Here is a 96,362-nt window from a genome sequence, read left to right as displayed (position 1 = left end):
GCATCTCGACATGCTGATGGTGTGCCACCACCTCGACCCGTCGATCCCCGAGGACGTGGCCTTCGCCGAGAGCCGCATCCGCAAGGAGACCATCGCCGCCGAGGACATCCTGCACGACCTGGGCGCGCTCTCGATCATCTCGTCCGACAGCCAGGCCATGGGCCGCGTCGGCGAGGTGCTGATCCGCACCTGGCAGACCGCCGACAAGATGAAGACGCAGCGCGGCCCCCTGGCCGGCGACGGCCCCGCCGACAACGCCCGGGTGAAGCGCTACATCGCCAAGGTCACCATCAACCCCGCCATCGCCCACGGCCTGTCCACCCACATCGGCAGCGTCGAGGTGGGGAAACGCGCCGATCTCGTGCTCTGGAACCCGGCCTTCTTCGGCGTGAAGCCCGACCTCGTGCTGCTGGGCGGGACTATCGCCGCCGCGCCGATGGGCGACCCCAACGCCTCGATCCCGACGCCCCAGCCGGTCCACTACCGGCCGATGTTCGGCGCCTTCGGGCGCAGCCTGACGCGCTCGTCGGTGACCTTCACCTCCAAGCTGGCCCTGGAGCGCGGCCTGCCCCAGCGCCTGGGCCTGGAGAAGGAGCTGGTGGCCGTCGACAACACCCGTGGCGGCGTCGGCAAGGCCGCCATGGTCCACAATTCGGCCACGCCGGTCATCGAGGTCGATCCCGAGACCTACGAGGTCCGCGCCGACGGCGAACTGCTCACCTGCGAGCCCGCCGAGGTCCTGCCCATGGCCCAGAGGTACTTTCTGTTCTGATGGACGCGATCATCCCTTCTCCGTCATGGCCGGGCCTGTCCCGGCCACCCAGAAGCGCCGACGCCGCAGGCCTGCCGACGGCGCCCCCACGGGCTGACCGGCGCGGTCCATGCGTCTGGATGGCCGGGACGCGCCCGGCCATGACGTGGTGAGCGGAGGATCGGGGTCGCCATGAACACCATCACCGACATCCTGCCCGCCGGGGCCTGGAGCGGACCCGCCGCCGACACGGTGAGCCTCGACTACGACGGCCGCCACCGCCGGCGCATCGTGCTGACCGGCGCGTCGGGCGCGGAATATCTGCTCGACCTCGCCGAGGCCACGCACCTGCGCGACGGCGACGGCCTCGTCCTGCCGCACGGCGGGGTGCTGCAGGTGCTGGCCCGACCCGAACCGCTGCTGGAGGTGCGGGCGCACGCGCCGGCCGACCTCGTCCGCCTGGCCTGGCACATCGGCAACCGCCACCTCGCCGCCCAGGTGTTCGCCGACCGCATCCTGATCCGCCGCGACCACGTCATCGCCCATATGCTGGAGCACCAGGGCGCCTTCGTCGCCGAGGTGGAGGCCCCCTTCGATCCCGAGGGCGGCGCCTATCACGGCCACGACCACGGCCACGACCAGGGCGAGCACGCCCATGCCCACTGAGGCCCGCCTGCTCAAGCTTTTCACCTGGCTGTCGCCGGCCTTCCCGGTCGGGTCCTTCGGCTATTCGCACGGCCTTGAGACGGCGGTGCGCGAAGGCGCCGTCGCCGACGCCGGGGACCTCTCCCGCTGGATCGCGGCCTTGCTCCAGCACGGCTCGGCCTGGACCGACGCCGTGCTCGCCCGCGCGGCTTGGACCGCCGTCACCGCCGAGGACTACGCCGCCCTCGACGAGGTGGCCGAGCTGGCCGAGGCCCTGGCGCCCTCGGCCGAACGCCGTCGCGAAACCCTGGCCCAGGGCGAGGCCTTCCTGACCGCCATAGCGGCCTGGGCGCCGCCGCCGATCCTCAAGTGCGCCTATCCGGTGGCCGTGGGCGCGGCGGCTGGGGCGGCGGGCATCCCGCTGCAACCGGCGCTCGTCGCCTGGCTGCACGCCTTCGCCTCGAACCTGGTCGGCGCGGGGGTCCGCCTCGTTCCGCTCGGTCAGACCGACGCGGTCGCCATCATCGCCGGGCTGGAAGGGGTGATCCTCAAGGTCGCCGAACGCGCCACGGCCTCCACCCTCGACGACCTTGGAAGCTGCACCATCCTCTCCGACGTGGCGGCCATGCGCCATGAGACCCTCAACGGCAGGCTGTTCATCTCATGAGCCCCCACGGACCCCTGCGCGTCGGCATCGGCGGCCCGGTCGGATCGGGCAAGACCACCCTGGTGGAGAAGCTCTGCAAGGCCATGCGCGACCGCTGGTCGATCGCCGTCGTCACCAACGACATCTACACCCAGGAAGACGCCCTGATCCTCAACAGGCTCCAGGCCCTGCCCGAAGACCGCATCCTGGGCGTCGAGACCGGCGGCTGCCCGCACACCGCCATCCGCGAGGACGCCTCGCTCAACCTCGCCGCCATCGCCGAGATGAACCGCCGCTTTCCCGATCTGGACGTGATCTTCATCGAGAGCGGCGGCGACAACCTGGCGGCCACCTTCAGCCCCGACCTCGCCGACCTCACCCTCTATGTCGTCAGCGTCTGCCAGGGCGAGAAGATCCCCAGGAAGGGCGGCCCGGCCATCACCCGCTCGGACCTGCTGATCATCAACAAGACCGACCTCGCCCCCCACGTCGGCGCCGACCTCGCCGTCATGGACCGCGACGCGGCGACGGCTCGCGGCGAGCGCCCCTACGTCTTCACCGACCTGACCCGGCTCCAGGGCGTCGACGAGGTGGCGGCCTTCGTCGCCAAGGCGGGCGGCCTCATCGCGCCGCCGTCCCGAACAGCCGCAGCCGGCTGACCCCGCCGTCGGGATAGATGTTGAGCCGCACGTAGCGCACCGGCCCCAGCGCGTTCAGCTCCTCGCGGAACGTGTGGATGTGGTCGGCCGCCAGCTTCACCTCGGGCAGCAGCACCGGCCAGCCTTCCGACTGCTCGCCGATCTGGTCCGGCGTCCCGTGCGCCCGCGCCGTCGCCTGGAGCGAGCAGCGGTCGGGGTAGTTGCCCTTGAAGTGCGCGGTGTCGACGACGACCTCCTCGATCCGCCCGAAGGTCCCCAGCTCCAGCACCGCCCAGTCGTGGCCCGGCTCGCGCCGCCGCCGCGTCTCCCAGCCGTCGCCCATGTCGACGCCCCGGCCGGGCGCGGTCAGGTTCTCCACCCGGCCGAAGTGCTCGTCGTTGGCGATGATCCCACGGCCGCCCCAGCCCATGGCCAGCAGGTCGACCACCTCCTCGGCGCCCACCTTCGCCCAGTCGGGATCGACCCGGCCCCAGACGCGCAGCCGCGCCACGCCGCCGTCGGGGAAGATGTGCAGCTTCACGTGGGTCACCGGCCCGGCGAGGTCGGTGGCGACATAGATCCGGTCGTTCCCCTTCAGCTCCAGCCGGTCGGTGGCCGCGACCCAGCCGGCGTCGTCGCCGGGAACCTCGTCGTCCGAGCGGCACACCTCGATGAGCGCGCCGGGCGGATAGTTGCCCGTGAAGTGCCGCGTATCGATCTCGAAGCCCGCGATCACCCCCGGGACGCCCAGCTTCACGATCGCCCAGTCGTGCCCGGCCACGCGCTTGCGGCGGCTCTCCCAGCCGTCCATCCACTTGCCGTTGTCGTCGTACTTGCCGGGGATGAACACCGGCTCGGCCGGCGCGATCAGGCGCGCCTTGTCGGCGAAGAAGTCGTCGGTGGCGAACACCACCTCCGAACCCAGCCGCGGCTGGGCGAGGTCCACATACTGGCGGCGCAGATCGTCGAGCATGACGGCGTTTTACGCGCGGCCCGCGGCCGCCTCCAGTGTTCCCGTCATCCCGGCCAAGGCCCGAAGGGCCGCCGAGCCGGGATCCAGCCGCACGGCGGTGAAGCCGCGGTCCGGCGGTCGTCGAGGTCTGAGCGGCTGGGTCCCGGCTCTCCGCTGCGCTACGGCCGGGATGACATCAGGAGAAAAGCTCCGCGATCCGGAAGCCCGCGATCCGGTGGATCTGGGCGATGGCCGTCTCGAACTCGGTCTCCGGGTCGTTCCCCAGCCGGGCTTCGAAGGCGGCCAGGATGTCGGCGCGGGTCATCCCCTTTACGGCCACGATGAAGGGAAAGCCGAAGCGGGCGTTGTAGGCGCCGTTCAGCCGCTGGAAGGCCGCGAACTCCTCGGGGCTGCACGCGTCCAGCCCGGCGCCCGCCTGCTCCTTCACCGAGGCGTCGGCCATCCTCGCGCGGCTCGCCAGTTCGGGATGCGCCCGGATCAGCGCCAGCTTGGCCTCGCGCGGCGCGGCGTCGACCACCGCCGCCATGGCCGCCGCCAGCCCGGCCGCGTCGCCTGGCGGGTCCGGCCAAACGCCCTCCGCCGCCCAGGGCGAATGTTCATAGACCCCGCCGAACCGGGCGAGGAACTCGTCGCGGGTCATGCCCTTTCCCTTCCCTTCATGGGGAGGGCGACTCGCGAAGCGAGCGGGGTGGGGCGGGCCGCACCGCCAGCCCTCTCCCGACCCTCTCCCTCTCGCTTCGCGGCGGAGAGGAGATCGCCGCGCAGAGCCCCGCTCACGCCGGAACCTTCGCGAACGCCTCGCCGAAGAACCGCACCACGTTGTCCCGCGCCGCCCCCGCCGCCTTGGGGTCGAACTCGAAGCGCACCGGCCCGCCCTTGCCGTTGTGGGCGTAGGGGTCCTCGATGGTCTTGGCCGGCAGGTCGCGGTCGAAGGCGTGGGTCGCGCCCTCATGGACCACCAGCGTCACGCGGCCGCGCGTGGCCGGGTCCAGCCCGCCCAGGAAGGCGTCACAGACCTCGGGCGTGTCGTAGGCGTCGGCCCCGCCCGCCTGGATCAGCACCGGCGCGCCGGTCAGGTCGGCGAACTCATGGCCCGGTGCGCGGTTGTAGCTCCACAGCACCGGATAGAAGGCCGCGTGCGCCACGAACCCCAGGCCCGGTTCGGCCAGGACTTCGGCGTAGCGCCTCGTCGCCGACAGCACGCTGACCACCCCGCCCCAGGAGAAGCCCATGATGGCGATGCGCCGGGGGTCCACCTCGGGCTGCTTCGCCAGGAACGACAGCGCCGCGAAGGCGTCGGGCAGGGTCTCGGGCACCGTCTTCGGCCGCCCCACCGCCCCGCGCACCGTCCCGCGCGCCGCCCACATGTCGAGCTCCAGCGTCGACCAGCCCGCGGCCCGTAGCGCCTGAGCATGGAACTGGCCGCGGCCGTCGACCCCGTCAGAGCCATGGCAGATCAGCACCGCCGGCGTCCGCGCCGGGTCCTGGCCGGGTTCAGTCAGCGGCACATCCAGGCGGCCGGCGACGGTCAGGGGCGTCTCGGCCCGCGTCTCGAAGGCGACATAGCAGGTGCGGAAATCCATCGCTCAACCCTTGTACGGATGCCACTCGCGCCAGTGGCGGGCGATGTCGACCCGACGGCAGAACCAGACGTCCTGGTGGTCCAGCGCATAGCGGATGAACCGCTCCAGCCCCGCCATCTTCCCGGGGCGCCCCACGATGCGGCAGTGCAGGCCCACGCTCATCATCTTCGGCCGCTCGGCGCCCTCGGCGTAGAGCACGTCGAAGGCGTCCTTCAGGTAAGAGAAGAACTGCTCGCCGGTGTTCAGCCCCGTGCCGGAAAAGCGCATGTCGTTGGCTTCCAGGGTGTAGGGCACGATCAGGTGCGGTCGCCCCGAGACCCGCGTCCAGAACGGCAGGTCGTCGGAATAGTCGTCGGCGTCGTAGAGGAAGCCGCCGTCGTCGGCCGCCAGCCGCCGGGTGTTGGGGCTGGTGCGACCCGTGTACCAGCCCAGGGGCCGCTCGCCGGTGAGCCGCTTGTGGATGTCGATGGCGCGGATCATGTGCTCGCGCTCCACCCGCTCGGGCACGTCCTGGTAGTTGATCCACCGCCAGCCGTGGCTGGCGATCTCGTGGCCGCCCGCCAGCATGGCCTCCACCGCCGCGGGGTTCCGCTCCATCGCCATGGCGACGCCGAACACGGTCACCGGCGTCCCGTAGCGCTCGAACAGCCGCAGCAGCCGCCACACCCCTGCCCGGCTGCCGTACTCGTAGATCTGCTCCATGCTCATGTGCCGCGCGCCGATCACCGGCGCGGGATTGATCATGTCGGAGAGGAAGGTTTCGGCGCCGGCGTCGCCGTGCAGCACCGAGTTCTCGCCGCCCTCCTCGTAGTTCAGCACCATCTGGATCGCGATCCGCGCCCCGCCGGGCCAGTCGGCGTGCGGCGGGTCCTTGCCGTAGCCGATCAGGTCGCGCGGATAGGTGGGCTCGGGCATGGATGACCGCTTGCGGGGCGTTGTGCAGGACGCACCGTCGCAATCTCGGGCGACAGTTGCAATTCCGACCCTCAAGGCCGATTCTGGTCGGCCGACCACGGATCACTTGATGAGCGGCCTCACCACCCACGTCCTCGACACCATGCACGGCCAGCCGGCCGCGGGCGTGGCGCTCAGGCTCTCCCGCGACGGCCAGGTCCTGGCCTCGGCGGTGACCAATCTCGACGGGCGCTGCGACCGGCCGCTGCTGGACGGCGCGGCCCTGACCCCGGGCGTCTACCGGCTGGAATTCGAGGTGGGCGAGTACTTCCGCGATCTTGGCGTGGCCCTGCCCCGGCCCGCCTTCCTCGAGACGGTGGCGATCGACTTCGGCGTGGCGGACGCGAACGCCCACTACCACGTCCCCCTGCTGGTCAGCCCCTACGCCTACTCCACCTACCGGGGGAGCTGAGATGGGCCGGCCCATCCGATTCCTGCTGGACGGCGAGGTCCGCGAGCTGCCCGCCGACATCGACCCCACGCTGACCGTGCTCAACCTGCTGCGCTACCACCTGCGCCGGACGGGCACGAAGGAGGGCTGCGCCGAGGGCGACTGCGGCGCCTGCACCGTGGTGCTGGGCGAACCGGCGGATGGCGGCGTGCGGTTCCGGGCGGTGAACGCCTGCATCCTCTTCGCGCCCATGCTGGACGGCAAAGCCCTGTTCACCGTCGAGAGCCTGGGCCGCGAGGGCGCGCTGCATCCGGTGCAGCGGGCGATGGTCGACGCCCACGGCTCCCAATGCGGCTTCTGCACGCCGGGGTTCGTGATGAGCCTCTACGCCGCCCAGCGCTCGGGCGCGCCCACCGACCCGGACAGCCTGAAGGACGCGCTGGCGGGCAACCTCTGCCGCTGCACGGGCTACGGGCCGATCCTCGCCGCCGGCGCGGCCATGGGCGCCGATCCGCAGGGCGCCGACCTCCCGGCGCTGGCCGAGGCCCTGGCCGCCATCCGGCCGCGCGAAAGCCTGGCGGTCGAGCACAAGGGCCGCCGCTTCCTCGCCCCGCGCAGTGCCGACGAATTGGCCGCCGCTCTGGAGGCCCATCCCGACGCCGTGGTGCTGGCCGGCGGCACCGACGTCGGCCTGTGGGTCACCAAGCAGCATCGCGAGTTGGCGACCCTCGTCTCGCTGAACGAGGCCGCCGACCTGAACGCCATCGACGATCTGGGCGGCGCCATCCGCATCGGCGCCGGTGTCCGCTATGCCGACGCCCACCCGGCGCTGGCCGCCCTCCATCCGGCCTTCGACGGATTGCTGCGCCGCCTGGGCGGGCTGCAGGTGCGCAACCTGGGCACGGTCTGCGGCAACATCGCCAACGGCTCGCCGATCGGCGACATGCCCCCGGCCCTGATCGCCGCCGGCGCCACGCTCGTCCTGCGCAAGGGCGCCACACGCCGCGAGCTGCCCCTGGAGGCCTACTTCCTCGCCTACGGAAAGCAGGACCGCCAGCCGGGCGAGTTCGTCGAGGCGGTGATCGTCCCCAAGCCGGCGGCGGATCGCGTGTTCCACCTCGCCAAGCTCTCCAAGCGCTTCGACCAGGACATCTCCGCCGTCTGCCTCGGCCTCTCGGTCGGTCTCGACGGCGGCCGCGTGACCGACGCCCGCATCGCCTTCGGCGGCATGGCCGCCACACCCAAGCGAGCGGCGGCCGTCGAGGCCGCGCTGGTCGGCAAGCCCTGGACCCGCAAGGCGGTGGCCGCCGCCGTGGCCGCCCTCGTCCACGACTTCACCCCCATCGACGACATGCGCGCCTCGGCCGCCTACCGCCTGGAGGCCGCCCGCAACCTCATCGTCCGCGCCTGCCTCGAAACCACCGGCGAACCCACCCTCCGAGCCGCCGAGGCGGTGGCGATATGACCTCCTTCACCTCCCCCACGGCGTCATCCCGGTTTCGCGGAACGCGAAGGCCGGGACCCATGAGCTCCGACCGCTTCAAGCAATCCCGCGGCGGCGACGCCCTGAGCGTTCTCCTGATTCATCACGCATGGGTCCCCGTCTTCGGCGGAGCCTGTCTTCGGGCCGGGCATCGGCCGGTCCCGGGGGCCGAAACCGGGATGACACACGATGCCTGACGCCGGCGACCTCGCCCGCCTGAAGTCGGCGCTGCACGCGCCGGTGGGCCACGACAGCGCCCCGCGCCACGTGAGCGGCGAGGCGCTCTACATCGACGATATTCCCGAACCGCCGGGCCTCACCCACATCGCCGTCGGCCAGAGCCAGCGCGCGCACGCCCGCGTCGTCCGCCTCGACCTCGCCGCCGTCCGCGCCGCACCTGGGGTAGTGGCGGTGCTCACGCCATCGGACGTGCCCGGCAAGAACGACATCAGCCCCTTCGCCGGGGACGACCCGATGTTCGCCGAGGGCGTCGTCAGCTTCGTGGGCCAGCCGCTGTTCGCGGTGGTCGGCGAGACGCTGCCCAAGGCCCGCGCCGCCGCCGCCCTGGCCGTGGTCGAGTACGAAGACCTCACGGCGCTGACCACCATCGCCGCCGCCCGCGGCGCCGACGCCAGCATCGAGCCTCTCCAGACCATGACGCTGGGCGACGCCCGCGCCGCCATCGCCGCCGCGCCGCACAGCGTCGAGGGCCGGCTCGGCGTCGGCGGCCAAGAGCACTTCTACCTCGAAGGCCAGGTGGCCCTGGTGGTCCCGGGCGAGGGCGGCGACCTGCATGTCTGGACCTCCACCCAGCATCCCAGCGAGACCCAGCACGTCATCGCCCGCACGCTCGGCTGCCCTGACGCGGCGATCACGGTGGAGGTGCGCCGCATGGGCGGCGGCTTCGGCGGCAAGGAGACCCAGTCGGTCCAGTGGGCGGCCATGGCGGCGCTGGCGGCGGTGAAGACGCGGCGTCCCGCCAAGATCCGCCTCGACCGCGACGACGACATGGTCATGACCGGCAAGCGGCACGACTTCGAGATCGGCTGGCAGGTCGGCTTCGACGGCGAGGGCCGGCTGGCCGGCGCGGCTTTCGACTTCGCCTCGCGCTGCGGCTTCTCCGCCGATCTCAGCCACGCGATCAACGACCGGGCGATGTTCCACGCCGACAACGCCTACTGCCTCCAGGCCGCCGAGATCGTCTCGCGCCGCCTGCGCACCCACACCGTTTCCAACACCGCCTTCCGCGGCTTCGGCGGGCCGCAGGGGATGATGGCGATCGAGCGCGCCTTGGACGCCGCCGCCTGGAGCCTGGGCAAGGACCCGCTGGATGTGCGGCTGGCCAACCTCTACGGCGTCTCGGGCGACCAGACGCCTTATGGCCAGGTCGTCACCGACAGCGTCGCCTTCGAGCTGATGACCGAACTGGCGGGGTCCTGCGGCTACCGCGCCCGCCGCGCCGCCATCGCCGCCGAGAATGCGAAGCCCGGCCACCTGAAACGCGGCCTCGCGCTGACGCCGGTGAAGTTCGGCATCTCCTTCACCACCAAGCACCTCAACCAGGCCGGCGCCCTGGTCCACCTCTACACCGACGGCTCGATCCTGCTGAACCACGGCGGGACCGAGATGGGCCAGGGGCTCAACATCAAGGTGGCCCAGGTGGTCGCCGACGCCTTCCAGGTCCCGCTCGACGTCGTGCGGATCACCTCGACGCGCACCGACAAGGTGCCCAACACCTCGGCCACCGCGGCCTCGTCGGGCAGCGATCTCAACGGCATGGCGGCCCTGGTCGCCTGCGAGCAGATCAAGGACCGGCTCGCCGCCTTCGCTCGCGAGGCTTTCGGCGTCGAGCCCGTCTACACCCTGGAGGGCGTGCGCCTGGGCGAGCGCGTCCTGTCGCTCAAGGACTTCGCGAACCAGGCCTATCTGGAGCGGATCTCGCTCTCGGCCGCCGGCTACTACCGCACGCCCGACATCCACTACGACCGCGCCGCCCACAAGGGTCGGCCCTTCTACTACTACGCCTATGGCGCGGCCTGCTCCGAGGTGGTGGTCGACACCCTGACCGGCGAGAACCGGGTGCTGCGCGTCGACATCCTCCACGACGTCGGCCGCTCGCTGAACCCGGCCATCGACCTCGGCCAGATCGAGGGCGGCTTCATCCAGGGCATGGGCTGGCTCACCACCGAGGAGCTGGTCTTCGACGCGCAGGGCCGACTGTGCACCCACGCGCCATCCACCTACAAGATTCCAACCGCCGGCGACCGGCCGCCGGTCTTCAACGTGGCCATCTGGGAGCGCGGCGAGAACCGCGAGGCCACGATCCACCGTTCCAAGGCCGTGGGCGAGCCGCCGCTGATGCTGGCGATCTCGGTGTTCTCGGCCCTGACCGACGCCGTCGCCGCGGTGGGCGGCCATGCGGTGGTCCCGACCCTCGACGCCCCGGCGACGCCGGAGGCGATCCTGAAGGCCGTGAACGACGTCCGCGCGAGGACCGGCGATGCCTGAGTGGATCGGCGAGGCCCTGGCGTCGGTGCGCCGCGACGAGCCCCTGGCCATGGTCACGGTCGTCGGGGTGCGGGGCTCCGCGCCGCGCGAGGAGGGCGCACGCATGCTGGTGTGGCCGGACCGCTTCACCGGCACCATCGGCGGCGGCTCGCTGGAGCGCCAGGGCCTCGACCAAGCCCGCCGGCTGCTGGATCAGTCCGCACGCGGCTACGCCCTTCAGGACTACCCCCTGGGCCCGATGCTGGGCCAGTGCTGCGGCGGCCACGTCCGCCTGCTGGTCGAGCGCCTGGATGCAGCCGCCCTCGACTGGCTGGAGCCCGCCGCCCGGGCCCGAAGCCCCTTCCGTCTGCAAGTCCGTCTCGAAGACGGCGGATTCCGCCGCCTCCTGCGCCCCTCGCACGACGAGCGCGCCGACAGCCCGAAAACCCCCATCGCCGAGGTCCGAACCCTGTCCGAGCTCATCCGCCCCACCCTGCCCCGGCTGGCCATCTTCGGCGCGGGACACGTCGGCCAGGCGGTCGCCCGCGCCGCCACCCCGCTCCCCTTCCAGCTCGACTGGCTGGCCAGCCGCGAGGACCTGCGTCCCGAGGCCAGCGGCACGCGCGCGACCATCATGTCCGAGGACGAGCTGGAGGAGGCCGTCGAGGCGGCGCCCGAAGGCACGCTGGTGGCCATCTTCACCCACAGCCACGACCTGGACTACCGGCTGGCCAAGGCGGCGCTGCGCAACCCCGGCCTGGCGTACGTCGGCCTGATCGGCTCGCGCACCAAGCGGGCCCGCTTCGACAGCCGCCTGCGCGACGATGGGCTGAGCGACGCCGACCTCGCTCGCCTCACCTGCCCGATCGGCGTCCCGACTCTCAAGGGCAAGGAGCCGGCGGTCATCGCCGTATCGATCATGGCCCAGTTGCTCGAACTGACCCAGGACCAGCCCGAGTGATCGCCAACGTCGAAGCCTGGGCCAACCTGGCGATCCGCTGGCTGCACCTCGTCGCCGGCATCGCCTGGATCGGGTCGTCGTTCTACTTCATGTGGCTCGACAGCCACCTGAAGCCGGGCGCCGAACGCCGCGAAGGCGTGGCCGGCGAGCTCTGGAGCGTCCACTCGGGCGGCTTCTACCGGCAGATCAAGTTCATGGTGGCCCCGGCCGAGATGCCGGACGAGCTGCACTGGTTCAAATGGGAGGCCTACACCACCTGGATCTCGGGCTTCCTGCTGCTGGGCCTGATCTTCTACGTCGGCGCCGACCTCAACCTGATCGACAAATCCAAGGTCGCCTTCGCCCCTTGGCAGGCGGTCGGTGTCGGCCTCGGGACGCTCGTCGCCGGCTGGATCGTCTACGACGGCCTCTGCCGTTCGCCGATCGGTCAGAACCTGCGGCTGTTCGCGGTCGTCTGGTTCGGCGTGCTGACCGCCGCCGCCTACGGCCTCACCCGCATCTTCTCCGACCTCGGCGCCTTCATGCACGTCGGCGCGATCATCGGCACGGTGATGGCCGCCAACGTGTTCATGATCATCATCCCCAACCAGCGGAAGGTGGTGGCCCAGGTCCTGGCGGGCGAAGCGCCCGACCCCTCGCTCGGCAAGCAGGCCAAGCAGCGCAGCGTCCACAACAACTACATGACGCTCCCGGTGCTGTTCATCATGATCAGCAACCACTACCCGATGATCTTCGCCGCCCCGCTGAACTGGCTGTGGCTGGCGGGGCTGGGGATCGCGGGCTGGACCATCCGCCACTTCTTCAACCTGAAGAACGCCGGCCGCTTCGAGCCGCAGGTCCTGGTCTACGGCGCACTGGCCTTCGTGACGGTCGCGGTGCTGAACGAGACCGCCCGACCCAAGCCGCCGACGGTCGCCGAGGTTCCGGCCTACGCCGAGGTCCGCGCCATCGTCGACCGGCATTGCGTGATGTGCCATGCGGCGCACCCGACGCACAAAGGCGTGCCGGTGGCCCCCAACGGCGCCATGTTCGACACGGCGGAAGGGCTGCAGCAGCGCGCCGACAAGATCTACGAGCGGGCGGTGGCCTCGACCTCCATGCCCCAGGGCAACGAGACCGGCATGACCGACGAGGAGCGCGCCAAGCTGGGCGCCTGGATCAAGGCCGGCGCGAAGGTGACCCCGTGAGGCGCATCGTCCCCGAGCCCCTGACCGCCGAGGCCTTCGCCCCGTTCGGGGACGTGATCGAGGCCAGCGAAGACGCCGAGGTCATGCCGATCAACTACGGCTGGACCACCCGCTACAACGCGCTCAGCGACGTGGCGGTCGGCGACGGCCACGCGATCATCAGCCTGTTCCGGTCCAAGCCGCTGGCGCCGCTGGTGCTGAAGATCTTCGAGCGCCACCCGCTGGGCAGCCAGGCCTTCATGCCGCTGAGCGGGCGCCCGTTCCTGGTGGCCGTGGCGCCGCAGGGCGCATTCGACGCCCGGCTCGTGCGGGTGTTCCACGCCGCGCCCGGCCAGGGCGTGAACTACGCCAAGGGGGTCTGGCACCACTTCCTGCTCGCGCTGGAGGCCGAGAGCGACTTCCTGGTGGTCGACCGCGAGGGGCCGGGCGAGAACCTCGACGAGATCGAGCTTTCCGAGGCCGACTGGATCGAAGTCCAGGCATGACCCGCCGGGCCTACCGCGCCGCCATCGCCCACATGCTGGACGACCCCAGCCGCGCGCCCGCGGAGGAGGCCTGCGCCTATCACCCCGATGGCCTGCTGCTGGTGGAAGATGGCCACATGGCGGCCTGCGGCGCCTGGGCCGACCTCGCTCCCGGCCTCGGCGACGACGTCGAGATGGTGGAGCTGCCAGGCCGGCTGATCACGCCGGGCTTCGTCGACGCCCACGTCCACTATCCGCAGACCGACGTCATGGCCGCCTGGGGAACCCGGCTGCTCGACTGGCTGCACACCTACACCTTCCCCGCCGAGCAGGCCTTCGCCGACCGGGCGCACGCCGATGCGGCCGCCGCCTTCTTCCTCGACCAGCTCCTGGCCAACGGCACGACCAGCGCGCTCGTGTTCTGCACGGTCCACAAGGCCTCGGCCGACGCCCTGTTCGAGGCGGCGCTGGCCTGCAACATGCGCCTGACCGCCGGCAAGGTGCTGATGGACCGCGGCGCGCCCGAGGGCCTGACCGACACCGTCGAGACCGGCCGCGCCGACACCGAAGCGCTGATCCGCGCCTGGCGCGGGCGCGGGCGGCTGGGCTACGCGATCACGCCGCGCTTCGCGGTCACCTCCACCGACGCCCAGCTCGCCATGGCGGGCGAGGTGGCCGCGGCCCATCCCGACGTGCTGATCCACACCCACATGTCGGAGAACCCGGAGGAGATCGCCGCGGTGGGCGAGCTGTTCCCCGACGCGCGCGACTATCTCGACGTCTACGCCCGCCACGGCCTCGTCGGGCCGCGCTCGGTCTTCGCCCACTGTGTCCATTCCGACGAGGACGCGCTGCGCCGGATGGCGGCGGCGGGCGCCTCGGCGGCCTTCTGCCCCTCGTCCAACCTGCTGCTGGGCAGCGGCCTGTTCTCGCTGAAGCAGGCCTGCGGATGCGGCGTGAACACGGCGCTCGGCACCGACGTGGGCGGGGGCGGCAGCTTCTCCCTGCTGCAGATGATGGCCGAGGCCTACAAGGTGGGCCAGCTGCGCGGCGACAACCTGAACCCGCTGCACGCCTTCTACCTCGCCACCCTGGCCGGCGCCCGAGCGCTGCACATCGACGACAAGGTCGGCGACTTCGCTGTCGGCAAGGAGGCCGACTTCGTGGTGCTGGACCTGGCCGCGACCCCGCTCCTGGCCCGCCGCACAGCCCAGGCGCGGACCCTCGCCGAGCTGCTGTTCATCCTGTCGGTCCTGGGCGACGACCGCACCGTGGAGCGCACCTATCTGATGGGCCGCCTCGCCCATGCGCGCGACACATAGCTTCCGACCGTCATTCCAGGCCTTGTGCCTGGAATCCCTCTCGCGACGTCCCGGTCCGAGGTGATCGCCCACCGATCGGGCACCGGCGCGAGGGATCCTCGCCACAAGGGCGAGGATGACGGGCTTGGCGACCACTCGCCTCTTGCCCAGCCAGGCCGACGCCGCCGACTATCGCCCGGCTGGTTCCTGGGGGAGTGCGCTTGGCCCGACTGCTTGTCCTGATCGCGCTGCTGCTCGCGCCCCTGCCGGCGCTGGCCGACGCCAGGCCGATTCCGATCAAGGTGGTGGTGCTGACCGCCTTCGAGGTGGGCGCCGACACCGGCGACCGCCCGGGCGAGTTCCAGGCATGGGTGGAGCGCTACCCTCTGACCGAGACCATGACCGTGCCGGGCATCGTCCGCCCGGTTCGGCTATCGAAGGACGGCGTGCTCGGCGTGGTGATGGGCGAGTGGGGCCGCGCCCGGGGCTCGATCGCCTCGCTGGTCGCCGACCCTCGCTTCGACCTGACCAAGGCCTACTGGATCATGGCCGGCATCGCGGGCGTGGACCCCAGGGCCGGATCGATCGGCAGCGCCGCCTGGGCCGACTGGGTGGTGGACGGCGATCCGCTGTTCGAGCTCGACGACCGCGAGGCGCCCGCCGACTGGCCCTGGGGCCTCTACGCCTTCGGCGCCGACGCGCCGGGCAAGAAGGGCCGCGCCGACGATTTCAGCGGCATGGTCTGGCGGCTCGATCCCGGCCTCGTCCGCTGGGCCTACGGCCTGACGAAAGACATCTCGCTCCCCGATAACCCTCAGCTCGCCGCCGATCGCGCGAAGTTCTCGACCGAGGCGGCGGCGCAGACCCCGCCGCGCGTGTTCGTCGGAACGAGCCTGGCTTCGGTCCGCTTCTGGCACGGCTACCGCCGCACCGAGTGGGCGCGGGCGTGGGTGAAGACCTGGACCGACGATCAGGGCACGTTCGCCATGTCGGCCGGCGAGGAGCAGGCGATCCTCGACACCCTCACCGTCAACGCGCCCGGCGGACGCGTCGACCCGCGCCGCGTCCTCGTGCTGCGCACGGCCAGCAACTACACTCGCGAGGGCGACGGCGAGCCCCAGCCCGTGCGCTTCGCCCCCGGCGGCGCCGAGGCCGGCTTCGAGGCCGCCTGGCGGGTGGGATCGCCTGTCGTGAGGGCCCTGGTCGCCGGCTGGCCGCAGTACGCCGACCACCTGCCGCAGGCCGCGCCATGAGCTTCCTCGAACGCACCTTCAAGCTCTCCGAGCGTGGGACCAGCGTCCCGACCGAAGTGCTCGCCGGGGCGACCACCTTCCTGACGATGGCCTACATCGTCCTGGTCAACCCTTCGATCCTCAGCGTCACCGGCATGCCCGTGGCGGGCGTGGCGGCGGCGACCTGCCTGGCGGCCGGCGTCGGCTGTCTCCTGATGGGCTTCCTGGCCAACTATCCGATCGCGCTGGCGCCCGGCATGGGGCTCAACGCCTATTTCGCCTTCACGGTGGTCAAGGGCATGGGCGTGCCGTGGGAGACGGCCCTGGGGCTGGTCTTCATCTCGGGCGTGCTGTTCGTGGTGCTGACCGTGGCCGGCGTGCGCCAACTGATCGTCAGCGCCATTCCGCGGGCGCTGTTCTCGGCCATCTCGGCCGGCATCGGCCTTTTCATCGCCTTCATCGGCCTGCGGGGCGCGGGCCTGGTGGTCGGCAACGAGGCGACGCTGGTGGGCCTGGGCGACATCCACTCGCCGACCGTTGCGCTGGGGCTGCTGGGCCTGGCGATCCTCTCGGTGCTGCTGGCGCTGAAGGTGCGGGGCGCGATCTTCATCGGGATCGTGGCCACGGCGCTCCTGGGCTGGGCGCTCGGCCTCGCCCAGTGGTCGCCCCAGCCCTACCGCCTCGACGAGATGACCGGCACGGCCTTCCAGCTCGACATCCCCGCCGCGCTCGGTATCGGCGGCCACGGCTTCGGACTGGCCCTGCTGGAAATCCTGTTCGTCTTCCTGTTCGTCGACCTGTTCGACAACGTCGGCACGCTGGTGGCCGTCAGCAAGCGAGCGGGGCTCGTGCAGCCCGACGGGACGATCCCGCGGCTGAACCGCATCCTGTTCGCCGACGCCTCGGCCACGATCGTCGGGTCGCTCGCCGGCACCTCGACCGTCGTCAGCTATATCGAGAGCGCCTCGGGCGTCTCGGCCGGCGGCCGCACGGGCCTGACCGCCGTGGTGACCGGGCTGATGTTCCTGGCCACCCTGTTCGTCGCGCCCTGGGCCGGGGTGATCCCGGCCGCCGCCACGGCCCCGGCGCTGATCCTGGTGGGCGGGATGATGATGCACCCCCTGACCGAGATCGACTGGGACGATCCCGTCGTGGCGATCCCGGCCTTCCTGACCCTGATCGCCATTCCGCTGACCTTCTCCATCGCCAACGGCCTGGCCTTCGGCGTGATGGCCTATGCGTTGCTGAAGATCGCGACGCGGCGGTTGGAACGGGGCGACTGGCTGCTGCTCGGCCTGGCGGCGCTGTTCGTCGTTCGCTTCGTCTATATGGCCTTCGAGGCCTGAAGGGCGAGGAGCTCTCGACTAGGGGTTTAGCGGCTGCATATATCGCGCATGGTTCGAGATCGCGCGATTCTTCTGGCGTGGCTGGATGCGGTCACGCCCTGGATGTTCCTGTTCGCAGCTCTCACCACCTGCTTGGCGCTCGTCTACGTCACGCCACCGTTCCAAGCGGCCGACGAGACCACCCACCTGATCCGCGCCGACATGCTGACCTTCGGGCCCGGTGGCTTCGCCTCACAGGCCGGACCCAAGCCGCGGATCCTCGCGCGCACCCACGTCGCGATCATGGACGCCGATAACCCGTTCGAGCGAATCAAGTTCGACAACGGGGCGAAAGTCCGGGCGGCCGATTTCGACGACGCCAGGCGAGCCCACCTGGACGGCCGTATCGGCGCAGCATCGCCCGGTCTCGCCTTCAACCCGGTGTTCTATCTCCCGCCCGCAACCGCTGTCGCCTACGGCCGCCACTACGGCCGGCCCGTGCTGGAGACCCTCTATCTCGCGCGGCTGCTGAACGCCCTGGCCTCCATCGGCCTGGTGTTCGCCGCGCTGCGCCTCGCGAGGCGCCAGGGCCTCTTCGTCTACGCGATCCTCACCCTGCCGATGGCGATGGCGCTCTACGCCTCGGTCTCGCAGGACGGACCGATGTTCGGAACCGCCGCCCTCGGCGTGGCGATCCTGTCGCGGGCCATGTCGAATGACCGGCCGCTGCGGCGCCTGGAGTGTTGGGGCGCGGCCGCCTGCTTCGGCCTGATCGCGGCCGCCAAGCCGCCATACGTCCTTCTCATCCTGCTTCTCGCCGCGGCGCCGGCGAACGACCGCAGGAACAAGTGGGCCGCCATCGCGCTGGCAGTCGCCGCCGCCGGCGCATGGACGATCTCGACCTCGGCGACGGGCTGGGCCGCGACGCCGCCGCCCGGAAGCCTCGCCGACGCTGGCGCCCAGGCCCGCTTCCTGGCCGATCACCCGGCCGACTGGATTCCGATCCTGCTGAGGACGCTGTCCGTCCACACCAACTATCACGAGCAGTTCATCGGCATCCTCGGCTGGCTCGACACCCCGCTTCCACTGCGGTTCTACCCGACGGCCGAAGTCATCGTCGGCCTGGCGGCGCTAGGGTCCATCGCCATCGGCGGCAGGGGCTGGGGAGCCGTCCGCGCGGCGGCCCTGCCGGTCGCGCTCGTGACGATGGTCGCCGTGTTCCTGGCGCTGTACGCCGCGTGGAGCGACGTCGGCGGCTCGATAATCGAAGGCGTCCAGGGGCGGTACTTCTACCCGCCGATCCTGGCCCTGGTCCTGCTGGTCGCGGGATCGCGGAACGTGCTGGACGGCAATCCCGTCACGGGCTGGGCCCTCGTCGCGACCAAGGCCGCGGTGCTGGCGTTTCCCGTGGTCAGCTTCGTCGTGCTGCTCCACACGCTGCTGTGGCGCTACTACCTGGCCTGACACGCTGCGGGGTCCTCAGTGGGCCGCCTCGAACGCCTTCAGCAGCCGCTCGTAGCGCCACTGCTCGCGGGCCTTGTCGCTGGCGGCGATCAGGTCGGCGCAGGCGCCCTTCGGTTCGTCGCGCCCGATCTGGCCGGCGCAGGCCTTGGTCGGCTTGCGATAGACGTTCGGGTCCGCCCACAACCCCTCGCCCGACAGGAAGCTGAAGGCGATGGCGTTGCGCGCCGAGGTCCTGAGATCGTCATAGGTCGCCCCGTTGCGCACCGCCGCGGCGTAGTCTCCGGACAGGTCCGAGCGGGTGATGCCCGCGTCGTCGGTCGACAGGCTGACCGGCACGCCCTTCTTCCGCAGCCAGGCGTAGGGATGGTCCTTCGGATCGATCTCCAGGATCGACTGGTTCGACAGCAGGTTCACCTCCACGAGGATCCCCTTCTCCGCCATCTCCGCGGCCAGGCTGTCGGCGCCCGTCTCGCCGGCGATGTCGGTCCCGTGGCCGATGCGGCGGGCGCCTGCGATCCGCACGGCGTCGGCCACCCGGTGGCTGGCGGACTCCGGCGTCACGAGCTTGAGGGTGACCTCCCCGGCGTGCAGCGCCACCGGAACCTTGCGGCCGTGGTCGGTGAGCAGGTCCACGATCCGCATGTGCAGGCCGTAGTAGCGGGTGGCGTCGTAGCCGTCCTCGGGGGCCACGAGTTGCAGCCCCACCCAGCGCCTGTCGGCCAGCACGGTCGCCACGCCGAGCTGGAGCTGGGCCATGGTCTGTTCCGGCGGGCCCTGCCGGATGGCCTGGAAGAGGTAGCGGACGGTCACCTGGCAGCCCGGATGGGCCTGCGGCGTCCCGCACTGCATCATCTCGCGGGCGCGCGCCTCCATGGCGTCGGTGTCGGCGACCACGGCAGGGACGAGCTTCTCCAGGCCGGCGGCGCTCAGCGCGTCGCGCGTCGCCGCCGGATCGCCCTTCCAGCCCGCGCGGGCGCCCAGGCTACGCGAGGCGACGGCCTGCGGCGTCACCATCAGCTCGGCGTAGAAGGTGTTCTGCCGGGCCAGGGTGTCCATCGTGTCGGCCAGCGCGTCGCCGCCGCGCTTCGGCGAAGTCCCCCGCCGGCCGAAAGCTGAAAAGAACTGGTCGTGGCCCGAGCGGTCGCGGAAGCCGGGATGGCGCACCGTCAGGCTGTCGATCAGGGCCGAGCGCGAGGCCTCGTCGGCGACGACCTGGGAGGCCGGCTTCACCCCTTCGCCCGAGCAGGCGAAGCGGATGGCCAGCTCGGTCATGTCCACGCAGAGCCCATCCTCGACCGCCCAGTCGATCAGGGTCTCGGCGGGCGTTCCCCCGCCCAGGTGGTTGTGCAGCTCGCCGCCCTTGGGGAAGGCGTGCAGGAACGCCGAGAGTTCGGCCGCGCCCATCTTCGACAGGTCGGGGGGCGCGGCGGCGGCGGGACCGGCCAGGGCGGCGGCGGCCGCGAGGCCGAGGAGGAATCGCTTCATGGCCACAGAGCCCGCCCGAGCCGGCGTCTCCGGTCAAGTTCGGCGGTGGCGCCCGGCGCGGCTTTGTCGTTCTGTTGGCCCATGGAGACCGCCGACGAAGTGATCCGCCGCCTGCAGCTGAAGCCCCACCCGGAGGGCGGCTGGTATCGGGAGACCTGGCGCTCGGAGGCGGCCCTGCCCGACGGCCGGGCCGCCGGCACCTCGATCCTGTTCCTGCTCGAGGCCGGGCAGCGTTCGCACTGGCACCGCGTCGACGCCGAGGAGGTCTGGATCTTCCAGGGCGGGGCGGCGCTGAAGCTGATGACCGCCCTGCCCGGCGAAGCGACGGTGGAAACCCGGCTCGGGGCCGCCCCCGGCCAGAGCCCCCAGCACGTGGTGCGCGCCGGCGAGTGGCAGGCCGCCGAGGCCGACCGCGGCTGGACGCTGGTGGCCTGCGTCGTCGTCCCCGGCTTCCGGTTCGAGGGCTTCGAACTGGCGCCGTCCGACTGGGCGCCTCAGGCTAGATGAGCGCGAGGATGTAGGGCGCGACGAAGGCCACGAGGCTGCCGAACAGGCCGCCCAGCAGGACCCGGTAGGCGAAGCCCAGGTAGCGGTACTTCTTGAACGCGAGCACCCGGCCGTTCTGGTAGATGTCGTGTGCGAAGGTCTCGTACATGATCCGTGGCTCGGCGACCGCTTCGAGCAGCAGGTCGACGAACTGCGCCTCCGACAGCTGTGTGAACGAGCCGAAGAACAGCAGGTTGGCCGGGCCGTCGGGGCGCGGCGGCGTCTTGACCGACGGCAGCACCGCCATGATCGCCAGTACGGCCGCGGCGAAGGCCGAGGCGCCGAGCACCAGCAACGGCAGCGGCTTCTGGCCGGCGTGGGCCAGCGAGATGGTGACCGTGAAGATCACGAAGGTCGCCGCCAGCACCATATTGGCCTTCTGGTCGGCCATCTGGCTGAGCTGGTACTGGATCGTCTGTGTGGTGCGCAGCAGGTGCACGGCGTCGGACGAAAACGTGGTCCGGACGCTTCTTGTCTCCTCCGCAGTCATCTCCGCCCCCCTTTGCCTGTGTTCAGGTCTTGAAGCGCCCCTCGAACGCGAAACTGGCCACCGGATTGCGCGGGCTGGGGTGCTCGCGCGAGCGATAGGGCTCGTCCAGCGTCGCGGCGTCGGCCGGGCGGCCGACCACGATAGCCGCCTCCACGCAGTACTCCGCCTCCGACACGCCCAGCGTCTCGTAGGCCTTGGCGAGGTCGAAGCCCGCCATGCCATGGGCGGCCCAGCCCATGCGGCTGGCCTGCAGCGCCAGGTAGGCCCAGGCGGCGCCGGTGTCGAACGAATGGCTGCGCACCGGCATGGGCTCGGCGCCCTCCTTGCGGCGGAACCGGTCGGAGACGACGTAGATCAGCACCGAGGCGTTCTTCGCCCACGTCTGGTTGAACGGGATCAGCACGTCGAGCAGCTTGTCCCAGTCGGCGGTCCCCTTGTGGGCGTAGACGAAGCGCCAGGGCTGGCCGTTGAAGGCCGACGGCGCCCAGCGCGCCGCGTCGAACAGGCTCATCAGCACGTCGTAGGGCATCGCCTCGCCGGTGAAGGCCCGGGGCGACCAGCGCTCCAGGAACATCGGGTCGATGTCGAACTCGGCGGTGCGGTGGTTGGCGGCGACGGTCATCTCACTTCTTTCCGACATGGGCGATGGTGGCGATCTCGACCAGGAAGTCGGGCCGGACAAGGCCGCACTGGATGCAGAACCGCGCCGGCTTCTCGCCCGGGAAATACTCGGCGTAGACCTTGTTGATCGCGGCGTAGTCGGCCCAGTCCTTCAGGAAGATGTGGTTCATGGTGACGTCTTCCATCGTGCCGCCGGCGGTCTCGATCACCGACTTGATGGTCTCCAGCACCTGCCGCGTCTGGGCGGCCGCGTCGCCGACGTGGGCGACGTTGTTGTCCTTGTCGAAGGCCAGCGTGCCCGAGACGTAGACCACGCCGTCGGCGAGCGTACCAGGCGAGAAGGGCGCGATCGGCGTGCCGGTCCCCGGCGGTGTGATGACGGTCTTTGGCATGCTTGTTTCCTCAGGACGTGGGCGGGGCCTGGCCGATGGCCCCGCAGAAGTCGGCGGTGGTCGAGACCCAGCCGAAGAACTTCTCGACGTTGTAGACGCTGGCCTCCTGCAGGAAAGCGGGGCCGGCCTGGTGGGTGGCGTCCTCCAGCAGCACGCCGAAGTATTCCAGGTGATAGCCGTCGCGCAGGGTGCTCTCGACACAGACGTTGGTGGCGATGCCGCAGAAGGCGAGGTTCCTGATCCCGCGGGCCCGCAGCATCGAATCCAGCGCGGTGTTGAAGAAGGCCGAGTAGCGCGGCTTGGGGATCACGATGTCGCCCGGCTGCGGCTTCAGCCTGTCGACGAGATCGTAGTCCCAGCCGCCCTTGGCCAGCAGCTTGCCCTCCAGCTCGGGGCGGTCGCGCATGGTCTTCAGCGCGTTCGATTTCCACCAGTTGGGCGAGCCCGGCCCGCCGGCTTCCGCGTAGCCCGCGTCCCAGCCGTTCTGGAAGAACGCCACCGTCACGCCGGCCGCGCGCGCCGCCTCGACCGTGACGGCGATCTTCTCGATCACGGCCGCCGCGCCCTCGATGTCGAAGCCGGCGATATCCAGATAGCCGCCCGGCGAGGCGTAGGCGTTCTGCATGTCGACCACGAGCAGCGCCGTGGCCGCCGGGTCGATCGGCAGGTTCTCCGGCCGCGCCGGCAGGGTGACCGCGCCCTCGCGCGGGACGGTGGGCCTAGGCGGGCTGTGCGACATGGGCCCGGCTCTTCATCCTGGGTTGGACCTTCGTTCCGAAGTCCTCGACCCCCTTCACGAAGTCGTCGAAGACCAGCAGCACGCCGGCCGTGCCGGGCGTCTCGGCCACCTCGTCCAGCATCTTCGCCACCGAGGCGTACGAGCCGACCAGGGTGCCCATGTTGAGGTTCACCGCCGATTCCGGGGCGGCGAGCTGGGTGGTGTTGGTGTTGGAGGTGCCGCCCTGGGCGTTGGGCGCGGCCTGGTTGGTGAGCCAGGCGAGCGCGTCCTGGTCGGCCCCGTCGCGATAGAGCTTCCACTTGGCGAGCGCCGCCTCGTCGGTCTCGTCGGCGATGATCATGAAGAGGATGTAGCTGGCCACGTCGCGCCCGGTCTTGGCCTTGGCCGCCGCCAGCCGGTCGTTCACGGGCGAGAAGGCCGTCGGCGTGTTGGTCCCCTTGCCGAGCGCGAAGGAGTAGTCGGCGTACTGGGCGGTGAACGCCAGGCCCTCGTCGGACGAGCCGGCGCAGATGATCTTCACCCCGGGCGTCGGCTTCGGGCTCACCCGGCAATCGTGCATCTCGAAGTACTTGCCCTTGAAGTCGGAGACGCCGGTCTCCATCAGGCCCTTCAGCACCGTCGCGTACTCGGCGAGATAGTTGTAGCGGTCGCGGTAGTGGCCCTCGCCCGGCCACAGGCCCATCTGGTCGTATTCGGCCTTCTGCCAGCCGGTGATCAGGTTGATGCCGAACCGGCCGGGGGCGATGGAATCGATCGTCGAGGCCATCCGCGCCACGATCGCCGGCGGCGTGGTGAGCGTGGCGGCGGTCGCGAAGATCTTGATCCTGTCGGTGACGGCCGCCAGCCCCGCCATCAGGGTGAAGCTCTCCAGGTTGTGCTCCCAGAATTCGGTCTTCCCGCCGAAGCCACGCAGCTTGATCATCGAGAGCGCGAAGTCGAAGCCGTGGCGTTCGGCCGCCTGCACCACCTGCTTGTTGAGCTCGAAGGTGGGCATGTACTGCGGCGACGTCTCCGAGATGAGCCAGCCGTTGTTGCCGATCGGGATGAAGACGCCGATGTCCATGGAAACCAGAACCCCCTAAGTCCGGCCGGCCAGTTGGCGCCGGGCGTTCGTCCAGCGCAAGCCCGCGCCGCGCCTCGGGCCCTTTCGATGCGGCGGATGATGCCTTTTCGGCATGAGCGCGGCGGAGGCGTCCCGGCTACCCCATGAGCCGACCGAAGTCCGGTCGCGTCGCAACGGCGGCGGCTCAGGGAGGACGCCCACTTTGACAACGAGAACAAAGACCCTGCGGGCCCTCGCCGTTGCGACGCTGGTCGCGCTGGGGCCTGTGGCGGTCTCCGGCCCGGCGGCCGCCGCGCCCGCGGTCTACACGCCACCTTTCAGCAAGCTCGCGCTCGGCGGCCACGACCCCGTCAGCTATTTCGACGGCGGCCCCGTGAAGGGCGACGCTCGTTTCACCACCACCCTCGACGGCGTCCAGTACCGCTTCGCCACGGCCGCGAACCTCGCCCGGTTCAAGGCGGACCCCAAGGCGTTCCTGCCGCAGTACGGCGGCTACTGCGCCTGGGCCGTCTCGCGGGGCTACACCGCCAAGGGCGACCCGCTCACCTGGAAGATCGTGGACGGCAAGCTCTACGTGAACTTCGACCGCGAGGTTCAGAAGCGCTGGGCCGCCGATATCCCCGCAAACATCTCCAAGGCCGACAAGAACTGGCCGCAGGTGCTCAAATGACCCTCATCTCCCGCATCCGCGGGCTGGTTCCGCAGGGACTGGCCCTCTTCATGGCGGCCGTCTTCCTGGACAGCCTCCGCTACAAGTTCACCGACCATCCCAAGACCCAGGTGATCTTCGGCCGGCTCGACGGCTGGACCAGCACCCTGGGCCTGCCCGGGCTGTTCGCGCACACGGGACTGTTTTCGCAATATGTCATCGGCTCGATCGAGCTCTTGGCCTCCACGCTGCTGATCGTCGGCATGGCGCCGCGCCTGCGGCACCTGCAGGCGGCCGGCGCCCTGGCGGGCCTGCTGGTCATGGCCGGCGCCGTCAGCTTCCACCTGTTCACCCCGCTGGGCGTCGATCCCAACAACGACGGCGGCGGGCTGTTCGTCGCGGCGTGCATCAACCTGGCCGCCGCGCTCGCCATGCTGACCGTGTTCCGCCGCCGCGAGTTCGAGGACTTCGCCGGCCGCGTCGCCGCCATCTTCGCGCCCGCACGGCCATGAGCGACACGCCATGGACATCCGACTTCTCGGTCCGCGGGGGGATCGTCCGGGTCAAGAAGACCGGGGCGGCGATCCCGCTCGACCGCGCGCTGGCCTCGGAGGCGGCGACCTGGTTCGGCCTCTTCCTGGCGATCCAGGCCAAGGCCCTGCTGAACCGTCTCGCGCCGCCCGGCCCCAGCGTCTGGTTTGCGCCCGACCGGCCGCGACCCTGGTATCTCGTCTGGGCCGCCGCGGCCTGGAACGGGGTCAGGATCGCCCGTTCGCCGGAAGAGGCGACGGCCTCGTTCTACTTCGAGGACTCCACCTGGGCTGCGCCCCCGGCCCCAAGGCATTCGCGCGCCTTCAACTTCGACTGCGCCGATATCGCCAAGAGCCGGGTCGCCGAGGTCTTTGAGCAGGTCTTCGGCTATCCACTGACCCTGGATCCCGAGACCGGCTGCGGCCTGGCGGTGGAGAAAGGCGAAGCCAACGGCGTCCACGACGGCCGCATCGTGCAGCTTCCCGTGCGCCCCCGGCCCGGCCGGACCTACCAGCGCCTCATCGACAACATCGAGGATGGCCTGGCGGTGGACCTACGCACCCCGTTCGTCGGCGGCAGGCCGGTGGTCGTGTTCCTCAAGCGCCGTCCCGCCGCGGACCGGTTCGCCAACCACAACTGCGCCGTCGAGATGGCGCGGCCCGAACAGGTCTTCTCGCCGGCCGAGATCGACAGGCTGTCGGAGTTCACCCGCGCCATGCGCCTCGACTGGGGCGGCCTCGACATCCTGCGCGATCGCGCGTCGGGCCGGCTCTATGTGGTCGACGTCAACAAGACCGACATGGGGCCGCCCATCGCCCTGCCCTTCATCCAGAAGCTGGTCGCCGTGGCCCGCATGGGCCGCGCGCTGCGCCGGCTGGTCGACGGCTGAGGCGTCATGCGCCGCATCCCCTGAAACCATGCGCTCCCGGCATTTCAGTTCGTATCCGCCGCCGAGCACCTTGAAGCCGTAAACGCGGACGTCCCGGTCCGCCGCAGACAAGGAAGTTCCCGGACCATGACCCTGACCGCCGACCAGACCGCCGCCGTCCTGCAACGCCCGCTCGCCGGCCGCGTCGCCATCGTCACGGGCTCGACCAGCGGCATCGGCCTCGGCATCGCCGAAAGCCTGGCGGGCCAGGGCGCCGACATCATCCTGAACGGCTTCGGCGATCCGGCCGAGATCGAGCGCACGCGCGACACCCTGGCCAGCCTGCACGGCGTGCAGGTGGCCTATTCGCCCGCCGACCTCTCCATGCCCGAGAAGATCGCGGAGATGGCGGCCTTCGCCCGTGACGTGCTGGGCCCCATCGACATCCTGGTGAACAACGCGGGCATCCAGCACGTGGCGCCCATCGCCGAGTTCCCGACCGCCAAGTGGGACGCGATCCTGGCGGTGAACCTCTCGTCGGCCTTCCACGCCATCAAGGCCGTGCTGCCCGAGATGGTCGAGCGCGGTTACGGCCGGATCGTCAACATCGCCTCGGCGCACGGCCTTGTGGCCTCGCCCTTCAAGTCGGCCTACGTCGCCGCCAAGCACGGGGTGCTGGGCCTGACCAAGACCATCGCGCTGGAGACCGCCCGCCAGGGCGTGACCTGCAACGCCATCTGCCCGGGCTATGTCTGGACGCCGCTGGTCGAGAAGCAGATCGCCGACCAGGCCAAGGCCCACAACCTGACCGCCGAGCAGGTCATTACCGACGTGCTGCTCACCGCCCAGCCCAACCGCAAGTTCGCCACGGTCGAGGAGATCGGCGCGCTCACCGCCTTTCTCTGCAGCGAGCACGGCGCGTCGATCACCGGCGCCGCCCTGCCGGTCGACGGCGGCTGGACCGCCCACTGACGCCGCCATGCCCGAGACGGAGGACAACGCCATGGCCGACGGAGACGTGGTCTTCGAGGCGCGCCGCAGAAGCGCGGTCGAGGTCAAGACCGTGAACCTGGCGCTCCAGGGCGGAGGCGCCCACGGCGCCTTCACCTGGGGCGTGCTGGACCGCCTGCTGGAGGATCGCCGGATCGGCTTCGAGGGCGTCAGCGCCACCGGGGCCGGGTCCGTCAACGCCGCCGTTCTGGCCCACGGCTTGGCGCTGGGCGGCCGGGACGGTGCGCGCGCGGCGCTCGCCAACTTCTGGCGACGCATCTCGCATTCCGGGCTCGCCACGACCCCGCAGGCCTTCTTCGAACGCGGCGCGCCGAGCCCCCTGGAGCTGTCTCCGGCCTATGTGATGTTCGACCTGATGACGCGGATGTTCTCGCCCTACGAGCTGAACCCGCTCAACGCCGACCCGCTGCGCGCGATGCTGGAGGCCGAGGTCGACTTCGAACGCCTGCGCCGAGAGGCTTCCGCCAAGGTCTTCCTCGGGGCGACGAACGTGCGGACCGGCCGTCTCCGCGTCTTCGAGACCCACGAGATCACCGTCGATCACGTGATGGCCTCGGCCTGCCAGCCGCTGGTCTCCCAGGCCGTGGAGATCGACGGCGAGGCCTATTGGGACGGCGGCTACGCCGGCAGTCCCGCGCTGTTCCCGTTCTTCGCCCAGTGCATGAGCCGCGACGTGATCCTGATCCGGGTCAGCCCCGAGGAGCGTCGCGAGTTGCCGCGCTCGGCCCGCGAGATCCTCAGCCGCATGAGCGAGATCAGCTTCAACGCCGCCCTCGGCGAGGAACTGCGCGCGCTGGCCGCCGTCTCGCGGCGCATCGACGAGGGCCGGGCCAGGCCCGATGCGCTGCGCCGCATCCTCCTGCACGCCATCGAGGCCGACGAGATCATGGCCGGCCTGTCGGCCGCCTCGCGCGTCAACACCGACTGGGAGTTCCTCACCGGACTGCGCGACCTCGGCCGCGCCCAGGCGGGCGCCTGGCTGGCCGGCGGATTCGACAGCCTCGGCCAACGGGCGACGCTGCACTATGATACCGCCTGCCTGGAGACCTCCGCATGAGCGCGCCGCGCCAGAAGGTGGTGATCATCGGCGCGGGTTTCGGCGGTCTCTCCGCCGCGCGCGCGCTCGAGAACGTCGACGCCGACGTGACGGTCATCGACCGCCGCAACCATCACCTGTTCCAGCCGCTGCTCTATCAGGTCGCCACCGCCGGCCTCGCGCCGACCCAGATCGCCACGCCCGTGCGCTCGATCCTGCGCAAGCAGGCCAACGCCACCGTCGTGCTCGACGAGGTGACGGGGATCGATCTCCCCAACCGCCGGGTGCGGCTGGGCGATCGCACCCTGCCCTACGACCAGCTGATCGTCGCCACCGGCGCCACCCATGCCTATTTCGGCCGCGACGAGTGGGCCGAGCACGCGCCCGGTCTGAAGTCGCTGGAGGACGCCCTGGCGCTACGCCGCCGCATCCTGCTGGCCTTCGAATCCGCCGAGGTGGCCGCGACCGAGGCCCAGCGGGACCGCCTGCTGACCTTCGTGGTCGTGGGCGCGGGGCCGACCGGCGTCGAGCTGGCCGGCGCCATCGCCGAGCTCGCCCGCCGCGCGCTCACCTGCGACTTCCGCAAGATCCGGGGCCAGAAGGCCCGCGTCGTGCTGGTCGAGGCGGGCCCGCGGGCGCTGGCGACCTTCTGCGAGGGCCTGTCGGCCTACGCCAAGACCTCGCTCGAGCACCTCGGCGTCGAGGTGCGCCTCGGCCAGGCGGTGACCCGCTGCGACGGCGACGGCGTGGACCTGGGCGAAGAGCGGATCGACGCGGCCAACGTCATATGGGCCGCCGGCGTCCAGGCCTCGCCAGCGGGCCTCTGGCTCGGCGCCGAGACCGATCGCGCCGGACGGGTGTTCGTCGGGACCGACCTGACCCTGCCGGGCCACCCCGAAGTGTTCCTGATCGGCGACTGCGCACGGATCTGCGACGGGACCGGTAACGCCGTGCCCGGCGTGGCGCCGGCGGCCAAGCAGGCCGGCGTCTACGCCGCCAAGGCGATCGCGGCGCGTATCGCCGGGCGGCCCGCACCGCCGCGGTTCCGCTATTCCGATCACGGCAACCTCGCCACCATCGGCCGAAAAGCCGCTGTCGCCGACCTGGGCGCGGTCAAGATGAGCGGCTTCGTCGCCTGGGCCTTCTGGTGCGCGGCCCACGTCTATTTCCTGATCGGGTTCCGCAACCGCCTGCAGGTGGTGCTTGACTGGGCCTGGTCGTATCTCACCTTCGAGCGGGGCGCGCGCCTCGTCATCGAGGCCGTCAGCCGCGGAAACGACGGCGCCGACGAAGTTGCTTCGCCGCAGGAGCCGGCGCGTATCGCCTCCTAGATATTTCGAGGGTTCCGGGGGGACTCCGCCATGGAGATGCAACAGGTCCGCTACTTCCTCGCCCTCGCGAGGACGCTCAATTTTACGCGCGCGGCCGAACAGTCGAACGTGAGCCAGCCGGCGCTGACCCGCGCCATCCAGCAGCTCGAAGCCGAGTTGGGCGGGCCGCTGTTCCACCGCGAGCGCCAGAACACCCATCTCTCCGAGCTGGGCCGGATGATGCTGCCCTACCTGGAGCAGATCCACGCGCAGACCGAGGCCGCCAAGGCCCAGGCACGCAGCCTGAAGAAGCTCGACAACGTCACCCTGCGCATCGGGGTGATGTGCACCATCGGACCGGCGATGATCTCGGACCTGATCGTCCAGTTCCGCCTGGCGCATCCCAACGTCGAACTGGAGGTCACCGACGAGGGTTCGGACCAGTTGATGGAGATGCTCTCGAAGGGCGATCTGAACCTGGCGCTCTTCGGCCTGCCCGAAGGCCCCGACGTGCGCTTCCACGCCCTGCCGCTGTTCCAGGAGCGGTTCGTGATCGCCGTGCCGTCGGAACATCCGCTGGCGCAGAAGAACGTCGTCACCTGCCGCGACACCCACGACCACACCTACGTCAACCGCGCCAACTGCGAATACTACGACTTCGCCCGCCGCCAGTTGCGTGAGCAGGGCGTGCGCTGGAAGCAGGTCTTCTCGTCCGAGCGCGACGACTGGGTGCAGGGAATGATCAAGGCCGGCCTCGGGTTCGGCTTCTTCCCCGAGCTCAGCGTCACCGACCCGGGCCTGGTGACCCGCCGCCTCGTCGACCCCGAGTTCGTGCGCACCATCATGCTGGTGAGCGTGCGCGGCCGCCCCCACTCCCCCGCCGTCGGCGCCTTCGTCCAGCAGGCCCGGGCGTTCAAGTGGCCGCAGGGCCAGTTCGAACCGATGCGGGGCGGCGGCGAGGAGCTGCTCGAGACGGTCGAATAGGGGTTGCCCATCCCGTCCGCCGGTCTCCATGCTCGCGGCCAAGGCCGGATCAGGGGCCGTCAGGGCGGGAACGAATGTTTCAAAGGATCGCATGGGCCCTTTGCGCGGCCCTGATTTGCGCGGCGGCCCAGGCCGCCCCGACGCCGACCGTCGTACGGGTGGAGACGGGCCGCCTTCAGGGTGTCGCCAGCGACGGGGTCCTCGCGTTCAAGGGCGTGCCGTTCGCCGCCGCGCCGGTGGGCGATCTCCGCTGGCGGCCGCCGCAGAGGCCGGCGGCGTGGTCCGGCGTGCGATCCGCCGCCGCCCTCGGCAAGGACTGCCTGCAGGGCCCGATTCCCGGCGACCCGGGACTGGGAACCGACCTCGCGGAAGACTGCCTGTTCCTCAATGTCTGGCGCCCGGCCGACGCCACGCGGGGCAAGCTGCCGGTGATGGTGTGGATCTATGGCGGGGGCCTCGTGAACGGCGGCACCCAACCGGCGATCTACCAGGGCGACGCCTTCGCCCGCCGAGGCCTGGTCTTCGTCAGCATCAACTATCGGCTGGGCCGCTTCGGCTTCTTCGCCCATCCCGCCCTCACCGCCGAACACCCCGACGAGCCCATGGCGAACTACGGCTACATGGACCAGATCGCGGCGCTGCAGTGGATCCAGCGCAACATCGCCGCGTTCGGAGGCGACCCGTCCAACGTCACCGTGTTCGGGGAGTCGGCCGGGGGTTATTCGGTCCACACCCTGCTGACCTCGCCGATGGCGAAAGGCCTCTTCCATCGGGCTATCGTGGAATCGGGCGGCGGCCGCGATCAGCTCGGCGCGACGGCCGACCTGGCCGGCGGCGAGGCGATCGGCGTCGCTTTCGCCCGCTCGCAGGGGATCGAAACCGACGGCCCCGCGGCGCTGGCCGCCCTGCGCGCCCTGCCCGCCGACAAGGTGGTGAGCGGGCTGTCGATGCGCACCTTCCTGTTCCAGCGGCCGGTCACCTATTCGGGACCGATGGCCGACGGCAAGGTCGTGACCGGAGCGCCGGAGACCGCCTATCGCGCCGGGCGGTTCGCGGGCGTGCCGATCATCGCCGGCGCCAACGGCGCGGACCTGGGCCTCAACTTCGCGCCGAACTTGGATGCGCTCCTCGCGCCCTTCGGCGCCGACCGGGCGGCCGCGCTCGCCGCCTATGATCCGCAGTCCACCGGCGCGCTGCCGGAGATCCGCGCAAAGGTGGGACTGGACCAGATGATGCTGGAGCCGGCGCGGTTCGTGGCCACGGAGTTCGCCGCCCATGGCCTGCCGGCCTACGAGTACCGGTTCGACTACGTCGGCGACGCGCTGAAGCCCGAGCATCCCAAGGGCGCCGCCCATGCCTCCGAGATCCCCTATGTGTTCGACACCTACGGCGCGCCCTACATCGCCATGGTCTCGGCCAAGCACGCCGGCGAGGCCTCGGAGGCTGACCGCGCGGTCGCCCGCACGATCCAGGCCTATTGGGTCAACTTCGCCAAGACCGGCGACCCGAACGGCCCCGGCCTGCCCGCCTGGCCGCTGTACGATCCGGCGCAGGACGAGCTGATGCTGTTCGGGCCGGACGGCCGCGCCACCGCCGTCCCCGACCCCCTGAAGACCCGGCTCGACCTCGTCGCGGCGACCCGCGCGGCGAAGTAGGCCTCAGCCCCCCACCGCGTCATCCCGGGCGGAGCGCAGCGGAGACCCGGGACCCAGCCGCTCAGACCGTGACGACGATTCCCGTCGAGGGTGGGGCTGCTGGATCCCGGATCTCCGGCCGCTGCGCGCCCTGCGTCCGGGATGACGGATATGGGGGGCGAGCGATCTTCCCTACGCCACCCATCGACGTCGCTAGGCCGCCTGGATGGCCATCCGCGCTGAGGGCGCGCCTGCGGTGGCGGGGCGCAGGAGGGCGGCGAGGCCGGCGGCGGCGATCAGCGAGATACCCACCACCGCCACGGCGGCGGGCCAGCCCAGCCGGTCGTAGACCTGGCCCAGCACGGCGGCGCCGGCGAGCCCGCCGAGATAGTAGCTGGCCAGGTAGATGCCGCTGGCGGCCGCCCGGTCGGTCCTGGCGGCGCGGCCGACGAAGCCCGTCGCCGTCGCCTGGGCGAAGAAGGTGCCCACCCCAACCATCGTCAAGCCGGCGATCACCGGGACGATCGCGCCCGCCAGCAGCAGCGGCAGGCCGGCCACGGCCAGGCCCAGGGAGGCGAAGAACGTGGGGCGGGGTCCGAACCGGCTGGCGACGGCGCCGGCCAGGGGCGTGGTGACCATCGAGGGCAGGAACACGAAATAGACCAGGCCCAGCGCCATGGGCTTGAGCGACAGCGGCGGCGCGGCCAGCACGAAGTTCACGTAGGTGAACGTGCCCAGGAAGGCGAACAGCACGCAGAAGCCGATGCCGAAACTGGCCACCAGGCAGCGGTTGCCGAAGTGGGCGGCGATCCGCGCCAGCGCCGAACGGCGCATCTCCCCCATCGCGACGCCCATGGCGGGCGCGCCGGTCAGGGTGAGGAAGACCAGCGCCGCGCCGGCCAGGTTCAAGGCCGCGAAGACGTAGAAGTTGACGGCTACGCCGGCGACAGCGGCCACCGACGAGGAAACCAGCCGGCCCGCCAGGTTCGAGGCGACATTGCCGGTGATGTAGGCGGCCAGGGCGCCGGCGGTCGCCGCTCCCGTGTTCTGCTCGGACAGATAGGCCATGGTCAGGGTGAAGGCGGCCGACATGAACACGCCCTGCACGATCCGCAGGGCGGTGAAGGTCGCCAGGTCGGGCGCGTGCGCCAGGAGGGCGGTGGGTATGGCCAGCAGCGCCAGGCTCACCCAGATCCCACCCCGGCGCGGCAGCCGGTGGCTCACCAGGGCCACCACGAGGCCCGCGGCCGCCATGCCGATGGTCGAGGCGTTGACCGCCACCCCCATGGCCGACGGGGCGACGGCGTACATCTTCGCCAGGGTCGGCAGGATGGCCTGGGCGGCGAAGAGGTCGACGAGGGTCAGGAAGCCGATCAGTCCGATCAGCATGCCCCGCGCCATGGCGCGGGGTTCGGAAGCGGTCATGGGTGTCTCCGGGGCGCGGCCATGCGGAAGGGCGTGCGCTCGCGCGACCCGGCCATCCGTGTTGAAGAGGGGGCATTCGCCGACCCTGGGGAGGGCCGGCGAATGCGGAGCCGAGGCCCCTGTGGGGCAATGGGCCTCAGGCCGTCGCGGCGCGCCGTGGGCGGGGGATAGGGCGGCGCCGCGGGGGACTCACATCATGTCGGCGGCGGCCGCGGGCTCGCCGTCGTTCTTGATGTCGGCGGCGATGATCACGGCGGGAACCTTGCCGTTGTTCTTCCACCAGTGGCTGACGCCTTTCTTCTCGGGGGTGACGTCGCCGGCCTTGTGGGTGATGCCGACGGCGCAGCTCGAGCGGTACTCGGTGATCTCGCCGGAGAGCGTCATCAGCAGCGCCGGACGGTCGGTGTGGCTGTGCCACGGCACCACGCCGCCGGGCTGGATCACCAGCCGGCGCAGGCGCAGGCGGCGGTTGTCCAGGCCCTTGATCTCGCCGCCGAGGGCGAGGGCTTCGAGCTCGTTGTCGGTGACCTTGGACGGCGTCATCTCACCCGTGGTGCGGGCGTTGGCGCGGACCTGGTCGGCGGGGCATTCCGCGCCGGCGGCGAAGGCGGCGCTGGAGACGGAAAGGGCGCCGGCCAGGGCGGCGGCGGCGAACAGCAGGGGCTTCATGGTCTTCTCTCTTCGGGTTGTCCGATGACGCGAAGGTAGAAGCGGCCCCTCCTCTTCTGAATTCGCATAAAGTTATCGACGCCATGCGTCGGACTGAGGCGGCGCGTTGCTGTTTAATCCTATGCGCCCCCGTGAAGAGCGGCGCCTGATGCAGGGAACGCATCGTCCGATTAGCCAAGCGACATTTCCCGGCGAGGGCCGCGCCTGAGACAAGGGCGGCATGAACAGCGCCGCCGAAAAGACCAAGCCGAAGATCGACAAGGCCGCCCTCGACAAGAGCGTGCTGGGCCAGGTCGTCCTGGTGTTCCAGGGCGGCGGGGCGCTGGGCGCCTACCAGGCCGGCGTCTACCAGGCCCTGCAGGAAGCCGGCGTCGAGCCCGACTGGGTGATCGGCACCTCGATCGGGGCGATCAACGCCGCCCTGATCGCCGGCAGCCCGCCGGCCGAGCGGCTAGAGCGCATGCGCGAGTTCTGGAAGCGCATGACCCATTCCCGCGCCGTCCAGTTCGCCGGCATGATCCCCGGCGCGGGCCAGCTCGCCGCCAATGCCATGACCGTGGCCGGCGGCCTCGACGCCTTCTTCCGCCCCAATCCCTGGGCCTTCCTGGGGATGCAGACGCCGCTCGGATCCGAGCTGGCCGGCTACTATTCCACGGAGCCTCTCGAGCGGACGCTCGGCGAGCTCCTCGATCCCAAACTCCTGAACGCAGGGCGTCCCCGGCTGACCGTGGGCGCCGCCAACGTCCAGACCGGCGAAATGCGCTATTTCGACAGCCGCGAAGACGTTCTGACCGTGCGCCACGTGATGGCCTCGGGCGCCCTGCCGCCGGCCTTTCCCGCCGTCCGCATCGACGGCGAGCTCTACTGGGACGGCGGTATCCTTTCCAACACGCCCGTCGAGGCCGTTTTCGACGACAATCCGCGCCGATCGGGCGTGGTCTTCGCCGTGCACATGTGGTCGCCGAGCGGCCCCGAGCCCGACTCCATCTGGAGCGTGCTGTCGCGCCAGAAGGACCTGCAGTACTCGAGTCGGGCGATCACCCACATCGCGAGGCAGAAGCAGATCCACAAGCTGCGCCACGTGATCGCCGAACTGACCCGGCGGCTGCCGCCCGAGGCCCTGGCGACCAACGAGGTCGGCGCGCTGGCCGCCTACGGCTGCCGAACCCAGATGCATGTGATCCGACTGCTGGCGCCGCCGCTGGCGGGCGAGAACCACTCGAAGGACATCGACTTCAGCCCCGGCGGCATCAGGTCCCGCTGGGACGCCGGCTACGCCGACACCGCCCGCGTTCTCGCCAAGAGTCCCTGGACCCACTGCGTCGACCCCATGGACGGGATCATCCTCCACGAGGCGACGGCAGGCCAGATGAACGAAGACATCGACCCCAAAGGAATAGAGCAATGACCCGCATCGCCCGTCAGTCCCTCATGGCGCTGGCCGCCGGCGTCAGCCTGGCGCTGTGCGCCACCGCGACCGCCGCCGTGGCCGACCCCGCCGTCGTCGTGGAGCCTCACGCCCAGGGCGTCGTCCGCGTCGCCAGCGCCTACGGCTTCGACGACACCGTGGCCCGCATCAAGGCCGACATCGCCGCCAAGGGCATCCAGTTCTTCACCGAGATCGACCAGGCCCAGCTCGCCGCCGGCGCCAAGATCGACCTGCGGCCCTCCAAGCTGCTGCTGTTCGGCAATCCGCCGCTGGGCGCGCAGTTCCTGACCTCGAACCCCTACGCCGGGCTCGACTGGCCGGTGCGGATCCTGGTCACCCAGGACGCGGCCGGGAAGGTCTGGGTGGCCTACACCGACTTCAACTGGATCGCCGACCGCTACGAGATCGAGGACCGCGCGGCCCAGATCAAGATGGCCTCGGAGGTCGCCGGCTCCATCGCCGGCAGCGTCGCCGGCAAGTAGGCTTCAGCCGGGATCGAGCGGATCGGACCGCGGCCGCCCCGGCGGCGGTCCGTAGGGCTTCAGGCCGCCCGCGAGCAGGCATTGCCAGGCGGCCTCCGCGGTCTCGGCGAAGCGGAAGAGCGCCAGGTCCTTCTCGGCGATCACCCCGGCCTTCACCATGCCTTCGAAGTTGACGATCGATCGCCAGTAGCCCTCGTCGAACAGCACGATCGGGATCGGCGGCGCCTTCTCGGTCTGGCGCAGCGTCAGGATCTCGAACAGCTCGTCGAAGGTGCCGAACCCGCCCGGGAACACCACCAGCGCCGAGGCCCGCATCGCCAGGTGCATCTTGCGCATGGCGAAGTAGTGGAAGCGGAACGTGAGTTCGGGCGTCGTCCAGGGATTGGGTTCCTGCTCGTGCGGCAGGGTGATGTTCATGCCGATCGACGGCGCGCCCACGTCGGCCGCGCCGCGGTTGGCCGCCCCCATCACGCCCGAGCCGCCGCCGGTCATGATCACGTTGTGACGCGGCGCATGATCGGTCAGCAGCGCCCCGCCCCGCTGCGAGGCGATGGCGCCGAACTCGCGGGCGGCCGCGTACCACCGGGCTTGCGGCTCGGGCCCGTCCTCGCGGACGCGCGCACTGCCGAACACCACGATGGTCGAAGCGACTCCCCAGCGGCGCAGGCCTTCGTCCGCCTTGGCGAACTCCAGCAGGAAGCGCACTCCGCGCATGGAGTCGCCCAGCAGGAAGTCGCGGTCGAGCGCCGCCAGCTGGTAGGTGGGCGAGGCCATCTGGGCGGCGTTGGGCTTTGGCGGCGTCCGACTCATGGCGCCATCCTAGAGCACGTCCCCGTCGGCTTGAATCAAGCCGGCTGCGACGCTGTCAGGAAGCCGAGGACGCCGGCCTTTGAGAGCATGGCGTCGATCCGCGGCCGCACGGCCGGCGGCAGGTCGGCGTAGGCGCGCCGCAGGCTCTCCAGGCAGCGCGCCTGATACTTGAACGCGCCCTGGGTGTAGGGCTTGCCCAGCAGCTCGACGGTGAACGTCTCCTCGCCCGCCCGCAACGCTCGCGCATTGGCCTCCAGGAACGGGAAATAGACCTCGCCGGCGAAGGCCAGCAGCTTCTCCACCGCCGGGGCCAGCGCCTCGTCCGGCTTTCGCCAGGAGCCATCGACGCCCGAGGCGTCGTCGAGGTGCATCAGCCAGCGCACCGTGAAGGGCGCGATCTCGCGCAGCAGGTCGTTGGGCGTCGGGTCGACGATGAGCTGCGAGAACTGGCCGTACCAGCCGAACTCGGCCAGCGACGGGCGCGAGCCGAACAGGAACGGGCGTTCCAGCACATGGGCCTCGAAGATCGCCGCCAGGCGGCGGGCCGACTCCTCGATGACCGGCGCGTTCTGCCGGGTGCAGCCCACCAGCGCCATGCGGCCCACCTGGCGGCTGCGGAAGAAGTCGGCGAACTGCTTGATGCCGGCGAAGCCGCCGCCCATCGCCCTGTCGTAGGCCAGCCACTCGCTCATCCGCACCTGGTCGCGCTCGAGGAACCAGCGGTAGTGGAACATCAGCTTGGTGCCCCACTCGTCGGCCATGTCCTCCAGCAGATAGGCCAGGAAGGCGTCGCCAACCTCGTGCGGCACGATCCCGCGGTCGTCGGGATGGCGCGCCTCCAGGTCGTAGATCATCGGGGTGGAGTCGTTGTGGTAGCTGCCGTCCGGGTACTGGATGACCGGGATCACCGCCGGCTTCACCTGCGCCCGTTCCTCGTCGTGACTGTCGTTGATCTGGATCCAGACGTACGGCAGGCGGCGATAGCGCATGATCGCGCGCATCTTCATCGAGTAGGGCGAGCCCAGCCCGCCCAGGATCCGGTAGTGCTCCAGACGCGCCATATCGATCTTCCCCCTTCAGCGAGAGGATACTGTCGAACCGACGCCGCACGGGGGCAAGCCCGGCCCGCGTCAGGCGTTCTCCATGGCCGACGCCTTCGGATCGGTCTCGCGGGGCCCCTCGGGCCCGGGGCCGCCGCCCCCGGCGAGAACCGGGGCGGCGGCCGGTGGTTCACCAGGCGGCTCGCAGCTGCACGCCCCAGGTGCGGGGCAGGTTGTAGCGGCGCACGTCGTTCGTCGCCGAGGGCGCCTGGAAGACCATGTACGACGTCTGGCCCGCATTGTTCACGTAGCCGGTGAGCTCGTACGACTTCCAGCTCACGCCGCCCCGGAGGTTGAAGATCCCGTAGTCGTGCAGCGGCGGGCTCTGCTTGGCTTCCTGGACCCCGCCCTGACGACCGGACCCGTTGACGTTGAAGAAGCCGTCGACCGCGTCGGTGATCGGGTGGCGGTAGGTGATGTTGAAGGTCTCCGTCCACTTCGGCTGCTGCGGCTGCTTGAAGCCATCGTAGATTCCGCCGGTGATGTGGCCGCCCTGGCGCGAGCCGCCGACCGTCACGCGCAGGTCGCCGCCGACCAGGTCGGCGCGCAGGGTCGCCTCGATCTCGAGGCCCCACAGCTTGGCGGGGCCGGCGTTGAAGGCGAACGAGGTGGCCTGCACCGGGCACGCCGGATTGCTGATGGCGCAGCCGTTGTCGCCCTGGATGACCAGGTTCTTGTAGTGGTTCGAATAGGCTGCGGCCGTCACGAAGAGGTTCGGCGTGACCGACCCCTTGAAGCCCGCCTCGTATCCGGTGAGCGTCTCGTTGTCGAAGGCCAGCGGGATCGCGATCGGCGCGCGCGGATCGCCGAGATTCCCGTTGAAGCCCCCGGCCCGATAGGCCGAGCCGACCTTGGCGTAGAGCAGGGTCCGCGTGGTGGGCTTGTAGCCCAGGGTGGCGGTGTAGGAGACGTTGCCCTGGCTGCGGTCCGCCGTGGGGTTCAGCGACGGCGTCGTGATCGGGACGTCGGTTCCGTAGACGAACTGACGCGCCAGGAAGTCCTCGTTGTCGTGCGTGTAGCGCAGGTCGCCCGAGAGGTTGATCTGCGAGGTGACGTCATAGCTGAGCGAGCCGTAGACCGCGTAGGACGAGAACCGCAGCTTGCTCCGGCTGATGGTGCCGGCCGTCGGGCTGGCCGCCGTGGGCGTCTTTCCGAGGATGCTCGAGGGCGTGTCGTTGAGCAGATAGTACTCGCCGCCCGCGACCCAGGCGACGCCCTTGGTCTCGCCCGCCAGGTGGGCGTCGTAGTAGCTGATGCGGGCGTGGTCGACCTGGTCGCCGCCGAGCCCGTAGTCGGCCACCCGGATGGCGTTCCTGCCCGAGTTCGAAACCTTGCCGGCGTCGATCAGCGCCAGGAAGAACTCCGGCGAAAGCGCGTCGCGGTCGTACTGGTTCTGGCCGCGGCGGTCGCGCAGGTTGACCACCGTCGACAGCGTCGCCCAACCCATGTCGAGGTTGGTGGTGAGCTCGAAGTTGGTGAGGCGCTGCTTGCCGGCCGAGGGCGAATTCCAGGGCGTCTCGTACTTGTCGGTGAAGTAGCCCTGCGGGAAATTGGCGTTGGGGTAGGTCACCACCTGGTAGACCAGGCCCGGCACCCGCTCGTTGGAGCGCTCCACCATGGCGTTGGCCGTGAAGCTCCCGTTCTTGTAGTTCAGCTGGGCGCGCCCGAATTCGCGACGCGTCGCGTCGGCGTACTTGTCGATGACGTAGAGGTGGTAGAACCCCTTGGTCTGGCGGCCGTAGTCGAAGCTGAAGCGCGCGGCCCAATGCTCGTCGATCGGCACGTTCTGGACGAGCTCGAGCTCGTACTTGTCGTGCATGCCATAGGTGGCGAAGGCGTAGCCCTCGAACGTGTGGGTGGGCCGCGCCGTGATCACGTTGATCGAGCCGCCCTCGGCGTTGCGGCCGCCGAGGCCGCCCTGCACGCCACGCAGCACTTCGACGCGGGCGATGTCGAACAGGTCGATGCCGCTGAAGGTGCGCCCCGCGACGTTGCCGCCGCCGATGAAGGCCCCGTTGCGGAACAGCCCGACGCCGGCCTCGGCGTTGGTCGCCCGGGACGTGCCGGACGAGCGGATCGAGACGTCCGAGGTGAGCGCGTTGGACGTGTTGGCGAAGTTCACGCCGGGCACCTGCGCAAGCAGTTGCTGGGCGTTGGCGAGCCCGCCGATGTCCTTGAGTTCCTCGCTGCCCAGCGCCGTGGCGGCGACCGGGATATCGGCCAGCCGCTCCTCGCGCTTGCGGGCGGTGACAAGGACTTCGCCGACCTCGGTGCGATCGGATGAGTCCTGGGCGAAAGCTGGCGCCGCCGTTGCCATGCAGATAGCAACGATCGACGCGCCCTTGAGATGGTGGCGCATTTGATCCCCCCTGGCTCCACGCACGGTTTGAGCGTTACTGCGTGGTGACAGGCCGGAAGCTAGTCGCGGCCGGTGGCGATTTCCAATTCCTGGATGGCTTGGACCCATAGCGTGTTGTCCGCTTGACGCGCGCCCGCGCCGAACCGGAGAATTTCCGTATGATCGTCGCCGACCGGAGGCTTTGGCTGGCTGGGGCTGGCGCGTCGCTGCTGACGGCCTTCGGCGCCCGGGCGGCGCCTGAAGTCCCCGCACCCTTTCCGGACAGGACCATGACCTACGACTACCTCTTCCTCGACCTCGCGCCGGCGACGCTGGCCGCCGACGTCGCGCGGGCGGCGGCCCTGCCCCCGGCCGGCGAGATCGTGGGCGTGTTCACGCCACAGCTCGGCTGGCACGCGCGCCAGGCGGCCGTGCTGCTTCGCTGGAACGATCCGGCCGCCGACCGCGAGGCGGCGGTGGCGGCGCTACAGTCCGCGGCCGGCGTCGCGGCGGCGCGGCGCGATCTGCTCGCCGCCACGGTCCGGCCCGGGACGAGCGATCGCCCGCGGCCCGGGGGCATCTACGTCCATCGCTGGTTCGTCGTGGAAACCGCTTCGGTCCCGGAGTTCCTGGAACTCTCGGCCGAGGGTTGGCGCGACTTCGAGACGCGCTTCGACACGCAGATCTTTGGCCTCTTCGCCGCCGCCCGGAACGACGCCGACAAGGCGGCCGGGGTCACCCGCCTGCTGCTGATCACCCGCTACGGCGACCACGGGGTCTGGGAGGCCTCGCGCGATCCCTCGACCGAGGCCATGGCCGCCTTCGCCCGCCGCCGCCGGATGACCCGCGACACCTGGGCGGCGAGCACGCTGCTGGCGAGCCTCTAGAATCCGAGGGGGTCTAGGGCGCGAAGCTCGAGCGGCCCTGGATGCCCCAGCGGCCGTCCTGTCTCGTCACGATGTAGATGGAATCGAACCCGCCGATCAGGCTGCCGTCCTTCCGGTAGCGGGCGAAGCGGGTGTCGATGTGCACCTTGTCGGCGCCGGCGTGGATCACGTCTCGGCGCTGCCAGGCCGAATGATCCCACTCGGCGAGCGCGCCGCGCTCGAACATCTCGGCCTTGTGGTAGCCGGGGTTGATGATCGTCACCTTGCCCGAGGCGAACCGCACGTGCGGGAAGTTGAAGGTGTCTTCGAAGGCCGCCAGGTCCCGGCCGTTGAACGCCGTCATGAAGGCGTCGAGGCGGCCCTGGGCGGCGGCGATCTCGGCGGCGAAGCGCGCGTGCTCGGGCGCGACCGGCGGGGCCGGAACCGACTGGCCGAGGGCGGGGGTCGCGGCCGCCGCGGCGGCTCCAGCGCCGATGAGGGCGTCTCTGCGGCTGACCATGGCGAAGTTCCTCCTCATGTTGTTGTCCCGACCGGCCGTCAAGGCGGGGCCTCCGTGTCGAAGGGCCAGTCGTGTTCGGGCGAATCGAGATTGAGCAGTTCGGCGGCGTTGTTGCGCCACGCCCGGAGCATCTGGCCGCACCAGTGGATGAACAGCCCGTCCCGGCTGGGATCGCCGTTCTCCACCCAGTAGACCAGCGCCTCGTTGGTGAACGAGATCATCGGCTCGACCGCCAGGTCGATCAGCGGGGGCCATTCCGACGCCGGCGGCGCCGGCTCGGGGTTCCAGAGCAGCGCCCGCAGGCGCTTGGCCGAACGCTTGCGGTGCTCGGCCCTGGCGGCGTGGCAATAGGGGTGCTGGTCCGCGTAGCGGATCAGCAGGACATAGCCGTCGGCGAACGACCGGGCCGCCTCCAGCGACTTGCGGATGCCGGCGCCGTAGCCGGTCCAGGGCTTGGCCACGCCGCCCCGCAGCAGGCGGATGGTCTCGTCGACGATCGCCTGGATCAGGGCGTCCTTCGACGGGAAGCGGCGGTAGAGCACCACCTTGGTGACGCCGGCCGCGGCGGCCACCTGCTCCATCGTCGCGCCCGCCAGCCCATGCTCGCGGAAGACGGCGGCGGCGACCCGCATGAAGCTCTCGCGCCGGGCCGCCTCGCGGGCCTCGCGGCGGCGTGGACCGGCGGTCCGGTCGTTGGCGGCGGCGAGGGCCTTGGGCATGGGCGCCTTTTCGAACTTTGGGTACGACGGTTTGCGGTGGGCCCACCCTGGCACAGTCGGCCCACCCCCGTCATTCGGCGGATCAGTTGTAGAGTTTGAGTCTTTGGCCATCGATGACCTGGACGGACTGGCGCCGGCTGGTGAGCTGGGCCGGGACATTGCCCTTGTCCCAGGCGGCGGCCTTGGCCTTGAGGCCGTCCACGACGGCGGGGTTCGAGGACGCCAGATTGCGGGTCTCGCCGATGTCGCGGGCGAGGTCGTAGAGCATGACGTGCTGGCCGAACGGCGAGGGCTTCGCCACCTCGCCGTCGGGCGACGGCGCCACGCCCTGGGTGATCTCGGCGGCGGGATCGGCCTTGTCGACCTCCCACATCTTCCAGTTCCCGTCGCGGACCGCGAAGCTGGGCCCCGCGCGCCAGAACAGGATCGGGTTGGGCGTGCGCCGGTCGTCGCCCGCCACATAGGGGATCAGGTTCACGCCGTCCGAACCGTTGGGCGGCGTGGCGCCGGCGAGCGCCGCCGCCGTCGGGGTGATGTCGAGGCTGGAGACCACCCGCTCGTCCACCTGCCCGGCGTGTATCCGCCCCGGCCAGGCCATGATGAAGGGGATCCTCACGCCGCCCTCGAAGTGGGTGGCCTTGAAGCCGTTCAGCGGCGCGTTGGAGCAGGCGCCGTTCACGTAGCCGGCGCAGCCGTTGTCGCTGAGGAAGATGATCAGGGTGTCCTTCTCCAGCCCCTCCGCCTTCAGCTTGGCGCGCACCGCGCCCACGCCGTCGTCCAGGGCCGAGACCATGGCGGCGTAGACGCGCTTGCCGGGATCGGACACGTCGCGGAAGCGGTCGACGTACTTCTTGGGCGCCTGCAGCGGCACGTGCGGGGCGTTGTAGGCCAGGTAGAGGAAGAACGGCCGGTCCTTGTTGGCGTCGATGAAGCGCACGGCCTCGTCGGTGAAGACATCGGTGAGATAGCCCTTCGTCTCCACCACCTCGCGCCCGCGGCTGATCGGCAGGCGCTCGCGCATGCGGGTCATGAGCTGGTCTTCGGTCGCCTCCGCGCCGCCGCCCAGGAGGCCCTCCATCCCCGGCGGATTGTAGTACTCGTCGCCCGGCGCCATCTGGGTCAGGTACGAGGTCTGGCCGCCCAGCACGCCGAAGAACTCGTCGAACCCGCGGTCCAGCGGCTGGTAGCCCGCCGCCTCGCCCAGGTGCCACTTGCCGACCATGCCGGTGTGGTAGCCGGCGGACTTCATGATCTGGGCGACGAAGGTTTCGTTGCGCGACACGCCCGTGGTCCGGTCCCGGCCGACCGGATTGAACTCCCAGCCGAACCGCGTCTGGTAGCGGCCGGTGAGCAGGCCCGCGCGCGACGGCGAGCAGACGGGGTGGCTGACATAGCCCTGGGTGAAGCGCACGCCGTCGGCGGCCAGCGCGTCGATATTCGGGGTGCGCGCGATCGGACTGCCGTAGGCCGAGGTGTCGCCATAGCCCAGGTCGTCGGCCAGGATCACGATCACGTTCGGCCGCCGGGGCTGGGGAGCCGCCGCATCGGTGGCCTGTGGCGCGCTCGCGCCCAGAGTCAGCGCCAGGGCCATCGTGGCGATCGCCGGAATCCGCGTCATGGCTGGTCCTCCCCTTTCCTTCGAAGGCTAACGGCGAGGACGAATGCGATCTGCCCATTGTCGCGTCACGATGCTATAGCCCACAGGCATGGAGCTTCGGCACCTCGAACAGATTCTCGAAATCTGCCGCGCGGGCGGCTTCAGCGGGGCTGCGCGCAAGCTGCAGATCTCGCAGCCGACCTTGTCGAAGAGCATCGCGCGCCTCGAAGCGCAGCTCTCGCTCAAGTTGTTCGAGCGCAGCGGCGGCGCCGCGCGGCCCACGGCCTATGGCGCCTTCGTCGCCCAACGCGCGGAAATCCTGTTGAAAGGCGTCGCGTCCCTGAGTCGCGACCTCGAGCAGCTCGCCCGGGGCGAAGAGGGCCGCATCCGCATCGCAGTGGGCCCGGCCAGCCGCCTGAAGCCCCTGCCCCAGCTCCTCAGCCATATCGCGGTGCGCTTCCCCAAGCTGCACGTGGAGACCGTGCAGGAGACCGGCCCAGGCGTGATGACCGCACTCCAGGAGGGCCGCGTGGATATCGCCTTCGGCTATGCCGAGCATGCGGCGCGCTACGGCGACCTGATCCGCAAGAAGATGTTCGAGGACGCGATGGTCCTGGTCGCGCGCCCCGGGCATCCGGCCCTGGCGCTCAGGGACGCCGGCCCGCGGGAGGTGCTGCGATATCCCGTGGCCCTGCCCAACGTCGTGCCGGCCGTCGAGAAATGGGCGGGCGAGCTCAGCCGCGAGGAGGCCGAGAACCTGCGCGCCTTCGTGAGCGACGACTACGGCCTCGTGATCCAGCGCGCGCTCGACACCGACTTCATCGCCATCGGGGCTTCGTTCCTGTTCGAGTCCCACCTGCGCGATGGCCGCCTGGCCAAGGTCTCGACCACCCTGGACGTCACCTACGCCTGCTGGATGCTGACCACGGCCGAGCGCTGGCGCTCACCGCTGATCAAGGCGATGGCCGAACTGTCCAAGGCCGCGGTGAACGGCCCGCCCGTACGCGCCGAAGCGGCCTGACCTAGAGCGTTCCCGGATCAAGTGGGATCACTTGATCCGGACGAGAAGGCTCGATCCTCAAAAGTGTAGAGCCCGTCCGGGCGGGTGAACCGGTTCCCGCTTCACCCTGACGGGCTCTAGGCCTTCCGGGTCATCCCGGCCTGTTCCAGCCGCCACTTGAGCTGGTCGAAGCGGTCCTGGCCGAAGAAGGCCTCGCCGCCGAACACCATCATCGGCACGCCCCAGTGGCCGGCCTCGCGCTGGGCGACCTGGTTGTCTTCGACCACCTTGACGTAGCGGGCCGTGTCGGCGGCGACGGCGGCGTCCATCTCGGCGAGGTCCAGCCCGGCGCGTTCGGCCGCCCGCGCCAGATGATCGCCCTCATGCCAGTTCTCGACCTCGCCGCTCCAGATGACGTGGCTCGCTTCCTTCAGGAACGGCAGGCCGCGACCGCGTTCGACCGCCGCCACGCCGAGGTGGGTGAGGCGGTGGATGTAGGGCTGCGGGATCCGGTAGTTCCCGCCCTCGCCCTGCTGCACCGGATCGGGCCGAGGCCAACGGAAGGGCAGGCCCAGGAACGCCGCCTCGCGGAACACGTCCGTCATGAAGTAGCGAAACCACAGCGGGTCGCGGGTCTCGAAGAACTCCGGCGTCCTGACCGCCAGCGGATAGACCGGCCGCACGTTGCAGGCCACGTCGTACTCGGCCTCCAGCTCGAGGAGCCGCGGCGTGACCATGTACGAGTACGGCGAGCGGAACGACCAGTAGAGGTCGTAGCTGAGCGTCATCGTCGTCCCTCCCGAAATTGGCATTGTGCGTGTCATAAACTCCGGCCTAGAACGAAGGCAAGAATCCGGAGGCGACTTCCATGGTCCGCGTGCTTACCGCCCTCATCGCGCTCCTCCTATGGACGCCGGTCGCCCACGCCCAGGCCGCCGACAGCCTGAAGGTGATCTTCTGCGGCACCTCGGGGCCGCTGCCGGTCGTGGGCCGGGCCAAGCCCTGCACGGCGATCGAGGCGGGCGGCGCGCTCTACCTCGTCGACGTCGGGCCGGAGTCGACCGAGAACCTGATGCTGTGGCGCCTGCCGGTCGCCACGGCCAAGGCGGTGTTCATCACCCACCTGCATTCCGACCACATCGGCGACCTGGGTGAGTTCAACGACCAGAGCTGGATCCAGGGCCGCACCCAGCCGCTCGCCCTGATCGGCCCGCCCGGCGTAGACAAGCTCGCCCAGGGGTTCAACCTCGCCTACGAGGTCGACCACGGCTTCCGGAAGGCCCACCACGAGCACGACGGCGTGACCTTCCCCCTGCCCGCCGGCCTGATCGAGCCCAAGGTCGTCACCATCGCCAAGCCCGACGGGACCGCGCCCGCCTGGACCGACGGCGACCTCAAGGTGACCGCGATCCGCGTGATGCACGACCCCGCCAGCCCCGCCTACGGCTACCGCTTCGACTACAAGGGCCGTTCGGTGGTGATCAGCGGCGACACCAAGAAGTGGCCGCCCCTGGCCGAGGCCGCCAAGGGCGCCGACGTCCTGATCCACGAGGCGCAGAACAACGCCATGACCCGCCAGCTCTCGATGGGCATGAAGGCGATGGGCAATCCGCGGATGGCCTCGATCCTCGGCGACACGGTCACCTACCACACCGAGCCCGTGGAGGCCGCCGACATCGCCCGCGCCGCGGGCGTGAAGGCGCTGGTGCTGAACCACCTCACCCAGGCCGGCCTGCCGATGTTCACGCCCGAGGCCTTCGCCAAGGGCATGGAGGACGGCGGCAAGCTCGACTGGCGGCTGGCGAAGGACGGCATGACCATCACCCTGCCGGTGGGCAGCGACGCGGTGACCTTCGGCGCCTACTGACGAACCCGTTGTGACCGCCGCGGCGTCACGCCGCCGTCGGCTGCGGGCCTTTACAACTCTTTACTCGCGCCCTCGTCATCGGAGGATGAATGATCCGCGCCGTCGGCCCCAGCGGCCGGGGGCGAAGATGTCGTAGTCGGTTCGGCAGGCCCCATCCGACAGAAGGACAAGATCATGACCAGCTACGTCACCACCAAGGACGGCGCGCAGATCTTCTACAAGGACTGGGGCTCGGGCCAACCCATCGTCTTCAGCCACGGCTGGCCGCTGACCGCCGACGACTGGGACGCCCAGATGATGTTCTTCGCCGACAACGGCTATCGCGTGATCGCCCACGACCGGCGCGGACACGGCCGCTCGACCCAGACCTGGGGCGGCAACGAGATGGACACCTACGCCGACGACCTGCGCGCGGTCGTCCTGGCGCTGGACCTGAAGGACGCGATCCACGTCGGCCATTCCACCGGCGGCGGCGAGGTGGCCCGCTACCTCGGCCGCCACGGGACCGACCGGGCCGCCGGCGCGGTGCTGATCGGAGCGGTGCCGCCGGTGATGGTGAAGAAGGACAGCAACCCCGAGGGCACGCCCATCGAGGTGTTCGATGGCTTCCGCGCCGCGCTGCTGGCCGACAGGGCCCAGATGTTCCTCGACGTGCCGACCGGGCCCTTCTTCGGCTTCAACCGCCCGGGCGCGAAGGTGAGCCAGGGCCTGATCCAGAAGTGGTGGCTGCAGGGCATGATGGGCGGGGTGAAGGCCCACTACGACTGCATCAAGGCCTTCTCCGAGACCGACTTCACCGAGGACCTGAAGAAGATCGACGTGCCCGTCCTGGTCATGCACGGCGACGACGATCAGATCGTGCCGATCCACGACTCCGCGCTGAAGACCATCGAGCTGGTGAAGAAGGGGACGTTGAAGGTCTACCCGGGCCTGCCGCACGGCATGGCTTCCACCCACCCCGACGTGATCAACGCCGACCTGCTCGCCTGGCTGAAGGGCTGATCGCGCGGGACAGCGCTCGACGCGGCCGCCTGTGGAGGGCGCCGCAATTGCGGCGCCGCGGACATCGCGGCGCCGCTTTGCCTCCCGATGTCCTCGGCAGGATCATCGGGGAACCCGAATGCGGATAACGACGGGCGTCGCGGCGGCGCTGGGTTTGATCGTGGCGGCCTGCGCGGGCGGACCGGCGGGACCGGGCGGCCACGGGCGCGGCGGCGGTCCCGGCATGGGCATGGGCATGCGTGGCGGCCCGCCGCCTGGCGGCTTCGGCGACGAGGATGGCGAGGAGCACCGCGGCCCGCGCATGCAGCTCTTCATCAGCCCGTCCGGCCAGCCGTTCCGCGCCCCGCCGGGTCAGCCCTATCCGGTCGCCGCCTGGTTCGCCCAGGCCGACGCCGACCACGACGGGCGGCTGACCCGCGACGAGTTTCGCGCCGACGCCGACGCCTGGTTCAAGCAGCTCGACGTCAACGGCGACGGCCAGATCGACATGCGCGAAACCACGCGCTGGGAGGAGGAGGTCGTCCCCGAGGTCACCCGAATGTCCGCGATGGGCGGCATGGGCCCCGGCGGCGGTCGCGGACCGGGCCGCGGCGGTCGAGGCGATGGCGGGCTCGACACGCGCCGGCAGGGCGCAGCGGCCTTCAGCCTGATCAACGAGCCGCAGCCCATCCGCGGCGCCGACACCGACTATTCGCTCAGCGTCAGCCGCAAGGAGTGGCGCGGCGCGGCCGACCGGCGCTTCGCCCTGCTCGACGTGGACGGCGACGGGGTGCTGCTGCTGACCGAGCTGCGGCCGACGCCTGCGCAGTCGATGATGCGTCCCGGGGCAGGCCAGGACCCCGACGGCCGCGGGAAGCGGCGCGGACCGCCGCCGCGCTGACGTTGCGGCCACACGGACTTTGCCGCTCGCCAGGATCGCGGCATGGTCGCCGCGCCGGCCCCATCGCGGTCGCAGGGAGATCCACGTGCTGGCCTGCTACACCGACAGCCTGAGCGTCCGTCCCGGCGAGACCTTCTCGCTGCGCGCCAGCGGCGATTGCGGCGAGGCCGAGCTGGAGGTCGCCCGGATCGGCGCCGAACGACGGCCAGTGCTGAGCCGCGCCCTCGCGATCGGCGACCATCCCACGCCCGAACGCCCCGACCGGGACGGCTGCGGCTGGCCCGTCGCGGCCGAGATCGCGGTCGGGGACGACTGGCCGAGCGGCTACTACGACATCCGCCTGCGGGCGCCCGGCGGCGAGGAGGCGCATCACTTCGTCTGCGTGAAGCCGCCCCGGACCGGGGCCACGGCCCGCGCCGCGCTGGTGCTCGCGACCAACACCTACCACGCCTACAACTACTGGGGCGGGGCCAACGCCTACTGCGACGTCGGCGCGTTGATGAGCGGCCGCCAGAAGCTGCCCGAGGCCATGGCCGGGGCGATCGGGGTGCTGTCGACCCGCCGCCCCTTCCCGCCGATGATCGCGGCGCCGCCGGCCGACATCCCGCGCCTGGTCAACATGCGGCCGCGCGGCTTCGGCGAACGCCCGTTCGCCGGCGACCGCGACTGGAGCCGGGCGCACCGCATGTCGCCCTACGACGGCTCGGCCGGCTTCCTGCACAAATGGGAGCACGCCTTCGTCCGCTGGGCCGAGGCCGAGGGCCTGGCGCTCGACCTGTTCACCGACCGCGACCTGGAGACCGAGCCCGGCCTGCTGGACGCCTACGCCTGCCTGATCCTGGTCGGCCACAGCGAGTACTGGACCGCGGGCCAGCGCGACGCCATCGAGGCCTTCGTGGACGGCGGCGGCCGGCTGGCGATCTTCTCGGGCAATACGGCGTTCTGGAAGGTGCGCTTCGAGGACGATGGCGCGACCTTCGTCTGCCACAAGTGGAAGGGCTTCGAGGCCGATCCGACGGCCGGGGCCGATCCCGCCGCCGGCACGCACCTGTGGTCGCACCCCGCGTTCGACCGTCCCGAGGCGGAGATCACGGGCCTGTCGTTCCTGTTCGGCGGCTACCATAGGCTGGGCGCCTGCGCCGCGCGCGGCCAGGGCGGCTACACCGTCTACGACGAGACCCATTGGGCGCTGGAGGGCTCGGACCTCTACTACGGCGACCTGATCGCGCCCGACGTCCCGCTCCTGGGCTACGAGAACGATGGCTGCCGGCTGCGCTTCAGGCCGGACGGCCGCCTGGCGGCGGAGCCGCTGCTCGGCGTGCCGGCCGACCTGGAGATCATCGCCATCGCGCCCTGCGCCTTCGGCGAGGCGACCGTCGAAGGCTATCCCCCGCTGATCCCGCCCGAGCGGCTCGATGTGATCGCCGGCGACGTCTTCGGTCAGCAGGGGCCCGAGGCCGAGGACCGCGTGCTGCGGGGCCACGCGGTGATGGCCAGCTTCCGGCGGGGCGCGGGCGAGGTGTTCAACGGCGGGACCACCGAGTGGGCCCACGCGCTGGCGGCCGGCGACCCGTTCGTCGAACGGATCACGCGCAATGTCCTGCGGCGGTTCGGAGCCTGTTGAGGCGATGCCCGGATGCGGCTCCGGTCGGAAGATCGTGCGCCTGCGGTCAAGTCCGCCGCGGGACCTGCGACGGTGCGTCGGGTGACATCGGCGTGAAGCAAGCTAGCATCGCGCCCCGCACGATGGACGATCGGAACCCCCTTTCCGCGCAGACCACGGGCGCCACGCCCGTGCGGGCCTGGCGCTTCGCCACCGACAGCGTGGCCCCCACCGAGCGTCAGCAGGCCTGGCGCGAAGTGATGGGTCGCCTGCGCCTGCCGCTGGCCGGCGTGGCCGCCCCCGAACCCTTCCACGCCAGCGTCTCCTGCCTCGCCTCGCCGCTGGGCATGGACTTCGCGGTGATCTCCGGCACGCCGCAGGAGATCTCGGGCCGCAACCCCATCGGTCCCGTCGCGGTCTGGATCGTGGTGCTGCTGGAGGGCGAGGTCACCTTCTGGGACGGCGAGACGACCACGACGCTCAAGACGGGCGATATCGCCTATGGCCCGACCGGGATCGACGCGGCGCTCAAGCTGACCACGCCGTTCCGCCTCCTGTTCATCAACGCTCCGCGGGTGGCGCTGGACCACCGCCTGCTGACGCCGCTGGCGCTCAGGGTGGGCCGGTTCGCCGGCGAGCGCGGCCTGGGCCACGTGTTCTCGGGCCTGTTGCGCGGCGCGGCCGAGGCGCTGCCGGACCTCACCTCCGAACAGCTCCGGCCCATCGAGCTGGCCGTCACCGAGTTCCTGGTGGCGAACCTCGCGGCCGAGGACTCGCCCGCCGCGCTCGGCGGCGCGGGCGCGGCGCGGGCGGCCCATCTGCACCGGGTCTGCCAGACCATCGAGACCCTGCTGTCCGATCCCGATCTCAACCTGGACCGGGTGGCCGCCGCCGACGGCATCTCGCCGCGCTCGCTGCAGAAGCTGTTCGCCTCGGCGCACCAGAATTTCTCGACCTACCTGCGCACCCGCCGGCTGGAGCGCTGCCGCCTCGACCTGTCGAGCCCGATCTGCGCCAGCCTGTCGATTTCCGAGATCTGCTTCCGCTGGGGCTTCAACGGCTCGGCCCACTTCAGCCGCGCCTTCAAGGAGCGCTATGGCGTCTCGCCCCGCGAGTTCCGCCGGGCCGCCCTGGGCGAGGCGGCCGAGCACGAAGCCAACAGGATCTAGGGCGCGTCGAACGCCGAGCGGATCGCCCGGCCCTGGGCGATCAGCCAGCTCTGATCCGAACCGCAGACGAACACGGTGATTCCCAGCTTGCGCAGACCCGCGATCTCGCCGGGCGAGCCCACATAGATCGCGACCGTCCGCCCGGCGCGGCCGCCCGCCTCGGCGACGGCCCGCACAGCTTCGGCCACCTTCGGGTCGGCCGGGCTCTCGACGCCCAGCGAGGCGGCGAGGTCGGCCCGGCCCAGGAACAGGCAGTCGACGTCATCGACGGCGGCGATCTCGTCGAGCCTGGGCAGGGCCTCGGCGTCCTCGATCTGGCACCAGACGCACGCCGCGGCGTCGGCGGCGCGGCGGTAGGCCCCGGCGTCGGCCGCGCCATAGCCGCCGGCCCGCGTCGAGGGCGAGAAGCCCCGCTGGCCCCGATCGTAGCGTGCGGCGGCCAGCAGCGCCTCGGCGGCCGTCGCGCTCGCCACATGCGGCGCCAGCACGCCGGCGAAGCCCATGTCCATCACCTGCCCCACGAACGCCGGGTCGTGACTTGGCGGGCGCACCAGGAGCGGCAGGCCCGTGCCCCGCGCGGCCATCGCCATCCGGTCCAGGGTCAGCAGGTCGAACGGCGCGTGCTCGGCGTCGACGATGGCGAAGTCCTGGCCGGCGCGCGCCGCCAGTTCCACCGTCTGGTGCGAGGCCGTCTTGATGAATACGCCCAGCAGCGGCCGGCCGCTTCTCACCGCATCCCGGAACTGTTCGCTCAAGCCGACGCCTCCCATCCGCGCGCGAGGCTAGAAGCCTGTGCAGAACCGCGTCAACGCACTCGCTCAAGCCGCAAGCCCTCTTGACAGCCGCGCCACAACGCGGACCTAATTTCGCTCAGCAAACCTCTATTCCGTTGAGCGGAACAACTTGTTGCAAACCCTCGCGACCTCGCCGGCCTCCGGCGGCCCCGAACTGGAGTCCGTGGAGCTGGTCTTCCGGCTGCTCGAGCTCCTGGCCGGCGCGCCGCATCCGATGGGCGTGACCGAGGTGGCGCGCGAGCTGGCGATCTCCAAGCCCCGCGCCCACCGGCATCTGCGCGCCCTGGTGCAGCGCGGCTATGCGCGCCAGGACCTGCGGAGCGAGGGCTACGAGATCGGCGTGCAGCTGCTGGCGCTGGGCGAGATGGCCCGCGAGCGGTTCGACGTCATGGGCGCGATCCGCCCGGTCATGGCGCCGCTCCGCGCGGCGACCGGGCTGGCCGTGACCGCCTCCGCCCTGGTGGGCGACGAGGTCGTCGTCCTGGAGATGCTCCAGGGCGCCACCCTGATCGAGTTCGGCGTGCGCCCCGGCTCCAAGCTCGACCTGCACGCTTCCGCCCACGGGCTGGTGGCGCTGGCTTTCGGGCCCAGCCTGCTGCTCGCCTCGGCCCTGGCCCGCCCGCTGCGCGCCTGGACCGAGCACACCGTCACCGACCCCGACGCGCTGCAGGCCGAAGTGGCCCGCGTGCGCCGCCAGGGCTGGGCGACGGCCGCCGACGCCGTGCAGATCGGCGTCAACGCCCTGGCCGCTCCGGTGCTCGACCACCGCGGCGGCTTCCGCGGATCGGTCGCCCTGGTCGGGGCGACCCAGTTCATTCCAGCCGAGCCGTCAGCCGAACTGACGGCGCAGGTCACCAAAGCCGCGGCCGAAGCGTCGCGCGCCCTCGGCTGGCGGGAGGTTTGAGTATGACGTATTCGCTCGCCATCGATATCGGCGGGACCTTCACCGACGCCGTCCTGCGCCGCGACGACGGCGCCCTGGTCGTCGACAAGACCCTGACCACGCACCAGAACCTGCTGGAAGGCTTCTTCCGCGGCGTCGACCTAGTGCTCGGCAAGGCCGGCGTCAGCCCGGCGGACGTGAACGGCGTGGTGGTTCACGCCACCACCGTGGTGACTAACGCCCTGATCGAGCGCAAGGGCGCGCCGACGGCGCTGATCATCACCAAGGGCTTCGGCGACGTGCTCTCGATCCGCAACGAGCACCGCTACGACATGTACGACCCGCAGATCGAGTTCGCCGACACCCTGATCCCGCGCGAACTCACCTTCGAGGTCGACGAGCGGATCCTGGCCGACGGCGAGGTGCTGAAGCCCGTCGATCCGGCCGAAATCCGCAAGCTGGCCGCGGAGATGAAGGACAAGGGCGTCGTCTCGGCCGCCATCTGCCTGATCAACGGCTTCCGGAACGGGGCGAACGAGCAGGCGATCGCCGAGGTGCTGCGCGCGGAAGCGCCGGACATGTACCTCTCGCTGTCCTCGACCGTGGCCCCGCAGATCCGGGAGTATCCGCGCGCCTCGACCACGGCGATCAACGCCTACACCGCCCCCATCACCGAGCCCTATCTGCGCGGCCTGAAGTCCGGGCTGGAGGAGGCCGGCGTCGCCAACCGCCCGCTGATCATGCTGTCCAGCGGCGGCGTCATCGGCGCCGAGGTGGCCGGCCGAAATCCGGTGCGGATGATCGAGAGCGGCCCGGCGGCTGGCGCGCTGGCCGCCGCCTACTACGCCGAGCGCCTGGGCCTGGACCGGCTGATGTCGTTCGACATGGGCGGCACCACCGCCAAGGCCTGCCTGATCGAGGACCGCAAGCCCCTCGTCGCCGGCAGCTTCGAGGTGGACCGGATGTATCGATTCGCGGAGGGCAGCGGCATGCCGCTGACCATCCCCTCGATCGACATGATCGAGATCGGCGCGGGCGGCGGCAGCATCGCCTCGGTCGACAACCTCGGCCTCCTGAAGGTGGGGCCGCGCAGCGCGGGCTCCGAGCCCGGGCCCGCCTGCTACGGACGCGGCGGGACCGATCCCACCGTCACCGACGCCGACCTCGTGCTGGGCCTGCTGGACGCCGACAATTTCCTGGGCGGCGAGATGCCGCTGGACAAGGCCGCCGCCGAGGCCGCCGTCGACCGCATCGCCGAGCGCCTCGGCGCGACCCGCGAGCAGACCGCGGCGGGCGTCTTCCGCATCGTCGCCGAAACCATGGCCGGCGCCGCGCGCGCCCACGCCACCGATCGCGGCGTCGATCACCGCGGCCTGCCGCTGCTGGCGTTCGGCGGCGCCGGACCGGTCCACGCCTGCGCGGTGGGCGAGCTGCTGCAGAGCACCGCGGTGATCTTCCCGCCGCAGGCCAGCGTGCTGTCGGCCTTCGGTTCGCTGGTGACGCCCGTGCGCCTCGACCTGGTGCGCAGCGCCCTGGGCCGGCTCGACAGCCTGGACTGGGCCGAGGTCGACCGCCTGATCGGCGAGATGGTCGACGAGGCGCGCCTCGCCCTGGCCGAGGCGGGGACCGCCGCCAAGGACATCCGCCTGACCGTCGGCGCCGACCTGCGCTATGCCGGCCAGCAGAACGAGGTGGGCATCGTCTTCGACGCCGATCCGCGCGAGGCCCGCGACGCGGCCGCCATCGGCAAGGCCTTCGAGGCCGCCTACTTCGCCCAGTACGGCGTGAACCCCAGTCACGTGCCCATGGAGGTGGTGAGCTGGCGGCTGACCGCCCGCGGCCGCGACAACGTCGTCGACACCGTTCCGGCCGAGGGCGGCGCCCCCGCCGCGCCCAAGGGCGAGCGCACGATCCCGCTGTGGCCGGGCGCGCCCAAGGCCAAGCTCTACGACCGCCCCTCCCTCGCGCCCGGCCAATCCATCGCCGGCCCCGCGCTGGTGGAGGAGCGCGAAACCACCATCGTGATCCCGCCCGGCTGGACCGGGACGGTGGACGCGATCGGCTGCATCACCGCGAAGCGGAGCGTCTGATGTTGGACGGCATCGAACTCGAAATCCTCTGGTCGAACCTGATCAGCATCGTCAGCGAGCAGGCCAAGGCCCTGCAGCGCATCGCCTTCAGCCCTGTCGTGCGCGAGGCCGGCGACCTGGCCAGCGGCCTGTTCGACGCCCGCGGCCGGATGGTGGCGCAGGCCAACACCGGCACGCCCGGCCACATCAACTCGCTGGCCGCCGCCGGCGAGGCCCTGGCCAAGGTGTTCGACGGCAAGCTGGTCCCCGGCGACATCGTCATCACCAACGACCCGTGGATGTCGGCCGGCCACTTCTTCGACATCACCGTGCTGTGCCCGATCTTCCGGGGTGAGCGGCTGATCGGCTACATCGGCTCGACGATCCACCACACCGACATCGGCGGCTATGGCATCGGCGCGGGCGCCCGCGACGTCCACGAGGAAGGCCTCTGGATCCCGCCGCTGAAGCTCTACGAGGCCGGCGAGCCCAATGCGGTGCTGCATCAGATCATCAAGAGCAACGTGCGCACGCCCGACCACGTGTTCGGCGACCTGGCGGCCCAGGTCTCCAGCGGCCGGGCCGGCGGCGAGCGGCTGAACGCCCTGTGCGACCGTCACGGCCTCGACGACATCGAAGGCCTCGCCGACGAGATCATCACGCGCTCCGAAAAGGCGACCCGCGACGCGATCCGCGCCCTGCCCTCGGGAACCTGGCACGGCGAGAGCCGCTTCGACGTCCCCGGCGGCGACGTCATCATGCTGAAGGCCGCGGTCACCATCGACAGCGAGGCGGGCGAGGTGCTGATCGACTTCACCGGCAGCTCGGGCCCCAGCCCGATGGGCATCAACGTGGTGATGAACTACACCCACGCCTATTCCACCTTCGCCGTGCGCAGCTGCCTCAATCCGGAGCAGCCGAACAACTACGGCTCGCTCGCGCCCATCAAGGTGACCGCGCCCAAGGGCTCGATCGTCAACGCCGAGTATCCCTCGCCGCTCAACGCGCGGCATGTGGTGGGGATGTTCGTGCCCATGCCGATCCTGAAGGCCCTGCACCAGGTGATGCCCGACCGCGTGCTGGCCGAAGGCTCCGGCGCCGTCTGGACCGTGCAGATCCAGGGCAAGGGCGGCGACGGCCGGGCCTTCACCTCGTCGATGTTCAACTATTCCGGCGGCATGGGCGCGCGCCTGGCCAAGTCCGGGCCCAGCGCCACCTGCTATCCGACCGGCGTCGCCGCCGTGCCCGTGGAGATCCTGGAGGCGGCCATCCCGATCGTCTTCGACAAGCGCGAACTGCGGCCCAACTCCGGCGGCAAGGGCCGCTCGCGCGGCGGCGACGGCCAGGTGATCGGCTTCCACATGCGCACGACCCAGCCATGGCTGCTGAACGCCGTGCCCAGCCGGCTCGACCGCGGCCCCGAAGGCCTGGCCGGCGGCGAGGACGGCGCGGCGGGCCGGTTCCTGGTCAACGGCAAGCCCGTGTCCGAGGGCAAGAAGATGACGATGCAGCCCGGCGACATGGTGGTCCTCGAGACCCCCGGCGGCGGCGGCTACGGGCCCGTCTGAGCAACAAGGAGGCGCGCGCCATGGACATCCACGCCATCGACTGGAACGCCACGCCCTGGGAGCCGGTGCGCGAAGGCGTCGAACGCAAGGCCTTCTCGGGCGACGGGGCGACCGTGTCGCTCAATCGCCTGCAGCCGGGCCACGAGCCTCGCCCGCACGCCCACCCGAACGAACAGATCGTCTACATCCTGCAGGGCCAGATCGACTTCCACATCGGCGACACGGTCACCCGCCTGGGCCCCGGCGGCCTGCTGGTGGTGCCGCCAAACGCCCGGCACTGGGGCGTGGTGGTCGGCGACGAGCCCGTGCTGAATCTAGACGTCTTCACCCCGAAACGCGCCGAATACGCGGCCTGAAGAAAGCAAGAGCCGGAGGAACCTGATGACGACGCCCAACACCCTCATCTTCGTCGATCTGGCGTCGGATGATCCGGCCGCGGCCGGCAAGTTCTACGCCGAGGTCTTTGGCTGGCAGGACGACGCCCGCCCGCTGGGCGTGTTCCACCGCATGGTGCCCGGCGGCAACTTCATGAATTCCGACGGCACGGAAAGCCAGATCGGCAACCTGCACCTCGGCATCTTCGACGCCGCCAACGCCCGGCCCCATCCGAACCCGGCCGGCGTCGAGCCCCGCACCCTGGTCGGCGAAGGTCGCAAGGCCCGCATCTGGATCCTGGTGGGCGACGGCCAGGACCACGAGGCGATCATGGCCAAGGCCCTGGCGCGCGGCGCCACCGAGCTGTGGCGAAATCACTACTGGAAGGAATTCAACGGCTTCAACCACGCCTTCCGCGATCCGTGGGGGAACGAGATCATCCTGTGGGTGAAGGGCGGACCCGATCCGCAAATCCCCGCCGACTACACCCGCGAGTAGACGCGCGTGAGCCCCACAAGCCCCCTCCGCTGGTTCACCTTCGCGGCGCTCAGCCTGATCTTCTTCGTCGTTTCGGCGGGGACATTCAGTTCGCTCGGCGTCGTTCTGCCCGCCATGGTCACCGAGCTGGGCTGGAGCTGGACGGAGGCCGGGCTGGGCTACACCTTCCTGGGGCTGGCCTGCGGGCTGGCGAGCTTCGCGCCCGCCGTGCTGATCCGGAAGATCGGCGTCCGCGGCTCGATGGTCTGCGGCACGATCACCATGGCGGCGGGCTTCCTCGCCATGGCGCTCACCCAGACCGTCTGGCTCTATCTCGCCGCCACCCTGCTGATCGGCCTGTCCTTCGCGCTGGTCAGCACGGTGCCGGGCACCCATGTGCTCACCGACCTCTTCAAGAACCGGTCGACCGCGCTGGGGGCCTATTTCACCATCGGCGCGCTGGGCCAGGTGGCCGGGCCGCTGTTCTATGTGGCCATCCACGAGATGACCAACGGCTGGCGCCCCTACTGGTACGCCTTCGTGGGCCTGGCTCTGACGGCCGGGATCTTCGCCATCGTCACCACGCCGGGCCGCCACGACGAATCCAAGCACGTCACCGCCGCGCCCGAGCAGGCCGGCGCGCCCGAGATGATCCAGGGCCTGAAGGACTGGACGGTGCGCCACGCGCTGGCTACCAGCCAGTTCTACATCGTGGTCGCCGGCTACACGACCTACCTGCTGATCAACACCGTGGCCCACGGCTTCGCCGTCCAGCACCTCACCGAACGCGGCGTCGACCCCAAGGCCGCGGCCGCCATGCTGAGCCTGGAGGCCCTGTTCGGCGCGGGCGTCTCGCTGCTGGGCGGGATGGCCGGCGAACGGGTTTCGGCCAAGACGCTAATGATCCTGTCGCTGGTCGCCCTGACCGCCGGCATGGTCGGGCTCGCCGAGGCGCGCAGCTGGGGCCTGATGATGGTCTATGTGGTGGGCGTCGGCCTCGGCTTCGGCCTGTCGCTGCTGTCGGCGACGATGCTGCTGCTCCGGTACTTCGGCAAGAAGCCCAACCTCGAACTGTTCTCGATCATGTGCCTGATCAGCACCTCGGCGGCCATCGGGCCGGCGCTGGGCGGCTGGGCGCGCGACACGCTCGGCAGCTTCACCCTCATGTTCCTCGTCTGCGCCGCCTTCACCGGCGCCATGCTGATCGCCACCGTGTTCATGCGCGCGCCCGTGCTGCCCCGCGGGTCCGAGCTCGACGCCCAGCCGGAGCCCGCCGCGTGACCGAAGCCCCGATCGCCGCCGATCTGCTGATCTCGGGCGCGACCCTGATCACCATGAACGCCGAGCGCCAGGTGATCGAGGACGGCGCGCTGGCCGTCGCCGGCGACCGCATCGTCGCCGTCGGCAAGCGCGAGGCGCTCGCCCGGACGGTCCAGGCGAAGGAGGTCGTGGACGGCCGCCGGTTCGTCGCCACGCCGGGGTTCGTCGACGCGCACATCCACATCACCGGCGACCCGCTTACCCGCGGCTTCGCCCGCGGCGGCCCGGACGACAACTGGGGCGACAAGCTGCAGAAGTGGGTGATCCCGATCTTCAAGGCCCAGACCGCCGAGGACGAGAAACTCTCGGCCCAGTGCGCGGCCCTGGCCATGATCCGCTACGGCACGACCACCTTTGTCGAGGCCGGCACGGTCTGCCACCTCGACGCGGTGATGGAGGGGCTCGACGAGTCCGGCGTCCGCGGCCGCGTGGGCGAGTGGGTCGAGGGCCGGGCGTTCAACCCCGCCGACGACCAGGCCAAGGTCTCGGCCGCCGCCATCGCGATCCTGGAGTCGGAGGTCGAGCGCTATCCCGACCGGGGCGGCGACACCCGGCTGGCCGCCTGGCCGATCCTGGTCGGCCACTCGACCAACTCCGACGATGTCTGGCGCGCCGCGAGGCGGCTGGCCGACGAGCGGGGCCTGCGCGTCTCCGCCCACATGAGCCCCCGGGCCGGCGACCCCGAGTGGTTCCTGGCCCAATACAACCGCCGCCCCCTTGAACACCTGGCCGACATCGGCGTGCTGGGCGAGAGCGTCATGCTGACCCACCTCGCCAACATCGACGAAAGCGAACTCGATCTGCTCGTCGGCGCCGGCGCCGGGGCGATCCACTGCCCGCACGCGGCGCTGCAGGGCGGCTTCGGCGTTTCGCGCATCGGGCTCTTCCCCGAGATGCTGGACCGCGGCGTCAACCTGATGCTCGGCACCGACGGCGTGGCCGCCGACATCCTCAGCTCGGGCCGCCTGATGGCCAGCCTGTTCCGCGACGCGCGCTGCGACCAGGACCTGATGCCCGCCGCCGCCGTGCTGGAGATGGCGACGCTCAACGCCGCCCGCGCCATGGGCATGGCCGGCGACATCGGTTCGCTCGAAGCCGGCAAGAAGGCCGACTTCGTCCTGCACGACACCTGGCTGCCCGAGTGGGGCCCCGTCTTCGACGCGCCCGAGCAGCTCGCCTTCAGCGCGCCGCCCGGCGGCGTCCACAGCGTCTGGATCGATGGCGTCCGCGTGCTGGAGGACGGCCGCGCGACCTTGCTCGACGAGGACAGGATCCTGGCCGACGCGCGCCAGGCCGGCCGCGCCGTCATCGCCCGCACGAAGCTTCCGAACCGGACGTCATGGCCCGTCATCTAGTTTCCGAAAGCCGGCCGGTCCCCACCGCCGCCGAGTGGCGCGCGGCCATGGGCGCGTTCCCGACCGGCGTCACCGTGGTCACGAGCTGGGCCGGCGACGCGCCGGTGGGCTCGACGATCAACGCGTTCTGCTCGGTTTCCCTCGACCCGCCGATGCTCCTGATCTGCCTGGACCTGGCCAACCCGATCCGCCCGGCCGTCGAGGCCAGCGGCGTCTTCGGCGTGAACTTCCTGGCCGAGGAGAACGGCCAGGCGGCGGCTAGGCACTTCGCGATCGATCCCGAAACCGACCGCTTCGCCGCCTACGGCTACACGGCCGCGTCGGGCGGCGCGCCCTGGCTCGATATCGCCCCGGTGTTCGTCGACTGCGCCGTGGAGAACATCCTCGTCGCCGGCGACCACATCGTCGTCGTGGGCCGCGGCCTGCGGGTCGAACACACGCCGGAAGCCCAGCCCCTGCTCTACCACCGGGGCCGATTCCCCAAGCTGAGGAGCGAACCGTGACACGCGGCCAGACCGGACGGGGCCACCCCCGGCAAACTATTCGTGCGCCTATGGGCAAGCACGTTTCCGTAGCGGCGCTTAACGTCGCAGTTTCAACGGCTTCCATCGTGAGGGGATGACATGGCGAGCCAACCTCAACATGCCATCGGGCCGCGGCGCTCGACCTGGACTCACATCGCCTTCGCCGTGAAGGACGTGGAAGCCAGCATCGCCTGGTACGAGCGGTTCACGCATCTTCGGCTTCTCGCCCAGGGCGAGGACCAGGACGGCAAGAACGCCTGGCTCGGGGATCCGACCCCGTCCGAGAACCCGTTCATCCTCGTCATCGGCCAATTCTATGAAGGCCACGACCCGTTCGCGCCGGCGCCGCACCATCCGATGGGCCCCTTCGCGCACATCGGCATCGAGCTGCCGACCAAGGAGGCCGTCGACGAGATGGCGGCCAAGGCCAAGGCCGCCGGGTGCCTCGCGCTGGGTCCGATGCAGATGCCGAAGCAGATCGGCTACATCTGTTTCCTGAAGGACCCTGACGGAAACACGATCGAGTACTCCTACGACCAGGGCGTCTACGAGAAGGCGCGCGAGGTCTGGGGCAAGGCGAAAGCGCCCGTTTGAAGTCTCGCCGCTCAAGGACAACCGAAGATCGGCGAAAATGAATATTAGACTCGGGAAAGCACAATCCCGAGCTGTGTGTGCAATTCAATCCTCCACGAGACGGCACTTCCGTTGAGAGGATGTATTGTGACCGCCACTGATCTTATAGGATCAATGGCGAGAATTTTCATGCCTAATTTCGGCAAATCTATTCCTGATACCGAGAGTATTTTTGCCTTGATAAGGTGGAGATAGCTGTCATTATTCTGCATCAATATTCGGCGCACTGCCCACGAATTATGCGGAATGCGCCACGTCGGCCTCTTTGAGCGCCGCGGCAGAAGAACGGGTTGGCGCCGAACTCTTCGGAGAGAATATCGTCGGCGTAAGGCCAATAGTTATAGAGATAGAGAGGGGCCATGACTGAACGCTCGGCGCGCATGAAACGCAATCTCATGCTTTCCACCTGCATTTTCGCCGTCGGCGTCCTTGCGAGTTCGACCGCATGGGCGGCGGACGCCGCAGCGGATGCGGCCGCCTCGTCGGCCGAACCCGTGGGCCTCGAGACCGTCATCGTGACGGCCGAACGCCGCGGCATGGACGTCCAACGCACGCCAGACGCGGTCACCGCCGTCTCCGGCGAGCTGCTGGACCAGTCGTTCGCCAACAACTTCACCGACCTGAACGCGATCGTCCCCAGCCTCGAGATCACCAAGACCTCCGGCTTCGAGAACATCGTGACGGTCCGCGGCGTCGGCTCGGGAACGCCCGAGAACAGCCTGACGACCTCGCCCGGCGTCGCCTTCTTCATCGACGGCGTCTACATCGCCAACACCATCTCGCTGAACCAGACGCTGTTCGACATCCAGTCGATCGAGGTCCTGCGCGGGCCGCAGGGCGCGCTGTACGGGCAAAGCTCGATCGGCGGGGCGATCAACGTCGTCACCAAGCAGCCGCGGCTGGGCGTGGTGGACGGCTCCGGCGACATCAGCGTGGGCAACTATCGCCTGTTCCGCGCCCGCGCGGAGGTGAACCTGCCGCTCAACGACGACATGGCGCTGCGCCTGTCGGCCCAGAAGTACGACCACCGCGGCTTCACCAAGAACACCCTGAACGGCCAGCGGCTGGACGACGCCCACGACGGCAGCCTCAAGGCCGCGCTGCTCTGGAAGCCGACCGACAACTTCAGCGCCACGCTCACCGGCATGTATTACAAGTCGGACCAGAACGGCGACGCCCAGAAGAACATCATCGATCCCGAGCCCAGCCCGCGGAAGGTCTACCAGGACTTCCCCGCCAACTTCGAGCTCGAGACCCAGCTCTACCACCTGAACCTTCAGTGGGACTTCGACGCGTTCTCGATCCGCTCGGTCACGGCCTATCAGCGGCTGCGCCACGTGCAGCAGGAGAACGGCTCGCGCAGCGCGTTCAGCGTCCTGGGGCGCTATGACGACATCGCCGCGTGGAACACCGGCCTCGACAACTACACCGAGGAGTTCGACATCCTGTCCGCGCCGGGCGGCAAGCTCGACTGGATCATCGGGGTCTTCGGGCTCTACCAGAAGAGCACCCAGTTCATCGTGGAATACGGCGGCACGACCGCCCCGGCGCCGGCCGACCTGCTGATTCCGGCGGACGTGCGCACCAATCCGCCCGGCAACCTCAACTACGGCAACGACTCGGTGGTCTATCGCCGGTCGTATTCGGCCTTCGCCCAGGCGACCTACCACATCAGCGACGACCTGCGGATCACCGGCGGCATCCGGATGAACCACGACTTCTTCAAGGACACGAGCTACAACTTCAACGCCTTCGGCAAGTCGACGACCATCAACCGCGACAAGACCAGCCTGCCGACCTGGCGGGTCGAGGCGGATTACGACATCACGCCCGACAACATGGCCTATGTGAGCTTCGCCCGCGGCTACAAGCCCGGCGGCGTCAACGGGTCCAGCGGCCAGGCGGTGATCCAGCCGACGTTCAAGGCCGAGAAGAACTACGCCTACGAGGTCGGCCTCAAGAACACCTTCCTCGACAACACGCTGCGGGTGAACCTCGCGGCCTTCTACTACGACCACAAGAACTTCCAGTTCATCCAGACCGACCCGGTCCCGTTCGCCGCCGGCATCTCCACCATTCCGGAGATCCGCGACTACGGGCTGGAGGCCGAGGTCCAGTACGTGAGCCCGGACGACCGCCTGCAACTGGGCGGATCGCTGGCCCTGGAGAGGGGCAAGGTCCACGGCACCTACAAGGTGCTCGACTCGATCGTGGTCGACGCCATCGAATCCAACCCGCCGTTCGACAGCCCCTGCGCCTTCGGCGGCGCCTACTACAATCCGGCCTGCTGGGCGCTGGTGATCGCCAGCGCGCGCGACATCGACGGCAAGACGCCGCCGGCGATGCCGAGGGTTTCGGGGTCGGCCTATGCGGGCTACCGCTGGGACGTGCCGGGCGGCGAACTCACCACCCGCGCCTCGTACACCTACCGCGGCAAGATGTGGGCCCGGGTGTTCAACCAGCCGAGCCTGGACCGGGTGAAGTCGTACGGCGTGTTCGATCTCTTCGTCGAGTACGCCCCGCACGACAGCAACCTGCGCCTGTCGCTGGCGGCCACCAACCTGTTCGACAAGGACGGCGTGAACTCGCAGTTCACCGACCCGTACGGGATCGGCCAGACCAGCCGTCAGTACATCCCCCCGCGGCAGGTGATCGGTACGATCGCCTACTCGTTCTAAGCCGCGTCACGTCGCGGGCGGACGGCTTCTCGCAGGCCGTCCGCCCGCAATCGTTTCCGATGGTCTCATGACCGCGTTCGATCGCCTTTCCGTAAGCGACATCGCCGCCGCCGTCGCGGCCGGCCGGACCCGCGCCGTCGAGGTCGCGGCCACCGTGCTCGACCGCGTGGCCCGCTACGAGGCCGTCCAGCCGCAGGTGTGGATCACCCGCGTCGAGCGGGACCGGCTTCTCGCGGCCGCCGAGGCCGTGGACGCCCGCATCGCCGCCGGCGAGGACCTGCCGCTGGCCGGCGTCCCCTTCGCGGTGAAGGACAACCTCGACGTGGCCGGGCTGCCGACCACGGCGGCGTGCCCGGCCTTCGCCTACACGCCGGCCGAGACCGCCCCGGTCGTCCAGCGCCTGATCGACGCCGGCGCGATCCTGGTGGGCAAGACCAACCTCGACCAGTTCGCTACCGGCCTGGTGGGCGCGCGCAGCCCCTATGGCGCGTGCGGCGCCGTCTACAACCGCACCTACGTCAGCGGCGGATCCAGCTCGGGCTCGGCCGTGGCGGTGGCCGCCGGCCTCGTGGCCTTCGCGCTCGGCACCGACACCGCCGGCTCGGGCCGCGTGCCGGCCGCCTTCAACCACCTCGTGGGCCTGAAGCCCACCAAGGGGCGCTGGAGCGCGCGCGGGCTGGTCCCCGCCTGCCGCACGCTGGATTGCGTCACGGTCTTCGCCTCGGACGCGGCCGACGCCGCGCGGGTGGACGCCGCGGCGGCCGCCTTCGATCCCGCCGATCCCTATTCGCGCCCCGCGCCCGCCGAACCGCCCGCCGCCCTTCCCGCCCGCTTCCGCTTCGGCCTGCCCCCCGCCGAACAGCTCGAATGGTTCGGCGACCTGGAATCGCCACGCCTCTTCGCCGCCGCGGTGGAGCGCCTGCGCGCCATGGGCGGCGAGCCGGTCACCATCGACCTGACCCCGCTGCAGGCCGCCGCCGAACTGCTCTACCAGGGGCCCTGGGTCGCGGAACGGACAGCGGCCGTGCTCGACCTGCTGACCCGCCGGCCGCAGGTGATCCATCCGGTCGTGCGCGGCATCCTGCAGGGCGGGCTCAGCATCACCGCCGTCGAGGCGTTCCAGGGCCAATACCGGCTGACCGCCCTGGCTCGCGAGGCCGAAGCCGTCTGGCGCGCCGCCGACATCCTGCTGCTGCCGACGACGGGGACCACCTACCGCATCCGCGAGGTGCTGGCCGAGCCCCTGGCGCTCAACGCCAACCTCGGCCGCTACACCAACTTCGTGAACCTGCTGGACATGAGCGCCATCGCCCTGCCCGCCGGTTTCCGCGACAATCGCACCGGGTTCGGCGTCACCCTGATCGGTCCGGCCTGGGCCGACGGGGCGCTGCTGGATCTCGCCCGCCGCTACGAGGAGGCCCTTCCCATGCCGCAGCCCCCGCCGCTGGACCTCGACGGCGCGCCGCAGACCGTGAAGCTCGCCGTCGTGGGCGCCCACCTGGCGGCCATGCCGCTGCACTGGCAGCTCACCTCGCGCGACGCCCGGCTGGTGCGCCGCTGCAAGACCGCGCCGGTCTATCGCCTGTACGCCATGGCCAACTCCACGCCGCCCAAGCCGGCGCTGGCGCACGTGGGCGCGTCGGGCGGGGCGATCGAGGTGGAGGTCTACGAGCTGGCGACCGAGGCGTTCGGAAGCTTCGTGGCCGAGGTGCCGCCGCCGCTCGCCATCGGCACCGTGGCCCTGGACGACGGCAGCGAGGTGAAGGGCTTCGTCGCCGAGCCCCGCGCCCTGGAAGGCGCCGAGGACATCACCGCGCTGGGCGGCTGGAGAGCCTACATCGCCCGCGAAGCCGCGAGCGCCCCGTCTTGATCAACCGCCTGGCGAGAAAGTCTCCATGCGCATGGGGACAAGACCCCGGCCGCGCGAACAGGATAGCCTGCCCGCAACGATCGCCTTCAACTGAGCGAGCCTCCGACCGATGCCGCCGATGGTCCTGAACGACGCCTTCTTCGACAGCCTCGGCGCCTCCGCGGTCGAACTTGATCGCGCCGAGACGCTGCCGCCCGCCTGCTACACCGACGCGGCCTTCTACGAGTTCGAGAAGGAAGCGCTCTTCAATCACGAGTGGCTTTGCGTCGGCCGCGAGGACTGGGTGAAGGAGCCGGGCGACTACTTCACCACCCATATCGTCGGCGAGCCGATCGTGGTGGCGCGCGCCCGCGACGGCGTGGTGCGGGCCATGTCGTCGGTGTGCCAGCACCGGGCGATGCTGGTGGCCGAGGGCAAGGGCAACGCCCGCGGCTTCGTCTGCCCCTACCACCACTGGGTCTACGGCCTGGACGGGCGGCTGGTGAACGCGCCCGCCATGGAGCGCACCTGCGACTTCGACAAGAAGAAGATCCGCCTGCCCGAATTCAAGGTCGAGAACTGGCTGGGCTTCCTGTTCGTCAACTTCGACCCGGCCGCGCCACCCCTGGCGCCCCGGCTGGCCCACGTGGCCGAGGCGGTCGCCGGCTACGACCTCGCCAACGCCGAATCCGCCACCACCATGACCGGCCAGTTCGCCTGGAACTGGAAGGTGATGTTCGAGAACAACAACGACGGCTACCACGCCTCGAAGCTGCACCAGGGGCCGCTGCACGACTTCGTGCCCAGCGAGCTGGCCACCTTCCCCGACTCCGACCCGGCCGACGCGGGCTTCCTGCGGTTCAACGGCACCCTGCACCCGGACGCCAGCTTCAACCCGACCCAGCGCGCCGTGCTGCCGGTCTTCCCCAAGCTCACCGAGGCCGACCGCGGGCGGATGACCTTCGCCAACGTGCCGCCGACCCTGTCGCTGGTGATGACCAGCGACGTGGTGATCTACCTGATCCTGCGCGCCACCGGCCCCGAGACCATGGAGCAGGACACCGGCATACTGGTGGCGCCGGGCGCCACCCAGGACCCGGCCTTCGAGCACCGGCTGGAAATGATCATGACCAGCGCCGGCAAGATCATCGCCCAGGACATGCACGTGGACGAGCTGGTGCAGGTGGGCCTGCGCTCGCGCTTCGCCCCGCGCGGCCGCTATTCCTGGCAGGAAGGCGCCCAGGGCCAGTTCAACCATTGGCTCGTGAAGCGATATCGCGAAACCTGGGCCAGGATCGGGGCCGGCGCGCCGGCCCGCGCCCAGGCCGCGGAGTAGACCATGACCGCCTCCGCCCGCATGCCCGTCGTGTTCTTCGGCCACGGCAGCCCGATGGTGGCCATCGAGGCCAACGCCACCAGCCGGTCGTGGCGCGAGACGGCCGAGACCCTGCCGCGGCCCAAGGCGATCCTGGCCGTCTCCGCGCACTGGGAGACCACGGCCACCGCGGTCACCGCCATGGACCGGCCGCGGACCATCCACGACTTCGGGGCCTCGTTCCCCAAGGCGCTGTTCGACAAGCAGTACCCGGCGCCCGGCAGCCCCGAGCTCGCCCGCCGCGTCGCCGAGCTGCTCGCGCCGACGAGGGTCTACCTGGACGAGGAGCACTGGGGCCTGGACCACGGGACCTGGTCGGTGCTGGTCCATGCCTATCCCGACGCCGACGTGCCCGTGATCCAGCTCGGCATGGACGTGAACCTGTCGCCGGCCGAACGCTTCGACATGGGCCGCCGCCTCGCGCCGCTTCGCGACGAGGGCGTGCTGATCCTGGGCACCGGCAACATCGTCCACAATCTGCGCGCCATGAACTGGGGCGACGCGGCCTGCGCGCCCTACGACTGGGCCGCCCGCTTCAACGACGAGATCCGCGGCGCCATGCTCGACGACCAGCCCCAGCGGGCGATCGACTTCGCGGACATGAAGGCCGAGGCGCCGCTGGCCGCGCCGACGCCCGAACACTACTGGCCCCTGCTCTACGTCCTGGGCGCCCGCCTGCCCGGCGACGAGGCCCGGCTGTTCAACGACCGCATCGAGCACGGCTCGCTGGGCATGACCAGCGTGGTGTTCGAGGGCTCGGAGGCCGCGCAGAAGGCGGCGTAGGGCGTTTCGCCTGGGCGGAGGTGCTGCGAGGGTTCGGAAGGGGTGGTTGGCTGCGATCACCCGCGTCGATGCATGCGGCGACCGATCCATTGTCCAAGCAGCGTGCCGAGTAGCGTGAAGATCAACCCGCCCGCGAGGGGCAGCCGATACTCCTGCCACCACGGCATGCTGGGTATGCTTGACGCGTACTCCGACCGGGATGGCCACGGTTCAACACGGCGCACGTCGCCAATCGACCCCGGGAACAAGCCCATGTGACCGCCAGGCCCGGCCCGAAACGTCCCTTCGAGCAAGGCGTACCGACCACTCACGCGCCGGGCCGTCGCGTCATTGACTGACTTCGGTCTTTCCACCCAGAGCGAGTTCGAGAAGACGGCGGCATCGAAGTCGGCCTTGCTCAGGTAGATGGCATCGCCTTCGAACTCAAAGTTCAGATAGCCGATGACGCGTACTCGCTCGCCGTTGTGCGCCGACGGATTGGCGATCAGCGCGACCAGTGATGCATCTCTCGGGGCCGAGGGCGTCTGAGCAGCGGCCGCCGAGACCACGATCAGCGACAAGAAAAGGGCGCGCCACATCAGCCAATATGATCACCACGGAACAAGCGGCACAATGAAGAGAGATGCGCCGCCCTAGCCTCCGCAACGGGTTGGAAGTCGTCGGTTCACTTCACGTCGAAAGCAAACGGCCACAGCCTGTGAGCCGCCTGGCCGCGCGCGGCGGCGTTGCGGTCATCCCTGGACGATCTGGTGTTCATGGGTCCCGGTCTTCGGCTTCGCCGAAACCGGGATGACACTGGAGGGGGTGTGGGGGCGAGGCCAGCGCCACCCCTCTCCCTACCCTCTCCCCTCTCGCTTCGCGGGGGGAGAGGCGTGCGGGTCCGCTAAGGGTCGAAAGCCATCAATCCTGAGCTGTTGGGCGTATCACTATGCTGCCGACATCGACGTCGGCGGGTTGCTCGATCGCGTAGGCGACGCCGCGAGCGATGGCGTCGGGTGAGATGGCGATGTCGCCGATCCGCTTGCCCATAGCTTCCTTGACGACCGGATCGGTCATCGAATTCGCAAAGCTCGTGGAGGTCATTCCGGGCGATATTTCGGTGACCCTCAGGTGCGGCCCGGCCTCCTGCCTCAAGGCTTCGGTGATGGTCCGCACGGCGTTCTTGGTCGCGGCGTAGACACCCATGGTTGGAAGGATCTTGATCCCCGCCGTCGACACGATGTTGACGATGTGGCCCGACCGCTGGCGCTGAAAGACAGGCAACGCCGCCGCGACGCCGTAGAGCGTGCCGCGCAGGTTGACGTCGATCATGGCGTCCCAGTCCTCCACGCGCAGAGCGTCGAAGCGGGATATCGGCCCGATCCCGGCATTGTTCACGATGACGTCCAGCCTGCCCCCTTGGTCGATCGCGAAATCGACAAGAGCTTCCAGTTGGTCCCGATGGCGAACGTCGGTGACCCTGTACACCGCCTTGCCGCCCAGCGCGGTGATCTCATCGACGACGGCCGCCAGATCCTCCTCGCGGCGGGCGCCCAACACGACGAACGCCCCGCGTTCCGCGAGGAGCTTCGCCGTTGCGCGCCCAATTCCGCTGCTCGCGCCGGTGATGGCGATGACCTTGCCTGTGACACCCATTGCAATTCTCCTCCTGCCCAGGAGAAGTGCGGATCGCCTTCAAGATTATCTATGGCGAAACGTCCATGATTTTATCGCAATCGTCCAACATCTCGGTTGATCCGCTCTCAGATGTGCTGACGGTCCTCGGAGCCCGGGTCACCCGCCGCACCCGACTGGAGGCGGCGGGCGAGTGGGCGATGGAGTTTCCCGCGCTTGATCGACTGAAGTTCGTCGCGGTGTTGAAGGGAACCTGTTGGATGGTGCTGCCGGGGCAGGATCCGCGGCTCATGAACGCGGGCGACGTCTGCTTGATCGGCCGCACGGCCTACGCGGTGGCCAGCGATCCGAAGCTGCCGCGCCTGACCGGCCAGACCTTCTACGAGGGCTGCGATGTCGTGCGGCTTGGCGGCGACGACACCGTCGGGCTGGGGGGAACCGTGACGTTCTCGCCGGAGACGACGGACTTCTTGCTCGACATGTTGCCGGACTTTCTCCTGGCGCCCCGATCTTCGGCGGCGTCCGGGGTGGTGACGACGATCCTGGCGCTTCTCAACGACGAAGCGGAACGGGGCGGCATGGGAAGTCAGATCGTCGGCGCCCGGCTCGCGGATGTCTTGCTGGTGGAAGCGATCCGAGCCTATGCGGCGGACGGCGAGGTTGTTCAGACCGGATGGCTCGGCGCGCTCTCGGATCCACGGCTCGGTCGCGCGCTTCAGGCCCTCCATGCGGACATCGCCCGCCCCTGGACTGTGGCCGATCTCGCCGGCGTGGCCGGCATGTCGCGCGCGGCTTTCTCCGCGGCGTTCAGCCGCCGAGTGGGCCAGCCGCCGCTCGGTTATCTGCGGGCGTGGAGGCTGACCGTCGCGCGTACGGCGCTGGCCCGTGGCGAGACCGGCATCGCCGACATCGCCAGCAAGCTCGGCTACACCTCGCAGAGCGCCTTCACCCACGCTTTCCGGGACGCCTTCGGCATGACCCCGAAAGCCGCCGCCCAAACGTGAGACTCCGCAACGGATACCGTTTTCGCCGCTCCAACCGGACGCGCCAAAGGTCCGCTACGGGTCGAAAGCCATCGTTGTGTCGCTGGCCAAAAGCAGACGACCACGCCTGGTGAGCCGGCGGGCCGCGCGCGGCGCCGTTGGGGTCATCACTGGACGATCTGGTGTTCATGGGTCCCGGTCTTCGGCTTCGCCGAAACCGGGATGACACTGGAGGGGGTTTGGGGGCGAGGTCGGCGCCGGCCCTCTCCCGCTCGCTTCGCGGGGGAGAGGGTGTGGGTCAGGCTCGCGGGGGGCCGGTGGCGGGGCGGGTTGCGAGGCCGGAGGTCTTCCGAGGCGGAAGGGTCACGGCCGCCACGGACGAACCGGCGAGGCGGGCGCGCAGGGTTCCGCGCGGAGGCGTGGGCCGCGGCGTGTCACCGGTGGTCCGCGCGAGGAGTTCGCGCAGGGTGAGCAGTTCGGCGGGCGGCGGGCCGGGCAGGTCGGCCGCGTCGTCGGCCACGCCGTTCAGGGTCTTCAGCAGGATCGGCAAGCTGGCCCGCTCGCTCTCGCGTTCGCGGTCGCTGTCCATGCGCTCGGCGGGCTCGGCGCGATCCTCGCGGTCGCGCAGGCTTTCGGTCTCGCGGAGGCGTTCGGGCGCGGCGGCTTCGCGGCGCAGGCGCATGCGGAGCGCCGTGGCCACGCGCACGGAGAAGAAGCAGCGGTCGAAGAGCTGGAACAGTTCGAGCCGGCGGTCCCAGTCGTCCACCCGCTCGGCCTCGTCGCCGAACGCCATCCCCAGCCGATAGGCGCATCCGCTCAGGGCGGACAGCATGGCATAGGGATCGGCGACGACGGTCATTGAGAACAAACGTAGAACATCGAGGCCGGGATGTCAAGGTCGGCATGCCGTTGAAGACCCATCCTCGCACCTTTGATCGTCATCGCCCGGCTTGTCCGGGCGAGCCATGAACACGGATCACTCAGATGACGCCGCGGCGAGGCTGCATCAGGTTTCGCGCGCGCGGAGTCCATGGGTGGCCCGGACAAGCCGGGCCATGACGGTCTGGATTGGGTTCAGCGCCCCGACCGAACCTGCAGCTCAGCAGAGAACGAACAGCCGGCGCTCTCAAGGCGAGGCGCGCCGGCCACCCTCCCCGTGAAGGGGAGGGAAAGCCGGATCAGTCCTCGTCGTATCCGGTCGACAGGCTGAGGGCGGCCCAGCGGCCGAACTCCTCCTGGAAGGCGGCCCACGACTGGGTGGCGTAGTGGACGGCGTCGGCGCCCAGCAGGAGCTGCACCGGCGGGTTCTCGTCGTCGACGATCTTCAGGATGGCCGCGGCCACCTTAGCCGGGTCGCCGCCCTCCTGGCCGGCGTGGCCGCCCAGGATGCGCTCGGCGTTGTGGGCGGTCTGGTCGTAGTCGGCGATCTTGGCCTCGGTCACCCGCATCGAGCGCCCGGCGTAATCGGTGCGCATGCCGCCCGGCTCGACGTTGGTCACCTTGATCCCGAGGGGCGCGACCTCCTGGGCGAGCGTGCGGCCGATGCCTTCCAGGGCGTGCTTGCTGCCGCAGTAGATGCCCGTCCCGGCCCAGGCGGCCAGGCCGCTGACCGAGGTGATGTTGACCACATGGCCCGCCTTGCGCCGGCGCATGTGGGGCAAGGCCGCCTGGATCGCGGCGACGGGGCCGAAGACGTTCACCTCGAACTGGGCGCGCACCTCGGCGAGGCTCGCTTCCTCCACCGCGCCGACCAGGCCATAGCCGGCGTTGTTCACCAGCACGTCGATGCCGCCCAGGGTCTGCTCGGCGGCCTCGACCACGGCGCGCACCCGGGCCTCGTCGGCCATGTCGACGATGAAGGCGAACGAGCGGCCGGGCGCCAGCCGCTCAAGCTCGGAGGCCGCGGCGTCGTTGCGCACGGTGCCGACCACCTTGTCGCCACGCGCCAGGGCCGCGTCCATCAGCGCCCGCCCGAGGCCGGCGCCGGCCCCGGTGATCAGCCAGTTCGTCATATCCGCTCTCCCAGGCGCCGCACTCGAAACCGCTCATACCGCGTCGTCGCCCGGCTTGTCCGGGCGACCCATGAACACCGTGGAGACGAAACGGCCCGCGGCGGACGCCTCGCGATCATGGCCTGCGCCGTGTTCATGGGTGGCCCGGACAAGCCGGGCCATGACGTCCCTTATCGTTCAATGCTTTGGACAGGTCCGCCCTAGTACGGCTTGTCGCCGCGCACCCACAGGCGATGCATCTCGCGGATGTACTTGGTGTCGTCGTAGAGCGTGCCGGTGTGCAGGGTGCAGCGGTTGTCCCACATCATGATGTCGCCCTTGCGCCACTTGTGCCGGTAGACGAAGCGGTCCTGGGTGGCGAACTCGACCATCTCCTCCACGAGGTCGAGGCCCTCCTGCTTGGGCATGCCCATCACCTCGATCACCGTGCCGGTGGAGGGCCAGAGCGCCTTGCGGCCGTCGGCGGGGTGGGTGCGGACCAGCGGGTGGTAGACGTCGGGGTTCTGGGCCTTCAGCTCGTCGGAGAGCTCGCGCGCGCCGTATTCCCGCGTCGACATGAAGTACTGGTAGGAGTGGTGCAGGATCTTGCCGTCCAGCTCGGCCTGCTTCTCGGGCGGCAGGGCGTTCCAGGCCGCCACGCAGTCGGCGACCAGGGTGTCGGAGCCCTCGGGCGGCACCTCGACGGCGTACAGCATCGTCGCCATCACCGGCTCGGCCTTGTAGCTGTAGTCGGTGTGCCAGCCGACGCCGTCGTTGTGGGCGCCGATCGGCTTGCCGTCCACGACCCGGTTCGAGAGCGTGTAGACCTTCGGATGGCCGGGCACGGTGAATTCCTTCAGCGTGTGGTCCTCGGGCTCGCCGAAGTTGGAGATGAAGTCGACCAGCTGGCCCGGCGACATCTTCTGGTCGCGCAGCATGATCGCGCCGTGACGGTGGAAGGTGTCGACCACGCCCTTCAGCGTCTCCTCGTCGGCGGTCGCGAGGTCGACCCCCAGAATCTCGGCGCCGAAGCCCGGCATCAGAGGACGGGTGCGGATATTCACCAGGGTGCTCACGCGATTTCCTTTCAGGGAGGAACAGGGCCCATTGCACGCTAGATGTGGGCGACCGTCAGGTCTTGCACCGGCGCGCCCAATTCGTTGCCGGGAGACCTGATCACCTTTCGGACCCCCAGATGGCAGGCGCCCAAGAAACCGGCGCAGCCTCGTTCTACTGTCGTCGCGGACCGCTCCACACAAGACCGAAAGCGGCCCCGGATCGTAGATTTCCGCTCTCGAAAGTCCCTGGAGAGCGACCCAAATGGCCTTTTTCTGCGACGACGGCGAGGCGCGGACCGACCTGGAGCCCGGCGCCCTGCATTTGCTCAGGGCGACGCCGAAAACCGTGCACTGGGGCTACTTCGACGCCGCCCTGGCGCCGGCGCTGAAGGTGAAGAGCGGCGACCTGATCCAGGCCGAGGCCATCACCCACCACGCCGGCGACGCCCCCGAGCTGATGATGGACGACGGCGTGAAGGCGATCTTCAGCGAGATCCCGGAAGCCGACCGCAACCCCGGCGTCCACATCATGACCGGGCCGATCTACGTCGAGGGCGCGAAGCCCGGCGACATGCTGGAGGTGCGCTACCTGCGCATGACGCCGCGCTGCAACTACGGCTCCAACCTCGCGGCCAACTGGGGCTATCTCTACAAGGAGTTCGACGAGAAGGAGCGGGTGACGATCTACCAGCTCGATCCGAACGCGCGGCAGGCCGAGGCGCTCTACGCCTACGACTTCCCCGGCAAGTACCTGGTGCCCGGCACGGTCACCCACTGCCCCGTCTGCGACCGCCAGCCCGCCCTGCCCGGCGTGCGCATCCCGGCGCGGCCGCACCTGGGCACCGCGGGCGTGGCCATGGACGTGGCCGGCCGCGTCAGCACCATTCCGCCGGGCGCCCACGGCGGCAACATCGACAACTGGCGCATCGGGGCGGGCGCGGTGATGTACTACCCGGTGCAGGTCGACGGCGGCCTGTTCTCCATCGGCGACCCGCACGTCAGCCAGGGCGACGGCGAACTGTCGGGCACGGCCATCGAGGCGTCGCTGAACGTGCTGTTCCAGATCGTGCTGCGCCGCGACTTCCACTTCCCCTCGCCGCTGCTGGAGACGCCCAACTGGTGGATCGTCCACGGCTTCGACGAGGACCTGAACGTGGCCACCCGCAACGCCTCGCTCGACATGCTGGGCCTGCTCAACGAACACATGGGCCTGTCGAAGAACGACGCCTATTCGCTGATGAGCGTGGCGGGCGACTTCGCCATCACCCAGGTGGTCGATGGCCGGCAGGGCGCGCACGTGCGCATTCCCCGCTCCATCTTCCCGCGCAAGCCGTCGGGTGATTAAAGCGGCGCCGGGAGGCGCCTGATGCAACCAGTCGAGATCGTCGTCGTGGGCAGCTACAACCGCGACGTTGTGCTGTCGGTCGCGCAATTGCCGGCGCCGGGAGAGACCTGCCTGGCGCTGGGCCGGCTGACCGCGCCGGGCGGCAAGGGATCGAACCAGGCCGTGCAGGCCGCGCGGGCCGGCGCGCGCGTGGCCATGCTGGCCGCGGTGGGCGACGACCTCCACGCCGACGAGGCGCTGGCCACCTGGACCGCGTGCGGCATCGACGTCTCGGGCGTCGCGCGCCTCGCCGGCCGCGACACGGGCATGGCCGTGGTGATGGTCGACGCGCGCGGCGAGAACAGCATCATCGTCGATGCGGGCGCCAACACCCATCTCGACGCCGCGCACGTGGAGGCCGCGGCCGGCCTCGTCGGCGGCGCGAAGCTGGTGGTGGCCCAGCTGGAGACGCCGGTCGCCGCCACGCGCCGCGCCTTCGAGATCGCGCGCGCCGCCGGCGTGACGACGCTGCTGAACGCCGCCCCGGCGCCTGACGCGATCTCGGACGACCTGCTGGCGGTGACCGACATCCTGGTGGTCAACGAGGGCGAGGGCCAGCGGCTGACCGGCGCGAGCCACGCCCACGCGATCGGCCCCGCCCTGCTCCAGCGGGTGGGCCAGGCGGCCATCGTCACCCTGGGCGCCCAGGGCGCGGTGCTGTTCCAGGGCGAGGCCGAACCCGCTGCGCGCGGCGCGCACCGGGTCGAGGTGGTCGACACCACCGGGGCGGGCGACGCCTTCATCGGCGCGTTCGCGGCGAGGCTCGCCGCCACGGGCGACGCGGGCGCGGCCCTGGCCTGGGGCCTGGCGGCCGGCGCCCTGGCCTGCACCCGGCTGGGGGCCACCGACAGCTTCGCCGAAGCCGCCGCGATCGCCGCCCTGGCCGAGGCCTGACGGTGGGATTCCGGTCGAACGGCGAGCGAGCCGCCGTGGGCCAGGGTCGTGACAGCGCCCGGTCCACGGTCCAGTCTGGGGCATGACCGTTCGCACTCCATCGGCCGGGCGCCTGAAGCGCGCGCGCGACGTCCAGGCTCCGGCGCCGAGCCGGGCCGGGATGCGCCGCCTGGAGGGCGGCGTGTTCACCATGGGATCCGACCGCTACTATCCCGAGGAGCGGCCGGCCCGGAAGGTGCGGGTGGATCCCTTCTGGATCGACGAGACGCCGGTCACCAACCGCCAGTTCGCCAGGTTCGTCGCCGCCACGGGGCACAAGACCGTCGCCGAGATCGCGCCCGACCCGGCCGACTATCCCGGCATGCCGCCCGAGATGGCGAAGGCCGGATCGCTGGTCTTCCGCCAGACCCCCGGCCCCGTCCCGCTGCGCGACGTCTCGCAGTGGTGGTCCTTCGAGTTCGGCGCCGACTGGCGCCATCCGCTGGGGCCCGGCAGCAACCTGCGGGGGCTGGAGGACCATCCGGTCGTCCACGTGGCCTATCCCGACGCCGAGGCCTACGCCGCCTGGGCCGGCAAGGCCTTGCCCACCGAGGCCGAGTGGGAGTTCGCCGCCCGCGGCGGGCTGGCGGACCGGGAGTTCGCCTGGGGCGACGAGCTCGCGCCCGGCGGCGCCATGCTCGCCAACTACTGGCAGGGGGCGTTCCCCTACATCAACACCGAGGAGGACGGCTGGCTCCGGACCTCGCCGGTCCGCGCCTACCCGCCCAACGGCCATGGCCTGCACGACATGATCGGCAACGTCTGGGAATGGACCTGCGACTGGTACGCCCTGCCGACGGTCGAGCCCAAGGCGCCCGGGGCGTGCTGCACGCCGGCCAATCCCCGCGGCGGGACCGAGGCGGCCAGCGTGGACCCCCTCACCCCGGACATCCCCATCGGCCGCAAGGTGCTGAAGGGCGGCTCGCACCTGTGCGCGGAGAGCTATTGCCAGCGCTATCGCCCCGCCGCGCGCCACCCCCAGACCATCGATTCCTCGACCACCCACATCGGCTTCCGCTGCGTGGCGCGCGACTAGGGCGCTATCCGCAATGAAGGCGGAAGCCGGGGCCTATTCCGGCCCGCCGCCGTAGAGCAGCGCCTTGGCGTCCACGGGCCGGCGGGCGATGTAGTCCTCCACCAGGCCGCGGACCGCGCCGGGCTTGGCCGAGGCCGTGCGGTTGAGCGGCCCCCAGCGGGGCGGCGCCATGGAGGCCGACCAGGCGCCCCACTCCGACTTCATCCGCTCCAGCCGCTTGGGGTCGGCCGACGCGAGGTCGTGGCGCTCGCCGATGTCGGAGCGCAGGTCGAAGAGGAAGTAGGCGTCCTCGGCCTTGACCAGCTTCCAGCGGCCCTCGCGCATCGCGCCCAGCGGCCCCGCCCGCCAGTAGAGGCGGTCGTGGGCGTCGCCGGCCTTCGCGCCGGTGAGGAACGGCGTCAGGTCGACGCCGTCCAGGCCCTCCATCGACGCGCCGGCCGCCTTCAGCGCCGTGGCGGTGACGTCGAACTCCATGGCGACCGTCGGGATGGTACGCGCCTGGGGCAACCGGCCCGTCCAGCGGAAGATCGCCGGCGTCCGGATGCCGCCTTCGAGCGTCAGCCCCTTGACCCCGGCCAGCGGTCCGTTGGCGGAGGTGGTCTGCCAGGTGGGCCCGCCATTGTCGCTGGCGAAGACGATGAGCGTGCGTCGGCCGAGGCCTTCGCGATCCACCGTGTCCACGATCTTGCCCACGGCGTCGTCGAGCGCCGCCAGCATGGCCAGGTAGGTGCGCCGGCTGGGGTCCTTCACGTCGGCGTAGCGGGCCAGGTAGCGGTCGGTGGACTGCAGCGGCGCATGCACGGCGTTGAAGGATTCGTAGATGAAGAAGGGCCGGTCCTTGTGGGCCTCGATGAAGGCGACGGCCTCGTCGGCGAAGGCCTCGGTGGTGTGCGCCGGCATCGGCGCCGGCGAGGTCCCGCGCAGCATGGCCTTCGCGCCGGTCTTGCCGTCGGGGATGTAGGCCATGGCGCCGTCGAGGAAGCCGTAGAAGGCGTCGAAACCGCGGGCGGTGGGGACGTTGGTTTCCGTGAAGCCGATATGCCACTTGCCGTTCATCGCGGTGGCGTAGCCACGCGCCTTCAGGCGCTCGGGCAAGGTCGGTTCATCGCGGGGCAGGCCGAAGTCGGTCGCGGTGCGCTGGGCCAGGCCCGGATTGTTCTCGAACCCGAACCGCTGCTGGTAGCGGCCCGTCATCAGGGCCGCGCGGCTGGGCGCGCAGACGGGGTGGTTGGCGTAGTAGTCCGTGAGGCGGACGCCCTGGGCGGCCAGCCGGTCGATGTTGGGGGTGGCCACGTCGCGGCCGCCCTGCACGCCGAGGTCGCCGTAGCCCAGGTCGTCGGCGAGCAGGATGATGATGTTGGGTCGGTCGTCGCCCTCCGGCGCGGCCGGCGTGCGGTCGCGGGCGCCCGCGACCGGCGCCGCCATCGCCGTGGCCAGGACGGCGATCGCGATTCCCCGCAACCGGTTGCGCCAGGTCATGATGTCTCCCCCTCAAGCCGGCGCCGCCGCGCCCTGTTGCGTTCAGTGCGCCTCGGGCGCCAGGTCCGCCACGATGGTGCGGCGGGCGTAGAGATAGAAGCCGACCCCGACCAGGCTGATGAGCGCGGCGCAGTCCAGGGCGGCGCGGAGGCCGCCGGCCTCCCCCAGCCCTAGCGGGCCGGCGAACATGTCGCTGAGCGCCCCCACCACCAGCGGCCCGGCCCCGATGCCCATCAAGTTGATGAAGAAGATCGAGCAGGCGGTGGTCGTCGCCCGCAGGTTCGGCGGCACGATGCCGTGCAGGGTGGCGTAGACCGGACCGGCCCAGAACACGTTGGTGAACGACTGGAGCATCAGCAGCACAGCCGCCAGGGCGATGCTGTCCACGTGGAGGGCGGCGATGTAGGCCGGCGCGCCGACCACCAGGGCCAGCGCCGGGGCGATCATCACGTTGCGGATGTCGCGGGCCGCCGCGCGGTCGGCGATCACGCCGCCCAGCCAGGCGCTGAACGCGCCGAACACGCCGTTGATCAGGCCGATGGAGATGCCCAAGAGCCCCACCGGCTTCAGCCCGAAGCCCGCCGCCAGCGTGGCGACGGCCTCGGCGTGGTTGCGCAGGAAGAACGAGGCGAGGAACGGGCCCTGGCCGTCGGTGAACATCACCTTGAACCCGACGCCGAACGTCACGCACCAGAAGGTGGGCTTGGCGGCCAGGAAGCGGAACGCCTGCAGCACCGGCGGCTGGGCCGCCTTGGCCGCGGCCGCGTGCGCGGCGAGGTTCGACCGCGTCTCCTTCATCGTGGCCAGGATCAGGACGACGAGCACGACGCCGGGCGCGCCCGCCATCAGGAACGCCGCGCGCCAGCCGAAGGCGTCGGCCACCAGTCCGCCGAACGCCATGCCGATGAGGGCGCCCAGGGGCACGCCCATCGCGTAGAGGCCCAGGGCCGAGGAGCGCTTCTCCTTCGGGAAATAGTCGCTGATCAGCGACTGGGAGGGCGGCACGCCGCCGGCCTCGCCGACCCCCACGCCGAACCGGCAGAGGCAGAGCTGGGCGAACGACTGGGCCATCGACGACAGGGCCGTGAAGCCGCACCAGACCGCCACGGCCGCGGCGATGATGGCCGGCCGGCGTCCGTACTCGGCCAGCCGCGCCACGGGCACGGCCAGCATGGTGTAGACCAGCGCGAAGGAGATCCCCGACATGATCCCCACCTGCCAGTCGGCCAGATGGAGCTCGTGCTTGATCGGCTCGGCCAGGATGTTGATCACCTGCCGGTCGAGGTTGTTCAGCACATAGATCGCGAGCAGCAACGCCAGCACGTAGTTGGCGTAGGCGGGCCGGAAGCCGGCGGCGCGCTCCGCCGGGGCCTCGACGGTCAGTTCGGCCATCAGCCTGCCTCCGCTCGGGCGCGGCGCTGGCCGATCCCGGTTTCACTCCCCACGGCGTCTCGAGCGCCCGGAAGGCGCCCGGCCTGACGCCGCCGCACCCCCCTTGTTCTCGACGAGACTAGGTTTGTTACCAGTGGGTATCAACACCAAAAGTCGCGACAGACGGCCCGCCGCATTAAAATGTTACCAGGAAGTCGCAAATGCTTGACGACCCCCCGCGTCGCGCTCATGTTACCCGTCAGGAACAAGCGGCCGGCGAGCCGTGACAAAGGGGGAAATGACCATGGGGCGCAGGAAGCTACTCGCGTCGGCCGCTTGCTTGGCGCTGGCCGCGCCGGCGGTGGCCTCGGCGGCGGAGACCGTCGGGGTCGAGGAGGTGATCGTCACGGCCCAGAAGCGGCCGGAGAACGTCCAGGACGTTCCCATGTCGATCAGCGCGATCAGCGGCGATCAGCTGGAGAAGGCCAACATCTCGACGGTGGCGGACGTCTCGCGGTTCGTCCCCAGCCTGTCGATCCAGCAGTCCACCAACAACCGCAACTCCTCGATCGTCCTGCGGAACGTCGGGACCTCGGGCACCAACCCCGGCACGGATCAGGACGTCGGCGTGTTCGTCGACGGGGTCTACGTCCAGGTCGCCGGCCCGGTCTACAGCGAGCTGTCCGACATCTCGACGGTCGAAGTGCTGCGCGGCCCGCAGGGCACGCTCTATGGCCGGAACACGCCGGTGGGCGCGATCAACATCACGACGCGCGCGCCGACCGACCGGACCGAAGCCGAGAACACCATCCAGTACGGCAACGACAACCGGTTCAAGATCACCGGGCTGATCGGCGGCGGCCTCGCCCCCGATCTGGCGGGGCGGGTCTCGTACTGGTACGGCCGCGACGACGGCGAATACGAGAACATCTATGACGGCTCGAAGACCGGCAAGGACCGCAAGGCCGGCGTCCGCGGGCGACTGCGCTGGACGCCCGGCGACGATACGACCGTCGACCTGATCGCCTACTACTCCCACGCCAAGGTCATCGGCTCCAACGCCCGGCAGGTGGATCCGCTGGGCCCGGGCGGCATCGTCTTCGGCTACAATCCGACGCCCACGTCGTTCGCGACGTCGCCGTTCGTGATCGCCCAGACGGCGGCCAACCCGTCGCACCCCTATGTGCCGGCCGGGAAGTTCCAGGTGAACGCCGCGACCGACTCCGAGAACACGACGAACATGTACGGGGTGTCGGGGCAGATCACCCATGACCTGCCGCAGATCAACGCGACGATCACCGACATCCTCGCCTACAACTCGTACTACGACCACACGCCCAATCAGTCCCCGGGCGGCCTGCCGCTGGACATCACGACGAACGAGCAGCGGGACAAGATCCGGGCGACCAGCAACGAGCTCCGGATCGCGTCCGACGCCAAGCAGAAGATCGATTACGTCGGCGGCGTCTACTACTACCACAGCACCCTGGACTACGACGCGATCACCACCGTCGGCACGATGGCGAACCGCGTGTTCCCGGCCAGCACCGGCGGCGGCGGCAAGATCCCGGCCGGCAACCGCCAGACGCTGACCTACGCCCAGGACATCGACGCCATCGCGATCTTCGGCCAGGTGACGTTGAACGTCACCGACCAGTTCCGGGTGACCGCCGGCGGGCGCTGGAGCCGGGACAAAAAGACCAGCTCGATCGACGCGGTCCTGTCCAACATCACCGGCGCCCCGGTGTCGCCGGTGTTCTTCGCCAACCAGCAGGGCGGCGGGTCGCTGACGGGCAAGCGCGTCGACAAGGACACGACGTGGTCGCTCGGCGCCCAGTACGACCTCACCGACGGCGTCATGGCCTATGTCATCGCCGGCACCGGCTACAAGGACGGCGGCTTCAACTCGCGTTCGGCGGTCGTGACGCCCTACACCTTCGACCCCGAAACCTCGCGGACCTACGAGGCCGGGATCAAGTCGACCCTGTTCGACCGCAAGCTGATCCTGAACGTCGACGTGTTCCGCATGAAGGTGAACAACTACCAGCAGTCGACCCTGACCCCTCAGGGCGTCGGGTTCGTGATCGGCAACGCCGGGAACTTCCGGAACCAGGGCGTGGAAGTCGACGCCCAGGCCGCCCCGATCGAGCACCTCAGCCTGAAGGGCAGCCTCAGCTACATCAAGTCGAAGATCGTCAGCGGCGCCGACCGCCAGACCTGCGACAAGACCTATCCCTTCCAGGGGTCTGATCCGCCCCCCTCGTCGGGGCAGTACACCGACTCCACCAAGGCCTACTGCAACTTCAACGGCCTGACCCTGCCGCTCTCGCCGAAGGTGCGCGGCAGCCTGGCGGCCCGCTGGGAGCAGCCGCTGGCGAGCACGGGGTGGAGCTGGTTCGTCTCCGGAAGCATGAACTACCAGAGCTCGCAGTACATGGACGCGAGCCTCGATCCGCGAGCCTACCAATCGAGCTACACGCTGTTCGACGGCAACCTCGGCGTGACCTCCGACGACGGCGCGTGGCGGGTGTCGATCTGGGGCAAGAACCTCAGCAACAAAGAGTACTTCATCGTCGAGGCCTCCCAGACCCAGGGCGCCAACATCAGCGGCGGCGGAACGCGTCCGGCCAACGGCTTCATCGGCTGGATGGGCCAGCCGCGGACCTACGGGATCGAGGTGAACCACCGCTGGTGACGGCGGCGGCGAACGTACACGGCGCCACGGCGCGCCGCGCCCCGCCCGACCCGCCCTGCGAAGCGGCGACCGGGATGGACGCGGAGGCGTGACGCCAAGGGACCGGCGGCATGGGCCTCCCCTCGCGCCGCCGGTCCCCATCGAACATCAATCGATGGGCCGACCGCGCGGAGCCGGGCGCTTCGCCGTGCGCGCGGTCGCGCCCCCGGAGAGCGACATGGCCGACACCACGCGAGCCGCATTTCCCAAGGGCGACCGTCCCTGGTCCGATCTCGAGCGCGAGATGCGCCAGCGCACGTCCGACGACGCCGACTGGCGCGCCGGCCGCACCGCGATCTTCTTCTTCATGGCCGACCAGGAAGCCTACGAGGTCGGCAAGCGCGCCTTCATGGCGTTCTTCTCCGAGAACGCACTGGGCGCCGCGCGGGCCTATCCGGGCCTGGCGGCGATGGAGCGCGAGGTGCTCGACTACGGCCTCGACCTGCTCTCGGCGCCGGAGGGCGGCCGCGGCGTCTTCACCACCGGCGGCACCGAAAGCATCCTGCTGGCGACGAAGGCCGCGCGCGAGCGCCACCGCGCGCTCAAGTCCCACAATCCCGGCGCGCCGCTCAACATCGTCATGCCCGTCACCGGCCATCCGGCGTTCGACAAGGCCGCGATCCTGATGGACGTGGAGGTGCGCCGCGCCCCGCTCGACCCCGACCGCCGGGTGAACGTCGAGGCCCTGCGCAACCTGATCGACGAGAACACCATGATGGTCGTGGCCTCGGCGCCCTGCTTCCCGCACGGCGTCATCGATCCGATCGGAGAGGTCAGCGCCGTGGCCGAGGCCGCCGGCGTCTGGATGCATGTCGACGCCTGCGTGGGCGGCTGGATCGCGCCCTGGTTCGAGCGGATCGGGCGCGGCACGCCGGTGTTCGACTTCCGCCATTCCGGCGTGCGCTCGATCTCGGCCGACCTGCACAAGTTCGGCTTCGCCCCGAAGCCCTCGTCCACCGTCTTCTTCCGGGAGGGGGAGGATCTGGACCGCTCGACGTTCCGCCTCGGCTACTGGCCCAGCGGCATGTACACCACGGCCACCATGTCGGGCTCCCGGCCCGGCGCGGCGGTCGCCGCGGCCTGGGCGGTGATCAACCACCTCGGCGTCGAGGGCTACACGCGCGCGGCGCGGAACCTGTCGGCCATGGTCGACCGCTACGTCGAGGGGATCACCGCGATCGAGGGGCTGGAGCTCTGGGCCAAGCCTGACGTCACCATCATCAACTTCGGCTCCAACGCCTTCGACATCTACGCCGTCGCCGAGCAGATGCGCGCGAAGAAATGGATCCCCGGACTGACCAGCGCGCCGCGCGGCATGCATACGATGCTGTCGATGCAGCACGAGCCGGCCCGTGAGCAATATCTCGCCGATCTGCGCGAAAGCGTCGCCGCGGTGCGCGCCGCCAAGTCGAAGAGCGACCTGACCGCCACCTACTGACCCCTAGGCCCAGCCCCGGAAGGGAGACGTGACTTGGACACCGCCGAACCGCTCGCCACCGACTGGTCGACCGAGGGCGTCGTCAACCGCCGGGAGCGGTACTACGCGGCGTCCCAGCGCAAGTTCGTGCCCTACCAGTCCCCGCTGATCTTCCAGCGCGGCGAGATGCAGTACCTCTGGGACGAGACCGGCCGGCGGTACACCGACCTGCTGGGCATGAACCTCTGCATCTCGGTGGGCCACGCCCATCCCAAGGTGGTCGCCGCGGTGCAGGCGCAGGCCGCCCAGCTCACCCACTGCACGACCATGTTCTACCACCCCGTCCCGGCGCACCTGGCCGAGGAGCTGGTGGCGACCATGCCGGCGGGCCACGACTGGGTCGTCCACTTCACCAACAGCGGGACCGAGGCCGTCGACCTGGCGCTGCTGATGGCGCGCGAGTTCACCGGCGCCATCGACATGCTGTCGCTGCGGACCAGCTACCACGGCGCGACCTTCGGCGCGCAGGCGCTGACCGGCATCGCCGGCTTCCGCCATGACGTGCCGCAACTGGGCGGCGTCACCTTCGTGCCCGAGCCCAACCAATACCGCGGCGTCTTCGGCCCGGGCGTGCAGCCGTACCTCGACGAGATCGACCGGGCGATCCAGACCGCCACCTCGGGCCGGCTGGCCGGCATGATCATCGAGACCGTCCAGGGCTACGGCGGGATCGTGCCGATGCCGCCCGGCTACCTCGCCGGCGCCTTCGAGCGGGTCCGCGCCGCCGGCGGGCTGGCGATCAGCGACGAGGTGCAGTCGGGCTTCGCCCGCACGGGCGACCACTTCTGGGCCTTCGAGGCCGACGGCGTGGTCCCCGACATCGTGGTGATGGCCAAGGGCATCGGCAACGGCATCCCGCTGGGCGCGGTGGTGACCAAGCGGCACATCGCCGAGTGCATGGCCGACAAGTTCCTGTTCCACACCTACGGCGCCAATCCGGTGGCCTGCGCGGCCGGCCGCGCGGTGCTCCAGGCCATCCGCGAGGAGAAGCTGCAGGACAACGCCCGCACGGTCGGCGCCGCGCTCAAGGAGGGCCTGGCCGAACTCCAGCAGCGGCACGCGATCATCGGCGACGTGCGCGGCGTCGGGCTGATGACCGCCATCGAGCTGGTGAAGGACCGCAGCACCAAGGAGCCGGCCACGGCCGAGACCGCCGCGATCTTCGAGGAGACCCGCCGGCAGGGCGTCGTCGTCAGCAAGTCCGGCCCGCACCGCAGCGTGCTGCGCATGGTGCCGCCGCTCTGCCTGTCGATGTCCGACATCGGGCCGGTGATCGACGCCCTCGACGCCAGCTTCCGCAACGCCCTGAACTGACCGCCGCACGCCCACCCGAAGCCGCAGGAGCCGTCATGTCCCGCAAGCCGCCCAAAGCCCCCGGAACCCCCGGCGCGAGCCGCCGGGCGCTGCTGGCCGGCGGAACCGGCCTGATCGGCCTCGCCGCGTCGGTGACGGCCACGCGCGCCGCGGCCCCGCCGGCCCGCAAGCCGGTCGACGGCGCGCGGCCCAACATCGTCTTCATGATGGTCGACAACTTCGGCTACGGCGACCTGGGCTGCTACGGCGGCGGCGAGCTGCGCGGCGTGCCGACCCCCAACATCGACCGGCTGGCGACCCAGGGCCTGCGGCTGACCAACTTCAACGTCGAGCCGGAATGCACGCCCACGCGTTCGGCCCTGCTCACGGGCCGGATGCCGGTGCGCAGCGGCACCTCCCGCGTCGAACTGAACGGCGGCAAGGACGGCATCGCGCCGTGGGAGTACACCCTGGCCGAGCTGCTCTCGGACGCCGGCTATGCGACCGCCTGCTACGGCAAGTGGCACCTCGGTTCGAGCGAGGGCCGCTTCCCCACCGACCAGGGCTTCGACGAGTGGTTCGGCATCCCCCGCTCCAGCGGCGAGAGCAACTGGACGATCCAGCCGGGCTTCGTGCCTTCGGAATACCAGCTCCAGCCCGTGCTGGAGGGCCGGCGCGGCGAGCCCAGCCGGGCGCTGCGCCCCTACGACCGGACCGCCCGCTCGCTGATCGACCGCGAGATCACCGACCGCGCCGTGGCCTACATCGACAAGCACGCCAAGGCGAAGAAGCCCTTCTTCCTCTACCTGCCCTACACCCTGCCGCACGATCCGCCGCTGACGCACCCGGACTTCACCAAGCCCAACCGCTCGCAGTACCAGAACGCGCTCGACGAGATCGACCACAACGCCGGCCGGGTGATCGACGCGGTGGACGCCGCCGGCATCGCCGACAACACCATCGTGATCTTCACCAGCGACAACGGCCCGCAGACCTTCCAGGGCCCCGGCGTCGACTTCGGCGGCCAGTCCGACTCCGGCCCGTTCCGCGGCGAGTTCCCGAGCGGCTGGGAGGGCGCCTTCCGCGTGCCCTGCGTGATCCGCTGGCCGGGCCGCACGACCCCCGGCCGCACCTCCAACCAGATCGTCGCGATCCTCGATTTCTACCGCACCCTGGCGCGGGTGGCCGGCGCGGCCGACCGCACGCCCACCGACCGGGCCGTCGACTCTCTCGACCAGACCGACTTCCTGTTCGGCGACAAGGCCGAGTCGAGCCGCGACCACATCATGTACTTCCACGCCGATCGCCTGCTGGCGATCAAGTGGCGGAACTTCAAGATGCACTTCGAGATCCGGGAGCCGCCGCGCAACGAGGTGGTCTCCACCGGCCAGAACGCCACGACCACCCTGGCCTACACCCTGCCCAATCCCTGGCTGTTCGACCTTGAGAACGATCCCAAGGAGATGTGGAACATCTCCACGACCAGCCTCTGGGTCCGCCGCCCCATGGCCCGCATCCAGCGCGACTACGCCGCCAGCGTCGCGAAGTTCCCCAACCTCAAGCCGGGCGCCGAAGGGCCGCCGGCCGGTGACCAGGCCTGACGCCGCAATCGACCAGGAGGCGCCCGCCATGCCGTTGATGATCGAGGATCCCGTCGACGGTCCGAAGGGCCAGGCGCTCTGGACCCGCGCCGACGCCGTGCTGCCCGGCGGCGGCATCTATCTGTCGCGCAGCGCCGACATGGCCGGCCGCGGCGTCCTGCCCGGCTTCATCGTCGCCGCCGAGGGCTGCCGCATCACCGACCCCGACGGGCGGCGCTACATCGATTTCCTCAGCGCCAACGGCCCGAACATCCTGGGCTACCGCCATCCCGAGGTGGAGGCCGCCGTGGCCCGCCAGGCCGAACGGCTCACCAGCGCCAGCATGTTCCCCGACACCCTGGTGGAGGTGATCGAACGGCTCCTGGCGCGCTTCCCGGGCTTCGCCTGGGGCGTGGTCTCCAAGAACGGGTCCGAGGTGGTGAGCCTGGGCGCCCGCGTCGCGCGCCAGCACACCCGCCGGCGGGGCCTGATCACCTTCACCGCCGCCTACCACGGGAGCGATCCCGAGCTGGCCACCCTGCCCCAGCCCGGTCCCCTGACGGAGCTGACCGGCGACGTCTGGCGGCTGCCCTGGAACGATCCGCAGGCGCTGGTCGACCACTGCCGGGCCCATGGCGAGGCGTCGGCGGCGATCATCCTCAACCCGCTGGACCAGAACCCCCGGCATCCGACCGTGGCGCCCACCACCGACTTCATCGCCGCCATCGAGCAGGTGCGCGCGCAGCACGACGTGCAGCTGGTGTTCGACGACGTGCGGCACGGCTTCCGCCTGCACCCGGAGGGATCGCACAAGGGCCTGGGACTGGAGCCCGACATCACCACCTTCGGCAAGGCGCTGGGCAACGGTCACGCCATTTCGGCGCTGCTGGCCCGCGAGCACCTGCGCCGCGCCGCCCGGAAGATCTTCTACACCTCGACCTACATGTTCGAGGCCACGCCCATGGCCGCCGCCATGGCGGTGCTGGAGATCTACGACCGCGACCGGGTCTTCGACCACATCGTGGCCATGGGCCAGCGCCTCTGCGACGGCCTCGCGGCGGGCGCCGCCAAGGCAGGCCACGCGGTCGACATCTCGGGACCGCCCACCATGCCGACCCTGCTGTTCGCGAACGACGAGGATGGGGCGCGCCAGCGCCGGTTCGCGCGCGAGGCCGCGGCGCGCGGCGCGCTGCTGCACCCGGCGCTGAACTGGAACCTCAGCGGCGCCCACGCCCCGGCCGACATCGACGAGACCATCGCCATCGCCGCCGAAGCCTTCGCCCTCACCCCGCCGGCCTGAGGGGCCGCCGCCTCAGGCGGTGGGCTCGAACCAGATGGGCGAGGACCAGGCGCGTTCCATGACGGTGGGGGCAAGCGCCGGGTTGGGCGGCGTGCCGTTGCGCAGCGCGTCCCAGGTCGACCAGCGGCACGACGGGTTCTCCAGCACGCGGACGTAGTAGAAGGCCCGCTGCTTGGGATCGAACTGCGGATCGGTCCAGACGGTGCGCATCTCCACGTCACCCTTGAAGCGGTCGGGTTCGCAGGTCTGGAGGTTCACCGACGCGCCGTTGTCGGGGCAGCGCCAGGTGGTCTTGTTCAAGGCCAGCCCGTCGGAGCAGGCGACGTCGAAGACCTTCTCCTTGGCCACCCCGTTCTCGATCCAGCCCTTCACGATCTGGGCGCGTTGCAGATAGCCCGACTTCGGATCGCGGACGGCCCAGACCAGGAACTTGGGCGCGCGGCCCTTGGCGGCGGCCAGGTCGCCGCCCATCGGCACGCCGTGAGCGTAGGCCTGGCGCACGGTGTCGGGCCGGGTCAGCAGGTCGGACGGGAAGTCGTAGCCCCCGAAGAACCGAACGCGGATGCGAGGGCCCGAGGTGGCGAAGGTCTCGCGCCGGCGCAGCGCCGCGAAGATCGACTCGCGGTCGTTCTGCTCGGCCCAGACCCCGGCCAGGCCCGAGGCCCCCCAGGAATTGTAGCGGCCGCCGGCCGCGGCGGCGTCGACGCCCTCCCAGGTCCTGGCGCCGTTCGGCGGGATCGATCCCCGCAGCTCGGGCATCCCGTCGGCCCGCCCGGCCTTCGAGAAATAGTTGGGCTCCTCGACGCTGCCGGGGGCGGCGTTGTGGGTGTCGGACGAGCCGATGAAGCCCAGCTTGAACGGGTTGGCGCCCACCTTTTCGCGATAGAGAAGGCCGTCCTCCAGCGCCCGGCGGACGTAGCCGCCGTCGAACTTCGTGATCGCCTTGTTGAGGCCGATGTAGCTCTCCATGATCTCGAAATTCGCCCACTCGTCGTTGGGCGAGAGCGAGGGATGGGTCTCCGAAGTCCCCTTGGTCTGGGTGAGCTCGACCAGGGGCTCGTTGCGGGCGCGCAGCTCGGCGTAGGCCCGGTCGATCGACTGGCCGTTCATCCGGCTGCCGTCGAACATGAGGCCGTCCGAGCCGTTCGAGTTGTGCGGGATCGCCAGCACGTCAACGCCCGCGCCGCGCCAGCCGTCCATCTTGCGCCACAGATCCTCGGGATCGTTCGAATCGGCGACGGAGAAGGGCAGCGTCGGAACCTTCGCGGAGCGGAAGATCACGTTGCGGTGCAGGTTCCGGCCGGTCAGGCCCGCGGTGAACTCATAGCCCACGAAGGTCGTGAACTTGCCGGGCTGGTAGTTGCGCGCCGCCGCATCCTGCACTTCCTGCCAGGCTCGGGAGCGGATGGCCGGATCCTTGAAGGGCTCCGGCAGCGTCCCGTTGCGCCAGGCCTGCCCGAAGGCGCGGAAGGCCTTCTGAATCTCCTCCCGATCCGAACTCACCAGCGCCTTGGCGAAGTCCAGCTTCGAGAGCGGGCTGGCGGGATCTCCCGCCTCACGCACGACGCCCATGTATTCGGAGTGGTCGGTCACCGCGGTGAAGTCGAGCGGACCGCCCGTCAGGCGGATCTGGTAGCCGGCGGCATGGCCGATCGGCTCGCCCTTCGCGAACCGGTAGGCGTCTTCCGGCGTGCGGCGGACGTTGAAGATATAGGCGTCGTTCGACAGATAGGTGTGGACGTGCAGATCGCCGAAATAGGCGTTGCGGTCCGGGTTGTAGCCCGGAAGTCGCTCAGACGACGAAGGCGCGCTGGCCGCGGCGGGTTTGGCCGCGGACGCGACGGTCTTGGCGGCGGGCGACGCCGGCTCCGGCTTCGCGCCGGTCATGGCCCCGACCGCGCCGCCGGCCACCAGCAGGCCGACCACGACCGCGGGCGCGGCGTAGCGCAAGGTGTCCTTCAACCTGGGTGTCACGGCGCTCTCCCTCGCTTTTTTGTTTCTTGTCGCCCGGATCAGGCGGTGGGGTCGAACCAGATCGGCGATGACCAGGCCCGCTCCATGATCGTCGCCGGGAAGGTCGGGTTGGGCGGCGTGCCATTGCGGATGGCGTCCCAGGTCGACCAGCGGCACGACGGGTTCTCCAGCACGCGGACGTAGTAGAAGGCGCGCTGCTTGGGGTCGAAGCCCGGATCGGTCCAGACGGTGCGCAGCTCCACGTCGCCCTTGAAGCGGTCGGGTTCACAGGTGGCGAGGTTCACCGAGGCGCCGTTGTCGGGGCAGCGGGCGGTCTTGGGATCCACCTTCAGCCCGTCGGAGCAGGCGACGTCGAACACTTTCTCCTTGGCCGCGCCGTTCTCGATCCAGCCCTTCACGATCTGGGCCCGTTGCAGATAGCCGCCGGTCGGGTCGCGCACGGCCCAAACGAGGAAGGTCGGCGCGCGGCCCTTGGCGGCGGGCAGGTCGCCGCCCATCGGCACGCCCTTCGCATAGGCGGTGCGCACCACGTCGGGCCGCGTGGCGATGTCGGCGGGGAAGTCGTAGCCGCCGAAGAAGCGCACGCGGATTCGGGGGCCCGAGGTGGCGAAGGTCTCGCGCCGGCGCAGGGCCGCGAAGATGGACTCGCGATTGTTCTCCTCGGCCCAGACGCCGGCCAGGCCCGAGGCGCCGCGCGTCTGGCGGATCACCGCGCTCTGGCCGCCCTGCCAGTCCTTGGCGCCGTCGCGCGGGATCGAGCCCCGCGCCGCCGGCGTGCCGTCACGGCCGCCCGAGGCGCCGAAGTAGTTGCGCTCCTCCGCCGCGCCCGGCGTGGCGTTGTGGTTGTCGGTCGAGCCGATGAAGCCCAGCTTGAACGGGTTCACGCCCAGCTTCTCGCGGAAGAGGATGCCGTCCTCCAGGGCGCGGCGGACGTAGCCGCCGGCGAACTTCGTCACCGGTTTATCCCTGCCGATGTAGCGGTCCATGATCTCGAAATCGGCCCATTCGTCGTTGGGCGACAGGGTCGGATGGGTCTCCGAGGTGCCCTTGGTCTGGGTGATCTCGGTCAGCGGTTCGTTGCGGGCGCGCAGCTCGGCGTAGGCCCGGTCGATCGGCTGGCCGTTGCGCCGCACGCCGTCGAACATGATCCCGTCGGAGCCGTTGGCGTTGTGCGGGATGGCCAGCACCGGCATGCCCTGGGTGCGCCAGCGATCCATGGTCCGCCACAGGTCCTCGGGATCGGTGGAGTCGGTCGCGGCGAACGGCAGCGTCGGGGCCTTCGCGCTCCCGAAGATGACGTTGCGGTGCAGGTTCCGACCGTCCGGCGCCGAGGTGAACTCATAGGCGACGAAGGTGGTGAAGCGGCCGGGCTGGTAGTTGCGCGCCGCCGCCTCCTGCTCCTCCTGCCAGCCGTGCGAGACCAGCGCGGGGTCCTTGAACTCCTTGGGCAGGGTGCCGGAGTGGCTGGCCATCACGAAGGCGCTGAACGCCTCTTGCATGCCGGCCGCGCCGGTCCCGGACAGGCTCTTGGCGAACGGCAATTTGGACAGCGGGCTGTCGGGCCGGGCCGCCTCGCGCACGGCCGACAGATATTCGGAGTGGTCGGTGACGGCCGCGAAGTCGAGCGGTCCGTTCTCCAGGCGCACCATGCCGCCGGCCGCGTGGCCGATCGCCTCGCCCCGGGCGTAGCGGTAGGCGTCGTCCGGCGTGCGGCGGACGCTGGAGATGTAGGCGTCGTTCGACAGGTAGGTGTGGACGTGCAGGTCGCCGAAATAGGCGTTGCGGTCGGGATTGTAGCCGGGCAGGTGCGCGGCGGCCTTCGCCGCCGGCTTGGGCGCGGGCTTCGGCGACGCCGCGGCCGCGGGCCGGGCCGGCTCCGCCTGCGGCGCCTGGACGGCGCTCACCGCCGCCGCGCCGCCCGCCAGCAGTCCGACCACGACCGCCGGAACCACATACCGCATCGCCGCCATGTCTCGCCTCCCCAGTCCTTGTCGCGCGCCGCCCCGTGGGTCAGCGGTATTCGGGCTCCACCCACTCGGGCCAGAGGTCGGGCATGTCCTTCGAGACCCGGTCCGGGAACGCCGCCGGGCGCTTCTCCAGGAACGAGGCGATGCCCTCCTTGGCGTCGGCCGACGCGCCGCGCGCGCGCATCGAGCGGCTGTCGGCGCGGTGGGCCTCCATCGGGTGGTCGGCCACCAGGCCCCGCCAGATGAGCTGGCGCGTCACGCCCATGGAGACCGGCGCGGCGTTGTCGACGAACTCGCGGGCCAGCGCATAGGCCGCCGGCAACAGGTCGTCCGGCGCGTGGACCGAGCGCACCAGGCCGTGTTCCTTCGCCTCCGCCGCCGGGAAGATGCGCCCGGAATAGCACCACTCCAGCGCCGTCGGCGCGCCCACCAGCCGCGGCAGGAACCAGGAGGAGGCCGCCTCCAGCGCCAGGCCCCGGCGGGCGAAGACGAAGCCGAACTTGGCCGTGTCCGACGCCATGCGCACGTCCATGGCCAGCTGCATGGTGACCCCCACGCCCACGGCCGCGCCGTTCACCGCCGCGATCACCGGCTTCAGGCTCTGGAAGATCCGCAGGGTCAGGCGGCCGCCGCCGTCGCGGCTAAGGTCGCCGGTGTCGCCCGCCGCCCGGCGCTCGGCCTCCCGCGCGCCCGCGTCGAACGTGCCGGCCCCGCTGCCCAGGTCCGCGCCGGCGCAGAAGCCGCGGCCGGCGCCCGTCACGATCACGGCCTTCACCGCGTCGTCGGCGTCGGTCACATCGAAGACGGCCAGCAGGTCGAGCATCATCTTCGGCGTGAAGGCGTTCAGCCGGTCGGGCCGGTTGAGGGTGATCGTCGCCACCCCGTCGGCCACGTCGTAGAGGATCGTCTCGAAAGTCGGCTGGCTCATGTTCCCGTCCCGCAGGGCTCCGTTCCCGGCGGCGCGATCGCCCCGGCCGAAGCCTCCTGTTGATGCCCTTGGGACGAAGCTAGGCGTGCGTCCGGATCACGGCAACACAAATGTTCCCAGCCGGTATCAAATACCGCTCGGAGAGCGCCGTCACTCGCCGGGAAGACGGTAGTTGAGCTCGACCGTGCCCAGCCGGAAAGCCTCGCGCGACGACAGGTGGTACTCGCGCTGGATGCGCGCCCACCAGCGCAGGCGGGTTTCCTCGTCGAGGCCGTCCTGGCCCTCGATCCAGCGGATCAGGTTCTCGATGAACGGGCCGACGTTCAACCGCGACGCGTAGCGCGCCCGCGCCTCGGCGCCCGGCGGCGCATCGGGGCCGACCATGAACCAGCGCTTGAGCGTGTAGGCCGCGATCGTGCTCGACACCGCCTCGGCCCAGTCGAGCTGCTCGACCCGGGCCTGGCTGTAACGCAGCACCAGCAGGTACGGCTCCGGGCAGGAGGCGGCGACCCGCGCCACCTCGCGGGCCCGCGCGCCATACACCGGATACGGCCGGGCATAGGCCTCATGGATGCCGGCGATCACGTGATCGCGGATCGCGTCGAGCAGGTGCTTCTTCGAGGAGAAGATCCGGTAGATCAGCACCTTCGGCACGCCCGCCGCGTCGGCGATGTCCTGCATGGTGGCCTGGCCGAGGCCCTTCTCGAGGAAGACCCGGCTGGCGATGCGGATGTAGGCCTCGCGCCGCTCGGCGACGTTCACCCGTGGCTTCGAGCCTCGGCCCTTCTTCGGCCGCGAGGCCGTCTCAGGCGTCTTCAAGTCCGCATCCTCTCCCGTCCGGCCTCTGGATCCGGCCCATCCGCTCCGCTTCGCCGGCCGGGCTTCCGCCTCAGCACCGCAACTTGCGGTAACATCGGCCGCCTGGGCGAACAACGCTCATATGACCGCCTGAGCCATTCCGCCACATATTGAGCCCAATTGGTAACATTGCTAGTCGTGCGCTGCATCTAGGAACAGGAAAACGCCCCATGGACGTGCAGGACAAAGTCGTCGTGATCACCGGCGGCGGCAGCGGAATCGGCAAGGCCATGGCCGAACGGTTCCATCGCGGCGGCGCGCGCGCCGTGGTGATCGGCGACCTCAACCTCGAAGGCGCCGAGGCCGTCGCCGCGTCGGTGGGGGGCGTGGCGCTCCGCACCGACGTGGCCGTCGAGGCCGACGTGGCCCGGCTCGTGGCGCTCGCCGAGGAACGCTACGGCGGCGTCGACCTCATGTGCTCCAACGCCGGGGTCTCGGTGCGCGATCCCGACTTCAACAACGCGACATCGGCCTCCAACGAGACCTGGACGCTGGGCTGGAACGTCAACGTCATGGCCCATGTCTACGCCGCGCGCGCGGCGCTGCCGGGGATGATCCGGCGCGGCGGCGGGCATTTCCTGCACACGGTCTCGGCGGCGGGCCTGCTCAGCCAGCCCGGCAGCCCCGTCTACGCCACGACCAAGCACGCCGCCGTCGGCTTCGCCGAGGCCCTGGCGATCACCCACCATTCGCAGAACATCCGGGTCTCGATCCTGTGTCCCCAGGCGGTCGACACGCCGCTGATCCGCGGCGCGCGCGGTTCGCAGGGCGTCGACGGGGTGCTGTCGCCGGAGGCGGTGGCCGAATGCGTCGTCGAGGCGCTGGCCGCCGACCAGTTCCTCATCCTGCCGCACCCGCAGGTGGCCACCTACATGCAGCGCAAGGCCGCCGACTACGACCGCTGGATCGGCGGCATGGCCCGCCTGCGCGACAAGATCGCCGCCACCCTCGACTGATCGGCTTGAGGCGGCGCTGGTGGGCCCGGCAGAACTCGAATTTCTGAGGGGATTTGAGCCTTGGCCCGCCAAAATACCATCAGCGATACCATCATCGCTGCAGTACCCGTTCCGATCCAGCTCCGGCGTTTCAGCCATTTCCATTTCATCGCAGTCAGTGTGCAACTGCTCCTGAGGGCGCCGTTGCGGCGGCACTGATCCACTATTCGGACGGCGGCACGATCAGGGATCAGCGAACGCCTGAAATGGCTGACGAGACCAGCTAACGGACCGCCAGAGTGATCGATGCGCCGGCGGCGAGCGCCGTGGCGTTGTACTTCACGATCCTGGCGTAGCGCGACATCGCCCGCGTCTGTGTCACCTGGCGGCACCAGTCGACGTCGTAGAAGGCGAGTTCGCGGTTCGCGGCGGCGTTGCGGCAGACGGTCCCGGACGCCACGCGCACCTCCTGCTTCACTCCATCAGGCGTCTTGCCCGCCAGGGAGATGCGAATTGAGGTGGGCGCATGCCCCTCGATCTGGAGCGGCGTCACGTCCTGCGCCGCCGCAGCGGCCGGGAGCGCCAGCGCCGACACGGCCGCCAGCGCGCTGAGCGTCTTCAAGCTGAACATGAGATTGCCTCCTTGCGATCTTGCAGGATGAGGCTAGGCCCGCGGAAGCCGATCACGATTGTGGGCCGTCAACCTCGGCCTTGATAACCGCTGTGGCCTGCGACGACCTGTCCGGTGGCGGGCTTGATCTTCGACAAACCCAAGGGCGGCGACAGCCGCTACGGCTTGGCGAAACGCTTTTCCCGGGCTCCGCATGATCGCACCTACGTCAACCTTTGATGCGCCAACCACGGCAGGGGTCCGTGTTCTGTTCTTCGGCAAATTGGCCGATCGGTTCGGACGCATGCGCGACGTCGACATTCCGCCCGGCGGCTGCACCGTCGGCGCGCTCAAGCCGCGCCTCGCGGCCGGGATCGAGGCCGGAGACGTCCTCAATGACGCCGACATCCGCACCGCCGTGGACCAGCAGTTGGTGCTGAACGACGAGGTGCATATCCGGCCTGGCCAGGAGGTCGCCTTCCTGCCCGCTTTCTCTGGAGGTTGATCATGGACGGCAATATCGCCCCGACGACCAAGGCGCGCATCGACCCGTCGCTGCCTTTCTACCCGCTCAGCATCGCCGTACTGACGATCTCGGACACGCGGACGGCGCAGACCGACACCTCGGGCGCGCTGCTGGCCGACCGGCTGGCGGCCGCCGGCCACACGCTCGCCGACCGTGCGATCGTTCCCGATGATGTCCCGGCCATCCAGGCGCGAATCCGCGCCTGGGCTGTGGATCCGACTATCGACGTGATCGTCACGACCGGCGGCACAGGCTTTGCGCCGCGGGACGTCACGCCCGAGGCCGTTCGGCCGCTCCTGCGCCGCGAGATGGACGGCTTCGCCGTCGT

90 protein-coding genes (1 of these 90 cut by a window edge) are annotated in these 96,362 nt (G+C 70.3%); 57 read left to right on the top strand and 33 right to left on the bottom strand.

What is annotated here, in order from left to right:
- From GC203_RS09335 to ureG, 4 genes are all read left to right on the top strand, one after another.
- A partial coding sequence (locus GC203_RS09335; RefSeq protein ID WP_293453599.1) for an urease subunit alpha occupies positions 1-772 on the top strand: 772 nt, incomplete at its 5' end.
- A gap of 171 nt (positions 773-943) precedes the next feature.
- On the top strand, positions 944-1,417 hold the full coding sequence (locus GC203_RS09330; protein ID WP_293453597.1) for an urease accessory protein UreE: 474 nt from the start codon (positions 944-946) through the stop codon (positions 1,415-1,417).
- Positions 1,407-2,063 (top strand): urease accessory protein UreF, encoded by a 657-nt coding sequence (locus GC203_RS09325; RefSeq protein ID WP_293453596.1) that lies wholly within the window; start codon positions 1,407-1,409, stop codon positions 2,061-2,063. The genes GC203_RS09330 and GC203_RS09325 overlap by 11 nt, the downstream gene beginning before the upstream one ends.
- Positions 2,060-2,701 (top strand): urease accessory protein UreG, encoded by a 642-nt coding sequence (gene ureG / locus GC203_RS09320; protein WP_293453595.1) that lies wholly within the window; start codon positions 2,060-2,062, stop codon positions 2,699-2,701. The genes GC203_RS09325 and ureG overlap by 4 nt, the downstream gene beginning before the upstream one ends.
- Here ureG and alc read toward each other — a convergent pair.
- From alc to puuE, 4 genes are all read right to left on the bottom strand, one after another.
- Entirely contained in the window at positions 2,664-3,653 is a 990-nt protein-coding gene (gene alc / locus GC203_RS09315; RefSeq protein ID WP_293453593.1) for an allantoicase, read from the bottom strand. The genes ureG and alc overlap by 38 nt on opposite strands.
- A 175-nt stretch (positions 3,654-3,828) precedes the next feature.
- The gene (gene uraD, locus GC203_RS09310) at positions 3,829-4,293 is read right to left on the bottom strand and encodes a 2-oxo-4-hydroxy-4-carboxy-5-ureidoimidazoline decarboxylase (RefSeq protein ID WP_293453591.1); all 465 of its coding nucleotides are present in this window, start codon (positions 4,291-4,293) and stop codon (positions 3,829-3,831) included.
- 133 nt (positions 4,294-4,426) lie between these two features.
- Positions 4,427-5,236 (bottom strand): dienelactone hydrolase family protein, encoded by an 810-nt coding sequence (locus tag GC203_RS09305; protein ID WP_293453589.1) that lies wholly within the window; start codon positions 5,234-5,236, stop codon positions 4,427-4,429.
- 3 nt (positions 5,237-5,239) lie between these two features.
- Positions 5,240-6,151 (bottom strand): allantoinase PuuE, encoded by a 912-nt coding sequence (gene puuE, locus GC203_RS09300; protein ID WP_293453587.1) that lies wholly within the window; start codon positions 6,149-6,151, stop codon positions 5,240-5,242.
- A gap of 109 nt (positions 6,152-6,260) precedes the next feature.
- Between puuE and uraH the strand changes: the two genes are divergently transcribed.
- The 10 genes from uraH (at position 6,261) to GC203_RS09250 (ending at position 18,485) form a co-directional block, all read left to right on the top strand.
- Positions 6,261-6,602, top strand: coding sequence for a hydroxyisourate hydrolase (gene uraH, locus GC203_RS09295; protein ID WP_293453585.1), 342 nt, complete (start codon positions 6,261-6,263; stop codon positions 6,600-6,602).
- A 1-nt stretch (position 6,603) separates the two neighbouring features.
- Positions 6,604-8,046 carry a xanthine dehydrogenase small subunit gene (gene xdhA, locus GC203_RS09290; protein WP_293453583.1) on the top strand — a complete coding sequence of 481 codons (1,443 nt, stop codon included), beginning with the start codon at positions 6,604-6,606 and terminating at the stop codon, positions 8,044-8,046.
- 207 nt (positions 8,047-8,253) lie between these two features.
- Positions 8,254-10,572 carry a xanthine dehydrogenase molybdopterin binding subunit gene (gene xdhB / locus GC203_RS09285; protein ID WP_293453581.1) on the top strand — a complete coding sequence of 773 codons (2,319 nt, stop codon included), beginning with the start codon at positions 8,254-8,256 and terminating at the stop codon, positions 10,570-10,572.
- Positions 10,565-11,512, top strand: a complete 948-nt coding sequence (xdhC, locus tag GC203_RS09280; protein ID WP_293453579.1) for a xanthine dehydrogenase accessory protein XdhC — start codon at positions 10,565-10,567, stop codon at positions 11,510-11,512. Before xdhB ends, xdhC begins: the two co-directional genes overlap by 8 nt.
- Entirely contained in the window at positions 11,509-12,699 is a 1,191-nt protein-coding gene (locus GC203_RS09275) for a urate hydroxylase PuuD (protein ID WP_293453577.1), read from the top strand. The genes xdhC and GC203_RS09275 overlap by 4 nt, the downstream gene beginning before the upstream one ends.
- A complete protein-coding gene (locus GC203_RS09270) occupies positions 12,696-13,184 on the top strand; it encodes an ureidoglycolate lyase (protein ID WP_293453575.1) in 489 nt (162 codons plus the stop codon). The genes GC203_RS09275 and GC203_RS09270 overlap by 4 nt, the downstream gene beginning before the upstream one ends.
- Complete coding sequence (guaD, locus tag GC203_RS09265) at positions 13,181-14,485, top strand: guanine deaminase (protein ID WP_293453574.1); 1,305 nt, start codon at positions 13,181-13,183, stop codon at positions 14,483-14,485. Before GC203_RS09270 ends, guaD begins: the two co-directional genes overlap by 4 nt.
- A 194-nt stretch (positions 14,486-14,679) precedes the next feature.
- A complete protein-coding gene (locus GC203_RS09260; protein ID WP_293453572.1) occupies positions 14,680-15,717 on the top strand; it encodes a purine nucleoside permease in 1,038 nt (345 codons plus the stop codon).
- Complete coding sequence (locus GC203_RS09255) at positions 15,714-17,042, top strand: NCS2 family permease (protein WP_293453570.1); 1,329 nt, start codon at positions 15,714-15,716, stop codon at positions 17,040-17,042. Before GC203_RS09260 ends, GC203_RS09255 begins: the two co-directional genes overlap by 4 nt.
- A 48-nt stretch (positions 17,043-17,090) precedes the next feature.
- On the top strand, positions 17,091-18,485 hold the full coding sequence (locus tag GC203_RS09250) for a DUF2142 domain-containing protein (RefSeq protein WP_293453568.1): 1,395 nt from the start codon (positions 17,091-17,093) through the stop codon (positions 18,483-18,485).
- Positions 18,486-18,500: 15 nt separating this feature from the next.
- Here GC203_RS09250 and GC203_RS09245 read toward each other — a convergent pair whose 3' ends face one another.
- On the bottom strand, positions 18,501-19,970 hold the full coding sequence (locus tag GC203_RS09245; RefSeq protein WP_293453566.1) for an adenosine deaminase: 1,470 nt from the start codon (positions 19,968-19,970) through the stop codon (positions 18,501-18,503).
- A gap of 81 nt (positions 19,971-20,051) precedes the next feature.
- On the opposite strand from GC203_RS09245, the gene GC203_RS09240 reads away from it, so the two are divergent.
- Entirely contained in the window at positions 20,052-20,477 is a 426-nt protein-coding gene (locus GC203_RS09240; protein WP_293453564.1) for a cupin domain-containing protein, read from the top strand.
- Here the strand turns inward: GC203_RS09240 and GC203_RS09235 are convergent.
- Genes GC203_RS09235 through rutA form a run of 5 tightly spaced genes read right to left on the bottom strand, consistent with a single transcriptional unit; the run spans position 20,470 to position 23,821 of the window.
- Positions 20,470-21,006: a Pycsar system effector family protein gene (locus tag GC203_RS09235; RefSeq protein WP_293453562.1), complete on the bottom strand. Its 537-nt coding sequence runs from the start codon at positions 21,004-21,006 to the stop codon at positions 20,470-20,472. The two genes, GC203_RS09240 and GC203_RS09235, sit on opposite strands and share 8 nt — an antisense overlap.
- Positions 21,007-21,028: 22 nt before the next feature.
- A complete protein-coding gene (locus GC203_RS09230; RefSeq protein ID WP_293453560.1) occupies positions 21,029-21,628 on the bottom strand; it encodes a nitroreductase family protein in 600 nt (199 codons plus the stop codon).
- Position 21,629: 1 nt separating this feature from the next.
- Positions 21,630-22,019, bottom strand: coding sequence for a pyrimidine utilization protein C (rutC, locus tag GC203_RS09225; RefSeq protein WP_293453558.1), 390 nt, complete (start codon positions 22,017-22,019; stop codon positions 21,630-21,632).
- Between the two features lie 10 nt (positions 22,020-22,029).
- Positions 22,030-22,758, bottom strand: a complete 729-nt coding sequence (gene rutB, locus GC203_RS09220) for a pyrimidine utilization protein B (RefSeq protein WP_293453557.1) — start codon at positions 22,756-22,758, stop codon at positions 22,030-22,032.
- Positions 22,739-23,821 (bottom strand): pyrimidine utilization protein A, encoded by a 1,083-nt coding sequence (gene rutA, locus GC203_RS09215; RefSeq protein WP_293453556.1) that lies wholly within the window; start codon positions 23,819-23,821, stop codon positions 22,739-22,741. Before rutA ends, rutB begins: the two co-directional genes overlap by 20 nt.
- A gap of 202 nt (positions 23,822-24,023) precedes the next feature.
- Between rutA and GC203_RS09210 the strand changes: the two genes are divergently transcribed.
- From GC203_RS09210 to GC203_RS09175, 8 genes are all read left to right on the top strand, one after another.
- Positions 24,024-24,491 carry a YHS domain-containing (seleno)protein gene (locus GC203_RS09210; protein ID WP_293453554.1) on the top strand — a complete coding sequence of 156 codons (468 nt, stop codon included), beginning with the start codon at positions 24,024-24,026 and terminating at the stop codon, positions 24,489-24,491.
- Entirely contained in the window at positions 24,488-24,982 is a 495-nt protein-coding gene (locus GC203_RS09205) for a hypothetical protein (RefSeq protein ID WP_293453552.1), read from the top strand. The genes GC203_RS09210 and GC203_RS09205 overlap by 4 nt, the downstream gene beginning before the upstream one ends.
- Complete coding sequence (locus GC203_RS09200) at positions 24,979-25,890, top strand: hypothetical protein (protein WP_293453550.1); 912 nt, start codon at positions 24,979-24,981, stop codon at positions 25,888-25,890. Before GC203_RS09205 ends, GC203_RS09200 begins: the two co-directional genes overlap by 4 nt.
- A gap of 126 nt (positions 25,891-26,016) precedes the next feature.
- Positions 26,017-26,841: a 3-hydroxybutyrate dehydrogenase gene (locus GC203_RS09195; protein ID WP_293453548.1), complete on the top strand. Its 825-nt coding sequence runs from the start codon at positions 26,017-26,019 to the stop codon at positions 26,839-26,841.
- Between the two features lie 7 nt (positions 26,842-26,848).
- Entirely contained in the window at positions 26,849-27,937 is a 1,089-nt protein-coding gene (locus GC203_RS09190) for a patatin-like phospholipase family protein (RefSeq protein WP_293453546.1), read from the top strand.
- Positions 27,934-29,247: an NAD(P)/FAD-dependent oxidoreductase gene (locus GC203_RS09185; RefSeq protein ID WP_293453544.1), complete on the top strand. Its 1,314-nt coding sequence runs from the start codon at positions 27,934-27,936 to the stop codon at positions 29,245-29,247. Before GC203_RS09190 ends, GC203_RS09185 begins: the two co-directional genes overlap by 4 nt.
- A gap of 30 nt (positions 29,248-29,277) precedes the next feature.
- Positions 29,278-30,210: a LysR family transcriptional regulator gene (locus GC203_RS09180; RefSeq protein WP_293453543.1), complete on the top strand. Its 933-nt coding sequence runs from the start codon at positions 29,278-29,280 to the stop codon at positions 30,208-30,210.
- A gap of 74 nt (positions 30,211-30,284) precedes the next feature.
- Entirely contained in the window at positions 30,285-31,865 is a 1,581-nt protein-coding gene (locus tag GC203_RS09175) for a carboxylesterase family protein (protein WP_293453542.1), read from the top strand.
- 192 nt (positions 31,866-32,057) lie between these two features.
- Here GC203_RS09175 and GC203_RS09170 read toward each other — a convergent pair whose 3' ends face one another.
- Together GC203_RS09170 and GC203_RS09165 are read right to left on the bottom strand one after the other, a co-directional pair.
- Positions 32,058-33,269: an MFS transporter gene (locus GC203_RS09170; protein WP_293453541.1), complete on the bottom strand. Its 1,212-nt coding sequence runs from the start codon at positions 33,267-33,269 to the stop codon at positions 32,058-32,060.
- A 189-nt stretch (positions 33,270-33,458) separates the two neighbouring features.
- A complete protein-coding gene (locus GC203_RS09165; RefSeq protein WP_293453540.1) occupies positions 33,459-33,938 on the bottom strand; it encodes a cupin domain-containing protein in 480 nt (159 codons plus the stop codon).
- A 220-nt stretch (positions 33,939-34,158) separates the two neighbouring features.
- Between GC203_RS09165 and GC203_RS09160 the strand changes: the two genes are divergently transcribed.
- Positions 34,159-35,346 carry a patatin-like phospholipase family protein gene (locus tag GC203_RS09160; protein ID WP_293453538.1) on the top strand — a complete coding sequence of 396 codons (1,188 nt, stop codon included), beginning with the start codon at positions 34,159-34,161 and terminating at the stop codon, positions 35,344-35,346.
- A complete protein-coding gene (locus tag GC203_RS09155; protein WP_293453537.1) occupies positions 35,343-35,849 on the top strand; it encodes a DUF302 domain-containing protein in 507 nt (168 codons plus the stop codon). The genes GC203_RS09160 and GC203_RS09155 overlap by 4 nt, the downstream gene beginning before the upstream one ends.
- Positions 35,850-35,852: 3 nt before the next feature.
- Here GC203_RS09155 and GC203_RS09150 read toward each other — a convergent pair whose 3' ends face one another.
- From GC203_RS09150 to GC203_RS09140, 3 genes are all read right to left on the bottom strand, one after another.
- Positions 35,853-36,659, bottom strand: a complete 807-nt coding sequence (locus tag GC203_RS09150; protein ID WP_293453536.1) for a TIGR00730 family Rossman fold protein — start codon at positions 36,657-36,659, stop codon at positions 35,853-35,855.
- Positions 36,660-36,694: 35 nt separating this feature from the next.
- Positions 36,695-37,720: a glutathione S-transferase N-terminal domain-containing protein gene (locus GC203_RS09145; protein WP_293453535.1), complete on the bottom strand. Its 1,026-nt coding sequence runs from the start codon at positions 37,718-37,720 to the stop codon at positions 36,695-36,697.
- 169 nt (positions 37,721-37,889) lie between these two features.
- The gene (locus GC203_RS09140; protein WP_293453533.1) at positions 37,890-40,118 is read right to left on the bottom strand and encodes a TonB-dependent receptor; all 2,229 of its coding nucleotides are present in this window, start codon (positions 40,116-40,118) and stop codon (positions 37,890-37,892) included.
- A 269-nt stretch (positions 40,119-40,387) separates the two neighbouring features.
- On the opposite strand from GC203_RS09140, the gene GC203_RS09135 reads away from it, so the two are divergent.
- Positions 40,388-40,984 (top strand): hypothetical protein, encoded by a 597-nt coding sequence (locus GC203_RS09135; RefSeq protein WP_293453531.1) that lies wholly within the window; start codon positions 40,388-40,390, stop codon positions 40,982-40,984.
- 13 nt (positions 40,985-40,997) lie between these two features.
- Here the strand turns inward: GC203_RS09135 and GC203_RS09130 are convergent, their stop codons facing one another.
- From GC203_RS09130 to GC203_RS09120, 3 genes are all read right to left on the bottom strand, one after another.
- Positions 40,998-41,483 carry a twin-arginine translocation signal domain-containing protein gene (locus GC203_RS09130; protein ID WP_293453529.1) on the bottom strand — a complete coding sequence of 162 codons (486 nt, stop codon included), beginning with the start codon at positions 41,481-41,483 and terminating at the stop codon, positions 40,998-41,000.
- Positions 41,484-41,521: 38 nt separating this feature from the next.
- Complete coding sequence (locus GC203_RS09125; protein WP_293453527.1) at positions 41,522-42,202, bottom strand: TetR/AcrR family transcriptional regulator; 681 nt, start codon at positions 42,200-42,202, stop codon at positions 41,522-41,524.
- Between the two features lie 82 nt (positions 42,203-42,284).
- Complete coding sequence (locus tag GC203_RS09120) at positions 42,285-43,820, bottom strand: sulfatase (protein ID WP_293453525.1); 1,536 nt, start codon at positions 43,818-43,820, stop codon at positions 42,285-42,287.
- A gap of 88 nt (positions 43,821-43,908) precedes the next feature.
- Between GC203_RS09120 and GC203_RS09115 the strand changes: the two genes are divergently transcribed.
- Entirely contained in the window at positions 43,909-44,820 is a 912-nt protein-coding gene (locus tag GC203_RS09115) for a LysR family transcriptional regulator (RefSeq protein WP_293453523.1), read from the top strand.
- A gap of 116 nt (positions 44,821-44,936) precedes the next feature.
- Here the strand turns inward: GC203_RS09115 and GC203_RS09110 are convergent, their stop codons facing one another.
- Positions 44,937-45,587 carry a DsbA family protein gene (locus tag GC203_RS09110; protein ID WP_293453521.1) on the bottom strand — a complete coding sequence of 217 codons (651 nt, stop codon included), beginning with the start codon at positions 45,585-45,587 and terminating at the stop codon, positions 44,937-44,939.
- Between the two features lie 80 nt (positions 45,588-45,667).
- Between GC203_RS09110 and GC203_RS09105 the strand changes: the two genes are divergently transcribed.
- From GC203_RS09105 to GC203_RS09085, 5 genes are all read left to right on the top strand, one after another.
- The gene (locus GC203_RS09105) at positions 45,668-46,666 is read left to right on the top strand and encodes an MBL fold metallo-hydrolase (RefSeq protein ID WP_293453519.1); all 999 of its coding nucleotides are present in this window, start codon (positions 45,668-45,670) and stop codon (positions 46,664-46,666) included.
- 174 nt (positions 46,667-46,840) lie between these two features.
- Positions 46,841-47,668, top strand: coding sequence for an alpha/beta hydrolase (locus tag GC203_RS09100; protein WP_293453517.1), 828 nt, complete (start codon positions 46,841-46,843; stop codon positions 47,666-47,668).
- Positions 47,669-47,786: 118 nt separating this feature from the next.
- Positions 47,787-48,548: an EF-hand domain-containing protein gene (locus tag GC203_RS09095; RefSeq protein WP_293453515.1), complete on the top strand. Its 762-nt coding sequence runs from the start codon at positions 47,787-47,789 to the stop codon at positions 48,546-48,548.
- 85 nt (positions 48,549-48,633) lie between these two features.
- Positions 48,634-50,172 carry a N,N-dimethylformamidase beta subunit family domain-containing protein gene (locus tag GC203_RS09090; protein WP_293453513.1) on the top strand — a complete coding sequence of 513 codons (1,539 nt, stop codon included), beginning with the start codon at positions 48,634-48,636 and terminating at the stop codon, positions 50,170-50,172.
- Between the two features lie 122 nt (positions 50,173-50,294).
- Positions 50,295-51,320: an AraC family transcriptional regulator gene (locus tag GC203_RS09085; RefSeq protein WP_293453511.1), complete on the top strand. Its 1,026-nt coding sequence runs from the start codon at positions 50,295-50,297 to the stop codon at positions 51,318-51,320.
- Here GC203_RS09085 and GC203_RS09080 read toward each other — a convergent pair.
- Complete coding sequence (locus GC203_RS09080; RefSeq protein ID WP_293453509.1) at positions 51,317-52,075, bottom strand: aldolase/citrate lyase family protein; 759 nt, start codon at positions 52,073-52,075, stop codon at positions 51,317-51,319. The two genes, GC203_RS09085 and GC203_RS09080, sit on opposite strands and share 4 nt — an antisense overlap.
- Before the next feature lie 151 nt (positions 52,076-52,226).
- Here GC203_RS09080 and GC203_RS09075 point away from each other — a divergent pair, with 151 nt between their 5' ends.
- The 13 genes from GC203_RS09075 to ygiD all read left to right on the top strand — a co-directional run bounded on the left by GC203_RS09075 (position 52,227) and on the right by ygiD (position 68,003).
- The gene (locus GC203_RS09075) at positions 52,227-53,018 is read left to right on the top strand and encodes an IclR family transcriptional regulator (RefSeq protein ID WP_293453508.1); all 792 of its coding nucleotides are present in this window, start codon (positions 52,227-52,229) and stop codon (positions 53,016-53,018) included.
- Positions 53,019-53,020: 2 nt separating this feature from the next.
- Positions 53,021-55,087, top strand: coding sequence for a hydantoinase/oxoprolinase family protein (locus GC203_RS09070; RefSeq protein ID WP_293453507.1), 2,067 nt, complete (start codon positions 53,021-53,023; stop codon positions 55,085-55,087).
- The gene (locus GC203_RS09065; protein ID WP_293453505.1) at positions 55,087-56,634 is read left to right on the top strand and encodes a hydantoinase B/oxoprolinase family protein; all 1,548 of its coding nucleotides are present in this window, start codon (positions 55,087-55,089) and stop codon (positions 56,632-56,634) included. The genes GC203_RS09070 and GC203_RS09065 overlap by 1 nt, the downstream gene beginning before the upstream one ends.
- 20 nt (positions 56,635-56,654) lie before the next feature.
- A complete protein-coding gene (locus GC203_RS09060; RefSeq protein ID WP_293453503.1) occupies positions 56,655-56,990 on the top strand; it encodes a cupin domain-containing protein in 336 nt (111 codons plus the stop codon).
- Positions 56,991-57,015: 25 nt separating this feature from the next.
- On the top strand, positions 57,016-57,507 hold the full coding sequence (locus GC203_RS09055) for a VOC family protein (RefSeq protein WP_293453501.1): 492 nt from the start codon (positions 57,016-57,018) through the stop codon (positions 57,505-57,507).
- A gap of 6 nt (positions 57,508-57,513) precedes the next feature.
- Positions 57,514-58,767, top strand: coding sequence for an MFS transporter (locus GC203_RS09050; protein WP_293453499.1), 1,254 nt, complete (start codon positions 57,514-57,516; stop codon positions 58,765-58,767).
- Entirely contained in the window at positions 58,764-60,161 is a 1,398-nt protein-coding gene (locus GC203_RS09045) for an amidohydrolase family protein (protein WP_293453497.1), read from the top strand. The genes GC203_RS09050 and GC203_RS09045 overlap by 4 nt, the downstream gene beginning before the upstream one ends.
- Entirely contained in the window at positions 60,146-60,664 is a 519-nt protein-coding gene (locus GC203_RS09040) for a flavin reductase family protein (RefSeq protein ID WP_293453495.1), read from the top strand. Before GC203_RS09045 ends, GC203_RS09040 begins: the two co-directional genes overlap by 16 nt.
- A gap of 120 nt (positions 60,665-60,784) precedes the next feature.
- Positions 60,785-61,279 (top strand): VOC family protein, encoded by a 495-nt coding sequence (locus tag GC203_RS09035; RefSeq protein WP_293453493.1) that lies wholly within the window; start codon positions 60,785-60,787, stop codon positions 61,277-61,279.
- 398 nt (positions 61,280-61,677) lie between these two features.
- Entirely contained in the window at positions 61,678-63,996 is a 2,319-nt protein-coding gene (locus GC203_RS09030) for a TonB-dependent receptor (protein WP_293453491.1), read from the top strand.
- Between the two features lie 67 nt (positions 63,997-64,063).
- The gene (gene atzF, locus GC203_RS09025) at positions 64,064-65,866 is read left to right on the top strand and encodes an allophanate hydrolase (RefSeq protein ID WP_293453489.1); all 1,803 of its coding nucleotides are present in this window, start codon (positions 64,064-64,066) and stop codon (positions 65,864-65,866) included.
- Positions 65,867-65,975: 109 nt separating this feature from the next.
- On the top strand, positions 65,976-67,181 hold the full coding sequence (locus GC203_RS09020) for an aromatic ring-hydroxylating dioxygenase subunit alpha (RefSeq protein WP_293453487.1): 1,206 nt from the start codon (positions 65,976-65,978) through the stop codon (positions 67,179-67,181).
- Between the two features lie 3 nt (positions 67,182-67,184).
- The gene (gene ygiD, locus GC203_RS09015; protein WP_293453485.1) at positions 67,185-68,003 is read left to right on the top strand and encodes a 4,5-DOPA dioxygenase extradiol; all 819 of its coding nucleotides are present in this window, start codon (positions 67,185-67,187) and stop codon (positions 68,001-68,003) included.
- A 56-nt stretch (positions 68,004-68,059) separates the two neighbouring features.
- Here the strand turns inward: ygiD and GC203_RS09010 are convergent, their stop codons facing one another.
- Complete coding sequence (locus tag GC203_RS09010; protein ID WP_293453483.1) at positions 68,060-68,581, bottom strand: hypothetical protein; 522 nt, start codon at positions 68,579-68,581, stop codon at positions 68,060-68,062.
- Between the two features lie 322 nt (positions 68,582-68,903).
- On the bottom strand, positions 68,904-69,638 hold the full coding sequence (locus GC203_RS09005; RefSeq protein ID WP_293453481.1) for an SDR family oxidoreductase: 735 nt from the start codon (positions 69,636-69,638) through the stop codon (positions 68,904-68,906).
- A 26-nt stretch (positions 69,639-69,664) separates the two neighbouring features.
- On the opposite strand from GC203_RS09005, the gene GC203_RS09000 reads away from it, so the two are divergent.
- Positions 69,665-70,621 (top strand): AraC family transcriptional regulator, encoded by a 957-nt coding sequence (locus GC203_RS09000; RefSeq protein ID WP_293453479.1) that lies wholly within the window; start codon positions 69,665-69,667, stop codon positions 70,619-70,621.
- Positions 70,622-70,898: 277 nt separating this feature from the next.
- Here the strand turns inward: GC203_RS09000 and GC203_RS08995 are convergent, their stop codons facing one another.
- The 4 genes from GC203_RS08995 to GC203_RS08980 form a co-directional block, all read right to left on the bottom strand.
- Positions 70,899-71,459 (bottom strand): hypothetical protein, encoded by a 561-nt coding sequence (locus tag GC203_RS08995; protein WP_293453477.1) that lies wholly within the window; start codon positions 71,457-71,459, stop codon positions 70,899-70,901.
- Between the two features lie 319 nt (positions 71,460-71,778).
- Positions 71,779-72,612, bottom strand: coding sequence for an oxidoreductase (locus tag GC203_RS08990; RefSeq protein WP_293453475.1), 834 nt, complete (start codon positions 72,610-72,612; stop codon positions 71,779-71,781).
- A gap of 33 nt (positions 72,613-72,645) precedes the next feature.
- Positions 72,646-72,774 carry a hypothetical protein gene (locus tag GC203_RS08985; RefSeq protein ID WP_293453473.1) on the bottom strand — a complete coding sequence of 43 codons (129 nt, stop codon included), beginning with the start codon at positions 72,772-72,774 and terminating at the stop codon, positions 72,646-72,648.
- A 38-nt stretch (positions 72,775-72,812) separates the two neighbouring features.
- The gene (locus GC203_RS08980) at positions 72,813-73,667 is read right to left on the bottom strand and encodes a TauD/TfdA family dioxygenase (RefSeq protein WP_293453471.1); all 855 of its coding nucleotides are present in this window, start codon (positions 73,665-73,667) and stop codon (positions 72,813-72,815) included.
- A gap of 244 nt (positions 73,668-73,911) precedes the next feature.
- Here GC203_RS08980 and GC203_RS08975 point away from each other — a divergent pair, with 244 nt between their 5' ends.
- The 3 genes from GC203_RS08975 to GC203_RS08965 all read left to right on the top strand — a co-directional run bounded on the left by GC203_RS08975 (position 73,912) and on the right by GC203_RS08965 (position 77,002).
- Positions 73,912-74,994, top strand: coding sequence for an acetamidase/formamidase family protein (locus GC203_RS08975; RefSeq protein WP_293453469.1), 1,083 nt, complete (start codon positions 73,912-73,914; stop codon positions 74,992-74,994).
- Positions 74,995-75,015: 21 nt separating this feature from the next.
- Entirely contained in the window at positions 75,016-75,927 is a 912-nt protein-coding gene (locus GC203_RS08970) for a ribokinase (protein ID WP_293453467.1), read from the top strand.
- A gap of 82 nt (positions 75,928-76,009) precedes the next feature.
- On the top strand, positions 76,010-77,002 hold the full coding sequence (locus GC203_RS08965) for a formylglycine-generating enzyme family protein (protein WP_293453465.1): 993 nt from the start codon (positions 76,010-76,012) through the stop codon (positions 77,000-77,002).
- A 33-nt stretch (positions 77,003-77,035) separates the two neighbouring features.
- On the opposite strand, the gene GC203_RS08960 is transcribed toward GC203_RS08965, so the two are convergent.
- Positions 77,036-78,481 carry a sulfatase-like hydrolase/transferase gene (locus tag GC203_RS08960; RefSeq protein WP_293453463.1) on the bottom strand — a complete coding sequence of 482 codons (1,446 nt, stop codon included), beginning with the start codon at positions 78,479-78,481 and terminating at the stop codon, positions 77,036-77,038.
- A 42-nt stretch (positions 78,482-78,523) separates the two neighbouring features.
- Positions 78,524-79,873, bottom strand: coding sequence for an MFS transporter (locus GC203_RS08955; RefSeq protein WP_293453461.1), 1,350 nt, complete (start codon positions 79,871-79,873; stop codon positions 78,524-78,526).
- Positions 79,874-80,192: 319 nt separating this feature from the next.
- Here GC203_RS08955 and GC203_RS08950 point away from each other — a divergent pair, with 319 nt between their 5' ends.
- The 5 genes from GC203_RS08950 (at position 80,193) to GC203_RS08930 (ending at position 88,236) form a co-directional block, all read left to right on the top strand.
- Entirely contained in the window at positions 80,193-82,547 is a 2,355-nt protein-coding gene (locus tag GC203_RS08950) for a TonB-dependent receptor (protein ID WP_293453459.1), read from the top strand.
- Positions 82,548-82,764: 217 nt separating this feature from the next.
- Complete coding sequence (locus GC203_RS08945; protein ID WP_293453457.1) at positions 82,765-84,024, top strand: aminotransferase class V-fold PLP-dependent enzyme; 1,260 nt, start codon at positions 82,765-82,767, stop codon at positions 84,022-84,024.
- A 33-nt stretch (positions 84,025-84,057) separates the two neighbouring features.
- Entirely contained in the window at positions 84,058-85,377 is a 1,320-nt protein-coding gene (locus GC203_RS08940) for an aspartate aminotransferase family protein (RefSeq protein WP_293453455.1), read from the top strand.
- A 35-nt stretch (positions 85,378-85,412) separates the two neighbouring features.
- Complete coding sequence (locus tag GC203_RS08935) at positions 85,413-86,957, top strand: arylsulfatase (protein ID WP_293453454.1); 1,545 nt, start codon at positions 85,413-85,415, stop codon at positions 86,955-86,957.
- 28 nt (positions 86,958-86,985) lie between these two features.
- The gene (locus GC203_RS08930) at positions 86,986-88,236 is read left to right on the top strand and encodes an aminotransferase class III-fold pyridoxal phosphate-dependent enzyme (RefSeq protein ID WP_293453453.1); all 1,251 of its coding nucleotides are present in this window, start codon (positions 86,986-86,988) and stop codon (positions 88,234-88,236) included.
- A gap of 12 nt (positions 88,237-88,248) precedes the next feature.
- Here the strand turns inward: GC203_RS08930 and GC203_RS08925 are convergent, their stop codons facing one another.
- The 4 genes from GC203_RS08925 to GC203_RS08910 form a co-directional block, all read right to left on the bottom strand.
- Positions 88,249-90,210, bottom strand: coding sequence for a DUF3604 domain-containing protein (locus GC203_RS08925; RefSeq protein ID WP_293453452.1), 1,962 nt, complete (start codon positions 90,208-90,210; stop codon positions 88,249-88,251).
- 38 nt (positions 90,211-90,248) lie between these two features.
- Positions 90,249-92,180 (bottom strand): DUF3604 domain-containing protein, encoded by a 1,932-nt coding sequence (locus GC203_RS08920; RefSeq protein ID WP_293453450.1) that lies wholly within the window; start codon positions 92,178-92,180, stop codon positions 90,249-90,251.
- A gap of 40 nt (positions 92,181-92,220) precedes the next feature.
- Complete coding sequence (locus tag GC203_RS08915) at positions 92,221-93,105, bottom strand: crotonase/enoyl-CoA hydratase family protein (protein ID WP_293453448.1); 885 nt, start codon at positions 93,103-93,105, stop codon at positions 92,221-92,223.
- Between the two features lie 150 nt (positions 93,106-93,255).
- Positions 93,256-93,924, bottom strand: coding sequence for a TetR/AcrR family transcriptional regulator (locus GC203_RS08910; RefSeq protein ID WP_293453447.1), 669 nt, complete (start codon positions 93,922-93,924; stop codon positions 93,256-93,258).
- Between the two features lie 209 nt (positions 93,925-94,133).
- Here GC203_RS08910 and GC203_RS08905 point away from each other — a divergent pair, with 209 nt between their 5' ends.
- Entirely contained in the window at positions 94,134-94,919 is a 786-nt protein-coding gene (locus GC203_RS08905; protein WP_293453445.1) for an SDR family oxidoreductase, read from the top strand.
- Positions 94,920-95,181: 262 nt separating this feature from the next.
- Here the strand turns inward: GC203_RS08905 and GC203_RS08900 are convergent, their stop codons facing one another.
- Positions 95,182-95,529 (bottom strand): hypothetical protein, encoded by a 348-nt coding sequence (locus GC203_RS08900; protein ID WP_293453443.1) that lies wholly within the window; start codon positions 95,527-95,529, stop codon positions 95,182-95,184.
- A gap of 193 nt (positions 95,530-95,722) precedes the next feature.
- On the opposite strand from GC203_RS08900, the gene GC203_RS08895 reads away from it, so the two are divergent.
- Entirely contained in the window at positions 95,723-96,013 is a 291-nt protein-coding gene (locus GC203_RS08895; RefSeq protein WP_293453441.1) for a MoaD/ThiS family protein, read from the top strand.
- A 2-nt stretch (positions 96,014-96,015) separates the two neighbouring features.
- Positions 96,016-96,362, top strand: the 5' portion of a protein-coding gene (moaB, locus tag GC203_RS08890) for a molybdenum cofactor biosynthesis protein B (protein ID WP_293453439.1). The gene runs 217 nt beyond the window's last position; 347 of the gene's 564 nt are visible here — the first part of the coding sequence; it begins with the start codon at positions 96,016-96,018; the stop codon falls past the right edge of the window.

This window comes from Phenylobacterium sp. (genome assembly GCF_016124325.1).
Taxonomy (GTDB): domain Bacteria; phylum Pseudomonadota; class Alphaproteobacteria; order Caulobacterales; family Caulobacteraceae; genus Phenylobacterium.
This window is presented reverse-complemented; position numbering and strand designations above follow the sequence as displayed.

Bases quoted from the DNA above. Each gene is read 5' to 3' on its own strand.
- rutC (WP_293453558.1), bottom strand. From the start codon at position 22,019: ATGCCAAAGACCGTCATCACACCGCCGGGGACCGGCACGCCGATCGCG.
- GC203_RS09330 (WP_293453597.1), top strand. From the start codon at position 944: ATGAACACCATCACCGACATCCTGCCCGCCGGGGCCTGGAGCGGACCC.
- GC203_RS08905 (WP_293453445.1), top strand. From the start codon at position 94,134: ATGGACGTGCAGGACAAAGTCGTCGTGATCACCGGCGGCGGCAGCGGA.
- GC203_RS08920 (WP_293453450.1), bottom strand. From the start codon at position 92,180: ATGGCGGCGATGCGGTATGTGGTTCCGGCGGTCGTGGTCGGACTGCTG.
- GC203_RS09155 (WP_293453537.1), top strand. From the start codon at position 35,343: ATGACCCGCATCGCCCGTCAGTCCCTCATGGCGCTGGCCGCCGGCGTC.
- guaD (WP_293453574.1), top strand. From the start codon at position 13,181: ATGACCCGCCGGGCCTACCGCGCCGCCATCGCCCACATGCTGGACGAC.
- GC203_RS09165 (WP_293453540.1), bottom strand. From the start codon at position 33,938: ATGAAGCCCCTGCTGTTCGCCGCCGCCGCCCTGGCCGGCGCCCTTTCC.
- xdhB (WP_293453581.1), top strand. From the start codon at position 8,254: ATGCCTGACGCCGGCGACCTCGCCCGCCTGAAGTCGGCGCTGCACGCG.
- GC203_RS09145 (WP_293453535.1), bottom strand. From the start codon at position 37,720: ATGGCGCGTCTGGAGCACTACCGGATCCTGGGCGGGCTGGGCTCGCCC.
- uraH (WP_293453585.1), top strand. From the start codon at position 6,261: ATGAGCGGCCTCACCACCCACGTCCTCGACACCATGCACGGCCAGCCG.
- GC203_RS09095 (WP_293453515.1), top strand. From the start codon at position 47,787: ATGCGGATAACGACGGGCGTCGCGGCGGCGCTGGGTTTGATCGTGGCG.
- GC203_RS08935 (WP_293453454.1), top strand. From the start codon at position 85,413: ATGTCCCGCAAGCCGCCCAAAGCCCCCGGAACCCCCGGCGCGAGCCGC.
- GC203_RS08995 (WP_293453477.1), bottom strand. From the start codon at position 71,459: ATGACCGTCGTCGCCGATCCCTATGCCATGCTGTCCGCCCTGAGCGGA.
- GC203_RS09125 (WP_293453527.1), bottom strand. From the start codon at position 42,202: ATGCCCAAGGCCCTCGCCGCCGCCAACGACCGGACCGCCGGTCCACGC.
- GC203_RS09110 (WP_293453521.1), bottom strand. From the start codon at position 45,587: ATGACGCTCAGCTACGACCTCTACTGGTCGTTCCGCTCGCCGTACTCG.
- GC203_RS09160 (WP_293453538.1), top strand. From the start codon at position 34,159: ATGAACAGCGCCGCCGAAAAGACCAAGCCGAAGATCGACAAGGCCGCC.
- GC203_RS09020 (WP_293453487.1), top strand. From the start codon at position 65,976: ATGCCGCCGATGGTCCTGAACGACGCCTTCTTCGACAGCCTCGGCGCC.
- GC203_RS09060 (WP_293453503.1), top strand. From the start codon at position 56,655: ATGGACATCCACGCCATCGACTGGAACGCCACGCCCTGGGAGCCGGTG.
- GC203_RS09190 (WP_293453546.1), top strand. From the start codon at position 26,849: ATGCCCGAGACGGAGGACAACGCCATGGCCGACGGAGACGTGGTCTTC.
- alc (WP_293453593.1), bottom strand. From the start codon at position 3,653: ATGCTCGACGATCTGCGCCGCCAGTATGTGGACCTCGCCCAGCCGCGG.
- GC203_RS09005 (WP_293453481.1), bottom strand. From the start codon at position 69,638: ATGGGTGTCACAGGCAAGGTCATCGCCATCACCGGCGCGAGCAGCGGA.
- xdhA (WP_293453583.1), top strand. From the start codon at position 6,604: ATGGGCCGGCCCATCCGATTCCTGCTGGACGGCGAGGTCCGCGAGCTG.
- GC203_RS08900 (WP_293453443.1), bottom strand. From the start codon at position 95,529: ATGTTCAGCTTGAAGACGCTCAGCGCGCTGGCGGCCGTGTCGGCGCTG.
- GC203_RS09230 (WP_293453560.1), bottom strand. From the start codon at position 21,628: ATGACCGTCGCCGCCAACCACCGCACCGCCGAGTTCGACATCGACCCG.
- GC203_RS08990 (WP_293453475.1), bottom strand. From the start codon at position 72,612: ATGACGAACTGGCTGATCACCGGGGCCGGCGCCGGCCTCGGGCGGGCG.
- ygiD (WP_293453485.1), top strand. From the start codon at position 67,185: ATGACCGCCTCCGCCCGCATGCCCGTCGTGTTCTTCGGCCACGGCAGC.
- GC203_RS08895 (WP_293453441.1), top strand. From the start codon at position 95,723: ATGATCGCACCTACGTCAACCTTTGATGCGCCAACCACGGCAGGGGTC.
- GC203_RS09100 (WP_293453517.1), top strand. From the start codon at position 46,841: ATGACCAGCTACGTCACCACCAAGGACGGCGCGCAGATCTTCTACAAG.
- GC203_RS09170 (WP_293453541.1), bottom strand. From the start codon at position 33,269: ATGACCGCTTCCGAACCCCGCGCCATGGCGCGGGGCATGCTGATCGGA.
- GC203_RS09205 (WP_293453552.1), top strand. From the start codon at position 24,488: ATGACCCTCATCTCCCGCATCCGCGGGCTGGTTCCGCAGGGACTGGCC.
- GC203_RS09055 (WP_293453501.1), top strand. From the start codon at position 57,016: ATGACGACGCCCAACACCCTCATCTTCGTCGATCTGGCGTCGGATGAT.
- puuE (WP_293453587.1), bottom strand. From the start codon at position 6,151: ATGCCCGAGCCCACCTATCCGCGCGACCTGATCGGCTACGGCAAGGAC.
- uraD (WP_293453591.1), bottom strand. From the start codon at position 4,293: ATGACCCGCGACGAGTTCCTCGCCCGGTTCGGCGGGGTCTATGAACAT.
- GC203_RS09130 (WP_293453529.1), bottom strand. From the start codon at position 41,483: ATGGTCAGCCGCAGAGACGCCCTCATCGGCGCTGGAGCCGCCGCGGCG.
- GC203_RS09140 (WP_293453533.1), bottom strand. From the start codon at position 40,118: ATGCGCCACCATCTCAAGGGCGCGTCGATCGTTGCTATCTGCATGGCA.
- GC203_RS08960 (WP_293453463.1), bottom strand. From the start codon at position 78,481: ATGACCTGGCGCAACCGGTTGCGGGGAATCGCGATCGCCGTCCTGGCC.
- GC203_RS08930 (WP_293453453.1), top strand. From the start codon at position 86,986: ATGCCGTTGATGATCGAGGATCCCGTCGACGGTCCGAAGGGCCAGGCG.
- GC203_RS09180 (WP_293453543.1), top strand. From the start codon at position 29,278: ATGGAGATGCAACAGGTCCGCTACTTCCTCGCCCTCGCGAGGACGCTC.
- GC203_RS09135 (WP_293453531.1), top strand. From the start codon at position 40,388: ATGACCTACGACTACCTCTTCCTCGACCTCGCGCCGGCGACGCTGGCC.
- GC203_RS08945 (WP_293453457.1), top strand. From the start codon at position 82,765: ATGGCCGACACCACGCGAGCCGCATTTCCCAAGGGCGACCGTCCCTGG.
- GC203_RS09185 (WP_293453544.1), top strand. From the start codon at position 27,934: ATGAGCGCGCCGCGCCAGAAGGTGGTGATCATCGGCGCGGGTTTCGGC.
- GC203_RS08955 (WP_293453461.1), bottom strand. From the start codon at position 79,873: ATGGCCGAACTGACCGTCGAGGCCCCGGCGGAGCGCGCCGCCGGCTTC.
- GC203_RS09195 (WP_293453548.1), top strand. From the start codon at position 26,017: ATGACCCTGACCGCCGACCAGACCGCCGCCGTCCTGCAACGCCCGCTC.
- GC203_RS09255 (WP_293453570.1), top strand. From the start codon at position 15,714: ATGAGCTTCCTCGAACGCACCTTCAAGCTCTCCGAGCGTGGGACCAGC.
- GC203_RS09040 (WP_293453495.1), top strand. From the start codon at position 60,146: ATGGCCCGTCATCTAGTTTCCGAAAGCCGGCCGGTCCCCACCGCCGCC.
- GC203_RS08970 (WP_293453467.1), top strand. From the start codon at position 75,016: ATGCAACCAGTCGAGATCGTCGTCGTGGGCAGCTACAACCGCGACGTT.
- atzF (WP_293453489.1), top strand. From the start codon at position 64,064: ATGACCGCGTTCGATCGCCTTTCCGTAAGCGACATCGCCGCCGCCGTC.
- GC203_RS09105 (WP_293453519.1), top strand. From the start codon at position 45,668: ATGGTCCGCGTGCTTACCGCCCTCATCGCGCTCCTCCTATGGACGCCG.
- GC203_RS09035 (WP_293453493.1), top strand. From the start codon at position 60,785: ATGGCGAGCCAACCTCAACATGCCATCGGGCCGCGGCGCTCGACCTGG.
- GC203_RS09200 (WP_293453550.1), top strand. From the start codon at position 24,979: ATGAGCGACACGCCATGGACATCCGACTTCTCGGTCCGCGGGGGGATC.
- GC203_RS08915 (WP_293453448.1), bottom strand. From the start codon at position 93,105: ATGAGCCAGCCGACTTTCGAGACGATCCTCTACGACGTGGCCGACGGG.
- GC203_RS09115 (WP_293453523.1), top strand. From the start codon at position 43,909: ATGGAGCTTCGGCACCTCGAACAGATTCTCGAAATCTGCCGCGCGGGC.
- rutB (WP_293453557.1), bottom strand. From the start codon at position 22,758: ATGTCGCACAGCCCGCCTAGGCCCACCGTCCCGCGCGAGGGCGCGGTC.
- GC203_RS08965 (WP_293453465.1), top strand. From the start codon at position 76,010: ATGACCGTTCGCACTCCATCGGCCGGGCGCCTGAAGCGCGCGCGCGAC.
- GC203_RS09250 (WP_293453568.1), top strand. From the start codon at position 17,091: ATGGTTCGAGATCGCGCGATTCTTCTGGCGTGGCTGGATGCGGTCACG.
- GC203_RS09150 (WP_293453536.1), bottom strand. From the start codon at position 36,659: ATGAGTCGGACGCCGCCAAAGCCCAACGCCGCCCAGATGGCCTCGCCC.
- GC203_RS09010 (WP_293453483.1), bottom strand. From the start codon at position 68,581: ATGTGGCGCGCCCTTTTCTTGTCGCTGATCGTGGTCTCGGCGGCCGCT.
- GC203_RS09235 (WP_293453562.1), bottom strand. From the start codon at position 21,006: ATGACTGCGGAGGAGACAAGAAGCGTCCGGACCACGTTTTCGTCCGAC.
- GC203_RS09245 (WP_293453566.1), bottom strand. From the start codon at position 19,970: ATGAAGCGATTCCTCCTCGGCCTCGCGGCCGCCGCCGCCCTGGCCGGT.
- GC203_RS09070 (WP_293453507.1), top strand. From the start codon at position 53,021: ATGACGTATTCGCTCGCCATCGATATCGGCGGGACCTTCACCGACGCC.
- GC203_RS08985 (WP_293453473.1), bottom strand. From the start codon at position 72,774: ATGGCCCGGCTTGTCCGGGCCACCCATGAACACGGCGCAGGCCATGAT.
- rutA (WP_293453556.1), bottom strand. From the start codon at position 23,821: ATGGACATCGGCGTCTTCATCCCGATCGGCAACAACGGCTGGCTCATC.
- GC203_RS09085 (WP_293453511.1), top strand. From the start codon at position 50,295: ATGGACGATCGGAACCCCCTTTCCGCGCAGACCACGGGCGCCACGCCC.
- GC203_RS09120 (WP_293453525.1), bottom strand. From the start codon at position 43,820: ATGACGCGGATTCCGGCGATCGCCACGATGGCCCTGGCGCTGACTCTG.
- GC203_RS09240 (WP_293453564.1), top strand. From the start codon at position 20,052: ATGGAGACCGCCGACGAAGTGATCCGCCGCCTGCAGCTGAAGCCCCAC.
- GC203_RS08975 (WP_293453469.1), top strand. From the start codon at position 73,912: ATGGCCTTTTTCTGCGACGACGGCGAGGCGCGGACCGACCTGGAGCCC.
- GC203_RS09065 (WP_293453505.1), top strand. From the start codon at position 55,087: ATGTTGGACGGCATCGAACTCGAAATCCTCTGGTCGAACCTGATCAGC.
- ureG (WP_293453595.1), top strand. From the start codon at position 2,060: ATGAGCCCCCACGGACCCCTGCGCGTCGGCATCGGCGGCCCGGTCGGA.
- GC203_RS09325 (WP_293453596.1), top strand. From the start codon at position 1,407: ATGCCCACTGAGGCCCGCCTGCTCAAGCTTTTCACCTGGCTGTCGCCG.
- GC203_RS09030 (WP_293453491.1), top strand. From the start codon at position 61,678: ATGACTGAACGCTCGGCGCGCATGAAACGCAATCTCATGCTTTCCACC.
- GC203_RS09175 (WP_293453542.1), top strand. From the start codon at position 30,285: ATGTTTCAAAGGATCGCATGGGCCCTTTGCGCGGCCCTGATTTGCGCG.
- xdhC (WP_293453579.1), top strand. From the start codon at position 10,565: ATGCCTGAGTGGATCGGCGAGGCCCTGGCGTCGGTGCGCCGCGACGAG.
- GC203_RS09305 (WP_293453589.1), bottom strand. From the start codon at position 5,236: ATGGATTTCCGCACCTGCTATGTCGCCTTCGAGACGCGGGCCGAGACG.